This window comes from Jannaschia donghaensis, assembly GCF_001403795.1.
GTDB classification, from domain to species: Bacteria; Pseudomonadota; Alphaproteobacteria; order Rhodobacterales; family Rhodobacteraceae; genus Jannaschia; species Jannaschia donghaensis.
In genome coordinates this window covers 622247-735350 of sequence record NZ_CXSU01000011.1, presented here as the reverse complement: position 1 = coordinate 735350, position 113104 = coordinate 622247, and the positions used below count along the sequence as shown (strand labels likewise).

Below are 113104 nucleotides of genomic sequence, written 5' to 3'. Positions count from 1 at the left end.
CCGGGGCACCCTTTCGCCGCTGTTGGTGACGGCCGGGTTGCGGCGAGTCGTCGCTGAGGTAGAACGACCAGCAACCAAGGGAAAGACAATTGATGCCGACCGCGTTGATCATTCTGGCCGCCGGACAGGGCAGCCGCATGCAATCCGACCTGCCCAAGGTGCTGCACCACGTGGCACACGCCCCCCTGCTGATCCATGCCTGGATGTCGGGGGACAGCCTGTCGCCAGAGCGGACGGTGATCGTCGCGGGCCACGGTGGCGACGCGGTGGAGCGCGCCGCCCGCACCCATGACGCCGGTGTCGCCGTGGTGCGGCAGACCGAGCAGCTGGGCACGGCGCATGCGGTCGCGCAGGCCCGCGCAGCGTTGGCTGGGTTCGACGGCGACGCCATCGTCCTCTACGGCGACACGCCCTTCATCCGGCCCGAAACGCTGGAGGCGATGCAGGCCGCCCGCGCGGGCGGGGCCGATGTCGTCGTCCTGGGGTTCGAGGCGGCGGCACCAGGGCGCTATGGCAGGCTTGTGGTCGATGGCGACCGATTGGAACGGATCGTGGAGGCAAAGGACGCGACGTCCGACGAACTGGCCATCACTCTGTGCAATTCGGGCGTCGTGGCGGCGGATGCGAAGACGCTTTTCGATCTGATAGATCAGGTGGGCAACGACAACGCGTCGGGCGAATATTATCTGACCGACATCGTGGCACTGGCCCGCGCGGGGCGCATGTCGGCCCGTGTCGTCATCTGCGACGAGGTCGAGACGATGGGCGTAAACACCCGCATGGACCTTGCCGCGGCCGAAGCGGCATTCCAGCGGCGCACCCGGCACGCGGCAATGGAGAACGGCGCGACGCTGACCGCGCCCGACACCGTGCATTTCGCCCATGACACACATCTGGGCCGCGACGTGATCGTGGAGCAGCACGTTGTCTTCGGCCCCGGCGTCACGGTGGAAAGCGGCGCGACGATCCGCGCGTTTTCTCATCTGGAGGGGTGCCATGTGTCCGAAGGGTGCGTCGTGGGCCCCTACGCCCGCCTGCGCCCCGGCGCGGAGCTGGACCGCGACGTGCGCGTGGGCAACTTCGTGGAGGTGAAAGCCGCGCAGATTCACCAAGGTGCCAAGCTGAACCACCTGTCCTATATCGGGGACGCGGAGGTCGGCGCGCGCGCGAACGTCGGCGCGGGAACGATCACCTGCAATTACGACGGCGTCTTCAAGCACCGCACCGTAATCGGTGCGGAGGCGTTCATCGGGTCGAACACGGCGCTGGTCGCCCCGGTGGAGATCGGGGCGGGCGCCATGACCGGATCGGGCAGCGTCATAACGCAGGATGTGCCCGACGGCGCGCTGGCGCTGGGCCGGTCGAAGCAGGTCAACAAGGACGGGTTCGCGCATCGGCTGATGGCCAAGCTGCGCGCCGCAAAGGCAAGGAAGACCAACTGATGTGCGGCATTATCGGGATACTGGGCGACCACCAGGCGGCACCGCTGATGGTGGATGCGCTCAAACGGCTGGAATACCGCGGCTACGACAGCGCGGGGATCGCCACGGTGGCGAACGGCGTGCTGGACCGGCGGCGCGCGATGGGCAAGCTCGTCAACCTCGCCGATCTTCTGGTGACGGAGCCGTTGGCGGGGTTCGCAGGCATCGGACACACCCGTTGGGCGACCCACGGGGTGCCGTCGGTGGCGAACGCGCACCCGCACCGCGCGGGGCGCGTGGCCGTCGTGCACAACGGCATCATCGAGAATTTTCGCGACTTGCGCGCGGGCTTGGGTGGCAGCGGCGAGAGCGAGACCGACACCGAAGTGGTCGCCCGCCTGTGCGAGGATTTCATCGCCGGCGGGATGCCCCCCAAGGACGCCGCTTTCGCTACCATCGACCGGCTGGAGGGGGCCTATGCGCTGTGCTTCCTGTTCGAGGGGGAGCCTGACCTGTTGATCGCGGCGCGGGCCGGATCGCCGCTGGCCATCGGGCATGGCGACGGAGAGATGTTCGTCGGGTCCGACGCGATCGCACTCGGGCCGCTGACCGACCGCTTGACCTATCTGGAGGAAGGCGACCGCGCCGTGGTCACGCGGGCCGGTGCGCAGATCTTCGACGCCGAGGGGCACCAGACCCACCGCGACACCACGCGCATCCGCGTCGATGCCACCCGGATCGAAAAGGCCGGGCACCGCCACTTCATGGCCAAGGAAATACACGAGCAGCCACAGACCCTGTCGGACGTGATCGCCGCCTTCACCGACGGCGACCGCATCGCGCCGCCGACCGATTTCGACTTCGCCTCGGTCGCGCGGGTCCAGATGGTTGCCTGCGGCACCGGGTACATCGCCTGCATGGTCGGCAAATATTGGTTCGAGGCCTTGGCCCGCCTGCCGGTGGAGGTCGATATCGCGTCCGAGTACCGCTACCGCGAAGGGCCGGTAGGCAAGGACACTGCAGCCCTGTTCCTCAGCCAATCCGGCGAGACGGCGGACACGCTGGCCGCCCTGCGCTATGCCAAAGGTCGTGCGCACGCGGTCCTGTCGGTGGTGAACGTGGCCGAAAGCAGCATCGCGCGCGAAGCCGATGTCGCCTGGCCCATTACCGCGGGCGTCGAAATCGGCGTCGCCTCCACCAAGGCTTTCGTCAATCAGCTGGCGATCCTGTTGGTGCTGGCGATCCGGGCCGGCGTACAGCGCGGCACGATCGACACCGCGCGCGAGGCCGAGCTGGTTTCGGGGCTCAAGCTGCTGCCCGGCATCGTCAGTCAGGCGCTGGCGCTGGAGGACCGCTGCGAAGATCTGGCCTCCCGGCTGGCCGAAGCGACGGACATTCTGTTCCTGGGGCGCGGGCCGATGTACCCGATGGCCCATGAAGGCGCGCTCAAACTCAAGGAAATCAGCTATATCCACGCCGAAGCCTATGCCAGCGGAGAGCTGAAGCATGGGCCGATCGCGCTGGTCGATCGAAGCCTGCCGGTCGTGGTGTTTGCCCCGATGGACCCGCTTTTCGACAAGACGGTCAGCAACATGCAGGAGGTGATGGCCCGCGAAGGTCAGGTCCTTCTGGTGACCGATGCCGACGGGGCCGCGCAGGCGTCGGCCGGCGTGTGGGAGGTGCTGGTGATGCCGAAGGTCGATCCGGTCTTCGCCCCGATCCTCTATGCGTTGCCGGCGCAGCTGCTGGCGTATCACACGGCGGTCCACAAAGGCACGGACGTGGATCAGCCGCGCAACCTGGCCAAATCGGTGACGGTCGAATGACCGATACCGCCCAGAACGGGGCCGACGGGCCAGTCCCTGCTGCCGCACACCAGACGCTGAAATCCAAGAAGGACGGGATCGTCACCGATCTGCGCGCCGCCGGAGAGGCCGCCCGCGCGGCGAAGGATCGGGCCGCGAACCGGACCGACCGGGAAACCTGGGGCGTGCACGGGGCCACGCTGACCGACATGGCGACCGAACTGCGCGGGGCGCTGACCTTGGACGAACGGGTGATGATCGCCGACGCGCTCTGGCGCGATGGGGTGTTCGACGGACGGATCATGGCGTGCAAATTGCTGACGCAGGCGCGCATCCGCACCGACGGCGGTGTCTGGGGCCTGCTGTCGTCGTGGGTGTATCACTTCGACTGCCGCGGGATCGCCGACGCCGGCGCGGCGGCCCTGCAGCGACGGATCGCGGCGGAGCCGGAGCGCAGCGAGGTGCTGGACGAATGGGCCGGCGCGGCGAATGTCTGGGCTCGACGCAGCGTGTTCGCGGCCACCGCCGCGTTTGCCAAGACCAAGCATCCGTCGGAGACCGACCTGGCCGTGCGAGAGCGTGTCCTGGGTCACGCGCAGTCCATGGCCGAAGAAAAGCGCCCGGTGATCCGGCAAGCCATCGATGGCTGGCTGCGCGATCTGAGCAAGCACGACCCCGACCGGGTCGCCGCCTTCCGCGCGGGGTGAAAGCCTAGCGCAGCGCGCGACGATAGAGATGCCAGCTGGCATGGCCCAGCACCGGCAACACGACGAACAGCCCCAGAAGGGCGGGGATCATCGCAAGGAACGTCAGCCCCGCGATCGTGATACCCCAGATCGACATCACGCGCGGATTGGCGCGGGTCACGGCCAGGCTGGCCTTCATCGCCGTGACGAAATCGACATCGCGGTCCAGCAGCAGCGGCAGGCTGACGGCGGTGAGCGCGAACAGAAGAAAGGCGCAGGCGGCCCCGAACACCGTTTCGACGACCAAGAGCGTCACCCCCGTCGCATCGAGGTAGCTGGCCAGCGTATCCGGCGGACCCAGAAGCGCTTGCGGCCCCATGACAAGCGCGAACAGCATATGGGCCACAAAGCTCCAGAACATCAGATAGATCAGCATCACGGCCCCCGCCCACGGGATCTGCCGGTCCCGTTCGCGCCAGATGACCGACAGGACGTCCCCGAACCTCAGCGGCAGGCCCGCGTGCCGACGGCGACTGACATCATAGAGTCCGACGGCCAGGAACGGCGCGATCAGCGGGAAGCCAAGGGTCAGGGTCAGCGTCCAGGTAAAGAAACCCGCGCCCAGCTGGATCAACAAAAGCCCCGCCACGACGTAGATGCCGGCGAAAAACAGGCCGAACCGAGGTGCGGCACGGAAGTCCGCCCATCCGGCCCGCAGCGCATCCCCGAGATCGGAGAGGTGCAGCGTTGCCGGGCGAAGATCGCCTGATCGTGTTCTGATGTCCGCCATACGCGCCTTTCGCTGGACGTGTCGGAACCGTCAGCTTGCACCGCTTCGGACACCGCATCCTTGATCTGCATCATGTCGAAGCACCGCGCCGCGTGCCGACCTTGCCCCCGCGACGCCCCTGCCCTAACAGGCCCCGGACCAATGACCGGGGGCCGCCATGCCGCGACTCGTTATGAAATTCGGCGGCACGTCCGTCGCGAACCTCGACCGCATCCGCCGCGTCGGCAAGCGCGTGGGCGTCGAGGTGGCCAAGGGCTACGAGGTGATCGTGGTCGTGTCGGCCATGTCGGGCAAGACGAACGAACTGGTCGGCTGGGTGGGTGACGCGGGCGGCGCACTCTATGATGCGCGCGAATACGACGCGGTGGTGTCGTCGGGCGAGAATGTGACCGCCGGCCTGCTGGCGATGGTTCTGCAATCGAATGGCATCGACGCGCGCAGCTGGCAGGGCTGGCAGGTGCCCGTGCAGACGACATCGGCCCATTCGTCCGCCCGGATCGAGGATATCCCGACCGACAACTTCGACGCGAAATTCGCAGCCGGCATGAAGGTCGCCGTCGTCGCGGGGTTTCAGGGGGTTTCGCCCGAAGGGCGGATCACGACGCTGGGGCGCGGTGGGTCGGACACGACGGCGGTGGCCTTTGCCGCAGCCTTCGGGGCGGAACGCTGCGACATCTACACCGACGTCGATGGCGTCTACACGACCGACCCTCGGGTGTCGTCCAAGGCGCGCAAGCTGGACCGGATCGCCTTCGAGGAGATGCTGGAGCTGGCGTCCCTAGGCGCGAAGGTGCTGCAGACGCGGTCGGTCGAACTGGCGATGCGCTACAAGGTGAAGCTGCGCGTGCTCAGCAGTTTCGAGGAACAGTCGGACAATGCGGGAACGCTGGTCTGCGACGAGGAGGACATCATGGAAAGCAATGTGGTCGCGGGTGTCGCCTTTGTGCGCGACGAGGCGAAGATGACCCTGATCTCGGTCGCGGACCGCCCCGGCGTGTCGGCCGCCATCTTCGGCCCCCTGGCCGAGGCGGGCGTGAACGTCGACATGATCGTGCAGAACATCGCCGAAGACGGGCGCACCGACATGACCTTTTCCCTGCCGGTCGATCAGGTAGAGCGGGCCGAGAAGGCCGTGCGCGACGCCATGGCGCGCGAGGAGATCAACTTTCACGATCTGATCGCGGACAAGGACGTCTCGAAGGTGTCGGTCGTCGGCATCGGGATGCGATCCCACGCGGGTGTCGCGGCCCAGATGTTCGCCGCCCTGTCGGCCGAGGGCATCAACATCAAGGTCATCACCACGTCCGAAATCAAGATCAGCGTCCTGATCGATCGGAAGTACATGGAACTGGCGGTTCAAGCGCTGCACGACGTGTTCGAGCTGGAAAAGGGCTGAGGCGCGCGGTCGCCGACCGTCGGGGCGGCGCGCGTGGACCGTTGCGCCAGCCGCTTCGACTTGCGATGATCCGCATGAAATGATCCGACCTCGCGCCCTGTCCCTCGTCGGGTCCGTCCTGCTGGCTTGGCCGGCTGTGGCGGACGAGATCGTGGACGATATCTTCGTGCATGTCGTCGCGCACGAGATCGGGCACGCGGTCCTGCGGGAATTCGACCTGCCCCTTCTCGCCTCCGAGGAAGACATGGCGGACGCCTTTGCCGTCGTTCTTCTGGCCGATCGCTTGCCCGAAGACGCGACGCGGATCCTGACCCATCGCGTCGCCGCCCACTGGGTCGAGAACGACACACCGGGCCCGTTTTCGGAGTATCAGTCGGATCGGCGGCGCGCGGGGCAGATGGTCTGCCTGCATCACGGGATGGTGCCAGACGCACGCGCGCCGGAATTGAATGCGCTCGGCCTGACCGAGAGGGAGGCGGCAGCCTGCCGGGATCGGGGTCCGGAGATCGGCCGGGGGTGGCGACGCCTTCTTGCGCCGCTCCGCCTGCCCGACGGGGTGCGGGCGACCGAGACGACGTTGCAGCGCGGCGAAGGGCTGAGCGCCGACGGCACGCCCAGCCCGCAGGCCGTGGCGCTGGCGATGGATCTGTTGGCGGCGTTCGACTGGCATTCGCAGATCACCCTCGCGCTCGACGATTGCGACGGATCGGCGCAATGGTCGCGCAATGGGCGTATCATTCTGATCTGCGACGCTTATCTGGCGCGGCTGGCAACGGCGGCGCGCGAATTCGGCGGTTGACCCCATTTGGCCGCCCATTGGGGACAGGCCCCCTCCCCTTCCTCCGCACGCTTCGATAAGGTCGCCGCGACAGGCAAGCCGGGGCAAGAAATGTCAGCGCCAAAGGACAGCGACAGTCGCAAGCTCTTGCGACGCCTTCAGGCCGTCATGGCGGAGGCGGCGGAGGGGCAGGAACGGCTTGACCGGATCGTCGATCTGGTCGCCACCTCGATGGCGACCGAGGTCTGTTCGATCTATCTGCACCGCGACGAGGCCACGCTGGAGCTTTGCGCGACGCGCGGCCTGAACCCCGACGCGGTTCACGTCACCCGGATGCGCGTGGGCGAAGGTCTGGTCGGCGGTGTGGCGCGCCGGCGCGCGCCGGTCAACACTGCCGACGCGCCCGGAACCAAGGGGTTCCGTTACATGCCCGAAACCGGGGAGGAGGTCTTTTCGTCCTTCCTGGGCGTTCCCGTTCAGCGCCTTGGCGAACGGCTCGGCGTGTTGGTCGTTCAATCCAAGGAGGCCCGTCAGTTCACCGAAGACGAGGTCTATGCCCTGGAGGTCGTGGCCATGGTCCTGGCCGAGATGACGGAGCTGGGGGCCTTCACCGGGGAAGGCGAGGCGCTCAAACCGCGCCACCGCCAGCAGGTTCTCTTCAAGGGCGTCATGGGTCAGGAGGGTGCGACCGAAGGCGTCGTCTTCCTGCACGATCCGCGCGTCGTGATCTCCAACCCGGTCAGCGACGACCCTGAAAAGGAGGGCGCGCGCCTGGTGGAAGCGGTCGACAAGCTGCGTCTGTCGGTGGACCGGATGTTGTCGCAGGCCGGCGGCGACAGCGAACAGAAAGAAGTAATCGAAGCCTTCCGCATGTTCGCCTATTCGCGCAGCTGGCTGCGCCGGATGGAGGAGGACATCAACGCGGGCCTGACCGCCGAGGCCGCGGTCGAAAAGGAACAGACCGCCGCCCGCGCCCGCATGCGCGACGCCGACCCCTACCTGCGCGAGCGGCTGACCGATCTGGACGATTTGTCGAACCGCCTGCTGCGGATGCTGACCGGTCAGGGCGACCGGGGCACGGTGCCCGAGGGCGCGGTGCTGGTTGCGCGCAACATCGGGCCGGGGGAATTGCTGGAATACGGTCGCAAACTGAAGGGCGTGGTGCTGGAAGAAGGCTCCGTCGGCAGTCACGCGGCCATCGTCGCACGCGCCTGGGCCATCCCGCTTGTCCTGCAGGCGCAAGGCATCACGACCGAGGCCCTGTCGGGCGACCCGATCCTGGTGGACGGCGATCAGGGCATCGCCCATCTGCGCCCCGACGACATGGTGCGCAGCGCCTTCGGCGAAAAGCTGGCGATGGCGCAACAGGCACAGCAGCGCTATGCCAGCATCCGCGACACGAAATGCGTGTCAGAGGACGGGCAGCGTATCGAATTGATGATGAATGCGGGGCTGATGGCCGATCTGCCGTCGCTGCCCACCTCCGGCGCGGAAGGTGTTGGCCTATTCCGCACCGAGCTGCAGTTCCTGACGCGCAACAAGGTCCCGCGCCGGGGCGAATTGGCGACCCTTTATTCCGGCGTGATCGACGCGGCTCAGGGCTTGCCGGTGGTCTTTCGCACCCTCGACATCGGCTCCGACAAGGTGCTGCCCTACATGAAGGCCCAGGATGAGCCGAACCCGGCCCTGGGCTGGCGCGCGATCCGCGTGGGCCTCGACAAGCCGGGGGTCATGCGAATGCAACTGCAGGCCCTGCTGCGCGCGCATGACGGGCGGGACATGAACATCATGTTCCCCTTCATCGCACAGATGGAGGAATTTCTGGAGGCGCGCGCCCATCTGACCCGCGAGTTGCACCGTGAGGCATCGCTGGGTCACAAGCTGCCCGGCACGCTTAGGATCGGTGCGATGTTGGAAACGCCGAGCCTTGCCTTCGCGCCCCGTCGCTTCTTCGAAGAGGCGGACTTCATCTCCATCGGCGGCAACGACCTCAAACAATTCTTCTTTGCCGCCGACCGCGAGAACGAACGCGTGCGCCGCCGCTACGACACGCTCAACGTCAGCTTCCTGTCCTTGATCGAAAAGATCGTCACCCGCTGCACGCAAAGCGACACCCACGTCAGTTTCTGCGGCGAGGACGCCGGCCGCCCGGTCGAGGCATTGTGCTTCGCGGCCATGGGACTGCGCTGTTTGTCGATGCGGCCCGCGTCCATCGGGCCGGTCAAGAACATCCTGCTGAAAGCCGACCTTGGGGAAGTGCGCCGCGTGATCGAGGCAGCACGTGATGCGGGCGATCAATCGGTGCGACCGGCGGTCATGGAGTATTTGCGGCGGCGGTAGGGGCGGACACCCTGATTGGACGCGTGAGTACGCGCGACATCCGAGGTATAGTTGATCGAGATTAAGACCCGCAAGGCGGACGACGCATATGTCGTGGTGCGCAAGGCGGCCGGACCCTTGCGATTGGTGGCCCGCGACGCGAATGCCGCGCGCCTTTTCAAAACGACGACACTCGTCATGGGTGAGAACCGCGACTTGCCGGCGGCCATGGCAGGACCGAGGCCGCATTCGCAGTTTGGCCTGTCCAGAGGCGATGCTGCTTTAGCGTTCGACTTCCTGCTGCAACCTCAACCGGGCCACATCTTCGTGACGATCCGCTTCCTTCTGGTCCGACAGCGAACCGCGGACGTAGTTCAGATGCGCCTCCACCGCGGTCTTCGCCCCGGCGGCATCCCTGTCCTGAAGGGCCACGTTTATCGCCCGGTGCTGATCCAGAAGAACGTCGCGCGTGGTGCGCCGGCGGAACATCACGGACCGGTTGTAGAACACGCCCTCGCGCAGCAGATCCATCATCGAGCGCATCATGTGCAGCATGATGACGTTGTGCGACGCTTCGACGATGGCCATGTGGAAATCGGCGTCCAGCGCCGCCTCGTCGGACGGGTCGCGCTTGTCGTGCGCGGCCTCCATCTTGCGGAAAATGGTGTCGACCAACGCCAGATCCGTATCCGATCCATGGGTCGCGGCGCGGGCAGCGGCCAATCCCTCCATATCGCGGCGGAACGCGATATAATCGAAGAGCGCATCCTCGTGACTTGCGAAAAGCTGCGTGAGCGCGGGCGAGAACGCGTTGCCAAGCACGTCGGCGACATAGACCCCCGCCCCGGCCCGGGAGGTCAGAAGCCCGCGACCCTGCAACTCGGCGACCGCTTCGCGCAGGGACGGGCGGGACACGCCCAGCCGATCCGAAAGCTCCCGCTCGGCCGGCAGGCGGTCACCGGGACGCAGGATACCGCGCAGGATAAGATGCTCGATCTGCCGCGTGACGGCGGAGGCCAGCTTTTCCGATGTGATCTTTTGAAACGGCATGTGCCCCCCGAGTGGTCAGAAGATATGACCAATTCCCGGTGATGCAACAAAAAAGCCCCCGGTCGTGAAACCGGGGGCCGTGTTCACCTGAGCAAGGATCAAGCCGTGGGCGTGATGATGATTTCCACGCGACGGTTCTGGCGGCGACCTTCGGCCGAATTGTTGGAGGCGATGGGCTGCGCCTCGCCCCGGCCGATCGGCACCACGCGGGAACCGGAGACGCCCTGTTCCAGCAGAACACCGGCGACCGAACGGGCCCTCCGCTCCGACAGGTCCTGGTTATAGGCGGCGGAGCCTTCGCTGTCGGTGTGTCCGATGACCTGGACCCGCGTGTTGGGATATTGGTTCAGGTTCCGCCCCAGGGCGCGAATGTCGGACTGCAGGTCGGCGCGCAGCGACGCGCTGTCGGTGTCGAACAGGATATCCTGCGGCAGCGTCACGATCAGCTGCTCGCCGGTGTTGTTGATCAGGATACGGTCATCGCCTAGCTGCGCGCGCAGGTCGGCGGCCTGACGGTCCAGACGGTTGCCGATCAGGCCACCGGCGGCACCGCCGATGACGGCACCGGCCAGGATTTCGTCGCGCCGGTTGCCGTCACCTGCGATGGCACCCGTGGCGGCCCCGATGCCCGCGCCGATCAGCGCGCCGTTGCGTGTACGGTTCGGCTCTCCGGTGGTGGCGTCGACGCAGCCGGCGATGATCAGCGTGCCGGTCAGGGTCAGGGCAAGGGGGGCTTTGAAGAAGGTCATTTGGGTATTTCCGCTCGGTTTTGGATGTGCGCCTTGTCAACGCATGGAGACGATCCCCGTTCCATCGGTTTGCGCATCGGCGGCATCGATGGGCGGGGCTTCGCCACTGCAGATGCGCCGACCGCGCGCGATAGGCAATAACAAGCCCCTGAAATGCCGTGTCAGGCCGATCTCGCCCGCGGTTCCGCATCCGCCCGTGCCCCTTCCCACGCCAGCATCGCGCGTTTGACCGGCAGTCCCCAGTGATAGCCGCCAAGCCCCCCCGATTTGCGCAGCGCGCGGTGACAGGGGATCAGCCAACTGACCGGGTTGCGCCCCACGGCGGTGCCCACGGCCCGCACGGCACGCGGGCTGCCGACCGCGCCCGCGATTTCGCCGTAGGTGGTGACATGGCCCGAGGGGATGCGCATCAGCGCCTCCCAGACCTTTATCTGGAACGGCGCGCCGATCAGGTGCAGCCGCGCCTCGCCGCGCAGATCGCCCAGCGCGGCGGCATGCGGCGCGATGGCCGCGTCATCGGCCAGAAACGTCGCGGCGGGCCAGCGTGACGTCATGTCGGCCAGCGCCGCATCGCGGCCCGTCTCGGCGGCGAAGGCCAGACCACAGATGCCCCGATCGGTGACCATGACCAACATCTCGCCGAACGGCCCGTCCAGCCAACCATGACGGATGGTCAGCCCGGCACCGCCGCGCGCGTAGTCACCGGGCGACATCGCCTCCCACCGCAGGAACAGGTCGTGCAACCGACCCGTTCCGGACAATCCGGCCTCATGCGCGGTGTCGAGCAGGGTGAACCGATCTGCTAGCAATGTCTTGGCATGGCCCAGGGTCAGATACTGCTGAAACCGCTTGGGGCTGACCCCGGCCCAGGCGCTGAAGACGCGCTGGAAATGCGCGGGCGACAGGTTCATCTGGGCGGCAAGCACCTCCAGCGACGGCGGCGCATCGGCTCGTGCGTCGATCAGGTCGATCGCACGCCGCATCAGGGCGTAGTGGTATCCGGTTTGGGTCGGGGTCAGGTCAGTCATCGCATCTCTCCTGACCCGCAATCTAGGCACCCCCCGCGTTCGCCGCGACCCGAAACCTGCGCAATGCTTGCCGATCCCCCCGCGCCGGGCCATATCGCCCGCCATGGCCAAGCAACTTCCCTATCCGATCATGCGCGAGATCTTCACGCGCTTCCAAACCGCCGAGGCCGAGCCCGAAGGCGAGTTGGAACACGTCAACGCCTATACGCTCGTCGTCGCCGTCGCCCTCTCGGCGCAGGCGACGGACGCGGGCGTCAACAAGGCCACGCGCGGCCTGTTCGCGGTGGCCGACACGCCGCAGAAGATGCTGGATCTGGGGCTGGAAACCGTGACCGAGCACATCAAGACCATCGGGCTGTTTCGCCAAAAGGCCAAGAACGTCATCAAGCTGAGCCAGATGATCGTCGACGATTATGACGGGCAGGTGCCCTCTTCCCGCGCCGCGCTGATCCGTCTGCCCGGTGTGGGTCGTAAGACGGCGAATGTCGTCCTGAACATGTGGTTCAACCACCCCGCACAGGCCGTCGATACGCACATCTTTCGCGTCGGCAACCGCGCAGGCATCGCCCCGGGCAAGGACGTCGACGCCGTGGAGCGGGCGATCGAGGATCATGTGCCCGTCGAATTTCAGCACCACGCGCACCACTGGATGATCCTGCACGGGCGCTATATCTGTGTGGCGCGTAAACCCAAGTGCGGGGCTTGCCTGATCCGCGACCTGTGCCTGTTCGAAGACAAAACCGACCCGGCCTGATCTCTCTCATCACATATCCCGAAATATCCGCGGAGGCGGGCGACAGCGCCCGGATCTTCGCCAGACGCAAGGACCATCCATGACCCAGACCTACGACGTGATCGGCATCGGCAACGCCATCGTCGATGTAATCTCCCCCTCCACCGACACGTTCCTCGACCAGATGGGCATCGAAAAGGGGATCATGCAGCTGATCGAACGCGACCGCGCCGAACTTCTCTATGCGGCGATGTCCGAACGGGTCGAGGCGCCGGGCGGGTCGGTGGCGAACACGTTGGCGGGCATCGGCGCGCTGGGTCTGACGACGGCCTTCATCGGCAAAGTGAAGAATGACGCCCTCGGCCGATTTTACGCTCAGACGATGGAAGCGTCGGGCACGGCCTTCCCGACTCCGCCCCAAGGTGTCGACCTGCCGACGTCGCGGTCGATGATCTTCGTATCGCCCGACGGCGAACGCTCGATGAATACCTACCTCGGGGCCGGTGCCGACCTCGCCTCCTCTGACGTGCCGGAGGTCTTCGCGGGCGGCGGGATGCTGTTTCTCGAAGGCTATCTTTTCGACAAACCCGAAGGAAAAACGGCATTCTCGGAAGCGGCGGCCAAGATGAAGGCGGCGGGCGGCAAATCCACCATCACCATCTCCGATCCGTTCTGCGCCGAACGTCACCGCGACGATTTCAAACGCCTGATCGCCGAGGACATGGACGTGGCCATCGGCAACGCCGCCGAATGGATGACACTGTATGAAACCGACGATCTGGAGCGGGCCATCGGCATGGCCGCCGACGTCTGCGAGATCGTCGCCTGCACGCGGTCCGGCCATGACGTCTGGGTCCGGTCGGGCGACACGCGCGTCACGGCCCCCGTTACGGCCACCAAAGTCGTGGACGCGACGGGGGCGGGCGATCAATTCGCCGCCGGGTTCCTGTATGGCCTGGGGTCGGGGCGCGACCTGGAAACGGCCGCGCGCATGGGCGTGACCTGCGCGCGCGAGGTCATCGGCCACATCGGGCCGCGCCCGGCCGAAGACATCAAGGCGCTGTTCGCGGCCGACGGGCTGATCTGACGCGCGGCAGGCGGCGCGTCGGCGGCCCTTCCCCTCTTGCCCATCGCGTCCAGTGTCGCCACGCTGGACGCAAACAGGGGACCTGCCATGCACATTCTCATCACCGGCGCGGCCGGCATGATCGGACGCAAATTGACCGATGCGCTGGTCGCGCGCGGTACGATCCAGGGGACGCCGATCGACAGCCTGACGCTGGTCGATGTGGTGCCGCCGGTGATGCCAGACGGGATGCCCGGGGCCGCGATGGCCGCCGATCTGTCGGACCCCAAGGCCGCCGTCGCCCTGATCGAAAACCGGCCCGATGTCATCTTCCACCTGGCCGCCATCGTCTCGGGCGAGGCGGAGGCCGATCTGCACAAGGGCTATTCCGTCAACCTGCACGGCACGATCCTGCTGTGCGATGCGATCACGCGCCAGGACGGTTATCGCCCCCGCCTCGTCTTCACGTCGTCCATCGCGGTCTTCGGCGCGCCGCTGCCCGACGTCATCCCCGACGATCAGCCGACCCTGCCGCTGACCAGCTACGGCACGCAAAAGGCGATGGGGGAGTTGCTGATATCCGATCTGTCGCGGCGCGGCGCACTCGATGGCATTTCCCTGCGCCTGCCCACGATCTGCATCCGGCCGGGCAAGCCCAATGCCGCCGCGTCGGGCTTCTATTCCTCGATCCTGCGCGAACCGCTGGTGGGTCAGGATGCCGTTCTGCCCGTGCCGGACACGACCCGCCACTGGTTCGCCAGCCCCCGCGCCGCCGTCGGGTTCCTGATCCATGCCGCCGAAATGGATCTGGCCCCGATGGGTCAGGATCGCGCTTTGTCGCTGCCGGGCGTGGATGCGACAGTCGCCGACGAGATTGCCGCGCTGGAGCGTGTCGCCGGGCCGGACGCCGCGGCCCGCATCCGGCGGGAGCCGGACGAGACGGTGGCGAAGATCGTCGCAGGCTGGCCCCAGGCCTTCGACCCCGCCCGCGCCCGCGATCTGGGCTTCGTGGCGGAGCCCGATATGGACACGATCATCCGCGTGCATATCGAGGACGAGCTGGACGGCCGCATCCCCGGTACCGACGGCTAAGCCGCCGGCGGCGCGCAACCTACCAGTGGGGCGGCCGCTGATCGGCCAGGGGGATCGTGTTTCCGCCCTGGCTTTCCTGTTCCGCCGCCCGCTCCATCAGACGCTGGACCCGCCGCTCCAATGTGGCGATCTGACCGTCCTGTCGCGCGACGACATCCGACAGGTCGTCGACCGCGCGGATCAGGTGGGCGATGCGTTCTTCCAGGTCCTGCATGGCGGGCCTCCGTAGGTTGCGCGCGCAGGGCGCGGGCCGTATGGACGCGGGCAACTTCTGACCGCTTCGAGATCGGGGGCCGTATGGCCAAGAAAGACAAAATCCGCCGCCCCAAGGCCGAAACGCCCAAGGGATTCCGCGACTATTTCGGCGCTGAGGTCACCCAGCGCAAGGCCATGCTCGACAAGATCGCCGAGGTCTATCACCTCTACGGGTTCGAGGCGCTGGAATCCTCGGCTGTCGAAACCGTGGAGTCCCTTGGCAGCTTCCTTCCCGACGTCGACCGCCCCAACGCCGGCGTCTTCGCATGGCAGGAGGGCAACGCGCCGGACGGCGACTGGATGGCGCTGCGCTACGACCTGACCGCGCCGCTGGCCCGCGTCTATGCCCAGCACCGCAATGATTTGCCGACACCCTATCGTCGATACGCGATGGGCCCCGTCTGGCGCAACGAAAAGCCGGGACCGGGGCGGTTCCGGCAGTTCTATCAGTGCGACGCGGATACGGTGGGGACCAGTTCGACCTCCTATGCGGCCGATGCTGAAGTTTGTGCAATGCTTGGTCATGCACTGGAGGCAGTCGGGATAACATCGGATAATTACGTCATTCAACTGAATGACCGACGGCTTTTATCCGCGATCCTAGATATTGCCGAAGTCCCTACCGAAGGCGACGCGCGCGGTATCGTCCTTCGGGCGATAGATAAAATCGACCGACTGCAAGAACATGGCGTTCGAGACCTTCTTGGAGAGGGACGAAAAGACGACAGCGGGGACTATACCAAAGGCGCAGGTCTTTCGGCCTCTCAAATCAATATTGTGATGGGCCTGGTCCTGGCCAATGATCGGCTGGAAGAACGATTGGCGCGCCGGGGAAGCAGGGCACGCGACGAAGCTCAAACTGACGAGATGGATGCCTTGGATGCGGCCCGGTATTCAATTCGTTCAGAGACAAAGCATCGCTGGCCTGACTATGGGAATGGCAGGCGTTTGTGGAACTTCGAGATGATTGAGTATCTGCGTGAACTCTACTTTGAAAGCGATGACGGCAAACGCGGAGTTGAAGCGCTTGCTGAAATGGTGGAAATCCTTACGGCACTTGGCAGAAATGACCATCGGCTACGCGTTAACCCCTCCGTCGTGCGCGGGCTCGGCTACTACACCGGGCCGGTCTACGAGGCCGAGCTCACCTTCGAGATCGAGGACGACAAGGGACGTCCGCGTCAATTCGGGTCCGTCGCCGGCGGGGGGCGTTACGACGACCTCGTGACGCGGTTCACCGGGCAGGCCGTGCCCGCCACCGGCGTCTCCATCGGCGTGGACCGTCTGCTGGCCGCGCTCACCGCGAAGGGCCGCATCGACACGTCCCCCGCAGGTCCCGTCATCGTCACCGTGATGGACCGCGACCGGATGGCCGATTACCAATCCATCGTCGGCACCCTGCGGCAGGCCGGCATCCGGGCGGAGGTCTATCTGGGCAACCCCAAGAATTTCGGCAACCAGTTGAAATACGCCGACAAGCGCGGCTCCCCGGCGGCGATCATCCAAGGCACCGACGAGGCGGCGCGCGATGTCGTGCAGGTCAAGGATCTGATCCTTGGCGCAAAGCTGGCACAGGACGCGAGCCTGGAGGAATGGAAGGAAAACCCGTCGCAGTCGGAAGTGCCGCTCGCGGAGCTTGTCCCGTTCCTCCAGAAGCTGCTCTCGTGATTTCCGCCATCGACCGGGAACGCGCCGCCGACCTTCTGCGGCAGTTCACCGACGCGGGCGCGCAGCCGGTCGAGACCGAGATCCTGCAGCCCGCGGGCACCTTGCTCGACCTTTACGGCGAAGACATCCGAGGCCGCGCCTTTACCACCACCGACCCCCTGACCGGTGAGACGATGCTGCGCCCCGATTTCACCGTTCCCGTCGTGCAGGCCCACATGGCCAACGGCGCGGATCCGGCCCGGTATGCCTATGCCGGGGAAGTGTTCCGGCGTCAGGAAATCGACGAGGGTCGACCCCGCGAATATCTGCAGGTCGGCTATGAGGTGTTCGACGGCAGCGACCCGGCGGCGGCGGATGCGGAGGTGTTCGACCTGATCGCGCGCGCGATGGCCCCCTGGGGCGCGCTGCCCGCGACGGGCGATCTGGGCATCCTGATCGCCGCCATCGAAGCCTTGACGACCAGCGCGCGCCGCCGCGCCGCCCTGCGCCGTCATCTTTGGCGACCCATCCGGTTCCGCCGGCTGATGGAGCGCTACACCGGGGCGATTCCGCCGACGACCACACGCTCCGTCATGCTGGCGCAATTGCAGACGACCGCCCCCGAAACCCTGATCGACGCGGCCGGCACACCCGTGGGCCTGCGCGGCACCGCTGAAATCGCGGCGCGCGCCCTGTCGCTGGTTGAAGATGCGGCGACCCCGCCCATCAACCGGACGGAGGCGGAGGTGATTGCCATGATCCTGAACATGGACGGGCCGATGGCCGCCGCGCTGTCGCCGCTGCGCGACATGGCTGTGGACCTGCCGGGCCTGGACGGGGCCGTCGACCGGTTGGAGGCACGGGCCGACGCGCTGTCGCGGCGGGGCCACGACCCGGCGCAGCTGTCCTTCGCGCCCGCGCGCGGACGCTCGGCAATGGAATATTACGACGGCTTCACCTTCACCTTCGCCGCACCCACGCGCCCCGATCTGCCGCCGCTGGCGACCGGCGGGCGCTACGATGCGCTGACGGCGGTGCTGGGCGCGGGCCGGTCCATTCCGGCCGTCGGTGGCGTGATCCGACCCGGTCTGCTGGGGGACATCGCATGATCCGCCTGGGTGTGCCGTCCAAGGGACGGCTGATGGAGAAGACGTTTCAATGGTTCGGCGATCGCGGCCTGATCCTGTCGCGCACCGGATCCGACCGCGAATATGCAGGAAAGGTCGAAGGTGCCGACATCGCGCTGGTCCTGCTGTCGGCAGGGGAGGTTCCCCGGGAACTGGCCGCCGGGCGCATCCATCTGGGCGTGACCGGCAGCGACCTCGTACGCGAAAAACTCACCCGCTGGGCCGACCGGGTGGAGGTTGTGGCCAAGATGGGGTTCGGACACGCCGATCTGATCTTGGCCGTCCCCAAGATATGGATCGACGTCGACACGCTCGATGATCTTGACGCGGCCGCTGCGCAGTTTCGCGCCACCCATGGGCACCGTCTGCGCATCGCGACCAAGTACCACCGTCTGGTCCGCGAATTCCTGCAAGCCAACGGTGTGGCAGATTATCAACTGGTGGACAGTCAGGGCGCGACCGAAGGCACCGTTTTGAACCACACGGCCGAGGTGATCGCCGATATCACCTCCACCGGCGAAACGCTGCGCGCCAACCACCTCAAGGTTCTATCGGATGGGATGATCCACGACAGCCAGGCCACGCTCTTCCGGTCGCGGGTGGCCCCGCTGGACGATGCGCAGCAGGCAACTCTCGATGATCTTCGGGGGCGATTGGCAGACGTCGATCGCGGGTGACGGTCAAAGACCGGTGAACTTCCCCGCACGCGCCAGCACCATCAGATTGTTGGCCGGCATCTTCACGATTTCGACGTTCAATTCCAGCACCTGAAGAACCGTCCGCACGACATCGACGTCCTTGTAGCCGATCGCCGGATCCTGCGCCCGCAGGTCCGCATCGAATGTCGCATCCCCATCGCTTGTCGTACGGCCCTGCCGCAGGAATGGGCCATAGATCGCCAAGACACCCTCGGGGGCCAGCGCCTGCGCCGCCTCGTCCAGCAACACCGCCATTTCGGGATCCGAAATCAGATGCAGCAGGTTGACGACCAGAACCATGTCGGCAGCATTCGCAATGGCCCATCCGGCCTGCCCCGCATCGATGTCACCCGCCGGAGCCACATTCGGCAGACCCTTGCAACGCACATCGATCGACGCGCGCCGCGCCGGGTCGGGATCGCTGGGATGAAAGTCGAGGTCGGGGCGATGCGCCGCCAATGCCGCGATATGCTGGCCCGTGCCCGATGCGATTTCCAAAACGTCGCCCTTTCGCGGCAGTCTGGGCAGCAAGACCTGGAGGATGGCATCGCGGTTGCGATCCGCCGAAGGCGCAGTAATCCGTCCGTCCGCGTCGGCGGACGGTGTCATGTCGGATGTTCGGATGCGCCGGATCATCGGAACCGCCCCGGATCGAGGGCGGAGACAGTCGCGCTTTCGAATTCCGACCCGCGGCCCGCGACATGGTCCGCCAGTAGGCGTGCGGCCGCCGGCGACGTCTGAAATCCGTATCCACCCTGCCCCGCGCACCACCAGAACCCATCCACGTCCGACGGCCCGATGGCGAGGCAACGATCCGGCGTGAAGGTCCGCAACCCCGCCCAGGTGGCCATCGGTCGGGTGACGGCTTCGGTGACGGCGGCCTGATACCGGTCCAGCCCTTCGGCCAGGGTCATGTCGTCGGGATAGGCGTCGACCGGCTCCGATGCGACCTCCTCGGCTGGGGAGACGATCAGGGCACCCGCATCCGGTTTGGCATACCAGGATTCTCCGACGCCGAAGATCATCGGCCAACCCGACACGTCATGTCCGCCAGGGGCGCGCAACCGTGCCATCGACCGGCGCAGCGGCGTCAGCCCCAAAGGTTGGACGCCCGCCGAAACGGCGACCGCATCCGCCCATGCGCCGGCGGCATTCACGATCTGGCGCGCGGTAATATTTGCGTCGCCCGCCGTCACGCACCATCCGCCGGCGATCCGTTCGATGCGGTCAATCCGGCGGCCTGGGGTGGCATTGGCCACGGCACGTATGCCACGCTGGATCATCGCATCGGTGTCTAGATCATAAGCGTCCGCGTGAAACGCGGCCTGCGCAACGGCAGACGACAGGATCGGCACCTTGGCCCGCCCATCTTCGATCGAAATCCGTTCCAGCCCCATCGTGGCGACGTCGCTTTCGAACGCCGCGTTTTGGCCGTCGAACCCCAGGAGCATAAGGCCGCGCGGCGACATCCAGCCCCCCGCCTCGTGATCGGCACGCGAGGCACGGTTCAGCGCGACAACCGCCGGCAGGCCATAGCTTTCCTCGAACAATGCGGCCGACCGGCCCGACGCGTGGTGCCCGAACCCGGCCTCCGCCTCCCACAGGACGACGCGGCCCAACGGCGCAAGGGCCGCCCCGGCCGATGCTCCGGCGATCCCACCGCCAATTATCAGAAAATCACACTCCACGGCGGCACCCTGTCACAATGGTCGTCGCGCGGACAAGCGACCATGAAAATTACCAGTCAAACTAAAATCAGACTTCCTCTAGACGGTCCGTGGCGGGCGCGGGCGTCGGCGAAAGTGCGGTCAGACGCGCTATGATCTCCGCATCCAGCGTCAGGTCCAGTGCCGCCAGCGACGGCTCCAACTGCGCGGCGGTGCGCGCGCTGACGATCGGGGCGGTCACAGCTGGATGCGCCATCACCCAGGCCACGGCAAGGGTCGCGGGCGACTGCCCGACCTCCTGTGCCAACGCGGTCAGGTCGCGCGCCGTGCGATGCATCCATTCGGGGCCGTACCGGACGGCATAGCGATCGTCTTCGGTCAGGCGACCCGTTCCGCCATCGGCATATTTTCCCGACAAAAGTCCGCCCCCCAACGGAGAATAAGGCGCGACCGCGATCCCGAGATCCTGCGCCATGGGCAGGATTTCCACTTCGGCCTGTCGCTTGACCAGCGAATACATCGGCTGGATCATATCGATGCGCGTGTCGAAGGTCGCGGCAACGCCCTGCGCCTTCACCACCTGCCAGGCCGCGAAGTTGCTGACCGCGATGTACCGGACCTTGCCCGCTCGCTGCACTTCGGCCAGCGTCTCGAAGCTTTCCTCCAGCGGCGTGTCCGCGTCCCATCGGTGCAGGTACAGCACGTCGATCACGTCCATCTTCATGCGTGACCGGCTCGTCTCCAGACTGTCCAGGATGTTGCGGCGCCCGGCCCCGCCGGAATACGCGGCCTTGGTCGCGATGATCAGGCTGTCCCGCTCGCCTTGCGCGAAGTCCCCCAGAAGCGTTTCGGACGCGCCTTCGGTATAGACGTTGGCCGTGTCGAAGAAGGTGATCCCCCGCGCCCGGCAGGCGTCGAACATCGCCCGGCTTTCGGTCGCGTCGGCACGGCCGCCGAATTGCATCGTGCCGAAACACAATGGCGAAAGGGCGGTGCCGTCGTGGCTGGTTATCCGTGTCATGCCAAACACCTAGCGCGAAGAAAGCGATCGGGGAACCCATTTCCCCGGCCCAGCGCCAGACCGGCGGTGCCGCAAATGGCCCCGTCGCTCGCGGCGCGCGCAGCTGCCGCAATGTCAGCTAAGTCGCCCGTAGAACGTCATCCGCGCGCTTTCCGACAAGGCGACACCGGATTGCGAATTATAGGCCAGCACCGCCAGCATCCGAACCGTATCGCTTTCGTTGGGCGACACGCGGTGGAGGGAATTGCGCCCCCGAAACAGGACCAGTGTTCCCGGCTCCATCTCCAGCACCTCCGGCGTGATCGTACCGTCCAGAAGGGCGGCGACACCATCCGCGTTCATCTCTCCGGCGTCGGCATCGCGCAGATCGCGCACGTATTCGAACCGGCTGCCCGCGTCGGGTTTTTCGATCAGCAGCGTGATCGCAAAGGACGAATTATCGAAATGCCAGCCCAGCTCCTGCCCGCGCCCTGCGTAGTGGATGTTGATCGACGACAAGGGGTCCGCGTAGGGATGCAGCCCGTCCTCTCCGGTCACGGTCCGCACGAAGTCCCGGAACTGCGGATCGTCGTAGAGAAGCCGGAGTGGAGACGCCTGCCCGACGTCATCGTCGCAGATGCAGCCCTTGGACGACACGACCTGACGGTTGACCGGGTGATCCGAGGGCAGGTCAGGGTCGGGCGGCGTCAGATAGACGGAATGGTTCTGGGTGCAAAAATATGCCTTCTTCTGCCCGGCCTGCGCCTCCGTGCGCATTCGGACCAGGGCATCCGGTCGGACGAACCCCGACAGCGCCAGGACGCCCTGCGTCTCCAGCGTGGCGCGGCATCGATCGGCATAGCCGCGGCCGACGATCGGATGGGCGGACAGGTCGACGATTGTCTCAAGATGCATCGGTTCGGGCTCCGGATTGCCGAAAACGGCGATTTCGCCCCGACTTTGCCCCGCACACGCCGCGGCGGGAAGGGGCGATACCACATCGCGATCCGGCGGAAAGAGGCCGGAACGGGTTCACCCCGGGCGGGCGTTTCCGCCGACGGACCCCCAAGTGGCTTGGCCGCGCGGGATCACGCACAGCGCAAGTGGTCGAACCGGCGGCGGTGCGCGTGAAACCGGTCTGTGACACGGGACGGGAGGCGCCGGGGCCGCGGATGCGATCAACAGAAGGCGGACGTCCCAAGCGTCCGAACCATGTGACTGAAACAGGAGAAGATACGATGAAAGCCATTCTGACAACGACCGCCATGACCCTTGCCCTTGCCGCGCCCGCCATGGCGCAAAGCGCGATGGACACGGACGGAGACGGCAATGTCACCCTGGAGGAGCTGCAGGTCGCGTTCCCGGACGCCACCACCGACACCTTCGCGGCCATCGACACCGATGCCGACGGCGTCCTCAGCGATGTCGAACTGCAAGCCGCGGTCGATGCCGGCCTCCTCCCGGCCGGCTGACACGACCCTTCCCAAGTAGATCCTCCCTTGAAGCGAGGACCCCCGGCGGCGCAGGTTGCCGGGGGTCACATGTGTGCAAGTCGTTCACAAAATTGCCGAAATCTTCCGCCATCAGGACCGCCTGCACAGGAGATCCCGATGATATCACGACGCCACCCTGTCCTTGCCCTGCTGACTCTGGCGACGACCTTGCCCGGCCTGGCGGATGCACAGACCGCCACGGCCGATCCGGGCGTATCCGCCGCGACCGCCCATGTTCAAGCGCTGCCCGATGCGATCCGTGGATCGATCGCAAATCAGCCGGACCGCGTCTTGCGCGGGCTGCTTCGGAATATCTACGAGCACAGCACCGATGGCGTCGTCACGTAGACCGAAGTCGACATCCGACGGGACATGGCCCGCGCTCAGCAGCGTGCGCAGGCCATCGCGCAGATCCTTCGCTTCGATACGAACGGCGACCTCACCATCTCGCCCGACGAAGCGACGCGGCAGGCCCCCTTCCTGAGGGCCGGGGACAGGGCGGAACTGACGCTTGTAATGGCAGGGCGTGATCCGGACGGCATGTCGGTGAGCGATATCGCGCGACTGGTCGAACCCCGGATGCCCCCACGGCAAAACGGCGAACAGGCGTCGGTGGGCGATCCGATGCTTTATGACGTGGATGGGGACGGTCGGACGACCGTCGCCGAGGTTCAGGCTGTGATCGCCGCCGTCGAAGCCCTGCCCCCGGTCGACGCGCAACGCAGCAGCAATCCACGCACTCGGATCGAACGGCGGCTGGCCGACGCGATGGGTGACGAGCCCTGCACTCTGCCGCCCGCCTCCGACGAGGCGACGGTCCTGCTGCTAAGCGCTTATAACGCGACCGCCCTGTCGACCGTCACGGTCGCCGGTCAGGACAAGACGACCTATACGGCCGAAGTGATCGTCGAGCCGGGCGAGACGCCGCTCTATGTCGTGGCAAGCGCCTATGAAGGCATGATCTGGCGGTTTACCGGTGCCACGGACCGTATCGAGACATTCGTCGGCATGGCCCGGGCCGACGGCCTGGGCACGACCGGTCTGCCGTCCGATCGCGTCACCTTCGTGCCCGAACGGGGCTGCCTGCCCGGAGAGCGGTGGGACAGCGGCAGCGGGGCCGCGCTGCGTGCGAAGGCCGCCTTGGCCAAACGATTGGATCACCCGGTCGCGGCGGTCGTCGGCTCCTACTCCATCGACCGTATCTCGCTTCCGTCCGGCACCGAACCTGCGCGCGACCGCCGGTCCGCCAACGGCATCACGGTCCAGTTTGGCAACGGAGACCAGATCGAATTGCAAGGCGGACGGGATCGCAAGCTGACCTTCGTGCCCGACGCAACTGACGACGGCGGCTATGCCCGTCTTTTGCGCCAGTTGAACCGCTTCTACCCCGGCGGGGTTATTCAGATCGACCCGAAGGACGTGACGGCTTCGGGCCAGGTCGCGCCCTATGACATCCTGCCCCAGCAGGCTGGATTGCTGCAACTGCTGGAACGCGACCTGATCGAACCGATGTCGAACGGAACCTATCGCATCACCGCGCCGATCCCGCGATTTCCGGCCGGCCTGTACGGCGGCCATTCGGTCCGCTTCCTGCTTGCCGACGGCGTCCCCCTGCCCGAAGGCGAGCCGGGGCATTCGGAGGTGATCGACGGGGCCACCGGGGACTGCGTGTCGGGCGCCAGATGCCGTATTCGACGCTGAGCCACAAAACAAAACGCCCGGCAGAGTGATCCGCCGGGCGTTGGGCCGTTAATCCACAAAGGATCAGTTCGGGATATCGCCCGCGATGCCTTCGACGTAGAAATCCATGCCGGCCAGCGTGCCGTCGTCGGCCACCTCGCCATCCTCCAGCCAGACCGAACCGTCCTGCTTGTTGATCGGGCCGGTGAACGGGTGGTAGCTGCCGTCGGTGATCGCCGCGATCATCTCCTCGGCGGCGGCCTTCGCCTCGGCCGGGACCGCATCCGTGATCTCGCCGATGACGACCTCGCCCTCGGGCATGCCGCCCCAGCTGGCCTGCTGCTCCCACGTGCCGTCGATGACCGCGCCCACACGTTCGATATAATAGGGCGACCAATCGTCGATGATCGACGCGATGCGCGGACCCGGCGTGCCGTCTTCGTTGGTGGCAAAGGCGATCATGTCGGACGCCTGACCGAAGGTGAACACACGGCCCCCGTTGGCGTTTGCCTCCTGTGCGGCGGCTTGCGGCGCGGTGGAGTCGGTGTGCTGCAGGATGACGTCGACGCCCTGGTCGATCATGGCGCGGGCCGCGTCAGCCTCCTTCGCGGGGTCGAACCAGGTATAGGCCCAGGTGACGACCATCTCCACGTCCGGATTGACCTTCTGCGCGTGAAGGAAGCTGGAGTTGATGCCCTGGATCACTTCCGGGATCGGGAAGGATCCGATGTAGCCGATCTTGTTGGTCTCGGTCATGTACCCGGCCAGCGTGCCGGTCACCGCGCGACCCTCGTAGAACCGCGCGTCGTACGTCGCGACGTTCGGATGCTCCCGCTTGAAGCCGGTCGCGTGTTCGAATTTCACATCCGGGAACTTCTCGGCCACCGCATTCGTCGCATCCATATAGCCGAAGGACGTGGTGAAGATGATGTCCGCCCCGCCCAGCGCCATCTGCGTGATCGCGCGCTCGGCGTCTGCGCCCTCGGGCACCGACTCCTGGAACACCGTCTCGACCCGGTCTCCGAACTCCTCCTCCACCGCCAGACGGCCCTGATCGTGCTGGAACGTCCACCCGCCGTCGCCGATCGGCCCGACGTAGATGAAGCCGACCTTGACGGGGTCGTCCTGCGCCAGCGCGGGTGCGGCGAGGCCGAGCGCCATCGCGCCGGCCAGAAGTGTCTTGAGTGTCATCTTGTCTCTCCCGTTGGAACCCGCGCCGATCTTACGTCGACGCGTGGAATGGTTTGCCGAGGTCGGCAGGGGCGACCCCCGCCCGTCCGGCGCGCAGCGAAATAAGCACGAGGACGAGGATGGTGACAAGATACGGGGCCGCCGACAGCAATTCGACCGGCACCGACGCCCCGGCCGTCTGCAGGTTAAGCTGTAACACGGTGATTCCGCCGAAAAGATAGGCACCCGCCAACACGCGCCCCGCCCGCCAAGATGCGAAGACCACGATGGCCAGCGCGATCCACCCGGCCCCGGCGGTCATCCCTTCGGTCCATTGAGGCACGCGCACCAGGCTCAGATACGCGCCGCCCAGACCCGCGCAGGCGCCGCCGAACGCGATCGCCATCAACCGCACATGACGCACGCCGTAACCCAGCGCATGCGCCGCGTTGTGGCTTTCACCCACCGCCCGCAGCACCAGACCCGCGCGGGTGTATTTCAGGAACGCCCAGACCACCGCGACCAACGCCAGCGACAGATAGACGATGGGGTCGTGGCCAAAGACGACCCGGCCCACGAACGGCAAATCCGACAGCCAGCCCAAGTCGATCCGCCCCAACGAATTGGCCTTGATGCCCACGTATCCCTGTCCCAGCAGCGCCGACAGCCCCAGTCCGAAAAGCGTCAGGGCCAGCCCCGTCGCCACCTGATTGGACAGCAAAACCTGCGTCAGAAAACCGAACAGCAGCGCCATGACCGCGCCCCCGGCGGCCGCCATCAGAAACCCCAGCCATGGCGACCCGCTTTCCACCGACGCGATGAACCCGCAGACCGCCCCCATGATCATCATCCCCTCGACCCCGAGGTTCAGGACGCCTGATTTTTCGACCACCATCTCGCCGAGGGCCGCCAACAGGATTGGCGTCGCTGCGACCATGAGAGAGGCGATGAGCAGGGTGGGGGAGATCGAGGAGAGGTCCATTCAGATCGTCCCGTGCAACGTGACCAAGCAGTGTGAGCAGATGAGGGCAAATCCGACCAACGCCCCGAGCCCCATCTTGAGCCCCATCGCGCGCGTCGGTTTATGACGGCCCACCCAGCGTCGCACCGATGGAACCACCAGTGCCAGCGTCAGGGCTGCAAGGCCCAACACGACATGGCTCAGAAGGAAAGCCGCCCCGGCCCCGCCCATCTGCCCATGCATCATCAACGGGATCATCCCGCCCATCATCAGCCCCATTACGGGGGCGAGTTTCGCATGTGTCACGTCCGGCTCCTCCGACGTTCGCGTTCAAACACTGCCGCTGCCCACGTTTGCCAGAAACACGATCCAAGCCGCGCAGGTCAGACCCGCCAGGACCGTCAGCATCCACATCCGAACCTTCCGCACCCCGCGCCAACGGAAGAGCCCGGCAATCAGCAAGACGGTTGTCAGCCCGCCGGCGATGACGGGCGCGGCAGCGCTCGGTTGTCCCACGCCGGTCGACGTCAACTCCAACAGGGCCGACTTTCCGACAACCGCCAGGACCGTCACCACCACGAACAGCAGCGTCAGCCCCGCCCCTACCGCGATCCACAGCAGGCCAAGCCCATCTGGTCTATCCATCTTGGTCATGCCGTCGCCCCCTGCCAGATCCGCACCCGAAAATTCGTTAGCACATCCACCGCCAGCAGGAAAAACAGCAGCATCCCCTGGAATGCCGAAATGGCCGCCCCCGGCAGGCCCAGATTGGCCGACGCCGCTTCCCCGCCCACGTACGTCAACGCCATCAGCAGCCCCGCCGCCACGATGCCCAGCGGGTTCAGCCGGCCCAGAAATGCCACGATGATCGCAGTGAATCCATAACCGGAGGCAAAGTCGATGCTTACCTGCCCCGCCGGTCCCGTCACCTCGAACAGGCCCGCAAGCCCGGCCAGCATCCCCGAGAAGCCAAGACAGAACACCACCAGCCGCGCCGTGTTCACGCCGCCGAACCGCGCCGCGCGCGGGGCCGCGCCCGCCAGTCGGATCTGAAAGCCCATCAGGTGTCGCGTCAGCAGGACATAGGCAAAGATCACCGCGATGATCGCCGCCACCCCGCCCCAGTGCAGGCCGGTCCCCGCGATCAACTCGAGGTTCGACGACGCGTCCCACCGCGACAGGTTGCGGGAGCCTGGAAAACCCACCGCATCCGGATTGCGAAGCCAGCCGACCGCCGCCGACGCCAGCAGATTCTCGGCCACATAGACCAGCATCAATGACACCAGAATCTCGTTGGTCCCGAATTTTACCTTCAGCAGTGCCGGGATCATCCCCCAGGCGATCCCGCCAAGCGCGCCGCAGATCACCATGAACGGGAAGATCAGCCAACTGTCGGACGGATAGAACGCCAGCCCGGCGGCGGCCCCGCAGATTGCGCCAACGATATACTGGCCTTCCGCCCCGATGTTCCAGACGCCCGCGCGGAATCCCATGGCAAGGCCCACCGCGATCAGGATCAGCGGCCCGGCCTTCACCAAAAGCTGGCCGCGAAAATACCAGGCGAACTCCCCGAACACAGGATCCCAGAAGATCGTACGCAGCGCTTCCACCGGGTCTTTGCCCAAAGCCGCGAACATCAATACACCCGCCACCATCGTCAACGCGACCGCCAGCAGCGGGGAGGCCGCACCCCAGGCCCGCGATGGGGTCGGTCGCCGCTCCAGCCGGATCACGCTTGCACGCCTTCGGGCCGCGTCGATGTCACGCCGGGAAAGGACCTCGATGCGCTCTCAACGTCACACATGCGCAGGCTCCGCCCGCTGCGCAGGTCTGGTGTCATGCGCCCCGCCCAGCATCAGGCCGATTTGCTCCATCGTCAGGGTGTTTGTCGGCACCGCGTCCCCCAGTCGCCCGCCATTCAGGGCCGCAAAGCGATCCGATATCTCAAGCAGTTCATCCAGATCCTGTGATATCACGACGATCGCTGCCCCCTGTCCGGCCAGATCCAGCAACGCCTGCCGGATGGCGGCGGCGGCCAGTGCATCGACCCCCCAGGTCGGCTGATTGACGATCAGGACGCGCGGGTCTTGCAGAACTTCGCGTCCGATCACGAACTTCTGCAGGTTTCCCCCCGACAGCGACCGCGCCGCGACATGGTTGCCGGGGGTGCGGACGTCGAATTTGGCGATGATCTCGTCGGCGAAGCCGCGCGCACGCCCCCAATGAAGGAACCCGCCCGACAGCATGTTTCGCCGCGCCGCCCCTGTCAGCGCGGCGTTTTCCACCAGCGTCATGTCCGGCACCGCGGCATGGCCCAAACGCTCCTCCGGGCCGGTCAGAAGCCCCGCTTTGCGCCGCGCGGTCGGGGCCAACCGCGACAGGTCCATACCGTCCATCGTTACGGTGTTCCTTGCCGATGTCCGCTCCCCGGACAGGGCGGCCAGCAGTTCGTCCTGCCCGTTGCCCGCGACGCCGCCGATGCCCAGCACCTCGCCCGCGCGCACGGTCATCGCGATGTCCCGCAGGGGGGTGCCGAACTGCGATGCGGGCGGCATGGACAAGGCCGCGACCTGCAGGACGACATCCCCGACCGCCCCGCCCGTGGCCTTGGGTGCGGTCAGCTTGGTTCCGACCATCCGTTCGGCCAGATCGGCGGCCGAGGTGGTGCGCGGGTCGACCTCGCCCACCACCTTGCCGCCGCGCAGGATCGTGGCCGCGTCGCATAAACTGCGAATTTCTTCCAGTTTATGAGAGATATAGAGGATCGATGTCCCCTCCCGCGACAGCTTGCGCAACGTCGCGAACAGGATTTCCACCTCCTGCGGGGTCAGGACGGACGTCGGCTCGTCCATGATCAGAAGGCTGGGGTCCTGCAGCAGGCACCGGATGATCTCGACCCTCTGACGCTCCCCCGCGGACAGGTCACCGACCCGGCGGTCGGGGTCCAACGGCAGTCCGTATTCCTGCGACACGGCGCGGATGCGGGTGGCCAAGTCGCGCAATTTGGGCGGATTTTCCATGCCCAACGCGACGTTTTCGGCCACCGAAAGGGCCTCGAACAGGCTGAAATGCTGGAACACCATCGCGACGCCCGCCGCCCGCGCCGCGCGCGGCTCCTCGGGGGCAAAGGGCGCGCCCTTGAGGGTCATCATCCCGTGATCCGGCTTCACCAACCCATAGACCGTCTTGACCAAAGTCGACTTTCCAGCCCCGTTTTCCCCCAGCAGGGCATGGACCGCACCGGCGCGGATGCGGAACGACACGTCATCGTTGGCGACCACACCGGGATACGCCTTGGTCAGGCCGCTCAACTCCAGAAGAATGGTCACGTGGTCGTCTCCCCTGCCGCCCCGTGGGACAACTCCGGGGAAAGTAGACTGGCCGCGACACCCACCGCAATGGCCTGTGGATGTTTGCCGAAGGCCGGGTTGCCGATCGGGCAGGCGATGCGGTCGATCGCCTGTTTTTCATGCCCCAAAGCCCCCAACCGCGATCGAAACCGCGCCCATTTCGTCGCCGACCCGATAAGCCCGCAGGATCGGAACCCATGCGACAGCGCCGCATGGCAAAGCGCCAGATCAATATCGTGGCTATAGGTCAGGATGATGTGGTCGGCGTCGGCCGGGGCATGGTGCATCGCACGGGGCATGTCCGTGGCCAGCAATTGCGTGACGGGGTCGGGGACGTTCGGGAAGCGGTCGGCGGCATCGTCGATCCAAGTGACCGACAGGTCGGGCATGGGGGCAAGCGTCGTGACAAGGGCCGCGCCCACGTGCCCCGCGCCCCACACCCAGATCGCACGGCCCGGCGCGCGCGCCTCCTCCCGCAGCCATCCGTCGCGGAACGCGAAGCCGGTCATGTCGGGACAATCCTCCGCCCCTTCGATCCGCCGCACCCAAGGTGCCCTTGGCACCTTGTCCAAACCTTCGATTGCCAGCGTCACCGCCCCGCCGCAACATTGGCCCAGCGCCGGCCCAAGGGGAATGCGCAGCACCTGCGATCGGCCCGTCGCCAGCGTCTGGCGCGCGGCCGTGATGGCCTGCCACTCCAGCGCCCCACCACCGATCGTGCCGTCGGATCCGTCTGCCCAGACCACCATCGACGTGCCCGCCCCCCGCGGCACCGATCCGCGCGCGTCCACCACCAGGATGCGCGCGATCGAACCATGCGCCGCGATCAAAGCGGTCAGCCCGTCGACGTCCAGCGTCACGACGTTGCCCGCACCGTCTGCAGGATGCATTCCGCCGTCGCGGGCGCGTGCAGATCGGGGTAGGATTTTCCGCAAGAGGCGACGGCGTCCGACAACGCCATCAGCACCGAGATGCCGTGCATGAACGGCGGCTCGCCCACCGCCTTGGAGCGGTAGATCGTATCCTCACGGTTCTCCCCCTCCCACAGCGTCACGTTGAACACCGGCGGCACGTCCGACGCGCAAGGGATCTTGTAGGTCGCGGGCGCATGGGTGCGCAGACGGCCCGCCTCGTCCCAGACCAGCTCTTCGGTCGTCAGCCAGCCAGCACCCTGCACGAAGCCCCCCTCCACCTGTCCGATGTCGAGCGCCGGGTTCAGCGACGCTCCCGCGTCGTGCAGGATGTCGGTGCGCAGGATGCGGTTTTCACCGGTCAGCGTGTCGATCACCACCTCCGAACAGGCCGCGCCGTAGGCGAAATAATAGAACGGTCGGCCCTGCCCGGCCTCCCGGTCCCAACTGATGTCGGGCGTGGCGTAGAAGCCCGTAGACGACAGCGACACGCGACCCGCATAAGCCATCGCCGCGGCCTTTTCGAAAGGATAGCTCTCGCCTCCGACGGTCACGGCATCGCCCGCGAAGACCACGGTGGCCGGATCGGCCTGATGCGCCTCGGCCAGAAATACGGCGATCCGGTCGCGGATCGTGTCGCAGGCGGCCTTGACCGCCATACCGTTCAGATCGGCCCCCGAACTGGCGGCCGTGGCGGAAGTATTGGGCACCTTGGCCGTATCCGTCGCCGTCACCTTCACCCGCGCCATGTCGCAGCCGAACCGGTCGGCGGCCACCTGCGCCACCTTGGAATGCAACCCCTGCCCCATCTCGGTGCCGCCGTGGTTCAGGTGGATCGACCCGTCGGCATAGACGTGGACCAAGGCCCCCGCCTGGTTGAGATGCGTCAGCGTGAACGAGATTCCGAACTTCACCGGCGTCAGCGCGATGCCGCGCTTGAGCACATCGTTTGCCGCATTCCACTCGGCCACCCGCGCCCGGCGCCCGGCGTAGTCGCAGCTCTCCGCCAGTCGCGCCGTGATGTCCCCGAGGCAGAAGTCCGTCACCTCCTGGCCGTAATGCGTCCGCCCCGTCTTCTTCGTTTCGGAAATATCCCCGCCGGAGGCTCCCACATTCCCACCGGCGTCCGCGTAGAAGTTCGCCCGCCGCACCTCCAACGGGTCGCGCCCCACGGCGTGCGCCACGTGGTCCATCACCCGCTCGATCCCCAGCATGCCCTGCGGCCCACCGAAACCGCGAAACGCCGTCGCCGACTGCGTGTTCGTGCGCAGCCGCCAGCTCTCGATGGACATGGCCGGGATGTCGTAGGCGTTGTCGGCGTGTAGCATGGCGCGGTCGGCCACCGGCAGCGACAGGTCCTGCGCCCAGCCGCAGCGGGTCCAGTGCCTGAACTTCACCGCCAGAACGCGGCCCGCCTCATCGTGGCCAACCTCGTAGGCAATACGGAAATCATGTCGCTTGCCGGTCACGACGAAATCGTCGTCCCGGTCATAGCGCATCCGACAGGCGCGCCCCGTCAGACGGGCCGCGATGGCACTGGCGATGGCCAGCGCGTTGCCTTGGCTTTCCTTGCCGCCGAACCCCCCGCCCATGCGCCGCACCTCGGAGCGCACCGCATGCATCGGCACACCCAGCGCGTCGGCGACCTTGTGCTGAATTTCGGTGGGATGCTGGGTGGAGGTGAGGACGTGCATCTCTCCGGCTTCCGACGGCACGGCCAGGGCGGCCTGCCCTTCGAGATAGAAATGTTCCTGCCCGCCGATCTCGATCTGCCCGGTCAGGCGATGGGGCGACTTCGCCAAAGCCGCCTCGACATCGCCGTCCGTCCAGACGCGGGGGCCGCCGTCGAACCACGATTCCGCCTTCAGCGCCTGCTCGACTGTCAAGATCGCGTCACCTTGCGTGAGGGTCGCCTCGTGCAACCGGGCCGCGCGCCGGGCGTTCAGGTGGCTGTCCGCGATCACCAGATACAAGGGCTGGCCCGCATAGTGGATTTCCCGGGTGCACAGCAACGGCTCGTCGTGCAGCGAAGGGGAGCAGTCGGGCATCGGGTCGAGGTCTTGCGCCGTCAGCACCGTCACCACGCCGGGGGCCGCCCGCACCGCATCGACGTTCAAGGCGTCGAGCGTGCCGCGCGCCACATCCGACAGGCCGAACGCCAGATGCAGGCAGCCCTTCGGGGCAGGGATATCGTCGGTGTAGCGGGCCGCGCCGGTCACATGCAGGCGCGCGCTTTCGTGGGGCAGGGGTTTGGCGACGGTCATGCCCGCACCTCCAGGATCGCCGGGGCCGGGTCGGCCAGGCGCCGCAGCATTCCCTGCGCGGCCTGCAACCGGTACGCGGCGGAAGCGCGCATGTCGCTGAGCGGCGAGAAATCCGTGCCCAGGGCCTTCGATGCTTCGGCCAGCGTCGCGGCGTCGAACACCTTCCCGATCAGCGCGTCTTCGGTCGCGCGGGCGCGTTTGGGCGTCCCTGCCATACCCCCAAACGCGATGCGGGCCGAGGCGATCACGCCCGCCTCCACGACGATGTCGAAGGCTCCGCAGACGGCGGAAATGTCCTGATCGAACCGCTTGGACAGCTTGTGACAAACCAGCGTGTCGACCTGCCGCGGGATCGTCACACGCTCCACGAATTCACCCGGTTGCCGATCCTGCTTGCCGTAGTCGAGGAAATAATCCTCCAACGGCATCGACCGCCGGATATCGCCGCGCCGCAGATGCAGCGTCGCGCCCAGCGCGATCAGGGCGGGCGGGCTGTCCCCGATGGGGGAGCCGTTGGCGATGTTACCCCCGATGGTGGCGGCGTTGCGGACCTGCACGCTGCCGTAGCGGCGCAAAAGCTCGGCAAAGCTGGCATGATGGGGGGCCATGGCGTGACGCAGCGTCTCCATATCGCACATCGCACCGATGGAGATTTCATCTTCCCCGACGTCGACGCCCTTCAGGTCTTCGCAGCCGGCCAAGAAGGCCAGCGTGCCCAGCGGGCGAAACTGCTTCGTCACCCACAGACCGACGTCCGTCGCCCCGGCCACCAGCGTGGCATCGGGGTTTTCGACGTACCAGGCCGCCAAGTCGTCGGCGGAGCGCGGATGATGATGGTCGGATCCCAGGATATCGGACCCGGCGACGGGGCCCTCGGTCATCGCGTCGGGCACCGGGGCATCCGCGGCCACCTCGGCCGCGCGCAGGATCGGGGCGTAGCCGGTGCAGCGGCACAGGTTCCCGGCGATCTGGTCCAGATGATCGGTATCGCCGCGCGCGTGGGCCGCCGCCATCGTGGTCACGAACCCCGGCGTGCAAAAGCCGCATTGCGACCCGTGTTCATCGACCATCGCGCGCTGCACCGGATGCAGCGCGCCGTCCGGCCCGGCCAACCCCTCGACCGTGCGGACCGATTTGCCCGCGATCTGCGGCAGGAACAGGATGCAGGCATTCAGCGCCTTCGGCGTGCCGTCGTCGCCCGTAACGATGACCGAACACGCGCCGCAGTCGCCTTCGTTGCAGCCCTCCTTGGTGCCGGTCAGGCCGCGATCTTCGCGCAGCCAGTCCAGAAGGGTCGTCGTCGGATCGTCGGTCACGGCTGTGGCGTCTTCGCCGTTCAGGCGGAAGGGAATGTCCATGTCGTCTTTCGCCGCGATACCGGATGGGGAGGTCCGCCCCCCCGATGCGGCGTAGAGAGGGCGGTGCGATGAAACCCGGCCACACGCCAATTTGCAAGTCTGCCCTGCCGATCCGGACGCTTGGTCGCGCGACGGTTCCGCAGGGTCGCCGTCCTGGCGACCCACGCGCCCCATGCGATCGGCGGCGCGCTTTATCTCACGTCGGTGGGCCGGGTCTTCGCTCGGGACGCTGGGCGACCGGCAAGTTCCCGTCCCGTACGCTCCGGAAGCATGGCCTGCCGCGCAAAATACGACAGCAGAAGTGAAAGAGAGACCATCTCGCCGCCCTCCTCCAGCACGGTCAGGAGCAATGATGCGACCGGCAAGAGCTTGTCGACGATACCGTGGACCAGATCGACGCCGATCCCGAAGAACGCAAGCAATCCGACCAGCCGGATCGTGTCGGTCAGGACAAGCCGCGCGGATTCGGGGTTTTGCGCGGGGCCAAGGCGAAGGGACAGCGCGACCAGCGCAGCACATACCAGACCGATCACCCCGAAAACCGCGACAGATGTCAGCATGTGGTCGCCGGGCAACCCCAGCCTGCGCAGACCCGTCACATCCAGAATCAGTACGGGCAACCGTTCATGCAATTGGCGGGAGTCGTCGTACAGCAGGACAAGCGCGGCCAGCGCGAGGCCGAAGAACAGCGGGTTTCGCCACCGCACGGCCACGCCTGTGCACAGCGCCGCGATGATAGCCCACTTCAGGAAATTGAAACGCTCCGGCCAGCCGCTGTCCCGCCCCAGCCAGAAAGCCTCCGGCAAACCCGCATCGTGACCGATGGCGAAGGCCGCGATGAAGCCGGCATCGACGATGCAGAACAAAAAGAACACCCGAAGCGCAACGGGGGGAAGATAGACCTTGGTCAAGACGACAATCCGCGATTGGGAAACTGAACCCTTCCGTGAAGGGTACCCTGACAAGAAACCGATCGCAGGTGCAACGCCATGGTTTACGGGAAGAAAAGGCTATGATCGGGCGACGGATCGCCGAAAGCCGGTCAACCCAAGGGACGATTCCGCCACGTTGCCCGTTCCTTGGGCGTTGACGGGGCTGGCCCGCGCCGGGCCGGGTTCGTATGATCCGGCCATGCCCAATCCACGATTCATCCACCTGCGCCTGCACACCGAATATTCCCTGCTGGAAGGGGCTGTTCGGCTGAAAGGCCTGCCCGATCTGGTGGCGCGCCACGACATGCCGGCCGTGGCCGTCACGGACACCAACAACATGTTCGCCGCGCTGGAGGCGGCAACGGGGCTCGCGGGCCGGGGCATTCAGCCGATCATGGGCTGCCAGATCGATCTGATGCATGATCCGGCGGGTCCGGGGGAAAAGCCCCGCAAACCCGCGCCGATCGTCCTGCTGGCCCAGGACGAGGCGGGATACGGCAACCTCATGCGCCTGAATTCCTGCCTGTATCTCGAACGTCCGGACCTTCTGCCGCAGGTCACGGTCGAGGAGCTGGCCGAATTCTCCGACGGGCTGATCTGTCTGACCGGCGGGCCGGACGGGGCCATCGGCCGATTGGTGTCCGACGGACAGGAAGCCAAGGCCGAAGGATTGCTGGGCCGATTGCACGGGATATACGGCGACCGGCTCTATATCGAGTTGCAACGCCAGCGCACGCCGGAACCGACGGAACGGTTCCACGTCGAGCAGGCCTATGCCCGCAACATCCCGCTGGTCGCCACCAACGACGTCTATTTCCCGGACCCCAAGATGCACGAGGCACATGACGCCTTCCTGTGCATCGGCGAAGGCGCTTATGTCGATCAGCAGGCCCCGCGCCGGCAGGTCACGCCGCGCCATCACTTCGCATCGCAGTCGGAGATGGCCACGCTTTTTGCCGACTTGCCCGAAGCGCTTGAGTCCACGATCGAAATCGCGCGCCGCTGCGCGTTCAAATCCTATGGTCGCGATCCGATCCTGCCCAAATTCGCCGACAACGAGATCGAGGAGTTGCGCCGCCAGTCCGTCGAAGGGCTCAAGGCCCGCCTCGCCGTGATCCCGCACGCCGCGCCCGTCGAGGAGTACGAGAAACGCCTCGACTATGAGTTGGGCATCATCGAAGGCATGGGCTTCCCCGGCTATTTTCTGATCGTTGCCGACTTCATCAAATGGGCCAAGGATCAGGATATTCCCGTCGGTCCGGGTCGCGGGTCGGGCGCGGGGTCGTTGGTGGCCTATGCGCTGACCATCACCGACCTGGATCCGCTGCGCTACGCCCTGCTGTTCGAGCGGTTCCTGAACCCCGAGCGGGTGTCGATGCCCGACTTCGATATCGACTTCTGCATGGATCGCAGGGAAGAGGTGATCCAATACGTTCAGGAGAAGTACGGCCGCGACAAGGTCGGTCAGATCATCACCTTTGGTGCGCTGCTGTCCAAGGCCGCCGTGCGCGACGTGGGGCGCGTGTTGGGCATGTCGTATTTTCAGTGCGATCAGCTGTCCAAGATGATCCCGGTGGAGGGCGTCAAACCCGTCTCGATCACCAAGGCCCTGACCGATGAACCCCGTCTGAGAGAGGCCGCGCGCGAAAGCGAACAGGACCGGCGCGAGGGACGCTCGAATCCCGTCAAGCGTCTGCTGGACTACGCCGAGAAGCTGGAGGGGCTGCTGCGCAACGCCTCGACCCACGCCGCCGGCGTCGTGATCGGGGACCGACCGCTGGACCGATTGGTGCCGCTGTATAAAGACCCGCGCTCGGACATGGCGGCGACGCAGTTCAACATGAAATGGGTGGAAAAGGCCGGTCTGGTGAAGTTCGACTTCCTTGGCCTGAAAACTCTGACGCAGGTGCAGAACGCGGTGGAACTGATCCGGGGCCAGGGCCGCGACATCCACATGACCGCCGACGGGCGCAAACTCTATGATCCCACGCCGGGCACCGAAAACGATATCAACCTGATCCCGCTGGATGATGCCGCCAGCTATGAGCTTTATTCGGCCGCGCGCACCATCGCCGTCTTCCAAGTGGAATCGACAGGCATGATGGATGCGCTGCGGCGCATGAAGCCCGACTGCATCGAGGACATCGTGGCGCTGGTCGCGCTCTACCGTCCCGGCCCGATGGAGAACATTCCGAAGTTCTGCGAGGTCAAGAACGGCCTGTCCAAGCGCGACACCCTGCACCCCTCCATCGACCACATTCTGGACGAGACGCAGGGCATCATCGTCTACCAGGAACAGGTGATGCAGATCGCGCAGGAAATGGCTGGCTATTCGCTGGGCGGGGCCGACCTGCTGCGCCGCGCGATGGGCAAGAAGATCCAGGCGGAAATGGACGCGCAAAAGCCGATCTTCCTGGAAGGATCGGCCAAGAACGGCGTCGACAAGGCCAAGGCAAACGAGGTCTGGGCCCTGCTCGACAAATTCGCCAACTATGGCTTCAACAAATCCCACGCCGCCGCCTATGCCGTCGTCAGCTACCAGACGGCCTGGCTCAAGGCGAACCATCCGGTCGAATTCATGGCCGGCATCATGAACTCCGACATCCATCTGACCGACAAGCTCGCCATCTATGCCGAGGAAGTGCGCAAGAGCACCGATCGCGGCGGCTTGGGCCTGACGATCGTACCACCCTGCGTCAACCGCTCGGGCGCGCGTTTTGGTGTGGCGGACGGCAAGCTGGTCTATGGGCTCGGCGCGCTCAAGAACGTCGGTGTCGAAGCAATGCGGCTGGTCGTCGATGGGCGCGGCGATGCGCCGTTTTCCACCCTTTACGACTTTGCCCGCCGCGTGGATCTAAAGCGCGTGGGCAAGCGCCCGCTGGAAATGCTGGCCCGTGCCGGGGCGTTCGACGAAATCGACGACAACCGGGCGCGGGTCCTCGAGGCGTTGGACGGTCTGGTCAGCTATTCCGCCGCGATCCACGACCAACGCGCGTCCAATCAGGTCAGCCTCTTCGGCGAAGCTGGCGACGACCTGCCCGAACCCCGCCTGCCCTTCCGCGACGACTGGCTGCCGGCCGAGCGTCTGGGGGAGGAGTTCAAGGCCATCGGCTTCTACCTGTCGGGGCATCCGCTCGACGACTACATGCCCGCGCTCAAGCGGCAGGACGTCATGACCCTTGCCGACGTGCAGTCCCGACTGTCGAGCGGCGGCGCGATGGTCGCCAAGATGGCCGGCATCGTATCCTCCCGCCAGGAGCGCAAGTCCGCGCGCGGCAACCGTTTCGCCTTCCTGCAAGCCAGCGACCCGACCGGAGCTTACGAAGCGATGGTCTTCTCCGATACGCTCGACACCAGTCGCGAACATCTGGAGGCGGGATGCCGCGTGATCCTGCAGGTGGAAGCCACGCAGGAGGCGGATCAGCTCAAGCTTCTGGCCCGCGCCGTCACGCCGATGGACGAGGCGGTGGACCGTGGCCCCCAGATCGGCCTGCGCATCTTCGTCGAGGAGGCGGAGGCCGTCGGACCCCTGCAGGGCCTGCTGGACCGGCTGTCGCGCGAAGGCGGCGCGGCCGGCCGCGGCCCGATGCACCTGTGCCTGTTGGGAGACGATCTGCCTGGCGAGGTGGAACTGCGCCTGCCCGATCTCTATCCGGTGAACCCCAAGGTGAAGGGCGCGCTGCGCTCGCTACCGGGCGTGGCGATGGTGGAGGAGGTTTGAGCCATGCGGTTCTGATCCAGAACCCGCAGTCGATCTATGACGACGCGCACGGGCAATGGTACAACTTCCCCAAACAATATCTCGGCATGATGCAGGAAGTCGTCGGCGACTGGGTCGTATTTTACGAAGGCCGTCGCGGTGCCTTTGGCTATACCCACGTGCAAAAGGTGATCGATATACGCCCAGATCCGCATGTCAAAGACCGCTTCTATGCCGATCTAGACCTGCGCGAAATGCTGGATTTCGAGGCGCGCGTGCCACGCAAGCGTCCGGACGGACGTCTTTACGAGTCGAACTTGCCGACCGGCAGCGGTGGCAACAACACGGCAGCTGTGCGCCGCCTCTCGGACGCCGACTTCGCCGCCATCGTGAACGAAGGTCTGCGGGAGGTGGCGGACATCGACGCCCATCCGCGGACGGGACCGTTGCGACAGATGGCCGAAGACCAAGCGGCCTTCGCCACCGACCGACGCCACATCCTCACGTCCCGCCCCGCCCGCGACGCCGCCTTCGCCCGCATGGTCCGGCGGGCGTACAAGGGTCGCTGCGCCATCTCGGGCTTGCGACTGCGCAACGGCGGCGGCCGGGCCGAGGTGCAGGCCTGTCATATCCGATCGGTTCGCGATGGCGGCCCGGACGTGGTTCGCAACGGCATCGCGCTTTCAGGCACGCTCCACTGGATGTTCGACCGTGGCCTGATCCGTGTGGCCGATGATCATTCGCTGCTGATTTCCCACAACAAGGTGGATCTTCCGACAATAGAGCGATTGGTGAACCCACAGATGCGCCTGATGCTGGACGACGTGGACCCGCGTCACTGCCCCCACCCCGATTACCTGAGATGGCATCGGGAAAAGGACTATGCCTGACGCTGACCCGGCCCGTTTCCTGTCGGACCTGAACGCCCTGCGCACGATCGGAGGCGTCAGCGGTGACCACAGGGGCGTTATTCGCCGCGCCTTCGATGCCGACGATGTGCGCGCGCGCCTTTGGCTGGCAGATCGGTTCGCGGACGCGGGATTGAACCCGGTCATCGACCCCGCCGGCAACGTCTGGGGGCTGCGCGGCCCTCTGCTGCTGGGCAGTCACACCGACACCCAACCCGAAGGCGGCTGGCTTGACGGTGCGCTCGGCGTGATTGCCGCGCTCGAAGTGGCGCGGACGAATTCGGATGTCTCCGTGGTCAGCTTCCAGGACGAGGAAGGGCGCTTTGGTGCGACCACCGGCTCCGAAATCTGGTCCGGGGCGCTGACGCTGTCGGCGGCAGACAAATTGACCGATCTCGGCGGCCTGACCTTTGGGGACGCCCGTCGCGCCCTGCCCGCCACCGGCGATTTCCTGGACCCGGCGCGTTTCACCGCCTATCTGGAGCATCACATCGAACAGGGCCCCGTTCTGGATACGGCCGGTCAGGTCGCAGGCGTCGTCAGCGCCATCGTTGGCCTGCGTCAGACCGATGTCACGCTGACCGGGCAGCAAAACCACGCCGGCACCACGCCGATGCACCTGCGCATCGATGCCTTGCGCGGCCTGTCCGATGCCGACCATGCCATTCGAACCGCGTTGCGTAATGTCGCCACACCCCAATCGGTCTGGACGATCGGGCACGTGTCGGTGCATCCCAATGCGCCGTCCGCGATTCCCGGTCGTGTGCGGTTCACGGTGCAGTGGCGCGATGCGGAAACAGCCCGCCTCGACCGGATGGAAATCGCGGTCCGCGATGCGTTGGATCGGGTCGCGCGCGATACCGGCCTGACGCTGACCATATCTGACACGGCCTGCCTGCCCCCGGTGGACATGAACGACGGGATCCGCTCAGCCCTGCGCACCGCCGCCCGGACCCATGCACCCGGTAAATGGCGCGACATGCCCTCCGGCGCGCTCCACGATGCCACGAATGTCAGCCGGCTGATGCCGGTCGGGATGCTCTTTGCGCCATCCATCGGCGGGGTCAGCCACGATTTTGCCGAGGACACGGCCGAAGCGGACCTCGTGACCGGCCTGCGCATCCTGGCCGACGCCGCCCGCGCGCTGACCTGACCAGCCTTCTTCTGGGCTAAGATCCTGCGGGGGTTCGACCTGCGCCCGTTCGGTCAGATCGGCAGCGCGGTGGTGTCCTTTATATCCTCCATCACGAAACTGGCCGAGATGTCGGCCATCTGCACCCGGCCGATCAGGGTTTTGTAGAACCGGTCGTAATCCGCCACGTCGCGCACCCGCACACGCAGCACATAATCCAGATCGCCGGTCATGCGGTGTGCGCCCTGGATTTCGGGCATCGCGGCGACGACGGCCTGAAACTTCGCCAGCCAGCCCGCATCGTGGTTTCCCACCCGGATCATCACGAAGACCGACAGCCCCAGGCCCAGCAGTTCCGCGTCCAGATGGGCGACCCGCTCCCGGATCATACCCTCCGCCTCCAACCGCCGGATCCGCCGCCAGCAGGCATTGCGCGACAGACCGACCGTTTCGGCCAGCGTATCGAGGCTGGGCGTGGTGTCTTTCTGCAGCTGCCGCAGGATACGGCGATCCGTTTCGTCGATAAGATCAGTCATGTTTGGGATGATGTCCCGGAATTCGTACTGCGATCAACCTCTTTGGGAGGATTTTGCCGCGATGCTGGGGCAAAGTGGCGGAAGTTCATCCATCGAAGGCTTCCAATGACCCAGATCGCCCAGTTCATCCGCGGATTTCACGACCACCCGGCCTCCGTTCAGGAAAGCTATTTCGGTCACATGCGCTTCGCCCTGGGCTTTGCCGGAACGCTCTTCGCGGCCGGGGCCGCCGCCCTGATCCACGCGCTGATCCCCCCGCTGTTCGAGACGACGGCCAGTCGGATGATCAAGGATTTGCACGCCAAGATCCTGGCGCGACACTGACGTCAGGACCAGGCGACGTCGCCCAGGAAGATATACCCCGCACCATAGATCGTCTTGATCAACGCCGGGTTCTTCGGATCCTCCCCCAGTTTCGCGCGCAGGCGGGAAATGCGGACGTCCATCGCCCGGTCGAAACTGTCGTGCGCGGCCCCGCCCAGCGCTTCCTGCATCTCCGCGCGCGTCAACAGGCGGCGGGGCCGGTCGAGGAACAGGCGCAGAATCTCCGCCTCGGCCTGACTGAAAGCGACCTCGCCCCCCTTCACCCGATCCGGGGGACCGGACAGGGTGAACCGGTCGAAATCGGCCACGAAGGGCCCGAAGGTCGCGGTGCTGCGCGATGGGGCCGCCGGGGCCTTGCGCAGACGGGCCCGCACACGCGCGACGATCTCCGCCGGCTCGAACGGTTTGACGACGTAATCGTCCGCCCCCAGTTCAAGCCCGGTGATCCGGTCCTGCACCTGCCCACGCCCGGAAATGATGATGATCGCCGCCCCGCCCTCCAGCGCCAGACGCGACACGACTGCCAGGCCGTCGCGGTCCGGCAACCCCAGATCGACCAGGCAGACGTCCGGTGTCGACTTGCGCAGCGCCGCCTCGAACGCGTCGGCGCGGGCATAGGTGGCGACCTGCATCCCCGCCGCCTCCAGCGCACTGGCCAGCAGGTCGCGGATCGCCGGATCGTCGTCCAGAAGGGCGATGCGCGGCGTCATCGGGGCACCCTCCTCATGCCAAGGCCGCCGCGAGTTTTTCCAGGCTGAAGGGCTTGCGGATGACCGGCCAATCCACGACCGCATCGCGGTAGAGCGGCGCGTCCATCGGCAGCGACGTCATCAGCGCAACCTGCAACCCCCGCGCGGCGGCGCGATGCGCAAGGTCCAGCCCGGTTTCGGAGGATTTCAGCATGATGTCCGACAGGACCATGCCGATGCCGTCGATGTCCATCAAATCGGTGGCTTCCGCGACGGAGCCTGCCTCCAAAACCGAATGACCCGCCGTCACCAGCCGGTCGCGCACCGCCTCGCGGATGTGGGGTGCATCCTCGACCAACAGGATCAGCGTCGGGGCCGGGCCAGGCGGCGGCTGGCGCAGGGGCAGGCGCAAGGTGACCTGCGCCCCGCCCCCATCGGCATTGGTCAGGCGGGTGCGTCCCCCGGCCAGTTTCACCACGTCGTAGACCATCGACAGACCCAGCCCGGTCCCGTCCTCTCCTTTTTCGGTGAAGAACGGCTCCAATCCCTTGTCCAGCGCCTGCGCGCTGAACCCCGGCCCGCTGTCGGTCACCGTCAGGTCCACCCAGGTATCGCGGACGTTTCGCGCGGTCAGGGCGATATCTCCGACCTGCGCACCGATCGCGTCGCGCGCATTCAAAATCAGGTTCAGTGCCGCATCGCGCAGCGCCTCGGGGTCCAGAAAGACCGGGCCATCCAGACCCTCTACCGACCACGTCAGCGCAATGCCGGCGGGCAGCGACGCTTCGGCCAGCAAGACGATTTCGGCCAGGAAGGCGCGCAAGTCGGTGGCGCGCGGCGACAGGTCGCGCGGCCCGGACAGGCCCGCGATCCGGTCGATCAGCGCCCCGCCCCGCGTCGCCGCGACGCCGATCGCCGCCACGGCCTTGGCCGCGTCGGACGGCAGGTCCAACCCAGATAACCGGTCCTTCTGCCCCAGGATGATCGTCAGCAGGTTCGCAAAATCGTGGGCCATGCCGCTGGTCAACTGCGCCGCGACCTGCCGTCCGGCGGATTGGCTGACGGCGGCACGGGCCTGCGCCTCTTCGGTGATGTCGACCGACAGCGCATAGACGCCGGTGACATCCTCCCCGTCGATATCGGGGGTGAAACTGATGCGGATGCGCCGCGACGACGGGGCGTGCGTCACCTCGAACACCGACGCCTCGCCGGACAGCGCGCGTGTCAGATGCGGCTCGACCGTGGCATAGGTCGAGGGGCACAGCGCCTCGTCCATCCGCAACCCGATGATGTCGGACCGCGACCCCGGCATCACCGCCGCCAACCGCCGGTTGGAAAACGTGTAGCGCCGATCCCGGTCCAGGCGCGCGATATGCGCAGGCAGCATTTCGGTCGTCAGCTGGATGCGCGTCGCCATCTCCGTCGCCTCGGCCTGTGCCTCCTGCAGGGCGGCGTTCGTGGCGGCCAGCTGGCGATTGGCACGGCCCAGCGCCTCGTGCCGCTCCAGCAATTGCTCCGACAGCACTTCGGAGCGCGCGCGCAGCAGCCGTTCCTGCGCGCGCGCAGCCGTGATGTCGGTATAGACGGTGACCCACCCGCCCTGCGGCAGCGGGGAGCCTTCGACCGAGATGATCTGCCCCGAGGGGCGCGTGCGTTCCAGGTAATGCGGCTCGAACGCGCTGGCCTGCGCGATGCGGTCGGCCAACATGGCCTCGATGTCGTCGACGGGTCCGTATTCGCCCCGTTCCAGCAAGAACCGGATGGTGTCGGCAAAGGGCGCGCCAGGCTGCGACAGTGCGTCGGGCAGGTCGAACATCGCCTGGAACCGCCGGTTGCAGACCGCCAGCCGAAGGTCCGCGTCATAGATCGAAAGCGCCTGACCGATCAGGTTGAGACCGGCCTGCGTCAGGCGCGCGGTTGGGGTACGGGCGGTGGTCATTGCGCGACGCTACCACGGGATGCGGCACCGGCAAGTTGTTACAATTCGTAAGGATTGGGAAACACAGGTGAAGGAATCTGTGCGCTATGGTCAGCCAGGGCCGCATCCGGGGAGGGATGCGGGGGAGAACCTGACATGACCGACCTGCACACGATACCGGCCTATCTGGACCGCAACGCGACCGACTTCGGCGATGCCGCCGCCTACCGTGAAAAGGAATACGGCATCTGGCAGGAGTGGACGTGGTCCGACGCCCGCACCGAAATCGAGGAGATGGCCCGCGGATTGATCGGTCTGGGGCTGGAAATCGGCGAACACGTCGCCGTAATCGGCCGCAATCGCCCGCAGCTTTATATGTCGATGGTCGCCGTGCAATGCGCCGGCGGCATTCCCGTGCCATTGTACCAGGATGCCGTGGGCGAGGAGATCGCCTATGTGCTGGGCAATTGCTCCGCCAAATTCGTCATCGCCGGCGATCAGGAGCAGGTGGACAAGGTGGAGGAGGTGCGCGCCCGGATCGAGGGATTGCGCCATATCGTCTATCTGGACGGGCGCGGCCTGCGCAAATACGATCATTCGGTCATGTCGTCGATGGAGACGCTGCGCGAAGCGGGTCGCAACGCCGACCGGGCCGAGATGGACCGCCGCCGCGCGCAGCAGACGGGGGCTACCACCTGCGTCATGCTCTACACCTCTGGCACCACGGGCAAGCCCAAGGGCGTCGTGCTGTCCCACGACAATATCGTGTCGACCTCCAAGGCGTCGTCCGGCTTCGACAACCTGCGCCAATCGGACGAGGTTCTGGCCTATCTGCCGATGGCTTGGGTGGGGGATTTCATCTTCTCCATTGGGCAGGCCATGGTCACCGGCTTCACCGTCAATTGCCCCGAATCCGCCGACACGATCATGCACGATCTGCGCGAAATCGGACCGACCTATTACTTCGCGCCGCCCCGCGTGTTCGAGACGCAACTGACGTCGGTGATGATCCGTATGGAAGACGCGAGCCGCCCCAAGAAGGCGATGTTCGACCACTTCATGGCGCACGCCAAAGGGGTTGGGCCGCGTCTGCTCGACGGCGAAGACGTCGGGTTCTTCGACCGGATGAAATACAAGCTGGGCGAATTGCTGGTTTTCGGACCGCTGAAAAACACCCTCGGCCTGTCCCGCGTGCGCGTCGGATATACCGCAGGGGAGGCGATCGGGCCGGAGCTGTTCGATTTCTACCGCTCGATCGGCATCAACCTCAAACAGCTCTACGGCCAGACAGAGGCCTCGGTCTTCATCACCCAGCAAAAGGACAACGAAGTCCGCTCCGACACGGTGGGCACGCCGACGCCGGGCGTGGAGCTGCGCATCGCCGAGAACGGGGAGGTGTTCTACCGCTCGCCCGGCAGCTTCGTGGAGTACTACCAGAACCCCGAAAGCACGGCCTCCACGAAGGACCCGGAGGGCTGGGTCGCCACGGGGGACGCGGGTTTCATCGAGGAAGACACCGGCCATTTGCGGATCATCGACCGCGCCAAGGACGTCGGGAAAATGGCCTCCGGCGCGCTGTTCGCGCCCAAGTTCGTGGAAAACAAGCTGAAGTTCTTCCCCGACATCTACGAGGCCGTGGTCTTCGGCAACGGGCGCGACCGCTGCGTGGCCTTCATCAACATCGACCTGACGGCGGTGGGCAACTGGGCCGAGCGCAACAACATCGCCTACGCCTCCTACCAGGAGCTGGCCCAGCACCCCCGCGTGCTGGCCACGATCACCGACCACGTGAACGCGGTGAACAGACTGGTGGCCGAGGACGACATGCTGGCAGGCTGCCAGGTCCACCGGTTCCTGGTGCTGCACAAGCAGCTGGACGCCGACGACGAGGAGATGACGCGGACGCAGAAGGTGAAGCGCCGTCTGATCGAGGAGAAATACGCCGACCTGATCGAAGGGCTCTATTCTGGGGCGGAGGAGGTCTACACCGAGACCGACGTGACCTACGAGGACGGCCGCAAGGGCAAGATCAAGGCGACGGTAAAGATGTGCGACGCGGAGGTCGTGCCGGTGGATGTGAAGACGCTGGAGGCGGCGGAGTGACCTTCTCGATTGATCTAGATGCTTCGGACGACGGCGAGACACATGGACGCATTCTCGCGGGAGACCTCGACGAGGCTTTCACCACGACACTCTCAGTCTGGGACGTGGGAGCATACCAAGCGCAATGGACCTCAGCACTCCGACGCTGCGACATCTACCGTCTGCCCGCAGCCTTGATTACCTCGATCGAGGCTAATCAGGATGGGCGCGGCTTCCTTCGCGCCTACGAGCTTCATCCGTTCGAAACGGTCGAACAGAGATCAGGTATCGAGGCCGCCGAGGGCGAGGTTCTGGTTACCGAACGTTTCCACTTTGTCTCGACCGATGCTGACGGCCTTCGCCGCCCCTGGATCCTAGAGGAACATTCAGACGAAGCCGGAACCGACTACGCTGCCATCAAATACTTCGACCCGCAGCGACCTACACCCTTCTTCGCATACATCGAACCGCCCCGGATGGGTATCTCCATTTGGCGAACTACCATCGCTGCGATCCGGACTTTCCGAGCCGGTATAGAAAGACTTTCCCGGCCGACGCGCGGCGACGGAAGCACGCCCAGCCTTAGAGGCAACACTCCATGCTAGACACCGACACCTTCACCACCCCCGACGGGCGTACCATCGGCGGCACGGTCATGGACCTGCGCAACATCACCCTGCGCTTCGGCGGGGTCGAGGCGATCAAGGACATCTCCTTCGACATCCGGGAGGGCGAGATCCGCGCGATCATCGGGCCGAATGGCGCGGGCAAGTCATCGATGCTCAACGTCATCTCGGGGTTCTATGTCCCGCAGGAGGGCGAAGTCTGGTACCGCGGCAAACCCCGCCCGCAGATGAAACCCTATGAGGTCGCGCAACAGGGCATCGCCCGCACGTTCCAGAACATCGCGCTGTTCGAAGGCATGTCGGTGCTGGACAACGTGATGTGCGGGCGGCTGGGCCACATGAACACCAACATCCTGTCCCAGGCGATCTGGTGGGGCAAAGCCGCGAAGGAAGAGACCGAGAACCGCGCCGTCGTGGAGCGCGTCATCGATTTCCTGGAGATTCAGGCGATCCGCAAGACGCCCGTGGGCCGCCTGCCCTACGGCCTCAAAAAACGGGTGGAACTGGCCCGCGCGCTGGCCGCACAACCCTCCCTGCTTCTTCTCGACGAGCCCATGGCCGGCATGAACGTGGAGGAAAAGGAGGACATGTCCCGCTTCATCCTCGATGTGAACGACGAATTCGGCACGACGATTGCGCTGATCGAACACGACATGGGCGTCGTCATGGATCTTAGCGACCGCGTGGTCGTGATGGATTACGGCCGCAAGATCGGCGATGGCACCCCGGACGAGGTGCGCAACAACCAGGACGTGATCGACGCCTATCTGGGGGTCGCACATGATTGACGCAGGCTCCCCTCGGAACTCAAGGTCGCGCGCCCCGTTGTCCCTTCCAGATGGAAGGAGACCTGCATATGTCCAATCACCACGACTGGCTGAAACGAACCCTTGCCGAGATTCTGGGGGCCGACACCGGCCTGCCGGACTTCACGATTCAGCGGTTGGAGGGCTTTCGCCCCGACGACCTGTCGGAATTGCTCATAGACGAGCGGGAGGCCGTGTTCGGGGCCTTCAAGCAGGCGGCGCACGAAAGCCGCAACGTCCGCCAAGCAACCAAGACCGAGGACGGCCAGCGCGTGCCGCCCTATGTGGACGGCGACATCGACTGGGCCCTGCGTGCGGCCAAATCTGCACTGGAAGCGGTGCCGGCCGGCAAACGGTCGGAGAAGGCGAACGAGCTTTTGGCGGCCTGCACCTGCCCCGCCGCGACCGGCCCCAATCCGGGGATCGACGGCGGTTCCTCTGCGCACCGCGACCCGCAACCGGCCCTCGATCGCAATATCGGCTCGCCGGAAAAGCCGCTGCCTTACTGATGCTTTCCGCATCCCCGGCTTTCGCTGGGGATGCGCTCTGGGACGTCTTTGTCCAGCATTGCCTCTCCGCGTTCGAGGCCGTGCTTGCCGGCGACACAACCGCCCCCTCCACCCCCTTCGACATTACCGTGACAACCAACAGCTGCACTGCCTCCGGCGGGGACGCGGGCGATCTTGCACGCCTGATCGCCAGCCGCCCCACGGCCTACGTCGAAGCGCATCCCGGCGTCTGGCAAAGCGATCTTTGGCGCGAGCCGTGGATCGAGGTCACGGCCACCGCCGACAGCTACACCGTCACCGAAACCGATCAGGAGTCCTGACCCATGCCCGACCAACTCCTCTTTGGAATGGAAGTGGCCCTGAACGGGCTGATGGCGGGGGTGATGTATTCGCTGGTCGCCTTGGGCTTCGTGCTGATCTTCAAGGCCTCCGGCATCTTCAACTATGCGCAAGGCGTCATGGCGCTGTTTGCCGCAATGACGCTGGTGGGCATCCAGAACGGGCAGGTTCCCTTCGCCCACCTCATCAACGCGACGCTGGGCACGGACATCCATAACTTCGGCTGGACCGTCCCTGCCTTGGCCGCGATCCTGCTGACCGTCGTCGTGATGGCGATCTTCGCCTGGCTGGTGAACAAATTCGTGTTCAGCCATCTGGTCAATCAGGAACCGATCATCCTGTTCATGGCGACCATCGGTCTGGCGTATTTCCTGGAGGGCGTGGCCGACCTGATGTGGGGGTCGGAGATCAAGACGCTGGACGTCGGCCTGCCCCAGGGCATCAACGACTGGCTAGAGACGACGACGTTCGACGCGGTAGGCTATGGCTTCTTCATCGACAACCTCGACATCGTGGCGACGATCATCGCCGCGCTTCTGGTGCTGGGGCTGATCCTGTTCTCGCAATACACCAAGCAGGGACGTGCGCTGCGCGCCGTGGCGGACGACCACCAGGCGGCGCTGTCGGTGGGCATTTCGCTCAACTTCATCTGGGTGCTGGTCTGGTCCATCGCGGGCTTCGTGGCGCTGGTCGCGGGCATCATGTGGGGGGCCAAGTCGGGCGTGCAGTTCTCGCTCTCGCTCATCGCGCTCAAGGCGCTGCCGGTTCTGATGCTGGGCGGGTTCACGTCGATCCCTGGTGCCATCATCGGCGGTCTCATCATCGGGGTGGGCGAGAAGCTCTTCGAGTTCGCCATCGGCGCGCCGTATCTGGGCGGTGCCACCGAGAACTGGTTCGCCTATGTCCTGGCGCTTATTTTCCTGGTGTTCCGCCCGCAGGGCCTGTTCGGGGAGAAGATCATTGAGCGGGTTTGACGACCCCGCGTTCCTTGCTCGCGTTGACCGGGCGGTGGCCCGCTCCAAAACGAACGCCCCGGCGAGTGTGATCATTGCTCATGCCGTGTGTCCCGATGAGACCTGTGGCTGGGAGGGTTGGCTTCTGGAGGCGATCAGAAGCAATTCGCATGCCGAAGCCAAAGTGACTTGGGAGGATCGATTCCTTCCAGCAATCACAAATCAAATCTGCCCGAGTTGTAAAACACAGGTGTTTCGCTCCGGGCTGACGATTGATGCAACGAGAGACGAAAGGGAGGCCGCCTGATGCTCTACCGTGAAGCCGGAGACTTCAAAACCTCCTACGCCAAGGACAATCAGACCTTCCCGATCAAGTTCGACCGGACCGGCTACTGGGTCATCCTGATCGCCGCCGCCGTCGTCGTGCCGTTCATGGTCAACGATTACTGGGCGTCGTCGCTCCTCGTGCCGTTCCTTATCTACGCCATCGCCGCCCTCGGGTTGAACATCCTCGTGGGCTATTGCGGGCAGGTGTCGCTCGGCACCGGCGGGTTCATGGCCGTGGGGGCGTACAGTTCCTACAAGCTGATGACGGCTTTCCCCTGGATGGACATGTTCTCCGTCACGATCCTCTCGGGCGTCATCACCGCCATCGTCGGCGCGGCCTTCGGCCTGCCCAGCCTGCGGATCAAGGGCTTCTATCTCGCCGTGGCGACACTGGCGGCGCAGTTCTTCCTCGTCTGGCTCTTCAACAAGGTGTCGTGGTTCTACAACTACTCCGCCTCGGGCCAGATTTCCGCGCCCGAACGCTCCGTGTTCGGCATCCTTGTCACCGGGCCGAACACCGCGGCGTGGGCGCAATACCTCTTCTGCCTGATCTTCGTGGTCGTCTTGGCCTGGGTCGCGCGCAACCTGACGCGCGGCACTGTGGGGCGCAAATGGATGGCGATCCGCGACATGGACATCGCGGCCGAGATCATCGGTGTGAACCCACTGCGCGCCAAACTGTCGGCCTTCGCCGTCAGCTCCTTCTTCATCGGCATCGCGGGCGGGCTCTTCTTCACGGTCTATCTGGGCGCGGTCGAAGTCGGCGAAGTCTTCGGCATTCAGAAATCGTTCCTCGTCCTCTTCATGGTGATCATTGGCGGTTTGGGGTCGATCTTCGGGTCCTTCGCGGGGGCCGCGTTCCTTGTGCTGCTGCCGGTCGTGCTCAAGGTGGTGGGCGTCGATATGCTTGGCATGCCCACGGACATCGTGGCGCACCTGAACCTTGTGATCGTCGGCGGATTGATCATCTTCTTTCTTATCGTGGAGCCGCACGGCCTGGCGCAATTGTGGCGCCTGACGAAGGAAAAACTCAGATTGTGGCCCTTCCCGCATTAGGGAACGGTCAGCGATGCGCGCCCGTCGGAGGAGGCGGGCGCGGACAAAGCCGGACAACCGGCGCAACATATCCAGGGAGGATATACGCATGAAGAAACTCGGAACCCTCACGGTCGCTGCCCTGTGCGCGGCCGCCCCGGCCATGGCCGAACTGGTCATTCCCGACCTCAGCTACCGCACCGGCCCCTATGCCGCCGGCGGCATCCCGTTCTCCGACGGGTATCAGGATTATTTCACCCTTCTGAACGAACGCGATGGCGGCATCGGCGGTGAGCCGATCCGCGTCATCGAATGCGAGACGGGCTACAACACCGAAAAAGGCGTCGAATGCTACGAATCGACCAAGGGTGAAGGCGCGCTCGTCTATCAGCCGCTGTCGACCGGCATCACCTATCAGCTGATCCCCAAGGCCGAGGCCGACGGCATTCCGATCCACACGATGGGTTACGGCCGCACGTCGGCGGTGAACGGCGAAGTCTTCAACAACGTCTTCAACTACCCGGCCAACTACTGGGATGCGGCATCGGTCGCCGTGAACTACCTGCTGGAGCAGAACGACGGTTCGCTCGACGGCAAGACCATCGCGCTGGTCTATCACAACTCCGCCTACGGCAAGGAGCCGATCCGCACGCTGAACGCCCTGGGCGAAAAGCATGGGTTCGAATTGACCGAGATCGCCGTGGACCATCCCGGTCAGGAGCAGAAATCCCAGTGGCTGCAGATCCGCCGGGAACGGCCCGATTATGTCCTGATGTGGGGCTGGGGCGTGATGAACCAGGTCGCCATCCAGGAAGCCGCCAACGTCCGCTATCCGATGGATCAGTTCATCGGCAACTGGTGGGCCGGGGCCGAACATGACGTGACGCCCGCGGGCGATGCGGCCGACGGCTATCTGTCGCTCAACATGAACACCATCAACCCCGATTATCCGGTGTTCGAGGAAATCCGGGCACAGGTGATCGAACCGGGCATGGGCGCGGGCGACGGCTCCAACGTGGGCAAAGTGCTCTACACCCGCGGCATGTACGCGGCGATGCTGGCGGCCGAGGCGATTGCCAAGGCACAGGAAATTCACGGCGTGACCGACATCACCCCCGCGCAGATGCGTGACGGGATGGCCGCGCTGGAGATGACCGAAACCCGCATGAAGGAGCTGGGGGCCCCGAACATCGGCCCGGTCTTCGCCGTTTCCTGCCAGAACCACGGCGGATCGGGCGAAGGCCTGGTGCAACGGTGGAACGCGTCGGCCGGCGCGTTCGAGCCGCTGACCGGGTTCATCACCCCCGACGCCTCGATCATCGAGCCGCTGGTTCAGGAAGACAGCCTGGCCTACGCCGCCGAAAACAACATCACACCGGCCTGCGCCGAGTGATCTGAAACACCCCGGTCCGCGTCATGCGGGCCGGGGCACCATCGCCTTTGCCGTGCCGCCCGTCGCGTCACCGTCAAGCCGAGGGAGACGCGCCATGCTCGACACCAAGCCCGAGACCACGACCGCCGCCGCGCAGGACACCCTGCTGGAGGTGAACAACATCGAGGTGATCTACAATCACGTCATCCTCGTCCTCAAGGGCGTCAGCCTGTCGGTGCCCAAGGGCGGGATCACCGCATTGCTGGGCGGCAACGGCGCGGGCAAGACGACGACGCTCAAGGCCATCTCGAACCTGCTGCGCTCCGAACGGGGCGATGTCACCAAAGGGTCGATCACCTATCAGGGTGACCGCATCCAGGATCTGACGCCCGCCGATCTGGTGGCACGCGGCGTCATTCAGGTGATGGAGGGGCGGCATTGTTTCGAACACCTGACGGTCGAGGAAAACCTTCTGACGGGCGCCTACACCCGCAAGGAAGGCAATCGCGCCATCAAGGACGACCTGGAAATGGTCTACGAGTACTTCCCCCGCCTGCGCGAACGCCGCACGTCGCAGGCCGGCTATACCTCGGGCGGGGAACAGCAGATGTGCGCCATCGGTCGCGCGATGATGGCCCGCCCCGAGATGATCCTGCTGGACGAGCCTTCGATGGGCCTGGCCCCGCAACTGGTCGAACAGATCTTCGGCATCGTCAAACGCCTGAACGAGGAGCAGGGCGTGACCTTTTTGCTGGCCGAGCAAAACACCAACGTCGCCCTGCGTTTCGCGCACTACGGCTATATCCTCGAGTCGGGGCGCATCGTCATGGATGGCCCCGCCGCCGAACTGCGCGAAAATCCGGATGTGAAGGAATTCTACCTCGGGATGAGCGATGAGGGCCGCAAGAGCTTCCGAGACACGCGCAGCTATCGCCGACGCAAGCGGTGGCTGTCTTGAACGGCACCACGACCCGTTGTCCGGTGGCCGCATGGACCACCCTCCGTCTCACCCCGCCCGCCGCCCCCCAAGGTACGGTCACATGATACCGTCATGAGAACCTTCGTCGCCCTTCCCCTGCCCGAGCCGTGGATCACCCCGCTGATGCGGGCACAATCGGCTGTGCGCGGCGGGCGACCGGTGGACGCCGACGACCTCCATGTCACCCTCGCCTTTCTCGACGATCAACCCGAAGATCGGCTGGACGCCCTGCACGAGGCGTTGGAGGCCAAGCCCCTGCCTGCCGCCGCCCTTGCCCCACGCAGCTATTCCGCCATCGGCACGCCGCCCCGGATGTTCGCCCTCGACCTCGACGCCACACCCGGCCTGACCGCGCTCCACACGGCCATCCGTTCGGCCGCCAGGACATCGGGCATCGCCCTGCCCCGCGATCGCTTCCGCCCGCATGTCACCTTGCGCCGCTTTACCCGCGGTGATGCGGCAGGCGACGGGATCGGCCCCGCGCTCGAACGTCTCGGCCCGCCGGATCTGGCGTCCGAAACCGCGCGCCTCTGCGCGCTCTGGTCCTCGGTCCTTACGCCGCAGGGCCCGATCTACGACGTGCTCGCCAGCTATCCCCTGCGGGAGCCCGCGCTTTGACCCAACGCAACCAGATTCCGCCTCGCCCGTTGATCCCCGACCCAACCCGGAGATCATCATGCTGAAGCCTCTTGCCCTGCGCGCAGCGCGTCTTGTCGAATCAGGTCTGGAACGGATCGGGGATTCCGAAGACGACAAACCGGTCCTCGATTCATACCTCGGTTACGCCACCCCCGACGGCGTCCTGCTGCGCGGGCGCGTCCTGTCGCATCTGCGCCGGGTCCAGCCGGACGCGGAGCAATCCAAGTGGATGAACCTGCGTCAGATGGTGAACCTCTTCGTCACCGACGAAGTTCAGGGCGTCACCGTCACCACCGAAGACGGGTCCGTCACCGGCCTGTCGGATGCCGAAGGCTATATCCGCCTGATGGTGCCCGGCGACTTCGATCCCGGCTGGACCACGATCCGCCTGAAGATCGACGGGCAGGAGCCGGAGCCGTTTCACGCCCGCATCCCCGACCCGTCGGCCAACCACATGATCATCTCGGACATCGACGACACGATGATCCAAACCGGTGCGCATTCGCTGGCGCGCAACCTCTGGACCACATTCACGGGCTCCGCCCTGACCCGGCAGGCCCACGACGACGCCACCGCGTTGATGGAGGCGATGGTCGCGGGCGGACGCAATCCGGTGTTCTACGTCTCCTCCTCGCCATGGAACCTGCACGATTTCCTCGAAGATCTGTTCGCCGCCGAAGGCGTGCCGCGCGGGCCGATGTTCCTGCGCGATCTGGGCCTCACCGAAGAGGGCGTGGGTGCCAGCCACGGCACCCATAAGGGCGCGGCCATCGACACGCTGCTTGCGGTGAACCCGAACCTGCCCGCCTATCTGATGGGCGACTCGGGGCAAAAGGACGCCGTCGTCTACCGCGATACCGTTCAGCGCAATCCGGGCCGCATCAAAGGCGTCGCCCTGCGCGAACCCGCGCCCGGTGTGGGGGCCGACGATGCCGCCGCGATCGCGGAAATCGAGGCGATGGGCGTGCCATGCTATCACGGTCCCGATTTCGATGGGGCCAGACGACATTGGGGATTTGAATGACGCATTACGACGACCTGGAAACCCGGTCCGATGACGAACGTGCTGCGGCACAGCTGGCGGCGCTGCGCAGCCAGCTCGCCCTCGTCCGAACAGGGGCGGACAATTGCTTGCCGGACGCCGGGCTGAACGACCTCTCCGATCTGGCCAAACTTCCCGTTCTACGCAAATCGCAGCTGTCGGAATGGCAAGCCAGGACGCCGCCCTTCGGCGGGGTTCCCATCGGCGACATCGCCCATGTCTTCCAGTCGCCCGGCCCGATCTATGAACCCGGCGGCATCACGCACGACTGGTGGCGCATGGGCCGCTTCCTGCACGCTTGCGGCATCGGCAAATCGGATACGGTGCAGAATTGCTTCGGCTATCACCTCACCCCCGCCGGCATGATCTTCGAGAGTGGCGCGCGCGCCGTCGGGGCCCGCGTGCTGCCCGCCGGCACCGGCCAGACCGACCTGCAGGTCCGCGCCGCCCGCGACATCGGCTGCACCGCCTATGCCGGCACGCCCGACTATCTGAAGGTCATTCTCGACCGCGCCGATGACATGGGCGAAACGCTGGCCTTCACCCGTGCGGCCGTCGGCGGCGGGGCCCTGTTCCCGTCCCTTCGCACGGAATACGCCGATCGGGGCATCGCGACGCTGCAATGCTACGCCACCGCCGATCTGGGCAACATCGCCTACGAAAGCGACGCGATGGAAGGCATGATCGTCGACGAAGGCGTCATCCTCGAAATCGTGCGCCCCGGCACCGGCGACCCGGTCGCCCCGGGCGAGGTGGGCGAAGTCGTCGTCACCACCCTCAACCCCGATTACCCGCTGATCCGCTTCGCCACCGGCGACCTCAGCGCGCTCCTCCCCGGCACCTCGCCCTGCGGGCGCACAAACATGCGCATCAAGGGCTGGATGGGCCGCGCCGACCAGACCGCCAAGATCAAGGGTATGTTCGTGCGCCCCGAACAGGTGGCCGATCTGGTCGCCCGCCACCCGGAAATCCGCGCCGCCCGCGTTACCGTCACCCGCGACGGAGAAATGGATGCGATGCACGTCGCGGTGGAGGCCGATGGCGGGGACGAGGCGGCCTGGTCCGCCTCCGTCGCCGAAGTCCTCAAGCTCAAGGGCCGGGTCGAACGCGTCGACACATTACCCAACGACGGCAAGGTCATCGACGACCAGCGCGTCTACGACTGACGCGCGACGCACCCTTCCCTTTCACCGGTCCCGCGCGCATTGTCGGCGCGATTCAACAATCGGAACACCCGAATGCAGCCGAAGAACCTGCTCATCGTCGGCTGGACGGAAACCGTCTCTCTGCCCGACCTGGGCCTGTCCGACCTCAAGGCCAAGATCGACACCGGCGCACGCACATCCGCCCTTCACGCCAGCCGGATTGAACAATTCGACCGCGACGGCACGCCCTGGGTGCGGTTTCGCGTCCGCCACGAAGCGACCCAGGACCGTATTCAGGCGGAATGCCCGGTTCATGACGTCCGGTCGATCAAAAATACCTCGGGCGTGCCGCAGGACCGGGTCATCATCCGGACCAACCTGCTGATCGCCGGCCGGAAATGGCGCATCGACCTGTCGCTGACCGACCGAAGCAACATGCGTCTGGCGATGATCGTCGGGCGCACGGCCCTCTCGGCCCATAACGTCGCGGTGCATACCCGTCGCGTGAACATCGCCGGGCGCGAAGCCCGGCCAATCGCGCCCGTGCGGCGTGGAAAGGCAGTCTTATGAAAATCGCGATGATGGCCCGCAATCCGAACCTCTACTCTCACAAACGCCTCAAGGAAGCCGCCGAGGCGCGCGGCCACGAGCTGCACATCATCAACACGCTGCGCTGCTACATGAACATCGCGTCGCGCCGCCCCGAGATCTTCTACAACGGCGAGAAACTCGAAGGCTTCGACGCCGTCATCCCCCGCATCGGCGCCTCCGTCACGTTCTACGGTCTCGCCGTCCTGCGCCAGTTCGAGATGATGGGTGTTTTCCCCCTCAACGAATCCGTCGCCATCGGGCGGTCGCGCGACAAGCTGCGCTCCATGCAGCTTCTGGCCCGCGACGGTATCGGCCTGCCCGTGACCACCTTCGCCCACGACCCAAAGCAGACGGAGGAAGTCCTTAAGCTCGCCGGCGGCGCTCCCCTCGTCATCAAGCTGCTGGAAGGCACGCAAGGCCTGGGCGTCGTCCTGGCCGACACCGACCGATCCGCCAAATCCGTGATCGAGGCGTTCCGCGCCACCAACACCAACATCCTGATCCAGGAATTCATTAAGGAAGCTGGCGGCACCGACATCCGCGCCCTTGTGGTCGGCGGCAAGGTCGTGGCCGCGATGAAGCGCACCGGGGCCGAAGGCGAATTCCGCTCCAACCTGCACCGCGGCGGCAGTGCGCAGGTTATCAAACTTACGCCCGAAGAACGCTCCACAGCCGTCCGTTCCGCCAAATCCATGGGGTTGGAGGTTTGCGGCGTCGACATGCTGCGCGCCAACCACGGGGCCGTCGTGATGGAGGTCAATTCCTCACCCGGCCTTGAAGGCGTGGAAAAGGCCACCGGGATCGACATTGCAGGCAAGATCATCGAACACCTCGAAAAAGTCGCCAAGCCGAATGCCACCAAGACCAAGGGCAAGGGCTGATGGTCCGCCGTTCCGCCTTTGAAATCGGCGGGACGGCCATTCCCGCGGGCACCTCTGCTACCGTCGACCTGCCCGTCAGCCATCTGTCGGATCACACGCCTGTGTCGATGTCGGTCAAGGTTTTCCACGGCAAGACCGACGGCCCCACCATCTTCGTCAGCGCGGGCATCCACGGGGACGAGGTGATCGGCGTCGAGATCGTGCGCCGCCTTCTGCGCACGGCGAACCTTCGGTCTGTCCGGGGCACGCTGATCGTCATCCCGATCGTGAATGCCTTCGGCTTCATGAACCACTCGCGCTATCTGCCGGACCGGCGCGACCTCAACCGCTGCTTTCCGGGCACGCCGGGCGGATCGCTCGCGTCCCGCCTGGCCCATCTGTTCCTGACCGAGATCGTGGCGCGCTGCGATCTGGGCATCGACCTGCATTCGGCGGCGGTCCACCGCACCAACCTGCCGCAAATCCGTATCTCGCCCGATAATCCGGTCACCGCCGATCTGGCACAGGTCTTCGGCGCGCCGGTCATCCTGCAATCGCCCCTGCGCGACGGCAGCCTGCGCGGCGCGGCCAAGGCCATGGGCAAAGACATCCTGCTGTTCGAGGCGGGCGAGGGGCTGCGCTTCGACGAATATTCGGTGCGCGTTGGCGTGGCCGGCATCCTGCGCATCTTGCGCTACAAGGGGATGATCGGCGGGCGCGGCATCGCGGCGGCCAAGGGGGCGCCGCAGACCTGCACCTCGTCCAAATGGCTGCGCGCGCCGGCGGGCGGCCTGCTGCGCACCTACCGCGCCGACGGCGACGTGGTGGAGGCGGGCGCGGTCCTCGCCGCCGTCTCCGATCCCTTCGGGCGCGAGGAACAGGAAATCACGGCCCCCTTCGACGGTATCATCGTCGGCCGCGCGGTCATGCCCGTCGTCAACGAAGGCGACGCTGTCTTCCACCTTGCCCGTGTGGCGAACGTCGCCCGCGCCGAAACGACGATGGACGACGTGACCGCGCAGATGGCCGACGACCCGCTGTTCGACGAAGACGAGATCATCTGACGGATCAATCTGCGACATTTTAGAACATCGCAGATCACGCGCGTTGGGCCGATCCTTCCGGTTTTCTTCCATCCCGCAATCGACGTTTGATGCCCGCTTTTATCCATCTCTCCCCGGTTCAGTCGGATCGTTGGAGAAAAGCGCGATCTTGTTGCCCTGAGGGTCGCGAAGATAGCCGACATAGAAGGACGGCCCGTAAGACGCGCGGAAGCCCGGCTGCCCCTCGTCGGACCCGCCAGCACGACAGGCGGCCGCATGAAGGTCACGGACCTGCTGTTGGTTGCGCGCCTCGAATGCGACCATCGCACCATTTCCGCCCGAGGCCGGACGCCCGTCGAAGGTTGGCTTGACGTAAAAGTCCGGCAGACGGGGAACCTGGCCCGGTTCCAGGGGCAGCGCGTAACTCAGGCCCGCGGGCCCCTCCTCCAAGCCGTAGCCAAGGGCCGGCAGGACCGCAGAATAGAAGCGTTTGGCGCGGGCGATGTCATCCGCACCGACTGTGACATAGGCAATCATGCCCCAAGGGTCCTTTCGGATGGCGGGTGGGTCAACCGAAATCACGGGCCCGTTTCAGGCCAACAGGCGTTTCGGCTCAACACGCGATCCCTTCGACCCCAACCCGACGACGACGCGCCTCCGGCGACGGGCTGGCTCATCGCTCAGGGCACCCTACCCCCGCAGCACACCACCCGTCGCTTTCGTCACCTTCTCGACGATCTTCGCCGACACCGCCTCGATGTCCTTGTCGGTCAACGTCTTGTCGGTCGGTTGCAGTCGCACGGTCAGGGCCAGCGACTTGCGGCCTTCACCCAGACTACCGCCGATGAATTCATCGAATACCCGAACATCCGAAATCAGCGCCTTGTCGGCCCCCTGCGCGGCGTTCACCAATGTCTGCACTTCCGTTTCGGCGTCCACCACGAAGGCGAAGTCCCGCTCCACCGCTTGCAGGTCCGACAGGGTCAGCGCCCCGCGCGATGTGCCCTGCGCGCGGCCCGCCGGAACGTCACCCGGCCAGATCGTGAAGCCGACCGCCGGACCTTTCACGCCCATTTCACGCAGAACCTTCGGGTGGATTTCCCCGAACACGGCCAGAACCTTCTTCGGCCCAAGGCAAATCTTGCCCGACCGGCCCGGATGCCACCAATCGGCGACCCCGCGCATCACCTGCGCCGACGCGGGCGCACCCAGCGCGGCCAGCACCGCCTCCGCATCCGCCTTGGCGTCGAAGACGTCGACCGCGCGGCGATCCCCGTGGACCGACTTCGGCCCCGTGTACCCCGTCAGCAGGCCGGAAATCTGCTGATGCTGCTCCCCCGGCTCCCCGCCATGAAACGCCGTTCCAAGCTCGAACAGCGCCAGATCGCCCTGCCCCCGCGCCTGATTGCGCGCCGCCGCCTGCAGCAGACCGGGCAGGAGCGCGGGGCGCATGTGGCTCATGTCCGACGAAATGGGGTTTTCCAGCCGCGTCGCTTCGGTGCCACCGCCGAACAGCGCCGCCGACGCGCCGTCGATGAACGAATAGGTCACGCATTCGTCGTACCCCAGCGCCGCCGCCGTGCGCCGGGCCATCCGCTCGCGTTGCTGGGTCCGCGTCAGAACGGGCCGCAGGATGCCGGGCGCGCGCACCATCGGGCGCCCTTCCAGCCGGGTCAGCGATGCGATCCGCGCGACTTCCTCCATCAGATCGGCCTCGCCTTGAACGTCGGGCCGCCAGGTCGGCACCTGCGCCATGTCGCCGTCCATGACGAAGCCCAGCGCGGTCAGGGTCGCGCGCTGCGTCTCGGCCGGGATGTCCATCCCGACCAGCGACGCACAGCGGTCGGTGTCCAGTCGGTAGGCGCGGGCCGTGTCCGGCACCGCACCGGCGATGACGACATTCGACACCTCGCCACCGGCATGGTCGACGATCATCCGGCACGCCCGGTCCAGCCCTTCGGGCGTGAACGCCGGGTCCACCCCACGCTCGAACCGGAAGCGCGCGTCGGAATTGATCTTCATCGCCCGTCCGGCCAGCGCGATCTGCACGTGGTCCCAGAACGCGGATTCCACCAGGATATTCACCGTATCGTCGGTCACGCCGGTCGCGGCCCCGCCCATGATGCCCGCGATGCTTTCGACGCCGGTGTCGTCGGAAATCACCATCGCACCTTGCGGCAGGACATAGGTCTTGTCGTCCAGCGCCACGATCTCTTCGCCGCCCCGGGCCCGGTGCACGCGCAGATCGCCCGTCACCTTATCGGCGTCGAACACGTGCAGCGGACGGTTCAGATCGTAGGTGAACCAATTGGTCACATCCACAAGAAAGCTGATGGGGCGCAACCCGATCGCGCGCAGCTGATCCTGCAACCACGCGGGGCTCGGCCCGTTTTTGACGCCCCGAATCATCCGCATCGCGAACACCGGGCAGCCGTCGGTCGTATCCGCGTCGATCCGCACCGAGACGGGGCTGTCGAACCCGCCGGTGACTTCGGCATCGGGCAGGTCGCGTAACACGCCCAGGCCCCGCGCCGCCAGATCGCGCGCGACACCCCGCACGCCCAGCGCGTCGGGACGGTTCGGCGTGATCGCGATCTCGATCACCGGGTCGACCTTGGCCGGCTCATGTTCGGCCAGCCAGTCACTGAACCGCTGGCCGACCACGCCTTCGGCCAGTTCGATGATCCCGTCGTGCTCGTCCGACAGCTCCAGCTCTTTTTCGGAAGCCATCATCCCGAAACTCTCGATCCCGCGGATCTTGCCGACCCCGATCGTGGTGTCGATACCGGGCACGTACACGCCGGGCTTGGCGATCACGACCGTGATGCCGGCCCGCGCGTTCGGCGCGCCGCAAATGATCTGCTGCACGCCCTCGTCGGTCTCCACCTGGCAAACGCGAAGGCGATCGGCATCGGGGTGCTTCTCGGCCGATTTGACATAGCCCAGCGTGAAATCGGCCAGCCGCGCGGCCGGATTCTCGATTCCTTCGACCTCCAGGCCCAGGTCGGTCAGCGTCTCGGCGATCTCATCGACCGGGGCCTCGGTGTCGAGGTGATGTTTCAGCCAGGAGAGGGTGAATTTCATGGGATGCGCCTCAGCAATGTTTGCGCCCGACTACCCCATCGCGCGCCGGGTTTGAAGGTCGAAGCCGATACGCCGTGCGCGCACCGGGCGCCCCACCAGCATGTCGTCGACCGCCCCCTCGTCGTGGCCGCCGTTGGCCAGATAGAAGGCCAGCGCATCGGGGTTCGACTCCAGCACCGTCAGATAGGCCCGGTCATGCCCTTCGACCCACAGCGCATCGCGAACCACGCGCAGCAGCTTGGTGCCCAGACCCTGCCCCCGCAGGTCCGGGCGGATGTGCAGGTTGTCGATCAGGGGCATCGGCTCGTGCGCGATGGCGCAGACGAACCCCTGCAACACGCCGTCCGTCTCGGCCACGATGATCAATTCTGGCGCGCGGAAGGTGCGCGCGGCCCATTTCTTGCGCATGGCGGCAGGAAGCTCATCGGTCATGTAGGCCGCGGTCAACTCCGCGCCGTAGCTGTCCTGCCAAGAGGCGAGGTGCAGGGCACTGATCGCCTCCCGGTCGCCAGGGGTTGCCTGTCGGATCATCGGTGTCGCATCTCCAAGGTGTCGGACGTTTGCAGTTGCCCGGTGGATGCCTCCTGCCTGCGATACAGACGAAAAACATCCCCTCGCAGAAGGCATAACGCCTCTGGATATGCGATAACACTCCGGATTAAGTCGAAATCGCCGCCGAATCTCCCAGCAGGATCTCTCCGCCCCGGATCACCTGCGCGCACCAGCCCCCGTGATGACGGACCGCCGAATATCCGCCCGGCCCCAGCGTCTCCTCCATCCGGCTGCAAGGCGCGCAAGGGCCGGTGATGTGCACGATGACCGACCCGATCGACACGTCCCGCCCGCGCAACGCCGCCAGGTTGATGCCGGACACCAGAATGTTCCGTCGAAGCGCCTGCGGCGTGACCGCGCCGTCGCACAATGCGGCAATCGCCGGTAGATGTTCGGCCTGGATCAGCGTGACAGCCCGCTTGCCGGCACGGCCATGGTCGCCCGCCAACCCCGCCTCCGTCACCGCGACCCGGTCCAGCCGCGTCATCGGGGCACGTCGCGCCGGGCGCACACCGATCCAGTCGACGCGGCCCGGGCGCGCATGGGTTTCCATCAGCTCCCGAAGGTTTCTCAAAGGGCGAACACCGCGTGCAGCATCGCCGCCAATTCGCGCGCATCTTCCGACGTGAACGCCCCCGGTCGGTCGCTATCGATGTCGAAGACCGCAATCAGCGCACCGTCCGGTCCGAACACCGGCAACACGATCTCCGACCGGGTCGAGGATGCACAGGCGATGTGACCGGGAAAGGCATCGACATCCGGCACCAGCTGCACCTTTCCGGTCGTCGCCGCCGCGCCGCAGACGCCCCGGTCGAACGGGATCGACAGGCATCCGTGCCAACCCTGATACGGCCCGATCTTGAGCAGTCCCGGTGCCGTCACGCGGTAGAAACCCGTCCAGTCGAAACGGTCGTCGGCGTGATGCACTTCGCAAGTGACCGTCGCCATCAGGGCGACGGGATCGTTCTCGCCCTCTGTCAGGCTTTGAATCGTTTTGTGCAGGGTCGGATAGTCGATCATCGCGCCTGTCCATCCCAAATCGTGTCGGACGTATATCCGACGTAGATCACCCGTAGATCACCCATGGATTTCGCCTTTCAATCCCGCTCCAGCGCGATGGCCGTGCCCTCCCCCCCGCCGATGCAAATCGCGGCGATCCCGCGCTTCACATCGCGCGCTTCCATCGCGCCGAGCAGGGTCACCATGATCCGCGCACCCGATGCCCCGATGGGATGTCCCAACGCGCAGGCCCCGCCATTTACGTTAACGATATCAGGGCTTAGCGACAGTTCGTGCATGAACGCCATGGGCACCACGGCGAAGGCTTCGTTCACCTCCCACAGATCCACGTCGCCCACCGACCAATTCAGTCGTTTCAACAACTTGCGCGCCGCCGGCACCGGGGCAGTTGTGAACAAGCCCGGCTCCTGCGCGTGGGACGCATGGCCCACGATCCGTGCGCGAACCGGAAGGCCTTCCGTGTCCGCAACCGCTTGCGATGCCAGCACCAGCGCCGCCGCCCCGTCCGAGATCGAGGACGAATTCGCCGCCGTCACCGTGCCCCCCTCCCGAAACGCGGGCTTCAGCGTCGGTATCTTGTCCGGCCGCGCCGTCCCCGGCTGCTCGTCCTGGGCGACGGTTATCTCGCCCTTGCGGGTCACAAGACGATAAGGGGCCACTTCCCGGTCGAACCCGCCCGACGAAATCGCCGCCTGCGCCCGGCTGAGCGATCGCAGGGCATATTCGTCCTGCGCCTCGCGCGTGAATTTATAGGCCTCGGCGCAGTCTTCCGCGAAAGTCCCCATCAGGCGGCCCTTTTCATAAGCATCTTCAAGCCCGTCCAGGAACATATGGTCGATTGCCTGCCCATGCCCCAGCCGCGCGCCGCCGCGCATCGACGGGATCAGATAGGGGGCGTTGGTCATCGATTCCATGCCGCCCGCGATCATCACGTCCGCATGGCCCAGCGCGATCTGATCGTGCGCCATCATCGCCGCTTTCATCCCCGATCCGCACATCTTGTTGAGGGTCGTTGCCGGCACCTCCTTGGGCAATCCGGCCGCGAACCCCGCCTGACGCGCGGGGGCCTGTCCCTGCCCCGCTGGCAGAACGCAACCCATCAACACCTCGTCCACGCGGTCCAACGCAATGCCCGCATCCGCCACGGCAGCCGCCATCGCGGCCCCCCCAAGCTGCGCCGCGGTGGCCGCCGACAACGCGCCCTGAAACCCTCCCATGGGGGTGCGCCTGGCTCCGGCGATCACGACTGTCTGCATGGCATTTCTCCAACGGGCTGAGATTTACGGTTCGGTAACACCTAGAGCGCTAACCTGCCATTCGGGACAGCCGGACGCCAGCCAACCGGGTCGGCAAGGATCGCAACCTGCCAAACGACAAGGGACGCCGCATGATCACATCGCACCACCCGAATGACGGAACCGTCGTGCTCACCGTCGATGCCTCCCGCATAGACGCGGCTTCGGCCATGGCATTCAAGGAACGCGCCCGGCAATTGGTGCAAGACGAATCCGGTCGTGTCCTGCTCGATCTCCACCAAGTCGAATTCCTCGACAGCAGCGGTCTGGGCACCCTCGTCGCGATCATGAAAATGCTCGACGGCGGCCGTAAGTTGGAGCTTCTCAACTGTGGCGGGGCGGTCCGAAAAGTGCTGGCGCTTACGCGGATGGACAGTGTGTTCATCGTCCATCCCCCGACCGACGCGGATGACCGGGCAGGACAAGACGCGGCATGATATACCCGGATCCCCAGGCGGACGACCCGGGCGGCATCGTCCACACGTCCTTCCCGGCGTGTCCGGACGAAATAAGCGAACAACTCAGCACCCTGCACGGCGTATTCGCCACACACGGCCTGGACGACGGATTGCGCGATACCGTCCGCCTGGTCCTTGCCGAAATTCTCAACAACATCGCCGAACATGCTGTCCCTGAACACGACGGGGAAATCCTGCTGGTGGTCAGCTCAGACAGGGGCCGACTGCACATCCTGACCGAAGATGGCGGCCGCGCGCTTCCCACCGGCTTGCTTGGCGCGGCGAACTTGCCGGACATGGGGCAGACGGTCGACGATCTGCCGGAAGGCGGTTTCGGCTGGTTCATCATTCACACGCTGGTCGACGATATGGTTTACGAACGCGACGGCGGGATGAACCGTCTCAGCTTTTCACTCGCCACCGCCTGACACATCAGCGATTCAGCCGACTGCAGTGCAACAGCGTGCAAGACCGGTAGGATGGCCATCGTGCCTGTACCGATCCGATGTCATTCCAATGGGGAAGTTAGTCCTTGGTCGCCTGTGTCAGCACTCGTTTTGCCGCCGCGCGCGCTCTCTCCGTTGAGCGAATTCGAAGACTTTCAAACGCGATTGCGCCTGTCCTCACCTTCGACGCGTCACCTTCGGAACCCTTCATCCCGTTGAAATCCCGTTCACATGGCGGTCCAGGCAATTCGAATCGCGTTGTCGCGACAACCATCGGGGCCTAGGCTGACCGCCACGACCCAAGCCCGAGGACATCAATGCGCGACTTTCACTTTCCCGGCCGGTCCCCGGTCCTGTCCACGAACGGCATGTGCGCGACGTCGCATCCACTAGGCGCAAAGATCGCGATCGACACGCTTGCACGCGGCGGAAACGCCGTCGATGCGGCGATCGCAGGCGCGGTGGTCCTTGGTCTATGCGAACCGCAGATGACCGGCCTTGGCGGCGACGCCTTCGTCTTGCTCAAACCCGCCGGATCGGAGGATGTCTTGGCGCTGAATGGGTCGGGTCGCGCCCCGGCCGGGGCGTCGGCGCAGAAACTGCGGGCGCAGGGCCTGAAAACCGTCCCCGAGACCTCGCCCCACGCCGTCACCGTTCCCGGTGCCGTCGATACGTTCTGCACGTTGTCCGACGCCCACGGAAAATTAGGGATCGCGGATACGCTCGCCCCCGTAATCGCCTATTTCGACGATGGCGTACCGGTGGCCCCCCGTGTCGCATCGGACTGGGCGCTGGCGGCGGACACGCTGCAGGGGTCGGCGCGCGATCTGTATCTGGTCGATGGAAAGCCACCGCAGGTTGGTCACAGGCTGGCTCTGCCAGGTCAGGCAGAGGTACTGCGCCGCATCGCAAAGGACGGGCGCGCCGGGTTCTATGAAGGCGAAGTCGCCGCTGACATGGTTGCCACGCTGCGCGCCGCCGGCGGAGTTCACACGCAAGAGGACTTTGCGTTCACCGCCAGCGATTGGACCGATCCGATCAGCGGCCTCTACAAGGGCGTCGAACTGGTCGAGCATCCGCCCAACGGTCAGGGCGCGACGGCCATCCTGATGAACAACATTTTGGCCCAGTTCGATATCGCCGGACTGGACCCCATGGGCGCGAAGCGCGCGCATATCGAAGCAGAGGCCGCGAAGCTGGCCTATGATGCACGCAACCGATTGCTGGCCGACCCCGACCACACCGCGCGCCTGGCCCATATGCTCGACATGGAAACAGCGCGGCGGCTGGCCGCCCTGATCAATCCCAAGCGCGCCATGGCCGCAGCCGCCCCCCTGACCGAAGCGATCCACAAGGACACGATCTATATCACCGTCGTCGACCGCGACCGTATGGCCGTCTCGCTGATTTATTCGATTTTCCACAGTTTCGGGTCCGGCATGGCATCCGACAAATTCGGCATCCTGATGCAAAACCGCGGGGCCGGATTTACCCTGGACCGGTGGCACCCGAACGAAATGGGGCCGGGTAAACGCCCGATGCACACGATCATCCCCGGAATGCTGCGCAAGGATGGACGCGTGACGATGCCCTTCGGCGTCATGGGCGGTGCCTATCAACCAAACGGTCACTCGCGGTTTCTGTCGAACATGGTCGATTTCGGGATGGATGCGCAAACCGCCATCGACGCGCCGCGCAGTTTTGCCGACGGCAGCGTCCTGAACGTCGAGCGCGGCTATTCCGATACCGTGCGCGCGGAGCTTTATGCCATGGGCCACGACGTACGAACACCGGACACTGCCATCGGCGGCGCACAGGCGATCCGCATCGACGAAAGCGGCTACCTCGAAGGCGCATCCGACCCGCGAAAGGACGGATGCGCCCTGGGGTATTGAGCGGTCAGATCCGCTCGATCGCCAGGGCGATGCCTTGGCCACCGCCGATGCACATGGTGATCAAGGCGCGTTTTCCGCCCGTCCGCTCCAGCTCGTAAAGGGCTTTGACCGTGATGATCGCACCTGTGGCACCCACCGGGTGACCCAGCGCGATGGCCCCGCCGTTCGGGTTCACCCGCGCGGGGTCGAGGCCCAGGTCCTGCGTGACAGCAAGGGCCTGTGACGCGAAGGCCTCGTTCGATTCGGTCACGTCGAAATCGTCGATGGACAGCCCCGTCCGCTTCAACAAGGCACGCACAGCTGGAACGGGGCCGATCCCCATGACCTCGGGCCGCACGCCCGCATGGGCATAGCCCAGGATCCGCGCGCGGGGCGTCAGGCCGGCCTTTTCGGCGGCATCGGCGCGGGCAAGAACCAGCGCCGCCGCCCCGTCATTGATGCCCGACGCATTGCCGGCGGTGACAGTACCGTCCTTCTGGAACACGGTGCGCAACCCGGCCAGCGCCTCGGCCGTGGTGGCCTTGGGATGCTCGTCGGTGGCGAATTCGACCATATCGCGTTTCTGCCGAACCATGATCGGCGTGATCTGCGCGGCGAAGCGTCCGTCGGCGATGGCTGCCGCCGCCCGTTCCTGCGACGACAGGGCAAAGGCATCCTGATCCGCGCGGGTGATCCCATGCTCGGCCGCGACATTCTCGGCCGTGACGCCCATATGGCCGGTCCCGAAGGGGCAGTTGAGCGCGCCCAGCATCATGTCGAGGCCGCGCGCATCGCCCATCTTCGAGCCCCAGCGCGCATCGGGCAGGATATAGGGGGACCGCGACATGTTCTCGGCACCGCCGACCAATGCGAAATCCGCGTCGCCCAGCGCCAGCGCCTGCGTGCCTGACACGATTGCCTGAACGCCCGAGCCGCAAAGCCGATTGACGTTCATCGCCGGCACCGTTTCCGGCACCCCCGCATCTATCGCGGCGACGCGCGACAGGTACATATCGCGGGGTTCCGTATTGATCACATTGCCGAAGACTGTGTGGCCGATCTGCGCGGGGTCGATGCCGGCCCGCTCGATCGCCGCCGTCGCGACCGTCGCCGCAAGATCGATCGGCGGAATTGACGCGAGACGTCCGCCGAAGGTGCCGATGGCTGTGCGCGTACCGGAAAGGATGACGATGTCGGACATGGATGACCCCGTTTGCGGGGGCGGATGAAACCGGGGCCGGCCCCCGGACCCCCTTTGCAGGATGCTACCGGGCAAACGCGTAAAAGGGGAAGGCCGACGTCGCGGCGCTTCCCCAGTCGCTCAGACGTTGAACCGCAAGGGCGAGACGTTCTGGAACATCCCCGTCGCGCGCAGTTTGTCGAGAACGGGCGCAGGGGGTTGATCGTCGAGATAAAGCAGCGCGATGGCATCCTTGCCCCGGTCGGACCGGCCCAAGGTGAAGTTGGCGATGTTCACGCCGTTCTCGCCCATCGTGTTTCCCAGCGTTCCGATGATGCCCGGTACGTCCTCGTTGGTGGTGTAGAGCATATGCGCACCCACCTCGGCGTCGATGTTGATGCCCTTGATCTGGATGAACCGCGGTTTGCCGTCGGTGAAGACCGTGCCCGCGACGGAACGTTCACGTTTTGCGGTCTTTACGACCAGCTTGATGTAGCCGTCGAAGGCACCCGTCTTGTCCTGCTGGGTGGTCGAGATTTCCACCCCGCGTTCGCGCGCCACGACCGGGGCCGACACCATGTTCACGTCCGGGTTCGTCGCCTTCATCACGCCGGCGATGGCAGAACAGTTGAGCGCCTCGAGGTTCATGGACGCGACGGAGCCGTTGTAGATGATCTCGATCGTCTTGATCGGCTCGTCGGTCATCTGGCCGACGAAGGCCCCCAGATGTTCGGCGACCTTGATCCAGGGGCCCATCACCTTGGCCTCCTCCGCCGTGACAGACGGCATGTTGAGCGCGTTGGTCACAGCCCCGGTCAGCAGGTAATCCGACATCTGTTCGGCGACCTGCAGGGCGACGTTTTCCTGCGCTTCCGTCGTGGCGGCCCCAAGGTGAGGCGTTACGACGACATTTGGCAGGTTGAACAGCGGGCTTTCCGTCGCCGGCTCCACCGCGAAAACGTCAAAGGCTGCGCCAGCGACGTGACCGGATTTCAGCGCATCGGCCAACGCGTCTTCATCGACCAGCCCCCCGCGGGCGCAGTTCACGATTCGGACGCCTGTCTTCGTCTTGGCGATGTTGTCGCGCGACAGGATATTCTTGGTCTGATCGGTAAAGGGGACGTGCAGGGTGATGAAATCGGCGCGCGCCAGCAGGTCGTCCAACTCTACCTTCTCGATGCCCAGTTTGATCGCCCGCTCTTCCGACAGGAAGGGGTCATAGGCGACGACCTTCATCTTGAGGCCCCGCGCACGGTCGCAGACGATGCCGCCGATATTGCCGGCCCCGATCACGCCAAGCGTCTTGCCCGAAAGTTCGACGCCCATAAAACGGGATTTCTCCCATTTTCCTTCATGGGTGGAGGCGTTCGCCTCAGGAATCTGGCGGGCCACGGCGAACATCATCGCGATGGCGTGTTCGGCCGTCGTGATCATGTTGCCGTAGGGCGTGTTCATCACGATCACGCCCTTCTTCGACGCGGCATCCTTGTCGACATTGTCGGTGCCGATGCCGGCGCGACCGATAACCTTGAGATTGGGGGCCGCTTCCAACAGCTTTTCGGTGACTTTCGTCGCGGACCGGATGGCGAGGCCGTCGAACTCGCCGATACGGGCCAGCAGGGCGTCCTTGTCTTTGCCCAGGGCGGGTTCGAACGTGACGTCGATGCCGCGATCACGGAAGATCTGGACGGCGGCGTCGGAGAGTTTGTCGGAAATCAGGACTTTGGGGGCCATGCTCAGGCTCCTTCGTGAAAAATGGTCTGGGACGGCGGAGCAACCCCGCCGAGCGATATCTGTGGGGTCAGGCGGCGGCGCGTTCGGCGTGGTACGCCCATTCGATCCAGGGCAGCAGTGCTGCGACGTCCGACGGCTCCACCGTGGAGCCACACCAGATGCGCAGGCCCGCCGGCGCGTCCCGGTAGCTAGCAATGTCTAAAGCCACGCCTTCCGCATCCAGACGTTTTGCGACACGCTTGGCGAAATCGTCGGGCAAATCCGCATCGGTGAACTTCAGGCAGACGGACGTGGTCGACCGTGTCGCGGGGTCGTCGGCCAGATTCGCGATCCAGTCGCGGGTCTCAACGAAGTCCCAGACATGGCGCGCGCTTTCGTCGGCGCGGGCCACAAGGCCGGACAAGCCCAAACCTTCGGCCCAGTCCAGGGCCACGAGGTAATCCTCGACCGCCATCATCGATGGTGTGTTGATCGTCTCGCCCTTGAATATCCCATCGATAAGTTTCCCGCCCTTGGTCAGGCGAAAAATCTTGGGCAGAGGCCAGGCCGGCGTGTAGGATTCGAGCCGTTCGACCGCGCGGGGCGACAGGATAAGGACGCCGTGCGCGCCTTCCCCGCCCAGCACCTTCTGCCAGCTGAATGTCGTCACATCGAGCTTTGGCCACGGCAAATCCATCGCGAACGCGGCGGAGGTCGCGTCGCAGAGCGTCAGGCCGGTGCGATCGTCGGAAATCCAGTCGGCATTCGGCACACGCACGCCCGAGGTTGTGCCGTTCCAGGTGAAACAGATGTCGCGGTCGGGCGCGATGGTCAGATCGGGCAGTGCGCCGTAGTCGGCGGTGCGCACGTCGGCGTCCAATTTCAATTGCTTGACCACATCGGTGACCCAGCCGGCCCCAAAGGATTCCCAAGCCAGCATCGTGACGGCGCGTGCACCCAGCATCGTCCACATCGCCATTTCATAGGCACCGGTGTCGGAGGCGGGCACGATGCCGATGCGGTAGTCGTCGGGCACGCCCAAAACGGCGCGCGTGCGGTCGATCGCGGCCTTGAGCTTGGCCTTGCCCGGGGCGGCCCGGTGGGATCGGCCCAGCGGCGCGTCGGACAAATCTGTCAGGGAGAAGCCCGGATGCTTGGCGCAGGGGCCGGACGAAAAACGCGGATTGTCCGGCCGCGCAGCCGGTTTGGTCAAGTCGGTCATGACTATCCTTGCAGATAAATGCCCATCGTTGGGGATGGGTGTCCCGACGCAGTGGCTATTCGGCGGCTTGGGGTCGCGCAAGGCGCATAATGGAGCTAATCGGCGTGAAAGTGTCGCGCCCGGCGCGGCGACGTTGCCGAAAGGAAACCAGATGTTCACCGCCGTGTTGTCCGCATCGTCCACCGCCCCGATCATCGAACTGCCGCTGGTGGAAGCGTTGCGCAATGGCTGGGGCGGGGGCGACGCGCGTTGGCTGGACCGGGCCGTCGCGGCGGAATTCGACCTGGCCGTCCTGCCCGACACGCTGAACGCGACGCGCGCCGAGATGGATGCGATGGGTATAGACCTGAATGTCGTGCCAGCGCAGGGGCGCCGCAAACGGCTGCTGATCGCGGACATGGATTCGACGATGATCGAGCAGGAATGCATCGATGAATTGGCCGATGCGGCCGGGGTCGGCACCCGCGTCGCCGCAATCACAGCGCGCGCGATGAACGGGGAAATCGATTTCGAGGGCGCCTTGAAGGAACGGGTCGGCCTGCTGGCCGGGCTGGACGCCGACGTCATCGCCCAGGTGTTGGCCGAACGGATCACTCTCATGCCCGGCGGGCCTGTCCTGCTGACCACGATGAAGGCGAACGGGGCGCGCGCCGCGCTTGTATCCGGCGGGTTCACGGCCTTCACCTCGGCGATCGCAGACCGGCTGGGTTTCGATTGGAACCGGGCGAACACGCTATTGGTCAAGGATGGCAAGCTGACGGGAAAACCCGGCGACCCGATCCTGGGCAAGCAGGCCAAGGTCGACGCATTGAAGGACTTCTCCGCTGAGATGGGCATCGCGGCTGCGGACGTGATCGCCGTAGGCGACGGGGCGAACGACCTTGGCATGTTGACGCGCGCGGGAATGGGCGTGGCTTTGCACGCGAAGCCTGCGGTGCAGGCGCAGGCCGATCTGCGCGTGAACCACGGCGATCTAACGGCTCTGCTGTACCTGCAGGGCTACCACCGCGAAGAATTCACACCGGTCTAGAGCGTCCGGTTGGTCCGCTAGAGCCCGGCTTCGGCGGCGATCTGCGCGCGGGATTTGCGCGCGCGCTCGGTCGCCGATTTCAGCTGACCGCAGGCAGCCATGATATCCTCGCCGCGCGGCGTGCGGATCGGCGAGGCATAGCCCGCCTCAATCAGGATCGTGGCGAAGGCGCGGATGCGATTGTTCGACGACCGGGTATAGGGCGCGCCGGGCCATTCGTTGAACGGGATCAGGTTCACCTTGGCCGGAATCCCCTGCAACAGCGCGACCAGACGATGGGCATCGTCGTCGCTGTCGTTCACGCCGTCGAGCATGACGTACTCGAAGGTGATCCGCTCGGAATTGGAGACCTTGGGATATTCGCGCAGAACCTCAAGCAGCGCCTCGATGTTCCACCGCTTATTGATCGGGACCAGCACATCGCGCACGGCGTCGGTGGTGGCGTGAAAACTGACGGCCAGCAGGCAGCCGATTTCCTGCGCCGTGCGGGCGATTTCGGGCACGACGCCCGAGGTCGACAGCGTGATGCGGCGACGGCCCAGCGCGATGCCTTCGCCGTCCATCGCGATCTTCATGGCGTCGCGCACATTTTCGAAATTATAGAGCGGCTCACCCATGCCCATCAGGACGATATTCGACAACAGGCGTGGACCCTTGTCGCCCGTCCCGGTGCCCTGCGCCGGCCATTCGTCAAGGTCGTCGCGGGCCAGCATGATCTGACCGATGATTTCCGCCGCCGTCAGGTTTCGGACCAGTTTCTGCGTGCCCGTGTGGCAGAACGAACAGGTCAGCGTGCAACCCACCTGGGAGGACACGCACAGCGTGCCGCGCCCTTCCTCGGGAATATAGACGACCTCCACCTCGTGCCCGCCAGCGATGCGGACGAGGTACTTGCGGGTGCCATCTTCGGACACCTGACGGGTCATGACCTGCGGCAGGTCGATCACGAAGTTTTCGGCCAAGGTGGCGCGAATGTCCTTGGACAGGTTGGTCATGGCCGCGAAATCGCGCACGCCCCAGTGATACAACCATTGCCATAGCTGCCCCACGCGCATCTTCGCCTGCTTTTCCGGGATCCCGACGGCAATCAGCGCATCGTGCAAAGCGGGTCGCGTCAGGCCGATCAGATTCGGCTTGCCGCCCTCGGGCAATTTGCGCGGGATCGTGTGGACGTCCTGCGTGACGGGCGCTTGCATGTGCGGGCCTCCGGGGGCGAGCGGTGAACGTGGAACGGGCACCCCATATAGGGACGCCCGCGCGAAATCACAAATGGGGCGCGTGGCCCCGCGCCTCAGCCGCCGCAGCGGCTTTCGGCATCGGAGACGGCGGCGGTGAACCCCAGCAGGCTGAAGGTGTCCTGCGTCTGGGTCCCGCGACCCGACCGGCCCGAAACGACGGCCTGCGATCCGCGCTTCATCGAGGCGATGATGCGGGCATCGTCGGTCGGCGATGCAGCCCAGGCCAGTTCGCCGTCGGTAAACATCTCGTATCGGTCGGACCCGATCTCGATCGTGACGGTGGATCCGTCGGCATAGGGATAGCCGCCGGTCGCCGACACCTCCCCTTTCTTGTCGTTGCCCGGCCAATAGCTGACGAACAGGCGGATGTCCCCGCGCCGCGCAGGTACTTCCTGACCATCGCGGGTGTTCCGGATCGACTTTGGCGCGCTCACGATCCAGCACTGGGTCGGGTTATCCTCGACGAAAATGGACCAATCGGTCTCCGTATTGACCCGGTTGGAGCTGTCCTGCGCGGCGGCCGGAACCGCCAGCGCCGCGGCCAGGGTGGCCGACGCCAGCAGGTGCGCGATCTTGGTGAATTTCATCTTTGTCTCTGCCTCTCGTCGGCGGCCCGGATGCCCGGTGTATCCCGAACTATGGAGCCCGGGCGCACGGTTCCATAAACTGCACCCGGATGATAGCGCAGCGATGGCCCGCTGGAAAACCCCGGTGGGCAATATTTCGCGCATCTGACGGACCGGAGACAGCATATGACACAGGTGAACGAGGGGGCCGTCGATCTGGTGCAGGCGATCCGGGGCGACATGGTCGAGTCGGTGCACCGGGGCCACGCCGTGATCTGTGACGGAACGGGCGCGGTGGTGGAGGCCTGGGGCAACCCGGCGGCGATGATCTATCCCCGGTCGTCGTGCAAGATGGTGCAGGCCCTGCCGCTGCTGGAATCGGGGGCCGGGCGCGACCTGACCACGGCGCAACTGGCGCTGGCCTGCGCGTCGCATCAGGGCCAGGCGGAGCATACGGACGCCGTCGCGGCCTGGCTTTCGGATCTGGGGCTGGGCGAGGCCGATCTGCGGTGCGGCGCGCACATGCCCTATTCCGAGGTGGCGCGAGACGGTCTGATCAAGACAGACGAAAGTCCGTGTCAGCTGCACAACAACTGCTCGGGCAAGCACGCCGGGTTCCTGACCCTGTCGCAACATCTCGGCGGCGGGCCGGACTACGTCGAACCCGACCATCCGGTGCAGATCGCCGTGCGCCGCGCCTTCGAGGAGGTGACCGGCATGGAAAGCCCCGGCTATGGCATCGATGGCTGCTCCGCCCCCAACTTCGCCACGCGGCTGGACGGCTTGGGCCGTGCGATGGGGCTTTTCGCTGCCGCGCGCGCGGGCCGTGGGGCGCGGCAGGACGCCATGGCGAAGCTGGCTCAGGCAATGGGGGCGGAGCCGCTGCTGGTTGCCGGTGACGGACGGGCCTGCACCGACTTGATGCGCGCGATGGACGGCAAGGTCGCGGTGAAAACGGGGGCCGAAGCTGTCTTCGTCGCCATCATTCCGGAACTCGACCGAGGCATCGCCCTCAAAATCGTCGACGGCGAAACGCGGGCTGCGGAGGCGACGATCGCCGCGCTGCTGGTGCGACTTGGCGTTCTGTCGGCGGAGGCACCGGTGGCAAAGCGCCTGATGCACGGGCCCATCACCAATTGCCGGTCAAAGGTGACAGGCCACTACGAAGTGACATTGGACTAGGTCAGGGCTTCGGCCAGGGCCATCAGCAACACGTCCTTGCGCAGGGGTTTGGTCAGGAAAGCAGCGAAGCCTGCGTTCTTCAGCCGCGGGGCCATTTCGTCGCCGAGATGGGCCGTTAGGGCAAGAAGCGGGACGGGACGCAGCCCGCGTTCCGCCTCGATCCGCCGGATTGCGGCCGCCGCCTCGAACCCGTCAACGTTTGGCATCGAGATATCCAAGATCACCGCGTCCGGCGGCGCGTCGGCAAAGGCCGCGACCGCCTGGGCCCCGTCGTCGACCATGGTCACGGCGAAGGGCTGATCCCGCAGGATCCGGTCAACCAGGAAACGGTTCGTGGCATTATCGTCAGCCACCAGAAGGCGCGGCTGGGGCGGTGACGCCTTCGACACGGGGGGTGGCGCCAGCGCGGCGATCAGATCCGACCCCGCGACGGGGACCGGCAGAACGGCGGCAGCGCGGACCAGCAAGGCAGGACAGGCCTCCTCGCGACGACCTAACAGGATCACGCGGGCATCCGGGCCGATCGCGTTCAGCAGACCGGGCTGCGCGTCAGGTGGCAGCGTCAGAGGCACGATAACCACCGCCGCATCCGACGATACCGTGCGCACGACCCGCGTGCCCGCCGCGACAAGGCGCTCTGCGGCCAGATCACCGCGCGGGCCAAGCCCTTCCGGCACCGTGACCTGCGGTGGTAGAGCCGGGCGTATCGGGGCGGCACCATCCTGTGCCAGCGGCAGGGTCAATTCGAACGTTGCGCCGCCCGAGGCCCGCTGTTCTTGCTTCAGGACCAAAGTGCCGCCCATGCGTTCGGCCAATCCGCGGGAAATGGTCAGACCCAAGCCCGTCCCTTCCCGCGTGGGTTTCGACGGGTCGTCGACCTGACTAAAGGCCTCAAAGATGCTTTCGGCCTTTGCCGCGGGAATACCGGGCCCCGTATCTTCCACCGTCATGATGGCGACCGTGCGGTCCAGTCCCGCATCGGTCAGCGACACGCGAAGAATGACGTGGCCCTTTTCGGTAAATTTGAGCGCATTGCCCAGCAGGTTCATGGCAATCTGGCGGATGCGCCCCTCGTCCCCGATGAACCGCGTGCGCGCATCCAATGGATAAGACAGGCCGACTTGGACGTTCGGGTGACGCGTGGCCGCGGCGAGCCGGATACAGTCGATCAGCAGCGCCTCCATATCCATGGGTGCCAGGCGCAAGTCGACCTTGCCCGCCTCCAGCCGCGAAACGTCGAGCGTGTCGTTCACGATCAGCAGAAGCGCCTCGGCCGAGTCGCGGATCGTGCGGGCATACAATGTCATCTCCGGATCGTCCGACTGCTCGACCAGCATCTGCGACAGGCCGATGACACCGTTCATGGGCGTCCGTATCTCATGGCTCATCCGGGCCAGGAATTCAGTCTTGGCGCGTGCCATCTGCTCCGCTTCGTCACGCGCTGTGCTCAGGGCGATTTCGCGGTCACGCTGCTCCGTCACGTCGAGAGCGAGGGAAACGACATCGCCGTCAGGCCCGCGCCGGTCCTGAAATCGCACCACGCGCCCGTCGTAATGATGCAACAAAAGGGGCGGCACCACGTCGAGGTCCCAGCGCGCGACCTGTTCCGCTGCCCATTCTTCGGGGCTCAGATCGCCGATGTCGAAGGCGCCTTCCTCGGCGGCAAGGCCGAAGATCTCGGTCGCGTGGCACCCCGGGGCCAATTCGGAGGCGGCGTCGAACAGGTCGAGATAGACATGATTGGCGGCGACCAGATGCCCCTGGCCATCGAACACGGCGAAGCCGTCGCGCATCGCCTCCAGCGCGTGCCACAAACGGCGGCGCGCCCGATCCGCCTGATCCGCGGCTTCCTTGCGCTGTTTCAAAACGGCGTCCTGACGAGCGGAAAGTTTGAGGTTCTGTTCGCGCTGCGCCAGATACCTATGCGACAGGCGGTCGGCGTTGGCGACAAGGGCCGAATGCGCCCGCGCCAACTCCCGCTGGGAATGGTCCAGTCGCCGTTCGGCCGCCAATCGACGCCGCCGTTCCTCCAGATAGCGTGTATCGGGAACCGATCCGTCCATGCCCGCCCATCACTCCGCCATTGGCCCACGCGGGCTACGAACCGGGTTTGGCAGGGTGAAGTGAAGATCCTGTTAACCCAAAGCGGGACGATACCGTCAGTTCAGATCGAAATGCAGGGGGTACTGGCGTCCGTCGAAAGCCCCGAACAGATCGCCGATATCGGGATGGCTCACCGGCTCGCCGGAGCGGTCGAGCATCAGATTCTGCTCGGACACATAGGCCACATAGTAGCTTTCGTCGTTTTCGGCGAGCAGATGGTAGAACGGCTGATCCCTGCTTGGGCGGCTGTCCTTGGGAATGGCGTCGTACCACTCCTCCGAATTCGAGAAGACGGCATCCACGTCGAAGATCACACCGCGAAACGGGTGCTTCTTGTGGCGAACCACTTCGCCGAGTGCGTATTTGCTCTGTGTCTTCAACATGGCTTGCCCTTCCATCGACCCGTTTCTAACGCTTGGCCCCTTGGCTTGTAAATCGGCGCAGGCGCGAATCGGTGGAAACACAGTGTGACTCTGATCTTGACAGTCCTGCAGATCGTGACGCCCGTCTTCCTGCTGGCGGCGATCGGGTTTGCCTGGGTCAAACTTGGTATCGATTACGACACGGCCTTCGTCACCCGGTTGGCCATGACGCTGGCGGTGCCCGCGTTGATCTTCGTGGCGCTGGCCCGCGGCGACATCGATCCCGGCGCAGCCGGAACGCTGGCGCTGGCGGCGCTGGTCTCCTATCTGGCGGTGCTGGCGGCGATCTGGGCAATCTGCCGAGTGATGAGGCTGGGGTTGCGCACATATTGGGCCCCGTTGTCGTTCGGCAACACCGGGAACCTGGGTCTGCCACTCGCGCTGTTTGCCTTCGGCGAATTGGGGCTGGGCTTTGCTGTCGTGGTCTTCTCGGTCGGCGCCATGGTCCAGTTCACGCTGGGCATCATGATCGTCGCAGGCACGGTGAACCCCCTGCGGGCACTGCGGGAACCGATGGTGGCGGCGACCCTGCTGGGCGGGCTGTTTCTATGGCAGGAATGGCGGGTCCCGGCCGTCGCGCTCAACACGCTGGACCTGATCGGACAGATGGCCATCCCGTTGATGCTCATCACCTTGGGCGTCGCCGTCGCGCGCCTGCAGCCGCAGGGATTGCTGCGCGTCGCCGGTCTGTCACTGCTCAAACTGGCGGTCTGCGGCGCCGTCGCGTTGGCCGTCGGCACGGCCTTCGGACTCGACCGGATCACGCTGGGCGTCCTCGTCGTGCAACTGGCGACGCCGGTGGCGGTCACCTCGTATCTTCTGGCCGTCAAATACGGGGCCGATGCGCCGCCCGTTGCGGGACTCGTCGTCGTGTCGACTCTGATGGCGGTGGGCAGCTTGCCCCTGATCCTGGCTTTCTTCGTCTGATGTGATTGGCACGACCGGTACGAATCTGGTAAGGGTAGAAAAAATCGGTAAAAACAAACCGGGCAGTAAACATGAAAAAACTATTGCAGATTGGCTGTCTGCTCCTTCTGGCCGCGTGCGGCGGGGGGAGTGGTGCGATCTCGGGACGTGCGCCCAGCAACCTGGACAACGCCTGTTCCATTCTGTCGCAACGCTCGGGCTACCTGAGGGCATTTCGCGCGGCGGAACGGAAATGGGGCGTCCCGGTGCATGTGCAGATGGCGACGATCTATCAGGAATCGAAATTCATCGCCGATGCGCGCACGCCGCTGCGCTATTCCCTGGGCGTAATTCCGATCGGGCGGCAAAGCAGCGCCTTCGGGTATTCCCAGGCACTGGATGCGACATGGAAGGAATATCAGCAGCAGGAAGGCGGACGTCGAAGCAAACGCGACGATATCCGTGACGCCACGGATTTCATGGGCTGGTATATGGCCGAAACCAACCGGTCGCTTGGCATATCCTTGTCGGACGCGCGCAATCAGTATCTTGCCTATCACGACGGGCGCAGCGGTTTTCGCCGCGGAACCTACCGCGCAAAACCCTGGCTCGTGCGCATTTCGGGCGAAATCGAAGCCCGGGCGGCGATGTACCAGCAGCAGTTGGTCAGTTGCCGCTGAGGCCCGCGCGGCCCAGCATTGAGCGATAGATCGCCTCGGCCAGCCCGGTCTGGCCGCTGGCTGCCACGGCCTCCGATTGGGCCTGTCGCAGAAAACTGTCGAACTGCGATTCGGACGGGCCGGTCGGCGATGGCGTAGCCGTGCCCGATGCGCGCAACATTTCCGCGAACAGGAACGCCTCCAAAGCCTGCGCCTGCTCGCGAAGCGCGTCGTGGCGCTGCGCGGATCCGGGCATTCGCGCCTGCAATGTGGTATCGATCACGTCCATGGGGCCTCCTTACGGTAGATGGTGCGAGGCTTTCAAATCATGGCCGGGTAAAGGATTTCGTAACGCGCGACGGCTAGGACGGCTGTGACCGGACGATTCCCGTCTGCGGAGCTGCCATGCCCTCGTCGCCCCATCTGCCTGCACTCGCCCCCCCGGCCTCTCTGTCGGCTGGCGCATCGGCGACCTCTGCCCGTACTTCGTTCATAGACGCGGCACCAGCCACGCAGACCCGTTCTACGCTCGAGGATTGGTTGGCCATGATGCAGAAGTTCGTTCCTGAACAGACCGAAGGAACCCAAGGCGACACCGACGAGCAAAAAACCATCGGCGGTACGCCGGTCGCGGACTATGAGCCTGCGGACCTTTCCAGCCCAGATGAAATGGAAATGCAGAATATCTTCGGCGTGACAGCTTGGCTGACGCAAGCCTTGGCAGAAGCGGATGGGCTGATGGCGGCACAGACCAACGCCTCGACGCCGCCCGTGCCTGTCGAAGTTTCGCCGGCGGATCAGACCGTACTGCTTCAAATCACTGCCCTTCCCCCGGATATTCGTTCGGCAATGCCTTCGGATGCGGTGCGAACCGAAACAGCCGGTACGATTGGGACTGGTCCCGAGCGTCCCGTCGCCGCATCAGGGTCGGCCCCGGTCCAAACCGTTGTCCCGGGTGCCCTGCACCCTTCGATCGATCTTGTATCGACGGCGGAACGAACCGGGGATCGTGATCCGACGTCGGTATCGGCCGCGAGTATTGAGGCATCGAAACAAACCGCCCCTCTTCAACCAATCGGGCCGTCTCCTTTGGGACCGACGCTGCCTGGACCGGACCTGATGCAGGCGCAACAGGTGGCTGCAGAATCTATCGTCATGGCCGGGGACAGAAAAACACTGCGATTGTCTGCTGCTGAAGGTGGTCCGCAGGGCACCATCGTTAAGCCCGGCACGTTCGACGATGCTATACTTCAGGCACCGAAAGGCGACACGCAGGCCGTCCCGCCCAGGTCACGCCCGGGCCTTACAGCAGGGACCAACCGGGGCACGACGTCGACGCGGGATATGCAGCCCATCTCCGACGGGGCCTCCATCGAAGCGAAATTCGGGCCGTCGTTAAGGGCAGAGCGTGATGTCGCGATCCCCGTTCAGAAGAATGGGTTATCTTTCCACCGCGAATTCGACGTCGGCACACCCGAAACCACACCGTCGGTCGAACAACCCGCTTCGGGCCGGGACCGGGTCGACCGGCCCATCCCCCTGCCGCAGGTTCAGGCGACCGTCGCCGAACGCGCCGCTCAGATGATGCAGCAGGCACAAAGTGATGCCGGCCCGCGTGCGCAACCCCTTGGACCACGGACCGCGGAGATCGAACTGGCTCCGGCCGAGTTGGGCAAGATCCGACTGATCCTGCAAACCGGTGAGAGGGGGTTGCACCTGGCCGTTTCGGTTGAGCGCCCGGAAATGGTAGAGGTAGTGCGTCGTCATCTCGACGGTCTGCACCGGTCGCTTCTGGCCGAAGGCGTGACGCTTGACGGGCTCGACATCGGCACGGGTCGCGATCGATCATCCGGATCGGATTACGCCTCGGACAGTTCACCGAAGGAAAACGATAGTGATTCCGTCAAAGGCGCCGATGCGGATGACCCACGCAACCCTCCCCCCGTGACCTCCGGCCGCGCCCAAGCGCGCGACGGCCGTCTCGACCTCAGTTTCTAGGAGATCTTTCATGGACGTCATCGCACCGACCCTGACCCCGAACACCCCTTCCACATCGACTGCGACGGCGCAGGGCGACGTGTCGCCGACGTCGGATTTCGACACGTTCCTAACCCTTCTGACCGCGCAGATCCGCAATCAGGACCCATTGGAGCCGGCGGATTCCACCGAATACACTTCTCAGCTGGCGACATTCTCGAACGTGGAGCAGGCCGTGAAAACCAACGACCTTCTGACGTCGATGATCGCGCGGCTGGACACACAGCAGATCAGCAATGCCTCGAACTGGATCGGGATGGAGGTGCGTCATTCCGGCCCGATCGCCCATGATGGCACGTCGCAGCAGGTCTATCCGAACATCAATCCGCGCGCCGACCGTGCGGAACTGGTCGTCTATGATCTGGCGGGAACGGAGGTGGGACGTCACGCTGTCGATCCGGACGGCGAAGTCGCAAGCTGGCCACCGTCCGGGCAGGTCGCGGATTATGCAGACGGGGGCTATCTTCTGGAGGTGCAAAGCTGGGCGGGCGATCAGGTGCTGACGCCCACGGCCGTCGAACACTACGCAGGCGTCACCGAAGTGGTGCTGGGCACCGGCGGTGCGGAGCTGATCCTGGACGGGATCGTGCGCCTGCCGACGGACGCGTTGCAATCGATCCGCCGTCCCGCTGCCTAGAGCGTAGAGACAAGCGCCCAAGCCACACCGACGACGAGGCCCCCGGCGATCATCCATTGGACAGGGTGACGCGGAGCCGTCCGTCCGGAATCTCCGCGTGTGCGGTCCGACAGGCGCAGCGCATCTTCGACCGCGCGCGGCAGATGCGGTCCGAACCGTGCCAGAACCCGTGCCGTTTTCGCCAGATCGCGCGCAAAGGCCCGCGGTCCGAGGTTTTCGCGGATATAGCGTTCGACCTCGGGCCCGGCAGCCTGCCAAATGTTCATATGCGGGTTCAGGGTGCGCGCGACGCCTTCGACCACGACCATCGTGCGCTGCAGCAGGATCAGCTCCGTCCGCGTTTCCATGCCGAAGCGTTCCGTCACTTCGAACAGATAAGCCAGCAGACGCCCCATGGATATGCGGGACGCATCCATGCCGAAGATCGGCTCCCCCACGGCGCGAAGGGCCTGCGCAAACTGGTCGATATCGCGGTCAGCGGGGACATATCCGGCTTCGAAATGCACCTCGGCGACGCGGCGGTAGTCCTTGCGGATGAAACCCATCAAAATCTCGGCATAAACCCGGCGCGTGTATTCATCGAGCCGCCCCATGATCCCGAAATCGAGCGCGATGATATCGCCCGACGGCGCGACCTTCAGGTTTCCCTGGTGCATGTCGGCGTGGAAATATCCATCGCGCAACGCGTGGCGCAGAAACACCTGCAGGACCCGGTCGGCCAGAACGACGCGATCGTGACCCGCCGCGTCGATCGCATCGATGTCGGCCATCTGAATCCCCTCGGCCCACTCCATCGTCATTACGGCGCGGCCCGACAGGTTCCAATCCACTTGCGGCACGGTGAAGCCATCGTCGCGGGCGGTCGTCGCGGCGAATTCCCCAGCCGCCGCCGCTTCGGTGCGCAGGTCGAGTTCCTGTTGAACGGTGGCGTCAAAATGCGCGATGACATCCATCGGGCGCAACCGGCGGGCCGACGGGGACAGCAGTTCGATCATCCGGGCGGCCAGATAGAATGCATCGATGTCGCGGGCGAAGGCGCGCGCGATGCCCGGTCGCAAAACCTTTACCGCGACCTTGCGCGCATCCCCGACAAGGCGGGCCTGATGAACCTGCGCGATGGAGGCGGCCGCGACGGGTTCGGAAAATTCCGAAAAGATTGCGTCGACCGGCATGCCCAGATCCCGCTCGACCATTTCGCGCGCTTGGGCTGTGGGAAATGGTGGCAGCTTGTCCTGCAGCACCCGCAGTTGCAGTGCCAGGTCGGAGCCCACGAAGTCGGGGCGCGTCGACAGAATCTGACCCAGTTTGATATAACTAGGGCCCAGGGCCGTCAGCGCCCGGGTCACGGGCGGCAATGTCGGGTCGCCACTGTAACCCAGCCATTTGAACGGCCAGCCCAGGATGCGGGCCGCCACGCGCAACGACCGCGGGGCCTCCATCTGTTCGAGCACGACTTCCATCGCGCCCGTCTTCTCGAAGGTGGCACCCGTACGGATCAGACGCCAGATGTTGTGCGGACCTCTCACCTCAGATTTTCCAACCCGAATGAAGCGCCGCGATCCCCATGGACAGGTTGCGGTATTTCACGTTGTCAAATCCCGCATCGGCGATCATCGCGGCGAAGCGATCCTGATCGGGGAACTGGCGGATCGACTCGACAAGGTATTGATAGCTCTCGCGATCTCCGGCGATGATCTGGCCCATGCGGGGGATCACATTGAACGAATAGAGGTCGTATGCCTTCTGCATCATCGGGTTCGGCAGCTGGCTGAATTCCAGAACCATCAGCCGGCCGCCGGGGCGCAGCACACGGTATGCCTCCGACAGGGCGTCACCGATGCGGGTGACGTTCCGAATGCCGAAGCTGATGGTGTAGGCATCGAACGTCCCGCTCTCGAACGGAAGGGCCATCGCGTCGCCCGCCACCCAATCCAGACGGTCGGCCATATTCTCGGCCTCGGCCCGCGTGCGCCCGGCGAGAAGCATCCCTTCTGTCATGTCGCAGACGGTGGCATGGGCCTCGGGTGCGCGGTCTAGGAAGCGGAACGCAACATCGCCGGTGCCGCCGGCCACGTCCAGAAGCCGCTGACCGGGGCGCGGTGCCAGCCAATCGAGCATCGCATCCTTCCAGACGCGGTGGATGCCCAGCGACATAGCATCATTCATCACGTCGTATTTCGAGGCCACATTGGTGAAGACGCCGTGGACGCGGCCAGCCTTCTCGTCCTCGGGTACGGTCTGGAAACCGAAATGAGTGGTGCGTCCGGTGTCGGGCGGCGTGTCTTGCGTCATGGGGCCAGGGTCCTCATCTATCGGACCTGATGTATAGGGCGTGCGCGCCTGCCTGCAATGAAGGTCGTCGATGCCCGAACTGCCCGAAGTCGAAACCGTCCGGCGTGGACTGACGCCCGCGCTGCAAGGCGCGCGCCTTGCCCGCGTGGACGTGAACCGCCCCGATTTGCGCTGGCCGTTCCCCGAACGCATGGCGGAGCGTCTGACCGGTGCGACCATTCGCGCGCTGGGGCGGCGGTCGAAATACCTGCTGCTGCACCTCGACACCGGCGAGACGCTGATCATGCATCTGGGCATGTCCGGTCGGATGGTCGTCGATGATTTGCAACCGGGCATCTTTCACCGCGACGCGGGATGGCTGCCGCAGCATGACCATGTGGTGTTCCATACGGCCACCCACAGGGTCACGTTCAACGATGCGCGCCGCTTCGGTGCCATGGATCTGGCGGCGACCGATGCGCTGGAGGCTCACTGGCTGATCGCCAAGCTGGGGCCCGAACCGCTGGGCAACGATTTTCACGAGGATCACCTGATTGCGGCCTTCCGGGGTCGCAATACGCCGGTGAAATCGGCCCTGCTGGATCAGCGCATCATTGCGGGGCTGGGCAATATCTATGTCAACGAGGCGCTGCACAGGGCGGGCATCTCCCCGACCCGCAAGGCGGGGCGAATCGCCGCGCCACGGGTGGCGACGCTTGTTCCGATCATCCGCGATGTCCTGGGCGAGGCGATCGCGGCAGGCGGATCCAGCCTGCAGGATCACCGGCAAACCGATGGCGAACTGGGATATTTTCAACACAGCTTCCGCGTCTACGACCGGGAAGGCGCGCCCTGCCCCACGTCTGGATGCACCGGCGGAATCCGGCGGATCGTGCAATCGGGGCGGTCCACGTTCCATTGTCCGACTTGCCAGAGATGACTTGAACCTCAACTACTGACGGGGCAGGCCTGAGGGCCGGAAACCTGCGGAGCGACCTTATGGGCTACGAGACACTGAACCTCGACGTCAGCAACCATGTGGCGGTGATCAAGCTGGATCGGCCCGATGCGCTGAACGCGTTGAACTCGGCCCTGCTGAGCGAATTGGCCCGGGCCCTGAAATCCGCGCAGGATAACGAAAAGGTCCGCTGCATCGTCCTGACCGGCTCCGAGAAGGCCTTTGCCGCCGGGGCCGATATTTCGGAGATGAGCGAAAAGAGCTTCATCGACGTCTTCATGGGCGATCTGTTCGGGGCCGAAGTCGACGCGATCCTGAAAGTACGCAAGCCGATCATCGCCGCCGTCGCCGGCTATGCGCTGGGCGGCGGGTGCGAGCTTGCGATGATGTGCGACTTCATAATTGCCGCCGACACGGCCAAGTTCGGTCAACCGGAGATCAACCTCGGCGTCGTCGCCGGCATCGGCGGCACCCAGCGTCTGACTCGTGCCGTCGGCAAGGCCAAGTCGATGGACATGCATCTGACGGGCCGGTTCATGGACGCAAAGGAAGCGGAGCTGTCCGGCCTGGTCAGCCGCGTCGTGCCCGCCAAGAAGCTGATGGACGAAGCGCTGTCGGCAGCCGGCAAGATCGCCGAGAAGTCGATGGTCACCGCCGTCGCCGTGAAGGAAGCCGTGAACCGCAGCCAGGAAGTCGGCCTGACCGAAGGGTTGCTATTCGAGAAGCGGATGTTCCACGCCCTGTTCGCAACCGAAGACCAGACCGAGGGCATGAAGGCCTTCGTCGAGAAGCGCGAACCGCAGTTCCGCGACAGGTGACGCGCGCGCCGACGGCTTGACCCCGTCTGCATCCAGGACTAGGTCGGCGCAATCATGCGTGTGAGGCCCGCTTTGGCCGGAATTGTGCCGCGACGGATTTCCGTCGGCCCGGTCCTTGCTCGCAGTCGAGATTTGAACTGAACAGACAGGACCATACCATGGCCAATTCGCCCCAAGCAAAAAAACGCGCCCGTCAGAACGAGGCACGATTCGCCGTCAATAAGGCGCGCCGTTCGCGCATCCGCACCTACCTTCGCAAGGTCGAGGAGGCCATCGCCTCCGGCGACCAGACCGCCGCCGCCGCCGCCCTCAAGGAAACCCAGCCCGAGCTGATGCGCGGCGTTACCAAGGGCGTCTTCCACAAGAATACCGCCGCCCGGAAAATGTCGCGTCTGTCGTCGCGCGTGAAGGCGATGGGGGCCTGAACGGGAAGTCCCGGCTTGCGAGTCAGACCGGGAAACCGTTGCTGCAAAATAACACCGCAACAGGTCAAGAGATTCGGAAGCCCGCCACTCGGCGGGCTTTTTTGTGCAATGCGGTCAGTCTCTTAACTGAAATATGACAGATTCTTGCCGGCCTTCGATTGAGTCAACACAGAAGAGTCGTTGAGCCGTCTGACCCGCACAGGTATCCATCTTCCCAGCGAGTCAGATCGCTTTGAGGGGAAATCGATGACGACGGATCGCAATCCGCAAATCCCGGAGGTTGGGCCTCGGGAAGCGTGGAAAATATTGTCGGAAGACAAGGGATCCGTGCTCGTCGATGTCAGGACCGCGCCCGAGTGGACATTCGTGGGGTGGGCCGACCTGTCGGACCTGAAGAAGGATACCATTCGGCTTGAATGGAAATCCTGGCCCGGCATGTCTCCGAACCCGGCTTTCGTCGGGGCGCTGTTGAACGAAGTGGGCGAAATGCCATCCCGCTTCCTGTTCATCTGCCGCTCCGGCGCACGCTCGATGCACGCGGCTCAGGCCGTGGCCGATGCTCTCTCTGCCAGGGGAGAATCGGTGCCCTGCATCAACGTGGCCGAAGGGTTCGAAGGGGATCTGGACACACTCGCACACCGGGGGGGCCTGAACGGATGGAAGGCCCACGGGCTGGCTTGGTGCCAGTCCTAACGTAACACGTATGGGCGATTGAGGCCGACAAATGATGAATGATGCTTGGGCTTCCGCAAAAAGCGGTATCCGACAGGACATTGGTGCGCACAATTACCAGACATGGATCGAGCCGTTGGCGTTCCGGTCGCTGGACGCAGGCACGCTCAGCCTCGCCTCCCCGACCGATTTCATCGGCAAATGGGTCATGCAGAACTTTCAGGACGTGATCCTTCGCCACGTCGCCGCCACCGGTCACGACGTCGCCCGGCTGACCTGCGGGGCCGGTGGACCCTGCGCCTCTGCAGGGGACGCACCTGCCCCGCGCAAGACGCCCGACGAATCGACGCCGCGGTCGCGCGCCCGGCAGGAAAATTCGCTCGATCGGCGGTTCACCTTCGACGGGTTCATCGTGGGCAAGTCGAACGAATTGGCCCATGCCGCCGCCCGCCGCGTCGCCACCGGCGGGCCGGTCAGCTTCAATCCGCTGTTCCTTCACGGTCGCGTCGGTCTGGGCAAGACGCACCTGATGCAGGCGATCGCCTGGGAAATGCAGGACGCGAACCCCGAAAAACGCGTGATGTATCTGTCGGCCGAGCAGTTCATGTACCGCTTCGTGCAGGCCCTGCGCGAAAAATCCACGATGGATTTCAAGGCCTTGTTCCGCAACGTGGATGTCCTTCTGGTGGATGACGTGCAATTCATCGCCGGCAAGGAAAGCACGCAGGAAGAGTTCTTCCACACCTTCAACGCGTTGGTCGATCAGGGCAAACAGGTGGTTATTTCCGCCGACCGCAGCCCGGCCGAAATCTCAGACCTGGAGGAGCGGATCACCTCCCGCCTGCAATCGGGACTGGTCGTCGATCTGCATCCGGCGGACTATGAATTGCGCCTGGGCGTATTGCAGCACCGGGTCGACACATTCTCCGCCAAACATCCCAGCTTTCAGATGGAAGATGGTGTCGTGGAATTCCTGGCCAGTCGAATCACGGCGTCGATCCGCGTGCTGGAAGGTGCGGTCATGCGCCTGTTCGCCTATGCCGATCTGATCAAGCAGGACGTGACGTTGGAGCAGGCGCAGGATGTCTTGGCCGATCTGCTGCGTGCTTCGGAACGCAAGGTGACCATTGACGAGATCATGAAGGCGACCTGCGAACACTACTCGTTGCGCATGTCCGACATGACGTCGGCCCGCCGGTCGCGGATGATCGCGCGGCCTCGGCAGATGGCGATGTATCTGGCCAAGAAGTTGACGCCCCGCTCCTACCCCGAAATCGGCCGCAAGTTCGGCGGACGCGATCACACAACGGTGCTTTATGCCGTTCGAAAGATCGAGGAGTTGATGGCCGCCGACGTGCAACTGGCCGAAGACGCACAGCTTCTTCAACGCAAGTTGGAAGGCTGACCGCCCCCGCGAATGGTCGGTTGCAACGGCGGGGGGCGGCGCTATTCTGCCGCTCCGATTACCGAGGTTCGAGCCATGAAATTCTCCATCGAGCGCGCCGCGCTTCTTGATGCCGTCAGCCAGGCGCAGGCCGTCGTCGAGCGACGCAACACCATCCCGATCCTGGCCAACGTTCTGATGGAGGCCGACGGCGATGGAGTCAGCTTCAAGGCGACCGACCTCGACATCGAGGTGATCGACAAGGCCGTCGCGCAGGTCGAACGTCCGGGCGGAACGACCGTTTCGGCGGTCCTGTTCCACGAGATCGTGCGCAAGCTGCCCGATGGGGCGCTGGTGCAGGTGGCCGAGGATCAGGCGCAGGGACGGCTCGACATCACCGCCGGCCGGTCGCACTTTTCGCTGGCGACGCTGGCGAAGGAAGACTTTCCCGTCATGGCGTCTTCGGATTATTCCGCGAACTTCAGTTGCAAGGCCAGCGTGCTGCGCCGCCTGTTCGACAAGACACGCTTCGCCATCTCGACTGAAGAGACGCGGTATTACCTCAACGGCGTCTACATGCACGTAGCCGAGGCCGACGGCGGCCGCAAATTCCGCGCCGTGGCGACCGACGGACACCGTCTGGCCCGCGTCGATGCCGACCTGCCCGACGGGGCCGAGGAGATGCCAGGCGTCATCGTGCCCCGCAAAACCGTCGATCAGGTGCGCAAATTGCTGTCGGACGATGATGCGCAGATCGCGGTGTCGGTATCCGAAACCAAGATCCGCTTCGCCACGCCTGACATCACCCTGACCTCCAAGGTCATCGACGGTACGTTCCCGGATTATGCCCGCGTCATCCCGCAGGGCAACACGCGCGAATTGAAAGTCGACGCCAAGGATTTCGCCAAGGCCGTCGACCGCGTGGCCACAGTGTCTTCCGAACGCTCCCGCGCGGTGAAGTTGATGCTGGACGAAGACCGGCTGACGCTTTCGGTGAACGCCCCCGACTCGGGCAATGCCGAAGAAGAAATCGCGGTCGCCTATGCCGACGAGAAGTTGGAGATCGGCTTCAACGCGAAATACCTTCAGGAAATCGCCGCGCAGGTCGATCTGGAGATGGCGACGTTCCTGTTCAACAATGCGGGCGATCCGGCCCTGATGCGCGAAGGCGACGACCTGTCGGCGATCTACGTCGTCATGCCGATGCGTGTCTGAGACGGTCGCGGGCCGCGTCACGACGCTGGCCCTGTCGCACTTCCGCTCGCACCGGCGCACCCGCCTGACGTTCGATGCACGCCCCGTCGCAGTTCACGGACCGAACGGAGCGGGCAAGACCAACCTTCTGGAAGCCGTGTCCTTGCTGTCGCCGGGGCGCGGCATGCGCCGCGCGCAGGCCGAGGAGATTATCCGCAAGCCCGAGGCGATCGGCTGGCGCATCGCCGCGGACCTGGCGGGGCACGAAGTGGAGCTGCGGGCCGAACCCGGTGCGCCACGCACAACCCAGATCGACGGCAAGGCCGCGCCGCAGATCGCGCTGGCCCAACTGGCGCGGGTGCTGTGGCTGGTGCCGTCGATGGACCGTCTCTGGCTGGAAGGGGCGGAGGGGCGGCGACGGTTTCTCGACCGCATGACCCTGAGCTTCCTGCCCGATCACGGCGAGGGCGTGCTGGCCTACGAAAAGGCGATGCGCGACCGGAACCGACTGCTCAAGGACGGGGTCCGGGATGCGCATTGGTTCGATGCCCTGGAAGTTCAGATGGCGCGGCACGGGGCTGGCATCCACGACCGCCGTGCGCAGGCCCTGACGCGACTCAAATCCGCTCAGACCGAGGATGGGCCCTTCCCCGCCGCCACGTTGACCCTGACGCACGCCGAAGACGTCGCGCCGCAGACCGAAACGGCGCTGCGCGATGCCTTCGCCCGGTCCCGCCCCCGCGACATGGCCGCGGGCCGGACACTCGTGGGCCCGCACCGCGCCGATTTGCTTGGCCGGTACGCCGCCAAGGACATGGACGCCCGGCTGTGTTCCACCGGGGAACAGAAGGCCCTGCTGATCTCGCTGATCCTTGCCAATGCACGGGCGCTGAAGACCGGAACGGGTGTGGCCCCGATCCTGCTGCTGGACGAAGTGGCCGCGCATCTGGATGCCGAGCGGCGCGCGGCGCTCTATTCCGAACTGCTGGACCTGGGCGGTCAGGCGTTTCTGACCGGCACCGGGTCGGAGCTGTTTTCCGAATTGGGCGAGGCCGCGATGCACCTTCACGTCGCCGATGCCGGCGGAACCAGCGAGACCACGGAAATCGACGTCTGATTTCATCACGGTCCGGGCACAAAATATGGTGCCGTTCCCGTGACACTGCCCCCCAAAATGCGTATATCTTGCGCAACAGAACGGGAAAAAACACAGATGTCCGATCAAGAGCCAGTGCCGCAGGAATACGGCGCGGATTCCATCAAGGTTCTCAAAGGCTTGGAGGCGGTTCGCAAACGCCCCGGCATGTACATCGGCGACACCGACGACGGATCGGGCCTGCATCACATGGTCTATGAGGTGGTCGACAACGGCATCGACGAGGCGCTGGCCGGTCACGCGACCTATGTCACCGTCAAGATCCACGCCGATTCCAGCGTCTCCGTCCGCGACAACGGACGCGGTATTCCCGTCGGCATTCACGAGGAAGAGGGCGTCTCGGCGGCCGAGGTCATCATGACCCAGCTGCACGCGGGCGGGAAATTCGACCAGAATTCTTACAAGGTGTCGGGTGGTTTGCACGGCGTCGGCGTGTCCGTGGTCAACGCCCTGTCGAACTGGCTGGAACTGCGCGTCTGGCGCGACGGCAAGGAACACGTCGCCCGGTTCGAGCATGGCGACACGGTCAAGCATCTGGAAATCGTCGGCGACACCAAAGAGACGGGGACGGAGGTGCGATTCATGGCCTCCCTCGATACGTTCTCGAACCTGGATTACATCTTCAAGACGTTGGAAACGCGCCTGCGCGAACTGGCGTTCCTGAACTCCGGCGTGCGTATCGTTCTGGAAGATCACCGGCCGGCGGAGCCATTGCGCAGCGAGCTGTTCTACGAAGGCGGCGTGCGCGAATTCGTGAAATATCTCGACCGCTCCAAGACGGCCGTGATGGATGCGCCGATCTACATGGAAGGCGAACGCGACGGCATCGGCGTAGAGGTCGCGATGTGGTGGAACGACAGCTACAACGAGATGGTCCTGCCGTTCACCAACAACATTCCCCAGCGCGATGGCGGCACGCATCTGGCGGGCCTGCGCGGTGCGTTGACGCGGACGATCAACCTCTATGCGCAATCCAGCGGTATCGCCCGCAAGGAGAAGGTCAGCTTCACCGGCGACGACGCCCGCGAAGGGCTGACCTGCGTGTTGTCGGTCAAGGTGCCGGATCCGAAATTCTCCAGCCAGACCAAAGACAAGCTGGTCTCGTCCGAAGTGCGTCCGGCGGTCGAGAACCTCGTGAACGAGAAACTGGCCGAATGGTTCGAGGAGAATCCCCAGGTCGCAAAGCAAGTCGTCGGCAAGATCATTGAGGCCGCCTTCGCCCGCGAAGCCGCGCGAAAGGCGCGGGAACTGACACGCCGCAAGACGGCAATGGACGTCGCGTCCCTGCCCGGCAAGCTGGCCGATTGTCAGGAAAAGGACCCGTCCAAGGCGGAGCTGTTCCTGGTCGAGGGCGACTCGGCCGGTGGATCGGCCAAACAGGGCCGCGCGCGTCAGAACCAAGCCGTGCTGCCCCTGCGCGGCAAGATCCTGAACGTGGAGCGTGCGCGCTTCGACCGGATGCTGGGCAGCCAGGAAATCGGCACACTCATCACCGCGATGGGCACCGGCATCGGGCGCGATGAATTCAACGTAGACAAGCTGCGCTATCACAAAATCATCATCATGACCGACGCGGATGTCGACGGCGCGCACATTCGCACGCTGCTGCTGACGTTCTTTTACCGTCAGATGCCGCAGATCATCGAGAACGGGCACCTTTATATCGCGCAACCTCCGCTGTTCAAAGTCGGCCGTGGCCGGTCAGAGGTTTATCTGAAGGATCAGACCGCGCTGGAGGATTATCTGGTGCAGCAAGGCACCGATGGCGCAACTTTGCTGCTGCCGTCGGGCGAGGAGATCGCAGGAAATGACCTGGACCGGGTGATTCAGGGCGCGCGCAATTTCAAACGCATCCTGGACGCCTTTCCCACGCATTATCCGCGTCATATTCTGGAACAGGCCGCCATGGCCGGTGCCTTCGAGGCGGGTCAGGCGGATTCGGATCTGCAGGGCGTCGCGGATGCCGTGGCCAAGCGACTGGACCAGGTGGCCGAGGAATACGAGCGCGGCTGGCAGGGCCGCATTACGCAAGATCACGGTATCAAGCTGGCCCGCGTGCTGCGCGGGGTCGAAGAAGTGCGCACGCTGGACGGGGCCGTTTTGCGGTCGGGCGAGGCACGCAAGCTCGCCCAGGTTTCGAGCGAGAACCGCGAAGTCTACCGCGATCCAGCCCGTCTAATCCGCAAGGATCGCGAGAATATGGTGCATGGGCCGACGGATCTGCTCAACGCCGTGCTGGCAGAGGGCGAGAAGGGTCTGACGCTTCAACGCTACAAGGGTCTGGGAGAGATGAACCCCAGTCAGCTGTGGGAAACAACGCTGGACCCGGAGGCCCGTACGCTCTTGCAAGTGAAGGTCGAGGATATCGCCGAGGCCGACGACGTCTTCACCAAGCTGATGGGCGACGTGGTGGAACCGCGGCGCGAGTTCATTCAGGACAATGCCCTGAGCGTCGAGAACCTAGACTTTTGATTGGGCAGAGGCGGCCGGTGGCCGCCTCTCCGATCAGACGATGGTCTTGCGAAGAAGGCGGGCCGCGAAGGACCGAGGTGCCCAGGCAAGGACGGCGAACCGGACGATCGCCATGAGGATGCCGAAGGATGCGGCGAGAATTGTGGCTTCCAGTATGGTCATGACAAATCCCTTACAAACTTTCGCCTTATTTGCCCGATTCATGTGGCGGCATTTGGGCCGAATTGCACACCGCACGGACACGCTGCGGCTGCTGACGCAGCTTTGGCGCGTCAGGCAGGACAGTTGAGGGGGGGGATTGCCGGGTTTTCGCCGGTCAGGTCGGGTCGCCTTGCCCCGTGATGGCTTCGGGCGCATCCTCTTTGGGTGCGGTCTTCCAGCTGAAGATCGAAGCGGCCCCGGATGTGATCTTCCGATAGGCCCTCGGCGTGAACATGTACCCGAGCTGTGCGCGCAGGGTCCGGTCGATATCGTCCGTGACGCCCAGCGGCGAGGTGCACGGGCCTGGAACGCGGTAGGTGCCGAATGCCCGATCGAAGATCGAAAACACGGTGGCGAAGTTCGTCTGGAAGAACCGTTCGTCCAAGCTGTGATGCCAGCGGTGCATCGCCGGGGATACGAAGACATGGCTCGCCCGGCCGTAGGTCCAGGGCAGGTCGGCGTGGATCAGGTAGCCATAGTAGTGTCGCACGAGGGAGTTCGCGATGATGGCGAAGGCGGGAAACCCGAGGAGGAGGAGAACGGAGGAGTCGATGGCGAAGGTCGTCAGCCGATTGACGGGGTGAAACCGCTGCAGCGTAAGCCAGGTCATCTCCTCGTCCGAATGATGGACCGCGTGGCTGGGCCAGAGGATCGGAGTATGCTCCAACCGATGGCGCCAGTATCCGGTGAAATCCCCGATGAAGATCGCCACCAGCATGATGACCAGCGGGTCCAGAACGGACCAGTCCATCGGCACGAAGATCGCATAGCCGTTCCCGACCACCAGATTGTGCGACCACTGCGAGAACAGGACGAGCCCCGGCGCGACGAAGAGGAGGTTGAACATCATCAGCTTAATGTTCAGCGACGTTTCGGGAACGGCGCGCCGCATGTCGGTGAAAAGCTGTCGGCCCTTCGTCAGCATCCCGATCGCCAGGAAGGCGAGCGCCGGCCATATCAGTTTGGCGATCGCCTCCATCCCGTTCTGTGCGGATTGAACGAAGAGGTCCTGTATGTACTGCATGTCGCCACCTGCTTGATCGCCTTCGGGTGCAGTCCCCCGGGAGGCATGGTTCTTTTCGCGACTGCGACCTTGGCGCGAACCTAGAAGGCTGAATGACGTCGCGTCGATAGGACGGGTCGAGTTGTCATCATTTCGCTTGGATGTGTGACTCGATATCCGCAGGTTTTCGCGATGAAATCAGTGAAAATCGCGCGATTTCGGAATGACGCGCACGTCGCGGGGGTGCCGGCCGCCGTGCTGCGGCACGGGCCGCGCCACCTCGTCCCCGCGGCCCAAAGTCGGGCCAAGCTCGTCCGCCGAAAGATTGGCCAACGCATCGTTGCGGTCCAAGATATCGTGGGCCACGACGTGCAGGACGGCCCCGTCGTATTGCACGTGTCCGTGCACCGCCATCAGCCGCGCGGACATGATCGCCTTGCGGAATCGTTTGAACAGGTCGGGCCAGACGACGATGTTCACCACGCCCGTTTCGTCCTCCAGGGTGATGAAACAGACGCCCTTGGCACTGCCCGGTTTCTGGCGGATCAGGACCAGCCCTGCGACCGAGACCTTCTGATTGAAGCGGCAGCTGCGCAGATCGACCGCCGCCGTATATCCGCCCCGGTCCATCGCGCGACGCATGAAGCCGACGGGATGCGCCTTCAGCGACAGACGCGCGGTCTGGTAGTCGGCGACCACCTGTTCGCGCATCGGCATGTCGGGCAGAATATGCACCGGCTCCGCCCCGACGTCCGGCGCATCCTCGTGGGTGAACAGCGGCAGGTCCGGCCCCGAGCGGATGGCCTTCGCGTCCCAAAGCGCGGCGCGCCGATCCTGCCCGCAAGAACGGAAAGCATCGGCATTGGCCAGGATTTCCATCCCGCGCTTGTCGATCCGGGTGCGTCGCCGCAAATCATCGACACCGGCGAACGGGGCCATGCGCGCCGCGACCAGACGCCCCGCATTCTCCTCCCGAAATCCCGAGAGCTGCCGCAGCCCCAGGCGCAGGGCGAAGACACCGGGCGACACGGGCTCCAGCGTGTTGTCCCAAGCCGAGTAGTTCACGTCGATCGTGCGGATCTCCACGCCCGCCCGCCGGGCCATATCGACGATCTGCGCGGGCGCGTAGAACCCCATGGGCTGCGAGTTCAGAAGCGCGCAGGCGAAGACGTCGGGATGGTGGCACTTGAGATAGCTGGACACATAGACCAGATGCGCGAAACTGGCGGCATGGCTTTCGGGGAAGCCGTATTCCCCAAATCCCTCGATCTGGCTGAAGCACCGGGCGGCGAAATCGCGTTCGTACCCGCGATCCACCATTCGGTCGATCATCCGTGCCTTGTGCCGGGTGATATCCTCCTTCGACCGAAAGGTGGCCATGGCTCGGCGCAGACCGTTGGCTTCGGCACCCGAAAACTCGGCGGCGACGATAGCGATTTTCATCGCCTGTTCCTGAAAGATGGGCACACCCAAGGTTCGCGAAAGAATGTTCTTCAACTCGTCCTGATCATAGCGGGGACCAGGTGTCGGATATTCCGGAGTTTCGGCCCCGCGCCGGCGCTTGAGGTAGGGATGCACCATATCGCCCTGGATCGGGCCGGGACGGACGATGGCGACCTGGATCACCAGATCGTAGAACACCCGCGGCTTCAGCTTGGGCAGCATCGCCATCTGCGCCCGGCTTTCCACCTGGAACACCCCCAGGGAATCGCCACGACACAGCATGTCATAGGTCGCCGTGTCCCCCTCCTTCACCGTGGCCAGATCCATCTCGATGCCGTGATGATCCCGCAGCAGGCCGAAGGATTTTGCGATGCAGGTCAGCATTCCCAGCGCCAGAACGTCCATCTTGAAGATACCCAGCGCGTCGATGTCGTCCTTGTCCCATTCGATGAACGTCCGCTCCGGCATCGCCCCGTTGCCGATGGGCACGGTGCGGGTCAGCGGATGCTGCGTCAGGATGAACCCGCCCACGTGCTGTCCCAGATGTCGCGGCATCCCGATCAGCATGTCGGTCAGCCGGATCGCCTGCCGGATCCTCGGATCCGTCAGGTTCACGCCCGAATCCTCCAGGTGCATATCGTCGACCGACCGACCCCAACTGCCCCAGACGGTCTTGGCCAGCGCGGTTGTCACGTCTTCGGACAGGCCCAGCACCTTGCCCACCTCCCGGATCGCCATGCGGGGGCGGTAGTGGATGACCGTGGCGCACAGGCCCGCATGTTCGCGGCCGTAGCGTTCGTAGATATGCTGGATCACCTCCTCGCGCCGCTCGTGCTCGAAGTCGACGTCGATGTCGGGCGGCTCGTTGCGGTCGGCGGACAGGAACCGCTCGAACAGCACCTCGTTGAGGGCGGGATCCACGGACGTGATTTCCAGACAGAAGCAGACGGCGGAATTGGCAGCGGACCCGCGCCCCTGACACAGGATGCCAGCACCCCGGCCGAAGGAGACGATTTCCTGGATGGTGATGAAATACCGCGCAAGATCGCGTCCGGCGATGAACGTCAGCTCCATCTCGATGGCGTCGCGCACCTTCTGCGGGATGCCGTCCGGGTATCGCCGCGCAGCCCCGTCTTCGGTCAGGATGCGCAGGTGTTCGTCTGGGGTGCGCCCCGCCGGAATGTGATCTTCGGGATATTCATAGCTCAGTTGTCCGAGGTCGAAGTCCAGCTGTTCGGCGATCCGCAGGCTTTCCCGGATCGCGTGGGGCCAGCGCGCGAACAGGCGGATCATCTCCTCGGGCGACTTGAGGTGACGCTCGGCATTGGGCGACAGGTGGAACCCCGCCTCCGACAGCTTCACCTTCTCGCGGATGCAGGTCATCACGTCCTGCAGCGGGCGCCTTTCGGGGGTGTGATACTGTACGTCGTTCGTCGCCAGAAGACGAAGCCCGTGTCCGCGCGCCAGCCGGTCCAGCCGTTCGATGCGCGCATGATCGTCCCCGCGATAGAGATGCGTCGCGGCTATGTGCGACAGCGACGGCAGCTTGGCCGTCAGGCGCGGCAGATCCGCCTCGAACGCGGCCAGATCGTCGGGGGGCAGGACGATCAAGATCGTCCCCGTCTGATGGGCGGCCAGATCCGCAAGGCTCAGATCGCATTGCCCCTTGGCCTGCCATTCCCCGTCCAGACCGCGCATTCGCCCCTTGGAAATCAGCGCGCAAAGGTTGCCATAAGCGTCGCGGTCGCGGGGATAGGCCAGAAATTCGGTGCCACAGGCCAGCACGATCCGCGTGCCGATCAGGGGCTTCATCCGGGTCTTGCCGACTTCGACATGCATCCGCACGATGCCGGCCATGGAATTGCGATCCGCGATCCCAATCCGATGGTATCCCATTTTCCAGGCGGTCAGCGCCAGATCGACGGCGTCGGACGCCCCGTGCAGGAACGAGAAACAAGATGCCATCCCCAGTTCCACGAAGGGGGCGGGCCGATTCTCGGTGAACTCCTGTTCGGGGTCGAGGGTGCGGCGATCGGGGGTGAGGGGCTGATCAGGCATGGGTCAGCGCAGGGAACGAGTGAAATGGGTATTTTCGGTCAGAAGAAGACAGAGGTAACGCGCCATTAAGGACGTCGCGCCATTGTGTGCCTGCGCCGCAGGCTGAGGAGCCGATGACCTTGTCAGGAAAAGGCTTTTCGTTGCCCGTGCCGCCAAGCTGATGCAGGGCGCGGCAGGCTGGATCAGCTTGCGGTCTTCTGGCCGGAAATACCTCCGCCGAAGGCTCCGACATCGGCAACGCGCCAAGATTTTGAAACAGCAGCACAGGCTCACGCGAAAAGACCATGCAGGAACCAATCCGGGGTATCGCCACGCCCGTCCCCCAGGATACCTTCGCGGAACAGCCAGTAGCGTTCCCCCGCCTCCACCTCCACCTTGTAGTAGTCGCGCAGCCGCGTGCCGGGCCGCGCGCGCCACCATTCGGGCGCGATGCGTTCGGGGCCTTGGTGGCGGCGGATGACATAGGGTTTACGGCGCCATTTGAACCGCACGGGCGGCCCTTCGGGCACGGCATACAGCACTTCGATACGTTCGGGCGCGTGCAGCAGGCGGACGGGCCGTTCACGGGACGCGGCGATCATCCCGCCGCCGCCCAATCCGCCGGGGGCCAGCAGGTCGGCACGGCGGACGGCCGGCGACCAGGCATCGGCGCGTTCGGGCAGGTGACTTTCGCGCGGATCGGGCAGCTGCACCGCCTGCGGGCCCAGCCGAACCGCCAGACGATCGATCAGCGTGGCAAGCGCGACATCCGATTGCACGCCCCCGTCCAGCCGGATCTGCGCGGCCGACAGCGGTTCGGGGCGCAGTGCCTCAAGGCTCAGCGTGTCGAAGCCGAAGCCTGCGTCCAAACTCTCGAAATGGCGCGCCATCAGGTTGAGCAGATGCGCGGGGTCGCGGCTGGCTTGTGAACATCCCGTCTCGAAGCGGCTGGCGGTGCCGTCGGTGCGATACAGCTCCAGCCGGATGCCGCGCAGCCCCTGCCCCGCATCCGCCATTTCGGCGCAGAGCATTCCCAGCGGTTCCGGCAACAGCGGCTGCGGGTCCATCACAGGCTCGGCCAGGCGGTGCACGACGCGAAACCGCTGCGGCGGGGCGGGGCTGACGATGGGTTCGGGCAGGTCGCCGGTCATCTGGTCCAGCCGGCGCAGCGGCGTCATCAACGCGCGCCCATCACGGCCGAAGCGGCGCTCCAAAGTGGCGCGCGGGATCAGCATCAAATCCCCGATGCGCTTGATGCCCAAGCGGCGCAGGGTCAGAAGCGTCGCCCCGTCCAGCCGCAGGGCCGCGACCGGCAGCATCGCCAACCGCGCCTTCAATGCGGACGGCCCGCAGTTTTCACGCAGATCGCCGTAGCGGGCCAGCGCCCAGGCGGCCCCGTGGGTGGGGGCCACGGCAAGACGCGCGTCCTGTCCCAGATCGGCCAGGCGCATTTCCATGTCGGCCAGTATCGCCGCCTCCCCACCCCAAAGATGGTCGGAGCCCGTCGTGTCGAGCACCAGGCCGTCCGCCCCGTCGGACGCGGACCACGGACACCAGCGCCGGGACCAGAGTGTCAGGCGGCGCAGCGCTTCCGCGTCACCGCGCAGGTCGGCCTCCACCACCTGCAGTTCGGGCGTCAGGGCGCGGGCATCGGTCAGGCGCATGCCCCGCTTGGTCCCCCCCGTCAGGGCCGCCGGGTTGGCGGCATGGACGACGGGGCCGTGGGGGCCGGGCGCAGCCAGGACCAGGGGGGCATCGGCATCGGGGCCGTCAGCCGCCTCCTCCCACGGAGCGCAAGGCAGGCTGGGCTGCGCGGTCGTCACCCTCTCCCAGCGCGCGATCGGGAAGCGCGGCAACCAGATCGACACGATGCGCCGCCGGGTCATGTCCGGCCACCCAGGTGGCGGGGGCACCGCGCCGCGTGCGAAACAGATCGGCGAGCCAACGCGCCCGACCCGGCGCGCGCGCGTCCCACGGATTGTCGGACGATCGCGTCGCACTCACCCGCCAGCGGTCGGGCGCGACCGACAGATCGGCCACCCCGTCGGGCCGCAGCAGCCAAAAGGGCACGCCCGATTGGCGCGAGCGCAGGGCAAGACGTTTGGTTGCCGTAAAATCGAGAGCCTTGGGGTTCCCCCAGATCTCGCCCACGACAGCGGACAGTGCGGCGCATTCCAGACCCTCCTCCATCGCCCAGAGCGCATCGGCGGCCGATCGGGCCGCGATGCGCAGAATGGGCATGTTCAACCCGAGTTCCGCGATCCCCCGCTGACAGGGCACGCCGCCTTCCTGTGCGGCGCGCGCCTCCTGCACCCAAAGGACGGGGCCTTTCCCGCCGGGCATCCGGGCCAAAACGGCATCCATCTGCGCCAGAACCAGACCCGTCCCAGCCCCGTCCCGCGTGCTGCAGAACGTTTCGGTAAAGGCAGGCGGCGCAGGGTCCGAGGCGGAAGACGTCATGGAGGCAGCACCGGAGAATCGCTTAATGTTCTTGTTATGTTCTAGTTTTGAATCGCACTTGTCGAGTCCCCTTCTTGATCCTCGAACCAAGACGGCGGGTCAGATCGCCGAACAACGTCAGCGGGACAGACAGTCTTCCAGGGCCGTGGCGATGCTACGCAGCAGCGTCGGATAAAGAGTCATGCCGGGCTGCAGCGTCGCCCCCAGCGGGTCCAGAACGCCGGCGCGCGCTTCTGTCCCTTCGGTCAACGTCTCGACCAGGCCGGGGTCGAACTGCGGTTCGGAAAAGACGCAGACGGCCTTGGCCGTGGTGACGACATCGCGCAACCTGGCCACCTGACCGGCCGACGGCGGAACCGCATCGCTGACCGAGATCGCGCCAAGCGACGGCATGTCGAACCGCGTCTCGAACCCGTGGTAAGCGTCGTGAAACGTGATGTAGCCGCGCCCCCGCACCGGTTCCAGCTGCGCCCGAACCTCCACCACAAGGGTGTCGAGTTCGGCCTTCCCGGCCTCCGCATTGGCCGCATAGATGATCGCGTTTTCGGGGTCCGCCTCGGCCAGCACGTCCGCGATCCTGTCCAGCCACAGCTTGCCCGTCACGGGATCGAGCCAGGCATGTGGATCGATGTCCCCGTGGTCGTGGCCATCGTGATCGTCATGCGCATCGTTATCCACGTCGTCGTCATGATCTTCCTCGGCCCCCTCGGGCGCGCCCGCCGCGGTTTCCAGCAATTCGACGGACATCGCATCGGAGGCCAGGCTGTCCACGGCGCGGTCCAGCCACGGGGCCAAGGCGGTCCCCACCCAAAACACAATGTCCGCCCGCGCCAAAGCGTCCGCTTCCGACGGGCGCATCGCGTGACCGTGTGGCGACACACCGGCCGGGATCAGCAACCTGGGGTTCCCCACACCGTCCATCACGCGCGCGACCATCGAATGCACGGGACCGATATCGGCGACGACGGCGGGCACATCGGCGACGGCCGGAAAGGTCAGGCAGGCAAGAAGCGGCGCAAGGCGAGGGATCATGGGGCTCTCCGAATGACGGTCGCTTGATAGAAGTGATGTTATAATATATCAACCCTCCATGACACCCATCGGGTTCGAAACCCACGATCATTCCGACTGTATCGAAAGCGCGCTGGCCGCGACGGATGCCCGCTGCGCCGACGAGGGGCTGCAGTTGACCCCGATCCGTCGCCGGGTGCTGGCGATTCTGCTGCGCAATCATCGCGCGATGGGGGCCTACGAAATTCTCGACGTACTGCGCGACGACGGGCTGAAGCCGCAACCGCCGGTGGCTTACCGCGCGCTCGACTTCCTTGTTACGCATGGTTTCGCGCACCGCGTCGAGCGCTTGAACGCCTTCGTCGCCTGCAGCGCGCCCGAAAAGCGTCATGCCCCGGTTCTGCTGATCTGCCGCAACTGCGCCGCCGTGGCCGAAACCCAGGCCGACAGCGACGCGGCACTGGGCCAGGCCGCCGCCGGAACAGGGTTTACCGTCGAAAGCGCCGTGCTGGAGGCGGAGGGACTCTGCCCCGGATGCCAGGCGACCCCCGCGTGACACTGCCGCTGATCCGGACTGAAAACCTCGACGTTCGCCAAGGTGGGCGCCTGGTTCTGCATGGCATCGATCTGAGCATCCGCGCGGGCGAAATCGTGACGCTCGTCGGGCCGAACGGGTCCGGCAAGTCCACGCTGCTGCGCGCGATGATCGGGGCCGTCGCGCCATCCGCGGGGCGCGTCGTGCGCGCGCCGGACCTTCGCATCGGATACGTCCCGCAAACCCTGTCCACCGATCCGCACCTGCCGATGACGGTGCGCCGTTTCCTTGGCCTGCCGCATGCGATCACCGACACGCAGGCGCAGGCGGCCCTGCACCGCGCCGGATTGCCACACGCCGGTCGCCAGCAATTGGCGGACCTGTCGGGGGGGCAGCGGCAACGCATCCTTCTGGCGCGCGCGTTGCTCCACGATCCGCATCTGCTGATCCTGGACGAGCCGACGCAGGGGCTCGACCAGCCGGGCTCCGCCGCCTTCTATCGGCAGATCGCGGCGATCCGCGCCGAAACGGGATGCGCCGTCCTGATGGTCAGCCACGAATTGCACGTCGTCATGGCCGCGTCCGACCGCGTCATCTGTCTGAACGGTCATGTCTGCTGCGAAGGACACCCGGAGCATGTGGCCTCGGCCCCGGAATACCGCGCGCTGTTCGGCACTGGCACCGGCGGGGCTCTGGCCCTCTACCGCCACGAACATGGTCACGACCATCACCACGACCATTCGCACACGGATGATGAACACGCGTGATGCTTCTCGACAGTTTCCTGATCCGCGCGGCCCTGGCCGGCCTCGGTGTCGCGCTGGCGGCCGGCCCTTTGGGGTGTTTCGTCGTCTGGCGGCGCATGGCCTATTTCTCGGATGCGACGGCGCATGCATCGATCCTCGGGGTGGCACTGGCCGTCGCGGTGGACGCGCCGGTGTTCGGCGGGGCGCTGGTCGTGGCGCTTTTGATGGCGCTGGCCGTCTCGACGCTGGCCGATCGCGGCACGGCGAGTGATACGATCCTGGGGGTCACGGCCCATGCTGCGCTGGCCCTGGGCCTGGTCACAGCCTCCCTCCTGCCGAACGTGCGGATCGATTTGATGGGCTATCTGTTCGGCGACATCCTATCGGTCACGAAGGCCGACCTTGCCCTCGTGTGGATCGGCGCCCTTGTCGTGGCCGGGTTGCTGACATGGCGATGGTCAGCCTTGTTGACGGCGACGCTGGGCGCGGATCTTTCGCGGGCCGCGGGCATCGACCCCAAGCGCGAGCAATTGTTCCTGACGATCGCGCTGGCCGTGGTGGTCGCCTGCGGGATCAAGGTCGTCGGCGCGCTTTTGATCGGGGCCCTGCTGCTGATCCCGGCGGCGACGGCGCGCCCCTTTTGCCGCACACCGGAACGCATGGCGGGCCTTGCCGCATTAATCGGCATGGTCTGCGCGGCCCTGGGCGTGGTCGGCTCGCTTTACGTCGACACGCCAGTCGGCCCAAGCATCGTCAGCATCGCATTCGGGTTCTTCGTGCTGTCCCGCCTCTGGTCGCCGCGTCTTCGCTAGGTCTGCCACCGACATGGGCGGCGATGCCGGCCACGAAATCCTTGCGTTTCGCAGACATCGGGCCATCAAGGACACAGGCCAAAGTTTTCTGAAAGGATACCGACCAGATGCGGGATCAGGCACGGGTCGTCGTCATCGGCGGCGGAATCGCGGGATGCTCCGCGCTCTATCATCTGACGCAGGAAGGCTGGACCGACGTCATGTTGATCGAGCGGGACGAGCTGACGTCCGGCACGACCTGGCATTCCGCCGCGCAAGTCACGAACTTCGGCATGACGCAGACAATGGTGGGGCTGAAGTCTCATTCCATCTCGCTCTACAAGGATCTGCGCGACGATGCCGACTATCCGGTGGGCTACAACTTCGGCGACGGCGGCATCCGGTTGGCGAACACACAGGCGCAGATGGATGGCTACCGCCACTTCACTTCGATGGCCGCCGGGATGGACGTGGAGTTCGAAGTCATCGACGCCGCCGAATGCGCCCGGCGTCATCCTCTGATCTCGACCGACAACCTTCTGGGGGGGCTGTGGGATCCGACGGATGGGCACATCGATCCCGCCCAGCTGTGCCAGGCGCTGGCCCGCCGCGCGCGGCTGGCGGGGGCGGAGGTCAACCGTCACACGCAGGTCACCGGGCTGACGCAACACGCCGACGCCACTTGGACCGTTCATACCGACAAGGGCGACGTGCGATGCGACGTCGTGGTCAACGCGGGCGGATACCGCTGCAACGAGATCGGCGCGATGATGGGGGTAAGCCACCCCGTTGCGTCGATGGAACATCAGTATTTCCTGACCGAAGATATCCCAGCCATCGCCGACGCCGGGCATCGGATGCCGCTGCTGCGCTGCCCGATCAGCGACTATTACTGCCGTCAGGAAAAAGGCGGGCTGCTTTTGGGGTTCTACGAACAGGATTGCCGGACCTGGGGCATGGACGGGATCGATCCGCATTTCACCAACGCGCTCTGCCCCGATGATCTGGACCGGGTGACCGACGTGCTGGAAGGGGCCTTCGAACGAATGCCCGCGCTGATGGAAACGGGGATCCGGGAGGTTGTGAATGGACCGATCACCTATACAATCGACGGCGCGCCCCTGGTCGGACCGGTCCCCGGCAAGCGGAACGCCTTCTGCATCATCGGTTTGCGCGCCGGTCTGGGCGAAGGGGGCGGCCATGGCTGGCTTCTGGCCCAGCAGATCGTGCACGGCGAAGCGGAATACGACACCTGGATCATCGATCCCCGGCGGTTCACGGGCCATGCGACCGTTGAGTTGACGGCATTGAAGGCCGTCGAGGATTACCAGAACGAATTCCGGTTCCACTTCCCCCACGAACATCGCCCGGCGGGCCGGCCGATGAAGACCACGCCGCTGACGCCGCTCCTGCTGGGCGAAGGGGCCGAAATGGGAACCGTGAATGGCTGGGAACGGGTCGATTACATCAAACCGGCACCCGATTTCACGGAAACACTCGGCTATCATTTCAACGAGGTTCACGCCCTCGTCGCCGCCGAGGTGCAGGCCGTCGCCACCGGCGTGGGCCTGACCGAAGTGTCCGGCTTCAACCGCTTCGAATTGACCGGCACTGACACCCATGCCTTTCTCGACCGGATGGTCTGCGGGACAGTCCCGCGCAGGCCGGGGCGCGTGGGCCTTGGGTACCTGCTCAACCATCACGGTATGCTCAAGGCAGAAGCGACGCTGATCAACCTACCCGCATCCGACCGTGGCCCGGAGCGCGTCTGGTACGGATCGGCCGCGGCGTCGGAATTTCACGACATGGATTGGCTGACGTCGCATCTGCGCCCCAGCGAGGACGTCACGATCCGGTCGTTGACCAATGCTCAGACCATCCTGGTTCTGGCGGGCCCGCGTGCCCGCGACGTGCTGTCGGCGGTGGCGCGGGGCGATTGGTCCAGGGAAGCATTCCCTTGGCTTTCGGCACGCGAGACGCACATCGGGATCGCGCCCGCGACCGTTCTGGGTGTCAGTTTCTCGGGCGAATTGGCCTACGAGTTGCACATCCCCAACCAGAACCTGCAGGCCGCCTACGCGGCATTGCGCAAGGCGGGGGCCGCGCACGACCTGCGGCTGTTCGGGTCACGGGCCGTGGAGTCGATGCGGATGGAGAAAGGGTTTCTGCACTGGAAGGCGGACATCTTGACCGAATTCGATCCGTTCGAAACCGGTCTGGACCGCTTCGTGAAGCTGGAGAAGCCGGACTTCGTGGGCAAGGACGCGCTGGTGACACGCGCGGCCGCGGGCCACCGGAAAACACGCGTCACGCTGGCGATCGACTGCGATCACGCGCCGGGCCTTGGGGGTGCGTCGGTCCGTCGCGACGGGCGGATCGTGGGCACCGTCACGTCCGGCGATTGGGGGCACCGGACCAGATTGAACCTGGCCTATGCCTTCGTGGACCCCGACCTTGCCGAACCGGGAACGGCGCTGCACGTCGATATCGTCGGCGACCCCGTGCCCGCGAAGATCATCGCACCGTCACCCTACGACCCGGGATTCGACCGAATGCGATCCTGACAGCCCTCTGCACAGCGACCCGCACGACGTCAAACCGCGACGCTGTGCCTGCCTTCGGGGGCGGCGTAAGCGTCCATTTCCATGGCGATCATGCGCGCGATGTGCCGCGCGTCCCGCCTGAGACGCAGAATGCCGTCGCCCCCGATCCGGGCGGCGTCGGGCCAGGCCTGCGCCGCGCGGCCGATCATCCGACGCACCGCGACCGGGTCGTGGAACCGGGCCGGATCGACCGTGAAATCGCAAAGCAGCCGCTCGATCACCGCGCCCTCCAGCCGGTCCGATGGTTTGAGCGCATGTCCCCGCACCGTCGCAAGCCGCCCCTGCACCAAGCGCGCCTTCCAATCGGCGGTTCGGCTGGCATTCTGAACGAAGCCCTGCGGCAGGCAGGAGATTGCGGACGCCCCAAGCCCGATCAGGGTCGACGCGGAATCGACGGTGTAGCCCTGGAAATTGCGCCGCAGCGTTCCGTCCTGTGCGGCGCGGGTCATCGGATCGTCGGGCCGTGCAAAATGGTCGATGCCGACACGGCGGTACCCCGCATCGCGAAAACGACCGGCGGCAAGGCGCGTCAGGTTCAGACGCATGGCCGGACCGGGCAAATCCGCCTCCCGGATCATGATCTGACGTTTGGACGCCCAGGGAACATGGGCATAGCCATAAAGCGCCAGTCGATCGGGGGTCAGCGAAAGGGCAAGCTCGATCGTTCGCGCCAGCGTCTCGCCGGTCTGATGGGGCAGACCATAGAGCAGGTCCAGATTGATCGCCGCGATGTCCCGCGCCCGCAACCCATCGACGGCCGCCTGCGTCTGGGCAAAACCCTGCGGGCGCCCGATGGCGGCCTGAACCTTCGGCTCGAAATCCTGCACGCCAAGGCTCGCCCGCGTGACGCCGCCGGCGGCAAGCGCGTCCAGCCGGGCATCGTCCAGTTCGGTCGGGTCCACCTCCACCGAAATCTCGACGCCCGGGGTGCGGGGAAACGCGCGGTCCAGCATCGCGAACAGCCGCGCCATCAGGCGGGGGGGCAGAAACGTCGGTGTGCCACCCCCAAGGTGAAGATGTCCGACCCGGAGGCCGGGCGGCAACGCCGTCGCGACCAGCGCGATCTCCCGCTCCAACGCATCGAGATAGGGTGCCAGCGGCGCGACCGTCTTCGCCCCCTGCGTACGGCACGCGCAGAACCAGCAGAGCCGACGGCAAAACGGAATATGAACGTAGATGGACACAGGCTCGGACGGGTCGACCCGGCCAAGCCAGGCCAGTGCCTGATCCGGCCCCACGGACGCGGTGAACTGCGTCGCCGGCGGATAACTGGTATAACGGGGCGCGCGGCCAGCCAGGGCACGGGCGGTGGACGGTGCGATGTCATCTGTCATGGAACCCAGACTTGCCGTGACGTTCCGGCGTCCGCCTTGATGTGCATCAAACCGCGTGGAATGAAGGGTCATGACCCGCATCGACCTTCAGCTTGCCAAGTCGGATTGCAATCAGTGCCCGATCCGGCACCGCGCCGTCTGCGCCAGTTGCGACGGCCCCGAACTCGACCGGCTGGCTTCGATGAAGTCGTACCGGTCGTGGAAGGCCGGGGAAACGATCGTGCTGGAAGGCGATGCTCTGCCCTTCGTCGCATCCATCGTCATCGGTTGCGCCACGCTGACCCGTTCGATGGAGGATGGTCGGATGCAGATGGTCGGTCTGTTGTTGCCGTCGGATTTCGTCGGCCGGCCCGGTCGCGCCGCGGCCCCCTACGAAGTCGTCGCGGCCACCGACGTTACCATGTGCATGTTCGACCGCCCCGCATTCGAGACGATGATGGCCGAAACCCCCCATGTCGCAGGTCGGCTGCTGGAAATGTCGCTCGACGAATTGGACGCGGCGCGCGACTGGATGCTCGTCCTCGGGCGCAAGACAGCGCGGGAAAAAGTGGCGACTTTGCTGGCCATCGTGCTGCGTCGCGCCTCCACCGCTGCGCGCCCGCTGCGCGCCGATCTGCCGCTGACGCGCGAGGCGATGGCCACCTATCTGGGTCTGACGATCGAAACCGTCAGCCGCCAGATCAGTGCGTTGAAAAAAGACGGCGTTATCCGCCTGGACGGCAAGCGGGGCGTTCTGTGCGACGATCTTTCCGTCCTGATGACCGAAGCCGGAGACGACGAGGATGGCGGCCTCGTAGACTGAGCATCGGTTCGACGACCCGTCCGAACTTACTGGCCTGAATTCTACTGGCCCTAGTCCTACTGGATCGTCAGGATCGGGCATTTCGCATGGGCCGTCAGCTTTTGCGACACGCTGCCCATGACCAGACCCTTCAACGTGCCCAACCCACGGCGTCCGGCAACGATCAGATCGGCATCGGTGGCGGTCGCGTAGCCCAGGATGGCTTCGGCCGGGCTGCCGTCCAACGTCTGCGCCGATGCGGAAAGACCGGCGTCGGCGGCGATGGCCTCTGCCCGGTCCAGCACCGCTTTGTTGTGGGCTTCGAAGTCGGGGCCGCGCACCGGCATTTCGATTGCGGAGGCCCCCATCGCGATCGCCGTCGTCGGCACCTCCGGAACATAGACGATCTCAAGCGTGCCGCCGTATTTCTCGGCCATGTCGGCGGCCACGCGCAGCGCCTTTTCGGCATGGTCGGAGCCGTCGAACGTCGCCAGGATCTTCTTGAACATCGGGCCGTCCTCCAAGGGTGAGCCTCGACGATCGACCGTCTGTCCGCCGGTCGCAATGACATGGATCAATCCGCCGACACCCCCCGACCGAAAGGATGCGCCGCGATCGGCCCCCGCTTGACCCAGATCAAGGCCGCCCGCGCGCGACTCACCTAGCCGTCGGGGCAAGAGGGTCCGTGATGGCGGCCCCCGGACGGAAGGGACGCCCATGGACTATCTCAAGATCACGATACTGGCGCTGATCGCGCTCGTGGCCGCGATGGCTGCGAATTTCGCGCAGGACGCGGCCTATATGGTTCACGCCCTCATCATCATGGTGGTGGCCGCAGGGCTGTTCTTCTACACGATCCGCGGCATGGAGGAGCCTGTTCCGACCGGGTATGCCGCCCCCACCGGATACATGGATGGCCCCGTCCGGTTCGGCGTGATCGCCACCGCGGGCTGGGGCGTCATCGGGATGCTGGCGGGCACGTTCATCGCGTTCCAACTGGCGTTTCCGGCGCTCAACTTCGACTGGGGCCAGCCCTTCACGAATTTCGGCCGGTTGCGCCCGCTGCACACGTCGGCGGTGATTTTCGCATTCGGCGGCAACGCCCTGATCGCGACATCCTTCTATATCGTTCAGCGCACGTCGTCGGCCCGGCTCTGGGGCGGCAACCTCGCGTGGTTCGTGTTCTGGGGCTACAATCTGTTCATCGTGCTGGCGGCCACCGGCTATCTTCTGGGGTCCACGCAATCCAAGGAATACGCCGAGCCGGAATGGTACGTCGACATCTGGCTGACCATCGTCTGGGTCGCCTATCTGGCCGTGTTTCTGGGCACGATCATCAAGCGGCGCGAGAAGCATATCTACGTCGCCAACTGGTTCTTCCTGGCCTTCATCGTGACGGTCGCGATGCTGCACATCGTCAACAACCTGTCGATCCCGGTCTCGATCTGGGGCTCCAAGTCGGTGCAGGTCTTTGCCGGCGTGCAGGACGCGATGACGCAGTGGTGGTACGGCCATAACGCAGTCGGCTTCTTCCTTACCGCCGGTTTCCTTGGGATGATGTATTACTTCGTACCGAAGCAGGCGGGGCGCCCGGTTTACAGCTATAAGCTGAGTATCATCCACTTCTGGGCGCTTATTTTTCTCTACATCTGGGCCGGTCCGCACCACCTGCATTACACCGCACTGCCCGACTGGGCCTCTACCCTGGGCATGGTGTTTTCGATCGTGCTGTGGATGCCCAGCTGGGGCGGCATGATCAACGGTCTGATGACGCTGGAAGGGGCGTGGGACAAGATCCGCACCGACCCGATCATCCGCATGATGGTCGCCAGCCTCGCCTTCTACGGCATGTCCACCTTCGAAGGCCCAATGATGTCGATCCGGGCGGTCAATTCGCTGTCCCATTACACCGACTGGACCATCGGGCACGTCCATTCCGGCGCGCTGGGCTGGAACGGGCTGATCACCTTCGCCGCCATCTATTTCCTGACCCCGAAGCTATGGAACCGGGCGCAGATGCATTCGATGCCGGCGATCAACCTGCACTTCTGGTTGGCGACGGTGGGCATCGTCCTCTACGCGGCCTCGATGTGGGTGACCGGAATCATGGAAGGCCTGATGTGGCGCGAGGTGGATGCCAATGGCTTCCTCGTGAACTCCTTCGCCGACACCGTCGAGGCCAAGTTCCCGATGTATGTCGTGCGCGGCCTGGGGGGCGTTCTCTACCTCTCGGGTGCGCTGGTGATGGTCTGGAACATGTGGATGACCATCCGCGCGCCCCAGACGGCCGCAATCGCAACCCCGGCGGAGTGAGATCATGTCCAAGAATCCCCGCGACCCGAACTACGACCCCGCCGACGACCCCAAGGTGGTGACCGCCACCGAGGGTTTGACGGAAGGCGAGGTGCCCAATGAGACCCCCGAGGTGACGGCCAACATCACCTTCCACCAGCGGTTCGAGCGCAACGCGACGCTGCTTCTGGTCGGATCGCTCTTGGTGGTGTCGGTCGGCGGCATCGTGGAGATCGCGCCGCTTTTCTGGCTGGAGAACACCATCGAGGAGGTGGAGGGCATGCGCCCCTATTCCCCGCTGGAGCTGGCCGGGCGCGACATCTACGTGCGCGAGGGCTGCTATGTCTGCCACAGCCAGATGATCCGGCCGATGCGCGACGAGGTCGAACGCTACGGCCATTATTCCCTGGCCGCCGAGTCGATGTACGACCACCCGTTCCAATGGGGGTCAAAACGCACCGGGCCGGACCTGGCCCGCGTCGGGGGGCGGTATTCGGACGAATGGCACGTCGATCACCTGATGGACCCGCAAAGCGTGGTGCCGGAATCGATCATGCCGCAATACGCCTTCCTGGCCGATACCAGGCTGAATACCGATCAGACCCGCGCGCTGGTGGCGACCCATGCCTTCGTCGGCGTTCCCTATACCGATGACATGATCGCCGCCGCCGATGCGGACATCCGCGTTCAGGTGGACCCCTTCGGGGATATCGACGGCCTGCTGGAACGCTATCCCAAGGCGCAGGTCCGCAACTTCGACGGGCTGCCCGCGCTGACCGAAATGGACGCGTTGATCGCCTATCTGCAGATGCTCGGCACGCTGGTGGATTTCTCCACCTTCGAACCCGACGCCAGCCGCTGAGGAACACATCATGGATCTCTATTCACTCCTGCGCGAAATCGCCGACAGCTGGGGCCTTCTGGCGTTCTTCACCTTCTTCGTCGGCATGGCGATCTGGGTCTTCCGCCCCGGATCGCGCGCCCTGCACGACGAGGCGGCGCAATTGGCGTTCAACGACGACCACGCCCCACCGCCGGCGGCCTGCGCGAATGCCTGCCCGGATTGCACCTGCGACCACGGTGCATCCGACCGCGGCCAAAGGAATTCCAAATGACCGACAGGGATACCAAAGGTCGGCGCATCGACGAAGAAACGGGGACCGAAACCACCGGTCACAGCTGGGATGGGATCGAGGAGTTGAACACGCCGCTGCCGCGCTGGTGGCTGTGGACCTTTTACGCGACGATCGTCTGGGGGCTGGTCTATGTCGTCCTGTTCCCCGCTTGGCCGCTCGTGTCCGGGGCGACCACAGGAATCCTCGGTTGGTCGACACGCGCCGAAGTCGCCGCCGACATCGACCGCGTTGCACTTTCGAACGCCGATCTGATCGACAGCCTGGTCGCCACCGACCTGGCCGTGCTGCCCGCCAACGAAGAGTTGCACCGCTTCGCTGTGTCCGCCGGATCCTCCGTCTTCGCCAACAATTGCTCCCAATGTCACGGGCGCGGGGCGGCGGGTGTTCAGGCGGCGGGCTATCCGAACCTTCTTGACGACGATTGGCTTTGGGGGGGCACGCTGGAAGAAATCGCGACGACCGTCCGCCATGGTATCCGCAACGAAGACGATCCCGACGCGCGTTGGTCCCAGATGCCCGCCTTCGACGAGGTCCTGTCGGACGAGGAGATCGCCGCACTGACCGCACACGTCCGCAGCCTGAGCGAGTTGGCCCAGCCGGACGCCGATGGCGCGCTGCTTTACGCCGACAATTGCGCGTCGTGCCACGGCGATGCGGGTCTGGGCGACCGCGAACAGGGCGCGCCCAACCTGACGGATGCGATCTGGCTGTATGGCGGGGACGAGGCGTCGGTCGAATACACCATCCGCAACGCGCGCTTCGGCGTCATGCCGCCG

At 65.3% G+C, this 113104-nt stretch carries 107 protein-coding genes; 60 read left to right on the top strand and 47 right to left on the bottom strand.

Going from position 1 to position 113104, the window contains the following annotated elements; genetic code table 11:
* The first annotated feature begins 92 nt into the window (after positions 1–92).
* From glmU to JDO7802_RS08015, 3 genes are read left to right on the top strand one after another with little or no spacing between them, the layout of a single operon-like run.
* Positions 93–1442: a bifunctional UDP-N-acetylglucosamine diphosphorylase/glucosamine-1-phosphate N-acetyltransferase GlmU gene (glmU, locus tag JDO7802_RS08025; protein ID WP_055084318.1), complete on the top strand. Its 1350-nt coding sequence runs from the start codon at positions 93–95 to the stop codon at positions 1440–1442.
* A complete protein-coding gene (gene glmS / locus JDO7802_RS08020; RefSeq protein WP_055084316.1) occupies positions 1442–3247 on the top strand; it encodes a glutamine--fructose-6-phosphate transaminase (isomerizing) in 1806 nt (601 codons plus the stop codon). The genes glmU and glmS overlap by 1 nt, the downstream gene beginning before the upstream one ends.
* Positions 3244–3933: a DNA alkylation repair protein gene (locus tag JDO7802_RS08015; protein WP_083481075.1), complete on the top strand. Its 690-nt coding sequence runs from the start codon at positions 3244–3246 to the stop codon at positions 3931–3933. The genes glmS and JDO7802_RS08015 overlap by 4 nt, the downstream gene beginning before the upstream one ends.
* Before the next feature lie 4 nt (positions 3934–3937).
* On the opposite strand, the gene JDO7802_RS08010 is transcribed toward JDO7802_RS08015, so the two are convergent.
* On the bottom strand, positions 3938–4702 hold the full coding sequence (locus JDO7802_RS08010; protein WP_055084314.1) for a DUF2189 domain-containing protein: 765 nt from the start codon (positions 4700–4702) through the stop codon (positions 3938–3940).
* A 157-nt stretch (positions 4703–4859) separates the two neighbouring features.
* Between JDO7802_RS08010 and JDO7802_RS08005 the strand changes: the two genes are divergently transcribed.
* The 3 genes from JDO7802_RS08005 (at position 4860) to JDO7802_RS07995 (ending at position 9216) form a co-directional block, all read left to right on the top strand.
* Positions 4860–6098 (top strand): aspartate kinase, encoded by a 1239-nt coding sequence (locus JDO7802_RS08005; RefSeq protein ID WP_055084311.1) that lies wholly within the window; start codon positions 4860–4862, stop codon positions 6096–6098.
* A 79-nt stretch (positions 6099–6177) separates the two neighbouring features.
* Entirely contained in the window at positions 6178–6897 is a 720-nt protein-coding gene (locus JDO7802_RS08000) for a DUF4344 domain-containing metallopeptidase (RefSeq protein WP_055084310.1), read from the top strand.
* Between the two features lie 90 nt (positions 6898–6987).
* A complete protein-coding gene (locus tag JDO7802_RS07995) occupies positions 6988–9216 on the top strand; it encodes a phosphoenolpyruvate--protein phosphotransferase (protein ID WP_055084308.1) in 2229 nt (742 codons plus the stop codon).
* 261 nt (positions 9217–9477) lie between these two features.
* Here the strand turns inward: JDO7802_RS07995 and JDO7802_RS07985 are convergent, their stop codons facing one another.
* The 3 genes from JDO7802_RS07985 to JDO7802_RS07975 all read right to left on the bottom strand — a co-directional run bounded on the left by JDO7802_RS07985 (position 9478) and on the right by JDO7802_RS07975 (position 12022).
* Complete coding sequence (locus tag JDO7802_RS07985) at positions 9478–10245, bottom strand: FadR/GntR family transcriptional regulator (protein ID WP_055084304.1); 768 nt, start codon at positions 10243–10245, stop codon at positions 9478–9480.
* A gap of 98 nt (positions 10246–10343) precedes the next feature.
* Positions 10344–10994 carry a YiaD family glycine zipper/OmpA-like lipoprotein gene (locus JDO7802_RS07980; protein ID WP_055084302.1) on the bottom strand — a complete coding sequence of 217 codons (651 nt, stop codon included), beginning with the start codon at positions 10992–10994 and terminating at the stop codon, positions 10344–10346.
* Between the two features lie 161 nt (positions 10995–11155).
* Complete coding sequence (locus tag JDO7802_RS07975; RefSeq protein ID WP_055084301.1) at positions 11156–12022, bottom strand: methylated-DNA--[protein]-cysteine S-methyltransferase; 867 nt, start codon at positions 12020–12022, stop codon at positions 11156–11158.
* 103 nt (positions 12023–12125) lie between these two features.
* On the opposite strand from JDO7802_RS07975, the gene nth reads away from it, so the two are divergent.
* From nth to denD, 3 genes are all read left to right on the top strand, one after another.
* Positions 12126–12776 carry an endonuclease III gene (gene nth, locus JDO7802_RS07970; RefSeq protein WP_055084299.1) on the top strand — a complete coding sequence of 217 codons (651 nt, stop codon included), beginning with the start codon at positions 12126–12128 and terminating at the stop codon, positions 12774–12776.
* 79 nt (positions 12777–12855) lie between these two features.
* Positions 12856–13842: an adenosine kinase gene (locus tag JDO7802_RS07965; protein WP_055084297.1), complete on the top strand. Its 987-nt coding sequence runs from the start codon at positions 12856–12858 to the stop codon at positions 13840–13842.
* A gap of 87 nt (positions 13843–13929) precedes the next feature.
* A complete protein-coding gene (gene denD, locus JDO7802_RS07960) occupies positions 13930–14913 on the top strand; it encodes a D-erythronate dehydrogenase (protein WP_055084288.1) in 984 nt (327 codons plus the stop codon).
* 19 nt (positions 14914–14932) lie between these two features.
* Here the strand turns inward: denD and JDO7802_RS07955 are convergent, their stop codons facing one another.
* On the bottom strand, positions 14933–15127 hold the full coding sequence (locus JDO7802_RS07955; RefSeq protein WP_055084287.1) for a SlyX family protein: 195 nt from the start codon (positions 15125–15127) through the stop codon (positions 14933–14935).
* 83 nt (positions 15128–15210) lie between these two features.
* Between JDO7802_RS07955 and hisS the strand changes: the two genes are divergently transcribed.
* From hisS to hisG, 3 genes are read left to right on the top strand one after another with little or no spacing between them, the layout of a single operon-like run.
* A complete protein-coding gene (hisS, locus tag JDO7802_RS07950; RefSeq protein ID WP_055084286.1) occupies positions 15211–16836 on the top strand; it encodes a histidine--tRNA ligase in 1626 nt (541 codons plus the stop codon).
* Positions 16833–17924: an ATP phosphoribosyltransferase regulatory subunit gene (locus JDO7802_RS07945; protein WP_055084285.1), complete on the top strand. Its 1092-nt coding sequence runs from the start codon at positions 16833–16835 to the stop codon at positions 17922–17924. The genes hisS and JDO7802_RS07945 overlap by 4 nt, the downstream gene beginning before the upstream one ends.
* Positions 17921–18619, top strand: a complete 699-nt coding sequence (hisG, locus tag JDO7802_RS07940) for an ATP phosphoribosyltransferase (RefSeq protein WP_055084284.1) — start codon at positions 17921–17923, stop codon at positions 18617–18619. Before JDO7802_RS07945 ends, hisG begins: the two co-directional genes overlap by 4 nt.
* Before the next feature lie 3 nt (positions 18620–18622).
* Here hisG and JDO7802_RS07935 read toward each other — a convergent pair whose 3' ends face one another.
* The 4 genes from JDO7802_RS07935 to JDO7802_RS07920 form a co-directional block, all read right to left on the bottom strand.
* Positions 18623–19249, bottom strand: a complete 627-nt coding sequence (locus JDO7802_RS07935) for a DUF938 domain-containing protein (RefSeq protein ID WP_144430555.1) — start codon at positions 19247–19249, stop codon at positions 18623–18625.
* Positions 19250–19272: 23 nt separating this feature from the next.
* On the bottom strand, positions 19273–20328 hold the full coding sequence (locus JDO7802_RS07930; RefSeq protein WP_055084280.1) for an NAD(P)/FAD-dependent oxidoreductase: 1056 nt from the start codon (positions 20326–20328) through the stop codon (positions 19273–19275).
* 67 nt (positions 20329–20395) lie between these two features.
* Entirely contained in the window at positions 20396–21328 is a 933-nt protein-coding gene (locus tag JDO7802_RS07925; protein ID WP_055084278.1) for an aldo/keto reductase, read from the bottom strand.
* Positions 21329–21442: 114 nt separating this feature from the next.
* Entirely contained in the window at positions 21443–22222 is a 780-nt protein-coding gene (locus JDO7802_RS07920) for a HalD/BesD family halogenase (protein WP_055084837.1), read from the bottom strand.
* A 323-nt stretch (positions 22223–22545) separates the two neighbouring features.
* Between JDO7802_RS07920 and JDO7802_RS07915 the strand changes: the two genes are divergently transcribed.
* The 3 genes from JDO7802_RS07915 (at position 22546) to JDO7802_RS07905 (ending at position 24501) form a co-directional block, all read left to right on the top strand.
* Positions 22546–22779: an EF-hand domain-containing protein gene (locus JDO7802_RS07915; RefSeq protein WP_055084277.1), complete on the top strand. Its 234-nt coding sequence runs from the start codon at positions 22546–22548 to the stop codon at positions 22777–22779.
* A gap of 138 nt (positions 22780–22917) precedes the next feature.
* Positions 22918–23148, top strand: coding sequence for a hypothetical protein (locus JDO7802_RS07910; RefSeq protein WP_055084276.1), 231 nt, complete (start codon positions 22918–22920; stop codon positions 23146–23148).
* Positions 23149–23172: 24 nt separating this feature from the next.
* Positions 23173–24501: an EF-hand domain-containing protein gene (locus tag JDO7802_RS07905; RefSeq protein WP_055084275.1), complete on the top strand. Its 1329-nt coding sequence runs from the start codon at positions 23173–23175 to the stop codon at positions 24499–24501.
* Between the two features lie 63 nt (positions 24502–24564).
* On the opposite strand, the gene JDO7802_RS07900 is transcribed toward JDO7802_RS07905, so the two are convergent.
* From JDO7802_RS07900 to JDO7802_RS07855, 10 genes are all read right to left on the bottom strand, one after another.
* Positions 24565–25671: a BMP family ABC transporter substrate-binding protein gene (locus JDO7802_RS07900; protein WP_055084274.1), complete on the bottom strand. Its 1107-nt coding sequence runs from the start codon at positions 25669–25671 to the stop codon at positions 24565–24567.
* 31 nt (positions 25672–25702) lie between these two features.
* Positions 25703–26632: an ABC transporter permease gene (locus JDO7802_RS07895; RefSeq protein ID WP_055084273.1), complete on the bottom strand. Its 930-nt coding sequence runs from the start codon at positions 26630–26632 to the stop codon at positions 25703–25705.
* Positions 26633–26917, bottom strand: coding sequence for a hypothetical protein (locus tag JDO7802_RS07890; RefSeq protein WP_144430554.1), 285 nt, complete (start codon positions 26915–26917; stop codon positions 26633–26635).
* A gap of 24 nt (positions 26918–26941) precedes the next feature.
* Entirely contained in the window at positions 26942–27265 is a 324-nt protein-coding gene (locus tag JDO7802_RS07885) for a hypothetical protein (RefSeq protein ID WP_055084271.1), read from the bottom strand.
* Positions 27262–28344, bottom strand: coding sequence for an ABC transporter permease (locus JDO7802_RS07880; protein ID WP_055084270.1), 1083 nt, complete (start codon positions 28342–28344; stop codon positions 27262–27264). Before JDO7802_RS07880 ends, JDO7802_RS07885 begins: the two co-directional genes overlap by 4 nt.
* A 63-nt stretch (positions 28345–28407) precedes the next feature.
* Complete coding sequence (locus tag JDO7802_RS07875) at positions 28408–29940, bottom strand: ABC transporter ATP-binding protein (protein WP_055084269.1); 1533 nt, start codon at positions 29938–29940, stop codon at positions 28408–28410.
* Positions 29937–30851 carry a xanthine dehydrogenase accessory protein XdhC gene (gene xdhC / locus JDO7802_RS07870; protein ID WP_083481073.1) on the bottom strand — a complete coding sequence of 305 codons (915 nt, stop codon included), beginning with the start codon at positions 30849–30851 and terminating at the stop codon, positions 29937–29939. The genes JDO7802_RS07875 and xdhC overlap by 4 nt, the downstream gene beginning before the upstream one ends.
* Positions 30818–33136, bottom strand: a complete 2319-nt coding sequence (xdhB, locus tag JDO7802_RS07865; protein WP_055084267.1) for a xanthine dehydrogenase molybdopterin binding subunit — start codon at positions 33134–33136, stop codon at positions 30818–30820. Before xdhB ends, xdhC begins: the two co-directional genes overlap by 34 nt.
* Positions 33133–34494 (bottom strand): xanthine dehydrogenase small subunit, encoded by a 1362-nt coding sequence (gene xdhA, locus JDO7802_RS07860; RefSeq protein WP_055084265.1) that lies wholly within the window; start codon positions 34492–34494, stop codon positions 33133–33135. The genes xdhB and xdhA overlap by 4 nt, the downstream gene beginning before the upstream one ends.
* Before the next feature lie 191 nt (positions 34495–34685).
* Positions 34686–35405, bottom strand: coding sequence for a DUF8692 domain-containing protein (locus tag JDO7802_RS07855; RefSeq protein WP_055084263.1), 720 nt, complete (start codon positions 35403–35405; stop codon positions 34686–34688).
* A 220-nt stretch (positions 35406–35625) separates the two neighbouring features.
* On the opposite strand from JDO7802_RS07855, the gene dnaE reads away from it, so the two are divergent.
* From dnaE to JDO7802_RS07840, 3 genes are read left to right on the top strand one after another with little or no spacing between them, the layout of a single operon-like run.
* Positions 35626–39147: a DNA polymerase III subunit alpha gene (gene dnaE / locus JDO7802_RS07850; protein WP_055084832.1), complete on the top strand. Its 3522-nt coding sequence runs from the start codon at positions 35626–35628 to the stop codon at positions 39145–39147.
* Entirely contained in the window at positions 39144–40016 is an 873-nt protein-coding gene (locus JDO7802_RS07845; protein WP_055084261.1) for an HNH endonuclease, read from the top strand. Before dnaE ends, JDO7802_RS07845 begins: the two co-directional genes overlap by 4 nt.
* Positions 40009–41187, top strand: coding sequence for a hydantoinase/carbamoylase family amidase (locus JDO7802_RS07840; protein WP_055084259.1), 1179 nt, complete (start codon positions 40009–40011; stop codon positions 41185–41187). The genes JDO7802_RS07845 and JDO7802_RS07840 overlap by 8 nt, the downstream gene beginning before the upstream one ends.
* Before the next feature lie 53 nt (positions 41188–41240).
* On the opposite strand, the gene JDO7802_RS07835 is transcribed toward JDO7802_RS07840, so the two are convergent.
* Positions 41241–41702, bottom strand: coding sequence for an Lrp/AsnC family transcriptional regulator (locus JDO7802_RS07835; protein ID WP_055084257.1), 462 nt, complete (start codon positions 41700–41702; stop codon positions 41241–41243).
* 105 nt (positions 41703–41807) lie between these two features.
* Between JDO7802_RS07835 and JDO7802_RS07830 the strand changes: the two genes are divergently transcribed.
* Complete coding sequence (locus JDO7802_RS07830; RefSeq protein WP_055084255.1) at positions 41808–42026, top strand: DUF6356 family protein; 219 nt, start codon at positions 41808–41810, stop codon at positions 42024–42026.
* A gap of 2 nt (positions 42027–42028) precedes the next feature.
* On the opposite strand, the gene JDO7802_RS07825 is transcribed toward JDO7802_RS07830, so the two are convergent.
* Both JDO7802_RS07825 and JDO7802_RS07820 read right to left on the bottom strand, forming a co-directional pair.
* Positions 42029–42736 carry a response regulator transcription factor gene (locus JDO7802_RS07825; protein WP_055084253.1) on the bottom strand — a complete coding sequence of 236 codons (708 nt, stop codon included), beginning with the start codon at positions 42734–42736 and terminating at the stop codon, positions 42029–42031.
* 13 nt (positions 42737–42749) lie between these two features.
* Positions 42750–44654 carry a hybrid sensor histidine kinase/response regulator gene (locus JDO7802_RS07820; RefSeq protein ID WP_055084251.1) on the bottom strand — a complete coding sequence of 635 codons (1905 nt, stop codon included), beginning with the start codon at positions 44652–44654 and terminating at the stop codon, positions 42750–42752.
* A 135-nt stretch (positions 44655–44789) separates the two neighbouring features.
* On the opposite strand from JDO7802_RS07820, the gene JDO7802_RS07815 reads away from it, so the two are divergent.
* The 15 genes from JDO7802_RS07815 to JDO7802_RS07745 all read left to right on the top strand — a co-directional run bounded on the left by JDO7802_RS07815 (position 44790) and on the right by JDO7802_RS07745 (position 59002).
* Entirely contained in the window at positions 44790–46736 is a 1947-nt protein-coding gene (locus tag JDO7802_RS07815) for an AMP-binding protein (protein ID WP_055084249.1), read from the top strand.
* Complete coding sequence (locus JDO7802_RS07810) at positions 46733–47320, top strand: hypothetical protein (protein WP_055084247.1); 588 nt, start codon at positions 46733–46735, stop codon at positions 47318–47320. The genes JDO7802_RS07815 and JDO7802_RS07810 overlap by 4 nt, the downstream gene beginning before the upstream one ends.
* Positions 47314–48129 carry an ABC transporter ATP-binding protein gene (locus tag JDO7802_RS07805; protein WP_055084244.1) on the top strand — a complete coding sequence of 272 codons (816 nt, stop codon included), beginning with the start codon at positions 47314–47316 and terminating at the stop codon, positions 48127–48129. The genes JDO7802_RS07810 and JDO7802_RS07805 overlap by 7 nt, the downstream gene beginning before the upstream one ends.
* Positions 48130–48197: 68 nt before the next feature.
* On the top strand, positions 48198–48656 hold the full coding sequence (locus JDO7802_RS07800) for a hypothetical protein (protein WP_055084243.1): 459 nt from the start codon (positions 48198–48200) through the stop codon (positions 48654–48656).
* Entirely contained in the window at positions 48656–48976 is a 321-nt protein-coding gene (locus JDO7802_RS07795) for a hypothetical protein (RefSeq protein WP_055084241.1), read from the top strand. Before JDO7802_RS07800 ends, JDO7802_RS07795 begins: the two co-directional genes overlap by 1 nt.
* 3 nt (positions 48977–48979) lie before the next feature.
* The gene (locus JDO7802_RS07790; RefSeq protein WP_055084239.1) at positions 48980–49969 is read left to right on the top strand and encodes a branched-chain amino acid ABC transporter permease; all 990 of its coding nucleotides are present in this window, start codon (positions 48980–48982) and stop codon (positions 49967–49969) included.
* A 285-nt stretch (positions 49970–50254) separates the two neighbouring features.
* Positions 50255–51331 (top strand): branched-chain amino acid ABC transporter permease, encoded by a 1077-nt coding sequence (locus JDO7802_RS07785; RefSeq protein WP_055084237.1) that lies wholly within the window; start codon positions 50255–50257, stop codon positions 51329–51331.
* Between the two features lie 88 nt (positions 51332–51419).
* A complete protein-coding gene (locus tag JDO7802_RS07780) occupies positions 51420–52703 on the top strand; it encodes an ABC transporter substrate-binding protein (RefSeq protein ID WP_187298113.1) in 1284 nt (427 codons plus the stop codon).
* Positions 52704–52797: 94 nt separating this feature from the next.
* Entirely contained in the window at positions 52798–53640 is an 843-nt protein-coding gene (locus tag JDO7802_RS07775; RefSeq protein ID WP_055084235.1) for an ABC transporter ATP-binding protein, read from the top strand.
* Positions 53641–53733: 93 nt separating this feature from the next.
* A complete protein-coding gene (gene thpR, locus JDO7802_RS07770; protein WP_055084233.1) occupies positions 53734–54279 on the top strand; it encodes an RNA 2',3'-cyclic phosphodiesterase in 546 nt (181 codons plus the stop codon).
* Positions 54280–54337: 58 nt separating this feature from the next.
* Positions 54338–55324, top strand: a complete 987-nt coding sequence (locus JDO7802_RS07765; protein WP_055084231.1) for a phosphatase domain-containing protein — start codon at positions 54338–54340, stop codon at positions 55322–55324.
* Positions 55321–56508, top strand: a complete 1188-nt coding sequence (locus JDO7802_RS07760) for a phenylacetate--CoA ligase family protein (RefSeq protein ID WP_055084228.1) — start codon at positions 55321–55323, stop codon at positions 56506–56508. Before JDO7802_RS07765 ends, JDO7802_RS07760 begins: the two co-directional genes overlap by 4 nt.
* 72 nt (positions 56509–56580) lie before the next feature.
* Entirely contained in the window at positions 56581–57057 is a 477-nt protein-coding gene (locus JDO7802_RS07755; protein ID WP_055084226.1) for an ATP-dependent zinc protease family protein, read from the top strand.
* Positions 57054–57959 carry a 30S ribosomal protein S6--L-glutamate ligase gene (gene rimK, locus JDO7802_RS07750; protein WP_055084224.1) on the top strand — a complete coding sequence of 302 codons (906 nt, stop codon included), beginning with the start codon at positions 57054–57056 and terminating at the stop codon, positions 57957–57959. Before JDO7802_RS07755 ends, rimK begins: the two co-directional genes overlap by 4 nt.
* Positions 57959–59002, top strand: coding sequence for a succinylglutamate desuccinylase/aspartoacylase family protein (locus JDO7802_RS07745; RefSeq protein ID WP_055084222.1), 1044 nt, complete (start codon positions 57959–57961; stop codon positions 59000–59002). The genes rimK and JDO7802_RS07745 overlap by 1 nt, the downstream gene beginning before the upstream one ends.
* A gap of 99 nt (positions 59003–59101) precedes the next feature.
* Here the strand turns inward: JDO7802_RS07745 and JDO7802_RS07740 are convergent, their stop codons facing one another.
* The 6 genes from JDO7802_RS07740 to JDO7802_RS07715 all read right to left on the bottom strand — a co-directional run bounded on the left by JDO7802_RS07740 (position 59102) and on the right by JDO7802_RS07715 (position 64893).
* Entirely contained in the window at positions 59102–59518 is a 417-nt protein-coding gene (locus JDO7802_RS07740) for a VOC family protein (protein WP_055084220.1), read from the bottom strand.
* A 153-nt stretch (positions 59519–59671) separates the two neighbouring features.
* On the bottom strand, positions 59672–62083 hold the full coding sequence (gene pheT, locus JDO7802_RS07735; RefSeq protein ID WP_368730339.1) for a phenylalanine--tRNA ligase subunit beta: 2412 nt from the start codon (positions 62081–62083) through the stop codon (positions 59672–59674).
* Between the two features lie 12 nt (positions 62084–62095).
* Complete coding sequence (locus tag JDO7802_RS07730) at positions 62096–62596, bottom strand: GNAT family N-acetyltransferase (protein WP_055084216.1); 501 nt, start codon at positions 62594–62596, stop codon at positions 62096–62098.
* Positions 62597–62723: 127 nt separating this feature from the next.
* The gene (locus JDO7802_RS07725) at positions 62724–63170 is read right to left on the bottom strand and encodes an MOSC domain-containing protein (protein ID WP_055084214.1); all 447 of its coding nucleotides are present in this window, start codon (positions 63168–63170) and stop codon (positions 62724–62726) included.
* A 17-nt stretch (positions 63171–63187) separates the two neighbouring features.
* Complete coding sequence (locus JDO7802_RS07720; protein ID WP_055084212.1) at positions 63188–63637, bottom strand: GAF domain-containing protein; 450 nt, start codon at positions 63635–63637, stop codon at positions 63188–63190.
* 77 nt (positions 63638–63714) lie between these two features.
* Positions 63715–64893: a thiolase family protein gene (locus tag JDO7802_RS07715; protein ID WP_055084210.1), complete on the bottom strand. Its 1179-nt coding sequence runs from the start codon at positions 64891–64893 to the stop codon at positions 63715–63717.
* A 131-nt stretch (positions 64894–65024) separates the two neighbouring features.
* Here JDO7802_RS07715 and JDO7802_RS07710 point away from each other — a divergent pair, with 131 nt between their 5' ends.
* From JDO7802_RS07710 to JDO7802_RS07700, 3 genes are all read left to right on the top strand, one after another.
* Positions 65025–65369: an STAS domain-containing protein gene (locus JDO7802_RS07710; RefSeq protein WP_055084208.1), complete on the top strand. Its 345-nt coding sequence runs from the start codon at positions 65025–65027 to the stop codon at positions 65367–65369.
* The gene (locus JDO7802_RS07705) at positions 65366–65818 is read left to right on the top strand and encodes an ATP-binding protein (protein WP_055084206.1); all 453 of its coding nucleotides are present in this window, start codon (positions 65366–65368) and stop codon (positions 65816–65818) included. Before JDO7802_RS07710 ends, JDO7802_RS07705 begins: the two co-directional genes overlap by 4 nt.
* A 335-nt stretch (positions 65819–66153) precedes the next feature.
* The gene (locus JDO7802_RS07700; RefSeq protein WP_055084205.1) at positions 66154–67731 is read left to right on the top strand and encodes a gamma-glutamyltransferase family protein; all 1578 of its coding nucleotides are present in this window, start codon (positions 66154–66156) and stop codon (positions 67729–67731) included.
* Positions 67732–67735: 4 nt separating this feature from the next.
* Here JDO7802_RS07700 and JDO7802_RS07695 read toward each other — a convergent pair whose 3' ends face one another.
* The 3 genes from JDO7802_RS07695 to JDO7802_RS07685 form a co-directional block, all read right to left on the bottom strand.
* On the bottom strand, positions 67736–68911 hold the full coding sequence (locus tag JDO7802_RS07695; protein WP_055084203.1) for an acetyl-CoA C-acyltransferase family protein: 1176 nt from the start codon (positions 68909–68911) through the stop codon (positions 67736–67738).
* A 120-nt stretch (positions 68912–69031) separates the two neighbouring features.
* The gene (gene serA, locus JDO7802_RS07690; RefSeq protein WP_055084201.1) at positions 69032–70624 is read right to left on the bottom strand and encodes a phosphoglycerate dehydrogenase; all 1593 of its coding nucleotides are present in this window, start codon (positions 70622–70624) and stop codon (positions 69032–69034) included.
* Between the two features lie 67 nt (positions 70625–70691).
* Entirely contained in the window at positions 70692–71825 is a 1134-nt protein-coding gene (locus JDO7802_RS07685) for a phosphoserine transaminase (RefSeq protein WP_055084200.1), read from the bottom strand.
* A 151-nt stretch (positions 71826–71976) separates the two neighbouring features.
* Between JDO7802_RS07685 and serB the strand changes: the two genes are divergently transcribed.
* Positions 71977–72855 (top strand): phosphoserine phosphatase SerB, encoded by an 879-nt coding sequence (serB, locus tag JDO7802_RS07680; RefSeq protein WP_055084198.1) that lies wholly within the window; start codon positions 71977–71979, stop codon positions 72853–72855.
* Positions 72856–72872: 17 nt separating this feature from the next.
* Here the strand turns inward: serB and rlmN are convergent, their stop codons facing one another.
* On the bottom strand, positions 72873–74051 hold the full coding sequence (gene rlmN, locus JDO7802_RS07675) for a dual-specificity RNA methyltransferase RlmN (protein WP_055084196.1): 1179 nt from the start codon (positions 74049–74051) through the stop codon (positions 72873–72875).
* 95 nt (positions 74052–74146) lie between these two features.
* The gene (locus tag JDO7802_RS07670; RefSeq protein WP_055084193.1) at positions 74147–74680 is read right to left on the bottom strand and encodes an invasion associated locus B family protein; all 534 of its coding nucleotides are present in this window, start codon (positions 74678–74680) and stop codon (positions 74147–74149) included.
* Between the two features lie 165 nt (positions 74681–74845).
* Here JDO7802_RS07670 and JDO7802_RS07665 point away from each other — a divergent pair, with 165 nt between their 5' ends.
* On the top strand, positions 74846–75841 hold the full coding sequence (locus JDO7802_RS07665; protein ID WP_055084191.1) for an asparaginase: 996 nt from the start codon (positions 74846–74848) through the stop codon (positions 75839–75841).
* On the opposite strand, the gene JDO7802_RS07660 is transcribed toward JDO7802_RS07665, so the two are convergent.
* Together JDO7802_RS07660 and hspQ are read right to left on the bottom strand one after the other, a co-directional pair.
* Positions 75838–77904, bottom strand: coding sequence for an ATP-binding response regulator (locus tag JDO7802_RS07660; RefSeq protein ID WP_055084189.1), 2067 nt, complete (start codon positions 77902–77904; stop codon positions 75838–75840). The two genes, JDO7802_RS07665 and JDO7802_RS07660, sit on opposite strands and share 4 nt — an antisense overlap.
* 96 nt (positions 77905–78000) lie before the next feature.
* Entirely contained in the window at positions 78001–78327 is a 327-nt protein-coding gene (hspQ, locus tag JDO7802_RS07655; protein WP_055084187.1) for a heat shock protein HspQ, read from the bottom strand.
* Between the two features lie 84 nt (positions 78328–78411).
* Here hspQ and JDO7802_RS07650 point away from each other — a divergent pair, with 84 nt between their 5' ends.
* The gene (locus JDO7802_RS07650) at positions 78412–79293 is read left to right on the top strand and encodes an AEC family transporter (protein WP_055084185.1); all 882 of its coding nucleotides are present in this window, start codon (positions 78412–78414) and stop codon (positions 79291–79293) included.
* Positions 79294–79364: 71 nt separating this feature from the next.
* Positions 79365–79952: a transglycosylase SLT domain-containing protein gene (locus tag JDO7802_RS07645; RefSeq protein WP_055084183.1), complete on the top strand. Its 588-nt coding sequence runs from the start codon at positions 79365–79367 to the stop codon at positions 79950–79952.
* On the opposite strand, the gene JDO7802_RS07640 is transcribed toward JDO7802_RS07645, so the two are convergent.
* Positions 79939–80220 (bottom strand): rod-binding protein, encoded by a 282-nt coding sequence (locus JDO7802_RS07640; protein WP_055084181.1) that lies wholly within the window; start codon positions 80218–80220, stop codon positions 79939–79941. The two genes, JDO7802_RS07645 and JDO7802_RS07640, sit on opposite strands and share 14 nt — an antisense overlap.
* A gap of 257 nt (positions 80221–80477) precedes the next feature.
* Between JDO7802_RS07640 and JDO7802_RS07635 the strand changes: the two genes are divergently transcribed.
* Together JDO7802_RS07635 and JDO7802_RS07630 are read left to right on the top strand one after the other, a co-directional pair.
* Complete coding sequence (locus tag JDO7802_RS07635) at positions 80478–81929, top strand: flagellar hook-length control protein FliK (RefSeq protein ID WP_055084179.1); 1452 nt, start codon at positions 80478–80480, stop codon at positions 81927–81929.
* A 10-nt stretch (positions 81930–81939) separates the two neighbouring features.
* On the top strand, positions 81940–82605 hold the full coding sequence (locus JDO7802_RS07630) for a flagellar hook capping FlgD N-terminal domain-containing protein (protein WP_055084177.1): 666 nt from the start codon (positions 81940–81942) through the stop codon (positions 82603–82605).
* Here JDO7802_RS07630 and ubiB read toward each other — a convergent pair.
* Together ubiB and ubiE are read right to left on the bottom strand one after the other, a co-directional pair.
* Entirely contained in the window at positions 82602–84131 is a 1530-nt protein-coding gene (gene ubiB / locus JDO7802_RS07625; RefSeq protein ID WP_055084175.1) for a 2-polyprenylphenol 6-hydroxylase, read from the bottom strand. The genes JDO7802_RS07630 and ubiB overlap by 4 nt on opposite strands.
* A gap of 1 nt (position 84132) precedes the next feature.
* Complete coding sequence (gene ubiE / locus JDO7802_RS07620; RefSeq protein WP_055084173.1) at positions 84133–84897, bottom strand: bifunctional demethylmenaquinone methyltransferase/2-methoxy-6-polyprenyl-1,4-benzoquinol methylase UbiE; 765 nt, start codon at positions 84895–84897, stop codon at positions 84133–84135.
* Between the two features lie 70 nt (positions 84898–84967).
* Here ubiE and mutM point away from each other — a divergent pair, with 70 nt between their 5' ends.
* From mutM to gyrB, 8 genes are all read left to right on the top strand, one after another.
* Positions 84968–85816 (top strand): bifunctional DNA-formamidopyrimidine glycosylase/DNA-(apurinic or apyrimidinic site) lyase, encoded by an 849-nt coding sequence (mutM, locus tag JDO7802_RS07615; RefSeq protein ID WP_055084171.1) that lies wholly within the window; start codon positions 84968–84970, stop codon positions 85814–85816.
* A 59-nt stretch (positions 85817–85875) separates the two neighbouring features.
* A complete protein-coding gene (locus JDO7802_RS07610; protein ID WP_055084169.1) occupies positions 85876–86652 on the top strand; it encodes an enoyl-CoA hydratase-related protein in 777 nt (258 codons plus the stop codon).
* 158 nt (positions 86653–86810) lie between these two features.
* Complete coding sequence (gene rpsT, locus JDO7802_RS07605; protein ID WP_055084167.1) at positions 86811–87077, top strand: 30S ribosomal protein S20; 267 nt, start codon at positions 86811–86813, stop codon at positions 87075–87077.
* A gap of 246 nt (positions 87078–87323) precedes the next feature.
* On the top strand, positions 87324–87770 hold the full coding sequence (locus tag JDO7802_RS07600; protein ID WP_055084165.1) for a rhodanese-like domain-containing protein: 447 nt from the start codon (positions 87324–87326) through the stop codon (positions 87768–87770).
* A 31-nt stretch (positions 87771–87801) separates the two neighbouring features.
* The gene (gene dnaA, locus JDO7802_RS07595) at positions 87802–89154 is read left to right on the top strand and encodes a chromosomal replication initiator protein DnaA (RefSeq protein WP_055084163.1); all 1353 of its coding nucleotides are present in this window, start codon (positions 87802–87804) and stop codon (positions 89152–89154) included.
* A gap of 75 nt (positions 89155–89229) precedes the next feature.
* Entirely contained in the window at positions 89230–90348 is a 1119-nt protein-coding gene (dnaN, locus tag JDO7802_RS07590) for a DNA polymerase III subunit beta (protein ID WP_055084161.1), read from the top strand.
* On the top strand, positions 90341–91444 hold the full coding sequence (recF, locus tag JDO7802_RS07585; RefSeq protein WP_055084158.1) for a DNA replication/repair protein RecF: 1104 nt from the start codon (positions 90341–90343) through the stop codon (positions 91442–91444). Before dnaN ends, recF begins: the two co-directional genes overlap by 8 nt.
* 96 nt (positions 91445–91540) lie before the next feature.
* Positions 91541–93955, top strand: a complete 2415-nt coding sequence (gene gyrB / locus JDO7802_RS07580) for a DNA topoisomerase (ATP-hydrolyzing) subunit B (RefSeq protein ID WP_055084157.1) — start codon at positions 91541–91543, stop codon at positions 93953–93955.
* 33 nt (positions 93956–93988) lie between these two features.
* On the opposite strand, the gene JDO7802_RS18690 is transcribed toward gyrB, so the two are convergent.
* From JDO7802_RS18690 to JDO7802_RS07555, 7 genes are all read right to left on the bottom strand, one after another.
* Entirely contained in the window at positions 93989–94117 is a 129-nt protein-coding gene (locus JDO7802_RS18690) for a hypothetical protein (protein ID WP_275934851.1), read from the bottom strand.
* A gap of 154 nt (positions 94118–94271) precedes the next feature.
* Positions 94272–95180: a sterol desaturase family protein gene (locus tag JDO7802_RS07575; RefSeq protein WP_144430552.1), complete on the bottom strand. Its 909-nt coding sequence runs from the start codon at positions 95178–95180 to the stop codon at positions 94272–94274.
* A 177-nt stretch (positions 95181–95357) separates the two neighbouring features.
* Positions 95358–98660: an error-prone DNA polymerase gene (locus JDO7802_RS07570; RefSeq protein ID WP_055084153.1), complete on the bottom strand. Its 3303-nt coding sequence runs from the start codon at positions 98658–98660 to the stop codon at positions 95358–95360.
* Positions 98653–98946: a hypothetical protein gene (locus tag JDO7802_RS17945; RefSeq protein ID WP_144430551.1), complete on the bottom strand. Its 294-nt coding sequence runs from the start codon at positions 98944–98946 to the stop codon at positions 98653–98655. Before JDO7802_RS17945 ends, JDO7802_RS07570 begins: the two co-directional genes overlap by 8 nt.
* A complete protein-coding gene (locus JDO7802_RS07565) occupies positions 98930–100525 on the bottom strand; it encodes a Y-family DNA polymerase (protein ID WP_083481070.1) in 1596 nt (531 codons plus the stop codon). The genes JDO7802_RS17945 and JDO7802_RS07565 overlap by 17 nt, the downstream gene beginning before the upstream one ends.
* A complete protein-coding gene (locus JDO7802_RS17940) occupies positions 100410–101099 on the bottom strand; it encodes an ImuA family protein (protein ID WP_055084150.1) in 690 nt (229 codons plus the stop codon). The genes JDO7802_RS07565 and JDO7802_RS17940 overlap by 116 nt, the downstream gene beginning before the upstream one ends.
* Before the next feature lie 117 nt (positions 101100–101216).
* Complete coding sequence (locus tag JDO7802_RS07555; RefSeq protein ID WP_055084148.1) at positions 101217–102131, bottom strand: zinc ABC transporter substrate-binding protein; 915 nt, start codon at positions 102129–102131, stop codon at positions 101217–101219.
* A 58-nt stretch (positions 102132–102189) separates the two neighbouring features.
* On the opposite strand from JDO7802_RS07555, the gene JDO7802_RS07550 reads away from it, so the two are divergent.
* The 4 genes from JDO7802_RS07550 to JDO7802_RS07535 all read left to right on the top strand — a co-directional run bounded on the left by JDO7802_RS07550 (position 102190) and on the right by JDO7802_RS07535 (position 106746).
* Positions 102190–102666, top strand: coding sequence for a helix-turn-helix domain-containing protein (locus JDO7802_RS07550; RefSeq protein WP_055084146.1), 477 nt, complete (start codon positions 102190–102192; stop codon positions 102664–102666).
* Between the two features lie 2 nt (positions 102667–102668).
* A complete protein-coding gene (locus JDO7802_RS07545) occupies positions 102669–103412 on the top strand; it encodes a metal ABC transporter ATP-binding protein (protein ID WP_055084822.1) in 744 nt (247 codons plus the stop codon).
* On the top strand, positions 103409–104203 hold the full coding sequence (locus JDO7802_RS07540; protein ID WP_222836398.1) for a metal ABC transporter permease: 795 nt from the start codon (positions 103409–103411) through the stop codon (positions 104201–104203). The genes JDO7802_RS07545 and JDO7802_RS07540 overlap by 4 nt, the downstream gene beginning before the upstream one ends.
* A gap of 107 nt (positions 104204–104310) precedes the next feature.
* Positions 104311–106746, top strand: coding sequence for a GcvT family protein (locus JDO7802_RS07535; RefSeq protein WP_055084142.1), 2436 nt, complete (start codon positions 104311–104313; stop codon positions 106744–106746).
* Positions 106747–106775: 29 nt separating this feature from the next.
* Here JDO7802_RS07535 and hemN read toward each other — a convergent pair whose 3' ends face one another.
* Positions 106776–108119, bottom strand: coding sequence for an oxygen-independent coproporphyrinogen III oxidase (hemN, locus tag JDO7802_RS07530; RefSeq protein ID WP_055084820.1), 1344 nt, complete (start codon positions 108117–108119; stop codon positions 106776–106778).
* A 70-nt stretch (positions 108120–108189) separates the two neighbouring features.
* Between hemN and fnrL the strand changes: the two genes are divergently transcribed.
* Complete coding sequence (fnrL, locus tag JDO7802_RS07525; protein ID WP_055084140.1) at positions 108190–108921, top strand: transcriptional regulator FnrL; 732 nt, start codon at positions 108190–108192, stop codon at positions 108919–108921.
* 56 nt (positions 108922–108977) lie between these two features.
* Here fnrL and JDO7802_RS07520 read toward each other — a convergent pair whose 3' ends face one another.
* Positions 108978–109409 carry a universal stress protein gene (locus tag JDO7802_RS07520; RefSeq protein ID WP_055084138.1) on the bottom strand — a complete coding sequence of 144 codons (432 nt, stop codon included), beginning with the start codon at positions 109407–109409 and terminating at the stop codon, positions 108978–108980.
* 208 nt (positions 109410–109617) lie between these two features.
* On the opposite strand from JDO7802_RS07520, the gene ccoN reads away from it, so the two are divergent.
* From ccoN to ccoP, 4 genes are all read left to right on the top strand, one after another.
* Positions 109618–111213: a cytochrome-c oxidase, cbb3-type subunit I gene (gene ccoN, locus JDO7802_RS07515; protein ID WP_055084136.1), complete on the top strand. Its 1596-nt coding sequence runs from the start codon at positions 109618–109620 to the stop codon at positions 111211–111213.
* A 4-nt stretch (positions 111214–111217) separates the two neighbouring features.
* Positions 111218–112054, top strand: coding sequence for a cytochrome-c oxidase, cbb3-type subunit II (gene ccoO / locus JDO7802_RS07510; RefSeq protein ID WP_083481067.1), 837 nt, complete (start codon positions 111218–111220; stop codon positions 112052–112054).
* Between the two features lie 10 nt (positions 112055–112064).
* On the top strand, positions 112065–112307 hold the full coding sequence (locus JDO7802_RS07505; RefSeq protein ID WP_055084134.1) for a CcoQ/FixQ family Cbb3-type cytochrome c oxidase assembly chaperone: 243 nt from the start codon (positions 112065–112067) through the stop codon (positions 112305–112307).
* On the top strand, positions 112304–113104 hold an 801-nt coding region (gene ccoP, locus JDO7802_RS07500), incomplete at its 3' end, for a cytochrome-c oxidase, cbb3-type subunit III (RefSeq protein WP_055084132.1). The genes JDO7802_RS07505 and ccoP, both read left to right, overlap by 4 nt.

Bases quoted from the DNA above. Each gene is read 5' to 3' on its own strand.
- glmU (WP_055084318.1), top strand. From the start codon at position 93: ATGCCGACCGCGTTGATCATTCTGGCCGCCGGACAGGGCAGCCGCATG.
- glmS (WP_055084316.1), top strand. From the start codon at position 1,442: ATGTGCGGCATTATCGGGATACTGGGCGACCACCAGGCGGCACCGCTG.
- JDO7802_RS08015 (WP_083481075.1), top strand. From the start codon at position 3,244: ATGACCGATACCGCCCAGAACGGGGCCGACGGGCCAGTCCCTGCTGCC.
- JDO7802_RS08010 (WP_055084314.1), bottom strand. From the start codon at position 4,702: ATGGCGGACATCAGAACACGATCAGGCGATCTTCGCCCGGCAACGCTG.
- JDO7802_RS08005 (WP_055084311.1), top strand. From the start codon at position 4,860: ATGCCGCGACTCGTTATGAAATTCGGCGGCACGTCCGTCGCGAACCTC.
- JDO7802_RS08000 (WP_055084310.1), top strand. From the start codon at position 6,178: ATGATCCGACCTCGCGCCCTGTCCCTCGTCGGGTCCGTCCTGCTGGCT.
- JDO7802_RS07995 (WP_055084308.1), top strand. From the start codon at position 6,988: ATGTCAGCGCCAAAGGACAGCGACAGTCGCAAGCTCTTGCGACGCCTT.
- JDO7802_RS07985 (WP_055084304.1), bottom strand. From the start codon at position 10,245: ATGCCGTTTCAAAAGATCACATCGGAAAAGCTGGCCTCCGCCGTCACG.
- JDO7802_RS07980 (WP_055084302.1), bottom strand. From the start codon at position 10,994: ATGACCTTCTTCAAAGCCCCCCTTGCCCTGACCCTGACCGGCACGCTG.
- JDO7802_RS07975 (WP_055084301.1), bottom strand. From the start codon at position 12,022: ATGACTGACCTGACCCCGACCCAAACCGGATACCACTACGCCCTGATG.
- nth (WP_055084299.1), top strand. From the start codon at position 12,126: ATGGCCAAGCAACTTCCCTATCCGATCATGCGCGAGATCTTCACGCGC.
- JDO7802_RS07965 (WP_055084297.1), top strand. From the start codon at position 12,856: ATGACCCAGACCTACGACGTGATCGGCATCGGCAACGCCATCGTCGAT.
- denD (WP_055084288.1), top strand. From the start codon at position 13,930: ATGCACATTCTCATCACCGGCGCGGCCGGCATGATCGGACGCAAATTG.
- JDO7802_RS07955 (WP_055084287.1), bottom strand. From the start codon at position 15,127: ATGCAGGACCTGGAAGAACGCATCGCCCACCTGATCCGCGCGGTCGAC.
- hisS (WP_055084286.1), top strand. From the start codon at position 15,211: ATGGCCAAGAAAGACAAAATCCGCCGCCCCAAGGCCGAAACGCCCAAG.
- hisG (WP_055084284.1), top strand. From the start codon at position 17,921: ATGATCCGCCTGGGTGTGCCGTCCAAGGGACGGCTGATGGAGAAGACG.
- JDO7802_RS07935 (WP_144430555.1), bottom strand. From the start codon at position 19,249: ATGACACCGTCCGCCGACGCGGACGGACGGATTACTGCGCCTTCGGCG.
- JDO7802_RS07925 (WP_055084278.1), bottom strand. From the start codon at position 21,328: ATGACACGGATAACCAGCCACGACGGCACCGCCCTTTCGCCATTGTGT.
- JDO7802_RS07920 (WP_055084837.1), bottom strand. From the start codon at position 22,222: ATGCATCTTGAGACAATCGTCGACCTGTCCGCCCATCCGATCGTCGGC.
- JDO7802_RS07915 (WP_055084277.1), top strand. From the start codon at position 22,546: ATGAAAGCCATTCTGACAACGACCGCCATGACCCTTGCCCTTGCCGCG.
- JDO7802_RS07910 (WP_055084276.1), top strand. From the start codon at position 22,918: ATGATATCACGACGCCACCCTGTCCTTGCCCTGCTGACTCTGGCGACG.
- JDO7802_RS07905 (WP_055084275.1), top strand. From the start codon at position 23,173: ATGGCCCGCGCTCAGCAGCGTGCGCAGGCCATCGCGCAGATCCTTCGC.
- JDO7802_RS07900 (WP_055084274.1), bottom strand. From the start codon at position 25,671: ATGACACTCAAGACACTTCTGGCCGGCGCGATGGCGCTCGGCCTCGCC.
- JDO7802_RS07895 (WP_055084273.1), bottom strand. From the start codon at position 26,632: ATGGACCTCTCCTCGATCTCCCCCACCCTGCTCATCGCCTCTCTCATG.
- JDO7802_RS07885 (WP_055084271.1), bottom strand. From the start codon at position 27,265: ATGACCAAGATGGATAGACCAGATGGGCTTGGCCTGCTGTGGATCGCG.
- xdhC (WP_083481073.1), bottom strand. From the start codon at position 30,851: ATGCATCCTGCAGACGGTGCGGGCAACGTCGTGACGCTGGACGTCGAC.
- xdhB (WP_055084267.1), bottom strand. From the start codon at position 33,136: ATGACCGTCGCCAAACCCCTGCCCCACGAAAGCGCGCGCCTGCATGTG.
- xdhA (WP_055084265.1), bottom strand. From the start codon at position 34,494: ATGGACATTCCCTTCCGCCTGAACGGCGAAGACGCCACAGCCGTGACC.
- dnaE (WP_055084832.1), top strand. From the start codon at position 35,626: ATGCCCAATCCACGATTCATCCACCTGCGCCTGCACACCGAATATTCC.
- JDO7802_RS07840 (WP_055084259.1), top strand. From the start codon at position 40,009: ATGCCTGACGCTGACCCGGCCCGTTTCCTGTCGGACCTGAACGCCCTG.
- JDO7802_RS07835 (WP_055084257.1), bottom strand. From the start codon at position 41,702: ATGACTGATCTTATCGACGAAACGGATCGCCGTATCCTGCGGCAGCTG.
- JDO7802_RS07830 (WP_055084255.1), top strand. From the start codon at position 41,808: ATGACCCAGATCGCCCAGTTCATCCGCGGATTTCACGACCACCCGGCC.
- JDO7802_RS07825 (WP_055084253.1), bottom strand. From the start codon at position 42,736: ATGACGCCGCGCATCGCCCTTCTGGACGACGATCCGGCGATCCGCGAC.
- JDO7802_RS07820 (WP_055084251.1), bottom strand. From the start codon at position 44,654: ATGACCACCGCCCGTACCCCAACCGCGCGCCTGACGCAGGCCGGTCTC.
- JDO7802_RS07815 (WP_055084249.1), top strand. From the start codon at position 44,790: ATGACCGACCTGCACACGATACCGGCCTATCTGGACCGCAACGCGACC.
- JDO7802_RS07805 (WP_055084244.1), top strand. From the start codon at position 47,314: ATGCTAGACACCGACACCTTCACCACCCCCGACGGGCGTACCATCGGC.
- JDO7802_RS07800 (WP_055084243.1), top strand. From the start codon at position 48,198: ATGTCCAATCACCACGACTGGCTGAAACGAACCCTTGCCGAGATTCTG.
- JDO7802_RS07795 (WP_055084241.1), top strand. From the start codon at position 48,656: ATGCTTTCCGCATCCCCGGCTTTCGCTGGGGATGCGCTCTGGGACGTC.
- JDO7802_RS07790 (WP_055084239.1), top strand. From the start codon at position 48,980: ATGCCCGACCAACTCCTCTTTGGAATGGAAGTGGCCCTGAACGGGCTG.
- JDO7802_RS07785 (WP_055084237.1), top strand. From the start codon at position 50,255: ATGCTCTACCGTGAAGCCGGAGACTTCAAAACCTCCTACGCCAAGGAC.
- JDO7802_RS07780 (WP_187298113.1), top strand. From the start codon at position 51,420: ATGAAGAAACTCGGAACCCTCACGGTCGCTGCCCTGTGCGCGGCCGCC.
- JDO7802_RS07775 (WP_055084235.1), top strand. From the start codon at position 52,798: ATGCTCGACACCAAGCCCGAGACCACGACCGCCGCCGCGCAGGACACC.
- thpR (WP_055084233.1), top strand. From the start codon at position 53,734: ATGAGAACCTTCGTCGCCCTTCCCCTGCCCGAGCCGTGGATCACCCCG.
- JDO7802_RS07765 (WP_055084231.1), top strand. From the start codon at position 54,338: ATGCTGAAGCCTCTTGCCCTGCGCGCAGCGCGTCTTGTCGAATCAGGT.
- JDO7802_RS07760 (WP_055084228.1), top strand. From the start codon at position 55,321: ATGACGCATTACGACGACCTGGAAACCCGGTCCGATGACGAACGTGCT.
- JDO7802_RS07755 (WP_055084226.1), top strand. From the start codon at position 56,581: ATGCAGCCGAAGAACCTGCTCATCGTCGGCTGGACGGAAACCGTCTCT.
- rimK (WP_055084224.1), top strand. From the start codon at position 57,054: ATGAAAATCGCGATGATGGCCCGCAATCCGAACCTCTACTCTCACAAA.
- JDO7802_RS07745 (WP_055084222.1), top strand. From the start codon at position 57,959: ATGGTCCGCCGTTCCGCCTTTGAAATCGGCGGGACGGCCATTCCCGCG.
- JDO7802_RS07740 (WP_055084220.1), bottom strand. From the start codon at position 59,518: ATGATTGCCTATGTCACAGTCGGTGCGGATGACATCGCCCGCGCCAAA.
- JDO7802_RS07730 (WP_055084216.1), bottom strand. From the start codon at position 62,596: ATGATCCGACAGGCAACCCCTGGCGACCGGGAGGCGATCAGTGCCCTG.
- JDO7802_RS07725 (WP_055084214.1), bottom strand. From the start codon at position 63,170: ATGGAAACCCATGCGCGCCCGGGCCGCGTCGACTGGATCGGTGTGCGC.
- JDO7802_RS07720 (WP_055084212.1), bottom strand. From the start codon at position 63,637: ATGATCGACTATCCGACCCTGCACAAAACGATTCAAAGCCTGACAGAG.
- JDO7802_RS07715 (WP_055084210.1), bottom strand. From the start codon at position 64,893: ATGCAGACAGTCGTGATCGCCGGAGCCAGGCGCACCCCCATGGGAGGG.
- JDO7802_RS07710 (WP_055084208.1), top strand. From the start codon at position 65,025: ATGATCACATCGCACCACCCGAATGACGGAACCGTCGTGCTCACCGTC.
- JDO7802_RS07705 (WP_055084206.1), top strand. From the start codon at position 65,366: ATGATATACCCGGATCCCCAGGCGGACGACCCGGGCGGCATCGTCCAC.
- JDO7802_RS07700 (WP_055084205.1), top strand. From the start codon at position 66,154: ATGCGCGACTTTCACTTTCCCGGCCGGTCCCCGGTCCTGTCCACGAAC.
- JDO7802_RS07695 (WP_055084203.1), bottom strand. From the start codon at position 68,911: ATGTCCGACATCGTCATCCTTTCCGGTACGCGCACAGCCATCGGCACC.
- serA (WP_055084201.1), bottom strand. From the start codon at position 70,624: ATGGCCCCCAAAGTCCTGATTTCCGACAAACTCTCCGACGCCGCCGTC.
- JDO7802_RS07685 (WP_055084200.1), bottom strand. From the start codon at position 71,825: ATGACCGACTTGACCAAACCGGCTGCGCGGCCGGACAATCCGCGTTTT.
- serB (WP_055084198.1), top strand. From the start codon at position 71,977: ATGTTCACCGCCGTGTTGTCCGCATCGTCCACCGCCCCGATCATCGAA.
- rlmN (WP_055084196.1), bottom strand. From the start codon at position 74,051: ATGCAAGCGCCCGTCACGCAGGACGTCCACACGATCCCGCGCAAATTG.
- JDO7802_RS07670 (WP_055084193.1), bottom strand. From the start codon at position 74,680: ATGAAATTCACCAAGATCGCGCACCTGCTGGCGTCGGCCACCCTGGCC.
- JDO7802_RS07665 (WP_055084191.1), top strand. From the start codon at position 74,846: ATGACACAGGTGAACGAGGGGGCCGTCGATCTGGTGCAGGCGATCCGG.
- JDO7802_RS07660 (WP_055084189.1), bottom strand. From the start codon at position 77,904: ATGGACGGATCGGTTCCCGATACACGCTATCTGGAGGAACGGCGGCGT.
- hspQ (WP_055084187.1), bottom strand. From the start codon at position 78,327: ATGTTGAAGACACAGAGCAAATACGCACTCGGCGAAGTGGTTCGCCAC.
- JDO7802_RS07645 (WP_055084183.1), top strand. From the start codon at position 79,365: ATGAAAAAACTATTGCAGATTGGCTGTCTGCTCCTTCTGGCCGCGTGC.
- JDO7802_RS07640 (WP_055084181.1), bottom strand. From the start codon at position 80,220: ATGGACGTGATCGATACCACATTGCAGGCGCGAATGCCCGGATCCGCG.
- JDO7802_RS07635 (WP_055084179.1), top strand. From the start codon at position 80,478: ATGATGCAGAAGTTCGTTCCTGAACAGACCGAAGGAACCCAAGGCGAC.
- JDO7802_RS07630 (WP_055084177.1), top strand. From the start codon at position 81,940: ATGGACGTCATCGCACCGACCCTGACCCCGAACACCCCTTCCACATCG.
- ubiE (WP_055084173.1), bottom strand. From the start codon at position 84,897: ATGACGCAAGACACGCCGCCCGACACCGGACGCACCACTCATTTCGGT.
- mutM (WP_055084171.1), top strand. From the start codon at position 84,968: ATGCCCGAACTGCCCGAAGTCGAAACCGTCCGGCGTGGACTGACGCCC.
- JDO7802_RS07610 (WP_055084169.1), top strand. From the start codon at position 85,876: ATGGGCTACGAGACACTGAACCTCGACGTCAGCAACCATGTGGCGGTG.
- rpsT (WP_055084167.1), top strand. From the start codon at position 86,811: ATGGCCAATTCGCCCCAAGCAAAAAAACGCGCCCGTCAGAACGAGGCA.
- JDO7802_RS07600 (WP_055084165.1), top strand. From the start codon at position 87,324: ATGACGACGGATCGCAATCCGCAAATCCCGGAGGTTGGGCCTCGGGAA.
- dnaA (WP_055084163.1), top strand. From the start codon at position 87,802: ATGATGAATGATGCTTGGGCTTCCGCAAAAAGCGGTATCCGACAGGAC.
- dnaN (WP_055084161.1), top strand. From the start codon at position 89,230: ATGAAATTCTCCATCGAGCGCGCCGCGCTTCTTGATGCCGTCAGCCAG.
- gyrB (WP_055084157.1), top strand. From the start codon at position 91,541: ATGTCCGATCAAGAGCCAGTGCCGCAGGAATACGGCGCGGATTCCATC.
- JDO7802_RS18690 (WP_275934851.1), bottom strand. From the start codon at position 94,117: ATGACCATACTGGAAGCCACAATTCTCGCCGCATCCTTCGGCATCCTC.
- JDO7802_RS07575 (WP_144430552.1), bottom strand. From the start codon at position 95,180: ATGCAGTACATACAGGACCTCTTCGTTCAATCCGCACAGAACGGGATG.
- JDO7802_RS07570 (WP_055084153.1), bottom strand. From the start codon at position 98,660: ATGCCTGATCAGCCCCTCACCCCCGATCGCCGCACCCTCGACCCCGAA.
- JDO7802_RS17945 (WP_144430551.1), bottom strand. From the start codon at position 98,946: ATGGTCTTTTCGCGTGAGCCTGTGCTGCTGTTTCAAAATCTTGGCGCG.
- JDO7802_RS07565 (WP_083481070.1), bottom strand. From the start codon at position 100,525: ATGACCCGGCGGCGCATCGTGTCGATCTGGTTGCCGCGCTTCCCGATC.
- JDO7802_RS17940 (WP_055084150.1), bottom strand. From the start codon at position 101,099: ATGACGTCTTCCGCCTCGGACCCTGCGCCGCCTGCCTTTACCGAAACG.
- JDO7802_RS07555 (WP_055084148.1), bottom strand. From the start codon at position 102,131: ATGATCCCTCGCCTTGCGCCGCTTCTTGCCTGCCTGACCTTTCCGGCC.
- JDO7802_RS07550 (WP_055084146.1), top strand. From the start codon at position 102,190: ATGACACCCATCGGGTTCGAAACCCACGATCATTCCGACTGTATCGAA.
- JDO7802_RS07535 (WP_055084142.1), top strand. From the start codon at position 104,311: ATGCGGGATCAGGCACGGGTCGTCGTCATCGGCGGCGGAATCGCGGGA.
- hemN (WP_055084820.1), bottom strand. From the start codon at position 108,119: ATGACAGATGACATCGCACCGTCCACCGCCCGTGCCCTGGCTGGCCGC.
- fnrL (WP_055084140.1), top strand. From the start codon at position 108,190: ATGACCCGCATCGACCTTCAGCTTGCCAAGTCGGATTGCAATCAGTGC.
- JDO7802_RS07520 (WP_055084138.1), bottom strand. From the start codon at position 109,409: ATGTTCAAGAAGATCCTGGCGACGTTCGACGGCTCCGACCATGCCGAA.
- ccoN (WP_055084136.1), top strand. From the start codon at position 109,618: ATGGACTATCTCAAGATCACGATACTGGCGCTGATCGCGCTCGTGGCC.
- ccoO (WP_083481067.1), top strand. From the start codon at position 111,218: ATGTCCAAGAATCCCCGCGACCCGAACTACGACCCCGCCGACGACCCC.
- JDO7802_RS07505 (WP_055084134.1), top strand. From the start codon at position 112,065: ATGGATCTCTATTCACTCCTGCGCGAAATCGCCGACAGCTGGGGCCTT.